109 protein-coding genes (2 of these 109 cut by a window edge) are annotated in these 111,239 nt (G+C 68.7%); 69 read left to right on the top strand and 40 right to left on the bottom strand.

Translation table 11 applies throughout. The features are described from left to right. From QTI45_RS14320 to QTI45_RS14360, 9 genes are all read left to right on the top strand, one after another. Positions 1-1,491: the 3' portion of a DUF4387 family protein gene (locus QTI45_RS14320; protein ID WP_286654816.1), read on the top strand. The gene continues 591 nt to the left of window position 1, outside the view; only the last 1,491 of its 2,082 coding nucleotides appear in the window; the start codon falls outside the window, past its left edge; the stop codon is at positions 1,489-1,491. Between the two features lie 24 nt (positions 1,492-1,515). Continuing rightward, a complete protein-coding gene (locus QTI45_RS14325) occupies positions 1,516-3,162 on the top strand; it encodes an alpha-keto acid decarboxylase family protein (protein WP_286654817.1) in 1,647 nt (548 codons plus the stop codon). Positions 3,163-3,179: 17 nt separating this feature from the next. Further along, complete coding sequence (locus QTI45_RS14330) at positions 3,180-4,190, top strand: Bug family tripartite tricarboxylate transporter substrate binding protein (RefSeq protein ID WP_286654818.1); 1,011 nt, start codon at positions 3,180-3,182, stop codon at positions 4,188-4,190. Between the two features lie 17 nt (positions 4,191-4,207). After that, on the top strand, positions 4,208-5,569 hold the full coding sequence (locus tag QTI45_RS14335) for an acyclic terpene utilization AtuA family protein (RefSeq protein ID WP_286654819.1): 1,362 nt from the start codon (positions 4,208-4,210) through the stop codon (positions 5,567-5,569). Then, the gene (locus tag QTI45_RS14340) at positions 5,569-5,910 is read left to right on the top strand and encodes a DUF4387 domain-containing protein (protein ID WP_286654820.1); all 342 of its coding nucleotides are present in this window, start codon (positions 5,569-5,571) and stop codon (positions 5,908-5,910) included. Before QTI45_RS14335 ends, QTI45_RS14340 begins: the two co-directional genes overlap by 1 nt. A 102-nt stretch (positions 5,911-6,012) precedes the next feature. Next, entirely contained in the window at positions 6,013-6,993 is a 981-nt protein-coding gene (locus QTI45_RS14345; RefSeq protein ID WP_286370873.1) for a LysR family transcriptional regulator, read from the top strand. A 370-nt stretch (positions 6,994-7,363) separates the two neighbouring features. Continuing rightward, entirely contained in the window at positions 7,364-8,113 is a 750-nt protein-coding gene (locus tag QTI45_RS14350) for a helix-hairpin-helix domain-containing protein (protein ID WP_286654821.1), read from the top strand. Positions 8,114-8,170: 57 nt separating this feature from the next. Beyond that, positions 8,171-9,418 carry a cation:proton antiporter gene (locus QTI45_RS14355; RefSeq protein ID WP_286654822.1) on the top strand — a complete coding sequence of 416 codons (1,248 nt, stop codon included), beginning with the start codon at positions 8,171-8,173 and terminating at the stop codon, positions 9,416-9,418. A 67-nt stretch (positions 9,419-9,485) separates the two neighbouring features. Then, a complete protein-coding gene (locus tag QTI45_RS14360; protein ID WP_286654823.1) occupies positions 9,486-10,811 on the top strand; it encodes an NAD(P)/FAD-dependent oxidoreductase in 1,326 nt (441 codons plus the stop codon). Here QTI45_RS14360 and QTI45_RS14365 read toward each other — a convergent pair. Further along, positions 10,780-11,448 (bottom strand): LysE/ArgO family amino acid transporter, encoded by a 669-nt coding sequence (locus tag QTI45_RS14365; RefSeq protein ID WP_286654824.1) that lies wholly within the window; start codon positions 11,446-11,448, stop codon positions 10,780-10,782. The two genes, QTI45_RS14360 and QTI45_RS14365, sit on opposite strands and share 32 nt — an antisense overlap. A gap of 115 nt (positions 11,449-11,563) precedes the next feature. On the opposite strand from QTI45_RS14365, the gene QTI45_RS14370 reads away from it, so the two are divergent. Then, positions 11,564-12,379 carry a LysR family transcriptional regulator ArgP gene (locus tag QTI45_RS14370; protein ID WP_353621310.1) on the top strand — a complete coding sequence of 272 codons (816 nt, stop codon included), beginning with the start codon at positions 11,564-11,566 and terminating at the stop codon, positions 12,377-12,379. 22 nt (positions 12,380-12,401) lie between these two features. Here QTI45_RS14370 and QTI45_RS14375 read toward each other — a convergent pair whose 3' ends face one another. Both QTI45_RS14375 and QTI45_RS14380 read right to left on the bottom strand, forming a co-directional pair. Further along, positions 12,402-12,656, bottom strand: a complete 255-nt coding sequence (locus QTI45_RS14375) for a hypothetical protein (RefSeq protein ID WP_286370867.1) — start codon at positions 12,654-12,656, stop codon at positions 12,402-12,404. Positions 12,657-12,746: 90 nt separating this feature from the next. Then, a complete protein-coding gene (locus QTI45_RS14380; RefSeq protein WP_286654825.1) occupies positions 12,747-13,166 on the bottom strand; it encodes a hypothetical protein in 420 nt (139 codons plus the stop codon). Positions 13,167-13,240: 74 nt separating this feature from the next. Between QTI45_RS14380 and QTI45_RS14385 the strand changes: the two genes are divergently transcribed. Continuing rightward, positions 13,241-13,792: a DUF4124 domain-containing protein gene (locus tag QTI45_RS14385; protein ID WP_286654826.1), complete on the top strand. Its 552-nt coding sequence runs from the start codon at positions 13,241-13,243 to the stop codon at positions 13,790-13,792. Between the two features lie 35 nt (positions 13,793-13,827). Here the strand turns inward: QTI45_RS14385 and QTI45_RS14390 are convergent, their stop codons facing one another. After that, positions 13,828-14,145, bottom strand: a complete 318-nt coding sequence (locus QTI45_RS14390; protein WP_286654827.1) for a DUF1161 domain-containing protein — start codon at positions 14,143-14,145, stop codon at positions 13,828-13,830. A 167-nt stretch (positions 14,146-14,312) separates the two neighbouring features. Between QTI45_RS14390 and QTI45_RS14395 the strand changes: the two genes are divergently transcribed. The 7 genes from QTI45_RS14395 (at position 14,313) to QTI45_RS14425 (ending at position 21,951) form a co-directional block, all read left to right on the top strand. Further along, the gene (locus tag QTI45_RS14395) at positions 14,313-15,344 is read left to right on the top strand and encodes a LacI family DNA-binding transcriptional regulator (RefSeq protein WP_286654828.1); all 1,032 of its coding nucleotides are present in this window, start codon (positions 14,313-14,315) and stop codon (positions 15,342-15,344) included. A gap of 84 nt (positions 15,345-15,428) precedes the next feature. Next, entirely contained in the window at positions 15,429-17,180 is a 1,752-nt protein-coding gene (gene araD, locus QTI45_RS14400; RefSeq protein ID WP_286654829.1) for an L-arabinonate dehydratase, read from the top strand. 29 nt (positions 17,181-17,209) lie between these two features. Next, positions 17,210-18,226 (top strand): Bug family tripartite tricarboxylate transporter substrate binding protein, encoded by a 1,017-nt coding sequence (locus QTI45_RS14405; protein WP_286654830.1) that lies wholly within the window; start codon positions 17,210-17,212, stop codon positions 18,224-18,226. Next, positions 18,223-19,227, top strand: a complete 1,005-nt coding sequence (locus QTI45_RS14410; RefSeq protein ID WP_444813279.1) for a tripartite tricarboxylate transporter substrate binding protein — start codon at positions 18,223-18,225, stop codon at positions 19,225-19,227. The genes QTI45_RS14405 and QTI45_RS14410 overlap by 4 nt, the downstream gene beginning before the upstream one ends. Before the next feature lie 27 nt (positions 19,228-19,254). Then, a complete protein-coding gene (locus QTI45_RS14415; protein WP_286654831.1) occupies positions 19,255-19,995 on the top strand; it encodes a ribonuclease activity regulator RraA in 741 nt (246 codons plus the stop codon). Positions 19,996-20,023: 28 nt separating this feature from the next. Further along, positions 20,024-21,001 (top strand): tripartite tricarboxylate transporter substrate binding protein, encoded by a 978-nt coding sequence (locus tag QTI45_RS14420; protein WP_286654832.1) that lies wholly within the window; start codon positions 20,024-20,026, stop codon positions 20,999-21,001. Between the two features lie 8 nt (positions 21,002-21,009). Beyond that, complete coding sequence (locus QTI45_RS14425; protein WP_286654833.1) at positions 21,010-21,951, top strand: 2-hydroxyacid dehydrogenase; 942 nt, start codon at positions 21,010-21,012, stop codon at positions 21,949-21,951. A gap of 42 nt (positions 21,952-21,993) precedes the next feature. Here QTI45_RS14425 and QTI45_RS14430 read toward each other — a convergent pair whose 3' ends face one another. The 8 genes from QTI45_RS14430 to QTI45_RS14465 all read right to left on the bottom strand — a co-directional run bounded on the left by QTI45_RS14430 (position 21,994) and on the right by QTI45_RS14465 (position 29,261). Beyond that, positions 21,994-22,563: a MarR family winged helix-turn-helix transcriptional regulator gene (locus tag QTI45_RS14430; protein WP_286654834.1), complete on the bottom strand. Its 570-nt coding sequence runs from the start codon at positions 22,561-22,563 to the stop codon at positions 21,994-21,996. A 64-nt stretch (positions 22,564-22,627) separates the two neighbouring features. Then, positions 22,628-23,725: a Rieske 2Fe-2S domain-containing protein gene (locus QTI45_RS14435; RefSeq protein WP_286654835.1), complete on the bottom strand. Its 1,098-nt coding sequence runs from the start codon at positions 23,723-23,725 to the stop codon at positions 22,628-22,630. Between the two features lie 31 nt (positions 23,726-23,756). Beyond that, the gene (locus QTI45_RS14440) at positions 23,757-24,713 is read right to left on the bottom strand and encodes a PDR/VanB family oxidoreductase (RefSeq protein ID WP_286654836.1); all 957 of its coding nucleotides are present in this window, start codon (positions 24,711-24,713) and stop codon (positions 23,757-23,759) included. A 27-nt stretch (positions 24,714-24,740) separates the two neighbouring features. Next, complete coding sequence (locus QTI45_RS14445; RefSeq protein ID WP_286654837.1) at positions 24,741-25,454, bottom strand: ABC transporter ATP-binding protein; 714 nt, start codon at positions 25,452-25,454, stop codon at positions 24,741-24,743. A gap of 3 nt (positions 25,455-25,457) precedes the next feature. Further along, positions 25,458-26,198: an ABC transporter ATP-binding protein gene (locus QTI45_RS14450; RefSeq protein ID WP_286654838.1), complete on the bottom strand. Its 741-nt coding sequence runs from the start codon at positions 26,196-26,198 to the stop codon at positions 25,458-25,460. Next, entirely contained in the window at positions 26,195-27,184 is a 990-nt protein-coding gene (locus QTI45_RS14455; protein ID WP_286654839.1) for a branched-chain amino acid ABC transporter permease, read from the bottom strand. The genes QTI45_RS14450 and QTI45_RS14455 overlap by 4 nt, the downstream gene beginning before the upstream one ends. 5 nt (positions 27,185-27,189) lie before the next feature. Then, positions 27,190-28,047: a branched-chain amino acid ABC transporter permease gene (locus QTI45_RS14460; protein ID WP_286370851.1), complete on the bottom strand. Its 858-nt coding sequence runs from the start codon at positions 28,045-28,047 to the stop codon at positions 27,190-27,192. 35 nt (positions 28,048-28,082) lie between these two features. After that, positions 28,083-29,261, bottom strand: a complete 1,179-nt coding sequence (locus tag QTI45_RS14465) for an ABC transporter substrate-binding protein (RefSeq protein ID WP_286654840.1) — start codon at positions 29,259-29,261, stop codon at positions 28,083-28,085. Positions 29,262-29,444: 183 nt separating this feature from the next. Here QTI45_RS14465 and QTI45_RS14470 point away from each other — a divergent pair, with 183 nt between their 5' ends. The 3 genes from QTI45_RS14470 (at position 29,445) to QTI45_RS14480 (ending at position 32,410) form a co-directional block, all read left to right on the top strand. Beyond that, on the top strand, positions 29,445-30,251 hold the full coding sequence (locus tag QTI45_RS14470; RefSeq protein ID WP_286654841.1) for a helix-turn-helix transcriptional regulator: 807 nt from the start codon (positions 29,445-29,447) through the stop codon (positions 30,249-30,251). A gap of 105 nt (positions 30,252-30,356) precedes the next feature. Next, entirely contained in the window at positions 30,357-31,394 is a 1,038-nt protein-coding gene (locus QTI45_RS14475) for a Rieske 2Fe-2S domain-containing protein (RefSeq protein ID WP_286654842.1), read from the top strand. Between the two features lie 35 nt (positions 31,395-31,429). Next, positions 31,430-32,410 (top strand): Bug family tripartite tricarboxylate transporter substrate binding protein, encoded by a 981-nt coding sequence (locus QTI45_RS14480; protein WP_286654843.1) that lies wholly within the window; start codon positions 31,430-31,432, stop codon positions 32,408-32,410. A gap of 28 nt (positions 32,411-32,438) precedes the next feature. Here QTI45_RS14480 and QTI45_RS14485 read toward each other — a convergent pair whose 3' ends face one another. Beyond that, positions 32,439-32,837: an acyl-CoA thioesterase gene (locus QTI45_RS14485; RefSeq protein WP_286654844.1), complete on the bottom strand. Its 399-nt coding sequence runs from the start codon at positions 32,835-32,837 to the stop codon at positions 32,439-32,441. Between the two features lie 24 nt (positions 32,838-32,861). Continuing rightward, positions 32,862-33,674: an IclR family transcriptional regulator gene (locus QTI45_RS14490; protein WP_286654845.1), complete on the bottom strand. Its 813-nt coding sequence runs from the start codon at positions 33,672-33,674 to the stop codon at positions 32,862-32,864. 162 nt (positions 33,675-33,836) lie between these two features. On the opposite strand from QTI45_RS14490, the gene QTI45_RS14495 reads away from it, so the two are divergent. From QTI45_RS14495 to QTI45_RS14510, 4 genes are all read left to right on the top strand, one after another. Next, positions 33,837-35,408, top strand: a complete 1,572-nt coding sequence (locus QTI45_RS14495; protein WP_286654846.1) for an acetate--CoA ligase — start codon at positions 33,837-33,839, stop codon at positions 35,406-35,408. 21 nt (positions 35,409-35,429) lie between these two features. Continuing rightward, entirely contained in the window at positions 35,430-36,569 is a 1,140-nt protein-coding gene (locus QTI45_RS14500; RefSeq protein ID WP_286654847.1) for an FAS1-like dehydratase domain-containing protein, read from the top strand. 117 nt (positions 36,570-36,686) lie between these two features. Next, on the top strand, positions 36,687-37,919 hold the full coding sequence (locus QTI45_RS14505) for a CaiB/BaiF CoA transferase family protein (RefSeq protein WP_286654848.1): 1,233 nt from the start codon (positions 36,687-36,689) through the stop codon (positions 37,917-37,919). A 40-nt stretch (positions 37,920-37,959) separates the two neighbouring features. Beyond that, complete coding sequence (locus QTI45_RS14510; RefSeq protein ID WP_286654849.1) at positions 37,960-38,934, top strand: Bug family tripartite tricarboxylate transporter substrate binding protein; 975 nt, start codon at positions 37,960-37,962, stop codon at positions 38,932-38,934. Positions 38,935-38,945: 11 nt separating this feature from the next. Here the strand turns inward: QTI45_RS14510 and QTI45_RS14515 are convergent, their stop codons facing one another. After that, entirely contained in the window at positions 38,946-39,677 is a 732-nt protein-coding gene (locus QTI45_RS14515) for an IclR family transcriptional regulator (RefSeq protein ID WP_286654850.1), read from the bottom strand. Between the two features lie 185 nt (positions 39,678-39,862). On the opposite strand from QTI45_RS14515, the gene QTI45_RS14520 reads away from it, so the two are divergent. The 7 genes from QTI45_RS14520 (at position 39,863) to QTI45_RS14550 (ending at position 47,224) form a co-directional block, all read left to right on the top strand. Then, positions 39,863-41,074: a CaiB/BaiF CoA transferase family protein gene (locus QTI45_RS14520; RefSeq protein WP_286654851.1), complete on the top strand. Its 1,212-nt coding sequence runs from the start codon at positions 39,863-39,865 to the stop codon at positions 41,072-41,074. A 54-nt stretch (positions 41,075-41,128) separates the two neighbouring features. Beyond that, positions 41,129-41,989, top strand: coding sequence for an HpcH/HpaI aldolase/citrate lyase family protein (locus tag QTI45_RS14525; protein ID WP_286654852.1), 861 nt, complete (start codon positions 41,129-41,131; stop codon positions 41,987-41,989). 1 nt (position 41,990) lies between these two features. After that, positions 41,991-43,262, top strand: a complete 1,272-nt coding sequence (locus tag QTI45_RS14530; RefSeq protein ID WP_286654853.1) for an acetyl-CoA hydrolase/transferase family protein — start codon at positions 41,991-41,993, stop codon at positions 43,260-43,262. Continuing rightward, on the top strand, positions 43,256-44,026 hold the full coding sequence (locus QTI45_RS14535) for an enoyl-CoA hydratase/isomerase family protein (RefSeq protein ID WP_286654854.1): 771 nt from the start codon (positions 43,256-43,258) through the stop codon (positions 44,024-44,026). Before QTI45_RS14530 ends, QTI45_RS14535 begins: the two co-directional genes overlap by 7 nt. Positions 44,027-44,057: 31 nt before the next feature. Further along, complete coding sequence (locus tag QTI45_RS14540; RefSeq protein ID WP_286654855.1) at positions 44,058-45,230, top strand: acyl-CoA dehydrogenase family protein; 1,173 nt, start codon at positions 44,058-44,060, stop codon at positions 45,228-45,230. A 37-nt stretch (positions 45,231-45,267) separates the two neighbouring features. After that, the gene (locus tag QTI45_RS14545; protein WP_286654856.1) at positions 45,268-46,251 is read left to right on the top strand and encodes a Bug family tripartite tricarboxylate transporter substrate binding protein; all 984 of its coding nucleotides are present in this window, start codon (positions 45,268-45,270) and stop codon (positions 46,249-46,251) included. A gap of 61 nt (positions 46,252-46,312) precedes the next feature. After that, the gene (locus tag QTI45_RS14550) at positions 46,313-47,224 is read left to right on the top strand and encodes a LysR substrate-binding domain-containing protein (RefSeq protein ID WP_286654857.1); all 912 of its coding nucleotides are present in this window, start codon (positions 46,313-46,315) and stop codon (positions 47,222-47,224) included. 15 nt (positions 47,225-47,239) lie between these two features. Here the strand turns inward: QTI45_RS14550 and QTI45_RS14555 are convergent, their stop codons facing one another. The 4 genes from QTI45_RS14555 to QTI45_RS14570 form a co-directional block, all read right to left on the bottom strand. Further along, positions 47,240-48,133 carry an NAD(P)-dependent oxidoreductase gene (locus QTI45_RS14555; RefSeq protein ID WP_286654858.1) on the bottom strand — a complete coding sequence of 298 codons (894 nt, stop codon included), beginning with the start codon at positions 48,131-48,133 and terminating at the stop codon, positions 47,240-47,242. Positions 48,134-48,154: 21 nt separating this feature from the next. Next, entirely contained in the window at positions 48,155-49,162 is a 1,008-nt protein-coding gene (locus tag QTI45_RS14560) for a Bug family tripartite tricarboxylate transporter substrate binding protein (RefSeq protein ID WP_286654859.1), read from the bottom strand. Positions 49,163-49,186: 24 nt separating this feature from the next. Then, positions 49,187-50,662, bottom strand: coding sequence for an aldehyde dehydrogenase (locus QTI45_RS14565; RefSeq protein ID WP_286654860.1), 1,476 nt, complete (start codon positions 50,660-50,662; stop codon positions 49,187-49,189). 92 nt (positions 50,663-50,754) lie between these two features. Next, positions 50,755-51,852 (bottom strand): flavin reductase, encoded by a 1,098-nt coding sequence (locus QTI45_RS14570; protein ID WP_286654861.1) that lies wholly within the window; start codon positions 51,850-51,852, stop codon positions 50,755-50,757. 255 nt (positions 51,853-52,107) lie between these two features. Between QTI45_RS14570 and QTI45_RS14575 the strand changes: the two genes are divergently transcribed. From QTI45_RS14575 to QTI45_RS14625, 11 genes are all read left to right on the top strand, one after another. Then, on the top strand, positions 52,108-53,469 hold the full coding sequence (locus QTI45_RS14575; RefSeq protein ID WP_286654862.1) for an LLM class flavin-dependent oxidoreductase: 1,362 nt from the start codon (positions 52,108-52,110) through the stop codon (positions 53,467-53,469). A gap of 17 nt (positions 53,470-53,486) precedes the next feature. Further along, positions 53,487-54,863, top strand: coding sequence for an acyclic terpene utilization AtuA family protein (locus QTI45_RS14580; protein WP_286654863.1), 1,377 nt, complete (start codon positions 53,487-53,489; stop codon positions 54,861-54,863). Beyond that, entirely contained in the window at positions 54,860-55,171 is a 312-nt protein-coding gene (locus QTI45_RS14585; RefSeq protein WP_286370823.1) for a DUF4387 domain-containing protein, read from the top strand. Before QTI45_RS14580 ends, QTI45_RS14585 begins: the two co-directional genes overlap by 4 nt. A gap of 32 nt (positions 55,172-55,203) precedes the next feature. After that, complete coding sequence (locus QTI45_RS14590; RefSeq protein ID WP_286654864.1) at positions 55,204-56,607, top strand: MmgE/PrpD family protein; 1,404 nt, start codon at positions 55,204-55,206, stop codon at positions 56,605-56,607. Between the two features lie 70 nt (positions 56,608-56,677). Then, a complete protein-coding gene (locus QTI45_RS14595; RefSeq protein ID WP_286370819.1) occupies positions 56,678-57,589 on the top strand; it encodes a LysR family transcriptional regulator in 912 nt (303 codons plus the stop codon). Between the two features lie 207 nt (positions 57,590-57,796). Then, entirely contained in the window at positions 57,797-58,969 is a 1,173-nt protein-coding gene (locus QTI45_RS14600) for an ABC transporter substrate-binding protein (RefSeq protein WP_353621306.1), read from the top strand. 17 nt (positions 58,970-58,986) lie between these two features. Next, positions 58,987-59,856: a branched-chain amino acid ABC transporter permease gene (locus QTI45_RS14605; protein WP_286654865.1), complete on the top strand. Its 870-nt coding sequence runs from the start codon at positions 58,987-58,989 to the stop codon at positions 59,854-59,856. A 1-nt stretch (position 59,857) separates the two neighbouring features. Beyond that, on the top strand, positions 59,858-60,847 hold the full coding sequence (locus QTI45_RS14610; RefSeq protein WP_286370817.1) for a branched-chain amino acid ABC transporter permease: 990 nt from the start codon (positions 59,858-59,860) through the stop codon (positions 60,845-60,847). After that, positions 60,844-61,623, top strand: a complete 780-nt coding sequence (locus tag QTI45_RS14615; RefSeq protein ID WP_286654866.1) for an ABC transporter ATP-binding protein — start codon at positions 60,844-60,846, stop codon at positions 61,621-61,623. The genes QTI45_RS14610 and QTI45_RS14615 overlap by 4 nt, the downstream gene beginning before the upstream one ends. Next, positions 61,610-62,320 (top strand): ABC transporter ATP-binding protein, encoded by a 711-nt coding sequence (locus QTI45_RS14620; RefSeq protein ID WP_286654867.1) that lies wholly within the window; start codon positions 61,610-61,612, stop codon positions 62,318-62,320. The genes QTI45_RS14615 and QTI45_RS14620 overlap by 14 nt, the downstream gene beginning before the upstream one ends. A gap of 2 nt (positions 62,321-62,322) precedes the next feature. Further along, positions 62,323-63,372: an amidohydrolase family protein gene (locus QTI45_RS14625; protein ID WP_286654868.1), complete on the top strand. Its 1,050-nt coding sequence runs from the start codon at positions 62,323-62,325 to the stop codon at positions 63,370-63,372. Between the two features lie 94 nt (positions 63,373-63,466). On the opposite strand, the gene QTI45_RS14630 is transcribed toward QTI45_RS14625, so the two are convergent. Next, positions 63,467-64,060: a LysR substrate-binding domain-containing protein gene (locus QTI45_RS14630; RefSeq protein WP_286654869.1), complete on the bottom strand. Its 594-nt coding sequence runs from the start codon at positions 64,058-64,060 to the stop codon at positions 63,467-63,469. Here QTI45_RS14630 and QTI45_RS14635 point away from each other — a divergent pair. The 3 genes from QTI45_RS14635 to QTI45_RS14645 all read left to right on the top strand — a co-directional run bounded on the left by QTI45_RS14635 (position 64,008) and on the right by QTI45_RS14645 (position 66,642). Then, the gene (locus QTI45_RS14635; protein WP_286654870.1) at positions 64,008-64,934 is read left to right on the top strand and encodes a LysR family transcriptional regulator; all 927 of its coding nucleotides are present in this window, start codon (positions 64,008-64,010) and stop codon (positions 64,932-64,934) included. The genes QTI45_RS14630 and QTI45_RS14635 overlap by 53 nt on opposite strands. Before the next feature lie 89 nt (positions 64,935-65,023). Continuing rightward, positions 65,024-65,638 (top strand): (Fe-S)-binding protein, encoded by a 615-nt coding sequence (locus QTI45_RS14640; RefSeq protein WP_286654871.1) that lies wholly within the window; start codon positions 65,024-65,026, stop codon positions 65,636-65,638. Continuing rightward, positions 65,635-66,642, top strand: coding sequence for an MBL fold metallo-hydrolase (locus QTI45_RS14645; RefSeq protein ID WP_286654872.1), 1,008 nt, complete (start codon positions 65,635-65,637; stop codon positions 66,640-66,642). Before QTI45_RS14640 ends, QTI45_RS14645 begins: the two co-directional genes overlap by 4 nt. 21 nt (positions 66,643-66,663) lie before the next feature. Here the strand turns inward: QTI45_RS14645 and QTI45_RS14650 are convergent, their stop codons facing one another. After that, positions 66,664-67,209, bottom strand: a complete 546-nt coding sequence (locus tag QTI45_RS14650; RefSeq protein ID WP_286654873.1) for a cysteine hydrolase family protein — start codon at positions 67,207-67,209, stop codon at positions 66,664-66,666. A gap of 161 nt (positions 67,210-67,370) precedes the next feature. Between QTI45_RS14650 and QTI45_RS14655 the strand changes: the two genes are divergently transcribed. After that, positions 67,371-68,336: a GlxA family transcriptional regulator gene (locus QTI45_RS14655; protein ID WP_286655128.1), complete on the top strand. Its 966-nt coding sequence runs from the start codon at positions 67,371-67,373 to the stop codon at positions 68,334-68,336. Between the two features lie 270 nt (positions 68,337-68,606). On the opposite strand, the gene QTI45_RS14660 is transcribed toward QTI45_RS14655, so the two are convergent. Continuing rightward, the gene (locus tag QTI45_RS14660; RefSeq protein WP_286654874.1) at positions 68,607-70,277 is read right to left on the bottom strand and encodes a hypothetical protein; all 1,671 of its coding nucleotides are present in this window, start codon (positions 70,275-70,277) and stop codon (positions 68,607-68,609) included. 416 nt (positions 70,278-70,693) lie between these two features. On the opposite strand from QTI45_RS14660, the gene QTI45_RS14665 reads away from it, so the two are divergent. The 6 genes from QTI45_RS14665 (at position 70,694) to QTI45_RS14690 (ending at position 77,423) form a co-directional block, all read left to right on the top strand. Next, positions 70,694-71,053 (top strand): hypothetical protein, encoded by a 360-nt coding sequence (locus QTI45_RS14665; RefSeq protein ID WP_286654875.1) that lies wholly within the window; start codon positions 70,694-70,696, stop codon positions 71,051-71,053. Between the two features lie 140 nt (positions 71,054-71,193). After that, the gene (locus QTI45_RS14670) at positions 71,194-73,350 is read left to right on the top strand and encodes a TonB-dependent siderophore receptor (protein ID WP_444813285.1); all 2,157 of its coding nucleotides are present in this window, start codon (positions 71,194-71,196) and stop codon (positions 73,348-73,350) included. 3 nt (positions 73,351-73,353) lie between these two features. Next, positions 73,354-74,100, top strand: coding sequence for an ABC transporter ATP-binding protein (locus QTI45_RS14675; protein ID WP_286654876.1), 747 nt, complete (start codon positions 73,354-73,356; stop codon positions 74,098-74,100). Then, positions 74,097-75,527 (top strand): DUF3526 domain-containing protein, encoded by a 1,431-nt coding sequence (locus tag QTI45_RS14680; RefSeq protein WP_286654877.1) that lies wholly within the window; start codon positions 74,097-74,099, stop codon positions 75,525-75,527. Before QTI45_RS14675 ends, QTI45_RS14680 begins: the two co-directional genes overlap by 4 nt. Next, the gene (locus QTI45_RS14685; protein ID WP_286654878.1) at positions 75,524-76,876 is read left to right on the top strand and encodes an ABC transporter permease; all 1,353 of its coding nucleotides are present in this window, start codon (positions 75,524-75,526) and stop codon (positions 76,874-76,876) included. Before QTI45_RS14680 ends, QTI45_RS14685 begins: the two co-directional genes overlap by 4 nt. Before the next feature lie 49 nt (positions 76,877-76,925). Continuing rightward, positions 76,926-77,423, top strand: coding sequence for a Fur family transcriptional regulator (locus tag QTI45_RS14690; protein WP_353621307.1), 498 nt, complete (start codon positions 76,926-76,928; stop codon positions 77,421-77,423). A gap of 26 nt (positions 77,424-77,449) precedes the next feature. Here the strand turns inward: QTI45_RS14690 and QTI45_RS14695 are convergent, their stop codons facing one another. Then, on the bottom strand, positions 77,450-77,869 hold the full coding sequence (locus tag QTI45_RS14695; protein ID WP_286654879.1) for a MarR family winged helix-turn-helix transcriptional regulator: 420 nt from the start codon (positions 77,867-77,869) through the stop codon (positions 77,450-77,452). A gap of 234 nt (positions 77,870-78,103) precedes the next feature. Between QTI45_RS14695 and QTI45_RS14700 the strand changes: the two genes are divergently transcribed. Next, on the top strand, positions 78,104-78,595 hold the full coding sequence (locus tag QTI45_RS14700) for a tripartite tricarboxylate transporter TctB family protein (RefSeq protein ID WP_286654880.1): 492 nt from the start codon (positions 78,104-78,106) through the stop codon (positions 78,593-78,595). Positions 78,596-78,611: 16 nt separating this feature from the next. Further along, positions 78,612-80,132, top strand: a complete 1,521-nt coding sequence (locus QTI45_RS14705) for a tripartite tricarboxylate transporter permease (RefSeq protein WP_286654881.1) — start codon at positions 78,612-78,614, stop codon at positions 80,130-80,132. 366 nt (positions 80,133-80,498) lie between these two features. On the opposite strand, the gene QTI45_RS14710 is transcribed toward QTI45_RS14705, so the two are convergent. The 5 genes from QTI45_RS14710 to QTI45_RS14730 are packed head-to-tail and all read right to left on the bottom strand — an operon-like array spanning position 80,499 to position 85,044. Beyond that, on the bottom strand, positions 80,499-81,218 hold the full coding sequence (locus tag QTI45_RS14710) for an ABC transporter ATP-binding protein (RefSeq protein WP_286654882.1): 720 nt from the start codon (positions 81,216-81,218) through the stop codon (positions 80,499-80,501). Next, positions 81,202-82,233 (bottom strand): ABC transporter substrate-binding protein, encoded by a 1,032-nt coding sequence (locus tag QTI45_RS14715; RefSeq protein WP_286654883.1) that lies wholly within the window; start codon positions 82,231-82,233, stop codon positions 81,202-81,204. Before QTI45_RS14715 ends, QTI45_RS14710 begins: the two co-directional genes overlap by 17 nt. Beyond that, on the bottom strand, positions 82,230-83,357 hold the full coding sequence (locus QTI45_RS14720; RefSeq protein WP_286654884.1) for an LLM class flavin-dependent oxidoreductase: 1,128 nt from the start codon (positions 83,355-83,357) through the stop codon (positions 82,230-82,232). Before QTI45_RS14720 ends, QTI45_RS14715 begins: the two co-directional genes overlap by 4 nt. A gap of 22 nt (positions 83,358-83,379) precedes the next feature. Beyond that, complete coding sequence (locus QTI45_RS14725; protein WP_286654885.1) at positions 83,380-84,255, bottom strand: ABC transporter substrate-binding protein; 876 nt, start codon at positions 84,253-84,255, stop codon at positions 83,380-83,382. A 57-nt stretch (positions 84,256-84,312) separates the two neighbouring features. Continuing rightward, positions 84,313-85,044, bottom strand: a complete 732-nt coding sequence (locus QTI45_RS14730; RefSeq protein WP_286654886.1) for an ABC transporter permease subunit — start codon at positions 85,042-85,044, stop codon at positions 84,313-84,315. 267 nt (positions 85,045-85,311) lie between these two features. Here QTI45_RS14730 and QTI45_RS14735 point away from each other — a divergent pair, with 267 nt between their 5' ends. From QTI45_RS14735 to QTI45_RS14770, 8 genes are all read left to right on the top strand, one after another. Continuing rightward, positions 85,312-85,956, top strand: a complete 645-nt coding sequence (locus QTI45_RS14735; RefSeq protein WP_286654887.1) for a CGNR zinc finger domain-containing protein — start codon at positions 85,312-85,314, stop codon at positions 85,954-85,956. 305 nt (positions 85,957-86,261) lie between these two features. Then, the gene (locus QTI45_RS14740; RefSeq protein WP_286655131.1) at positions 86,262-86,795 is read left to right on the top strand and encodes a GDSL-type esterase/lipase family protein; all 534 of its coding nucleotides are present in this window, start codon (positions 86,262-86,264) and stop codon (positions 86,793-86,795) included. A 557-nt stretch (positions 86,796-87,352) separates the two neighbouring features. After that, positions 87,353-88,042, top strand: a complete 690-nt coding sequence (locus QTI45_RS14745; protein ID WP_286655132.1) for a Bug family tripartite tricarboxylate transporter substrate binding protein — start codon at positions 87,353-87,355, stop codon at positions 88,040-88,042. Between the two features lies 1 nt (position 88,043). Then, on the top strand, positions 88,044-89,018 hold the full coding sequence (locus QTI45_RS14750) for a hydroxyacid dehydrogenase (RefSeq protein ID WP_286654888.1): 975 nt from the start codon (positions 88,044-88,046) through the stop codon (positions 89,016-89,018). Positions 89,019-89,044: 26 nt separating this feature from the next. Continuing rightward, positions 89,045-89,743: an RraA family protein gene (locus QTI45_RS14755; RefSeq protein ID WP_286654889.1), complete on the top strand. Its 699-nt coding sequence runs from the start codon at positions 89,045-89,047 to the stop codon at positions 89,741-89,743. Positions 89,744-89,751: 8 nt separating this feature from the next. Beyond that, on the top strand, positions 89,752-91,008 hold the full coding sequence (locus tag QTI45_RS14760; RefSeq protein ID WP_286654890.1) for an alpha-hydroxy acid oxidase: 1,257 nt from the start codon (positions 89,752-89,754) through the stop codon (positions 91,006-91,008). A 10-nt stretch (positions 91,009-91,018) separates the two neighbouring features. After that, complete coding sequence (otnK, locus tag QTI45_RS14765; protein ID WP_286654891.1) at positions 91,019-92,299, top strand: 3-oxo-tetronate kinase; 1,281 nt, start codon at positions 91,019-91,021, stop codon at positions 92,297-92,299. After that, positions 92,299-92,970, top strand: a complete 672-nt coding sequence (locus tag QTI45_RS14770; protein ID WP_286370806.1) for a class II aldolase/adducin family protein — start codon at positions 92,299-92,301, stop codon at positions 92,968-92,970. Before otnK ends, QTI45_RS14770 begins: the two co-directional genes overlap by 1 nt. Positions 92,971-92,997: 27 nt before the next feature. Here QTI45_RS14770 and QTI45_RS14775 read toward each other — a convergent pair whose 3' ends face one another. The 9 genes from QTI45_RS14775 to modA form a co-directional block, all read right to left on the bottom strand. Next, on the bottom strand, positions 92,998-93,225 hold the full coding sequence (locus QTI45_RS14775; RefSeq protein ID WP_286654892.1) for a formate dehydrogenase subunit delta: 228 nt from the start codon (positions 93,223-93,225) through the stop codon (positions 92,998-93,000). Then, positions 93,215-94,090 carry a formate dehydrogenase accessory sulfurtransferase FdhD gene (fdhD, locus tag QTI45_RS14780; protein ID WP_286654893.1) on the bottom strand — a complete coding sequence of 292 codons (876 nt, stop codon included), beginning with the start codon at positions 94,088-94,090 and terminating at the stop codon, positions 93,215-93,217. Before fdhD ends, QTI45_RS14775 begins: the two co-directional genes overlap by 11 nt. A gap of 8 nt (positions 94,091-94,098) precedes the next feature. Continuing rightward, on the bottom strand, positions 94,099-96,966 hold the full coding sequence (gene fdhF / locus QTI45_RS14785; protein ID WP_286654894.1) for a formate dehydrogenase subunit alpha: 2,868 nt from the start codon (positions 96,964-96,966) through the stop codon (positions 94,099-94,101). Positions 96,967-96,999: 33 nt separating this feature from the next. After that, positions 97,000-98,556 (bottom strand): formate dehydrogenase beta subunit, encoded by a 1,557-nt coding sequence (locus QTI45_RS14790; protein ID WP_286654895.1) that lies wholly within the window; start codon positions 98,554-98,556, stop codon positions 97,000-97,002. Continuing rightward, complete coding sequence (locus QTI45_RS14795) at positions 98,553-99,062, bottom strand: formate dehydrogenase subunit gamma (protein ID WP_286654896.1); 510 nt, start codon at positions 99,060-99,062, stop codon at positions 98,553-98,555. Before QTI45_RS14795 ends, QTI45_RS14790 begins: the two co-directional genes overlap by 4 nt. 147 nt (positions 99,063-99,209) lie before the next feature. Continuing rightward, positions 99,210-99,722, bottom strand: coding sequence for a molybdopterin-dependent oxidoreductase (locus QTI45_RS14800; protein WP_286654897.1), 513 nt, complete (start codon positions 99,720-99,722; stop codon positions 99,210-99,212). Position 99,723: 1 nt separating this feature from the next. Further along, a complete protein-coding gene (locus QTI45_RS14805) occupies positions 99,724-100,428 on the bottom strand; it encodes a sulfate/molybdate ABC transporter ATP-binding protein (protein WP_286654898.1) in 705 nt (234 codons plus the stop codon). Further along, complete coding sequence (gene modB, locus QTI45_RS14810) at positions 100,429-101,091, bottom strand: molybdate ABC transporter permease subunit (RefSeq protein WP_286654899.1); 663 nt, start codon at positions 101,089-101,091, stop codon at positions 100,429-100,431. An 18-nt stretch (positions 101,092-101,109) separates the two neighbouring features. After that, positions 101,110-101,859 carry a molybdate ABC transporter substrate-binding protein gene (gene modA, locus QTI45_RS14815; RefSeq protein WP_286654900.1) on the bottom strand — a complete coding sequence of 250 codons (750 nt, stop codon included), beginning with the start codon at positions 101,857-101,859 and terminating at the stop codon, positions 101,110-101,112. Positions 101,860-101,933: 74 nt separating this feature from the next. On the opposite strand from modA, the gene QTI45_RS14820 reads away from it, so the two are divergent. From QTI45_RS14820 to QTI45_RS14840, 5 genes are read left to right on the top strand one after another with little or no spacing between them, the layout of a single operon-like run. Continuing rightward, entirely contained in the window at positions 101,934-102,854 is a 921-nt protein-coding gene (locus tag QTI45_RS14820) for a DMT family transporter (RefSeq protein ID WP_286654901.1), read from the top strand. A gap of 60 nt (positions 102,855-102,914) precedes the next feature. Beyond that, positions 102,915-104,360, top strand: coding sequence for a serine hydrolase domain-containing protein (locus QTI45_RS14825; protein ID WP_286654902.1), 1,446 nt, complete (start codon positions 102,915-102,917; stop codon positions 104,358-104,360). Between the two features lie 4 nt (positions 104,361-104,364). Further along, complete coding sequence (locus QTI45_RS14830) at positions 104,365-105,081, top strand: hypothetical protein (protein WP_286654903.1); 717 nt, start codon at positions 104,365-104,367, stop codon at positions 105,079-105,081. Between the two features lie 34 nt (positions 105,082-105,115). Then, a complete protein-coding gene (locus tag QTI45_RS14835; RefSeq protein WP_286654904.1) occupies positions 105,116-105,529 on the top strand; it encodes a PaaI family thioesterase in 414 nt (137 codons plus the stop codon). 27 nt (positions 105,530-105,556) lie between these two features. Then, positions 105,557-106,576: a formylglycine-generating enzyme family protein gene (locus QTI45_RS14840; RefSeq protein ID WP_444813286.1), complete on the top strand. Its 1,020-nt coding sequence runs from the start codon at positions 105,557-105,559 to the stop codon at positions 106,574-106,576. Positions 106,577-106,630: 54 nt separating this feature from the next. Here the strand turns inward: QTI45_RS14840 and QTI45_RS14845 are convergent, their stop codons facing one another. Continuing rightward, entirely contained in the window at positions 106,631-107,536 is a 906-nt protein-coding gene (locus tag QTI45_RS14845) for a sterol desaturase family protein (RefSeq protein WP_286655133.1), read from the bottom strand. Between the two features lie 153 nt (positions 107,537-107,689). Here QTI45_RS14845 and QTI45_RS14850 point away from each other — a divergent pair, with 153 nt between their 5' ends. After that, positions 107,690-108,610, top strand: coding sequence for a LysR family transcriptional regulator (locus QTI45_RS14850; protein ID WP_286654906.1), 921 nt, complete (start codon positions 107,690-107,692; stop codon positions 108,608-108,610). Here QTI45_RS14850 and QTI45_RS14855 read toward each other — a convergent pair. Next, entirely contained in the window at positions 108,607-110,094 is a 1,488-nt protein-coding gene (locus QTI45_RS14855; protein ID WP_286654907.1) for an efflux transporter outer membrane subunit, read from the bottom strand. The two genes, QTI45_RS14850 and QTI45_RS14855, sit on opposite strands and share 4 nt — an antisense overlap. 74 nt (positions 110,095-110,168) lie before the next feature. Further along, positions 110,169-111,239: the 3' portion of an ABC transporter permease gene (locus QTI45_RS14860; protein WP_286654908.1), read on the bottom strand. It continues 60 nt past the right edge of the window; the window shows 1,071 of its 1,131 coding nt (coding positions 61-1,131); its start codon lies off the right edge, out of view — the gene reads right to left on this strand; it ends in the stop codon at positions 110,169-110,171.

The following is a 111,239-nucleotide window of genomic DNA, read 5'->3' on the forward strand; positions in this document are numbered from 1 at the left end:
ATCGCGTACCACGTGGGCCACGTGCTGGAATGCGGCGCGCTGGCCTGCGACCCGGGCACGCCGTCCGATTGCCTGGTGGCCGAAGTCTTCGACGACGGCTCGGCCGTGTTCGTCGCGCCGGACCCGAACCGCCGCTGCACGCCCTATTCGATCGCCGCGCATTCGCTGTACGAGGAGAGCCATCCGCAGCTGCAGTTCTATCCCGAGGGCATCCTGGTGATGGACAAGACCGAGTTCTTCGCTCCCGATGCGCGCAGCACCGGCATCCGCAACAGCCGCTTCGTGCGCGCGGGCAAGCCCTGGCCCTGGAGCATCAAGCTGGAGGGCTCGCGCCGGCTCGGTGCCCGCAAGGTGTCGCTGATCCACATCGCCGCCGCCGACCTGCCGAAGATCCCGGCCGAGCTGCTGGTCTATGGCCGCAATGGCGTGCAGGCCCGGGCGGTGGAAGGGGACGAGCGCGAGCTCGGCATCATCGTCGAGACCCGCGCCAAGACGCCCGAGGCGGCCGAGACCCTGGCCAGCCTGCTGACGCACTACCTGATCCACTACGGCTATCCGGGCCGCAAGGCGACCGCCGGCAACATCGCCTATCCGCTGTCGCCCAACCTCGTGAGCTTCCGGCGCGAGGACGGCCTCTACGGTGCCATCGTGCCGAGCGGCACCCGCGACCCGGTGTTCTTCGCCAACTACGAGAAGATCAAGTCCGCGGTGATCGGGTTGATCGAGGCGCAGTTTCCCGAAGCGCTGGCGCAGGCCGACTACCAGCTGATCGACGCCGATGCGGAGCATCCCGCGGTGCTGCTGCGCACCATCGACAGCGACCCCGACCGGCTCGCGGCGCGCCACGCGGCCGAGGTCGACGCGATCACGCGGCTTGCGCCGCCGCAGCCCGGGTCGCATCTGAACCTCGATGCCGCCGACGCCTACGCATGGTCGCTCTATCACCTGCTGCAGAACGAGGAGGTGATCAAGAAGCTGATGTTCCCGATCAGCTACTACCGCGCCGAGGGCGACCAGTGGGTGAAGGAAGGCGAGGAGCGCCCGCGCTACTTCGACATCGGCATCACGGGCTACGACGGCAACCTCGACGACCGCACGCTGTCGCTGATCGCCGATGCGCCGCCGCGCGGCGAGCCGCATGGCAGCCGGCGGCTGCTCGACATGGCGGTGGTGATCCGCAGCAAGGACGCCGGCATCAACCGCCTGACCTTCGACATCGTCTTCAACTCGGCCGCCGACTACGAGGCCGCGCTGCGCTCGAACCTGTTCCACAAGGAGAGCGTGGCGAAGATCCTGCATGTCGATGCCGAGCGCGTGGTCGGCAGCTTCTTCGTCGACAGCTGCAACGCGATCAAGATCTCGATCGACCGGCCCAACATCTCGGCCTCGGCCGACGAGCGGGATGTGTTCGGTGCCCAGCAGCAGTCGAAGATCGAGGGCCTGGGCATTCCGGTCCATGCCCATCCGTTGTCGAGCGCTTCGGCGCTCTGACCCCCATCGACCCAGGAGACCGACGTGGCACGCACCGTCATTGAACATGTTCTCTCGCGCCTGCGCGACATCGGCGTCACCGACGTCTTCGGCGTCCCCGGCGACTATTCCTTCGCGGTCAGCGACGCGGTCTGCAACGATCCCGACCTGCAATGGGTCGGCTGCTGCAACGAGCTGAACGCCGCCTACGCGGCCGACGGCTATGCCCGCATCAGGGGCGTGGCCGCGCTGAGCACCACCTACGGCGTCGGCGAGCTGAGCGCGATCAACGGCATCGCCGGCGCCTACGCCGAGCACTTGCCGATCTTTCACCTGGTCGGCACGCCGAACATGGCGACGCAATCGGCGCGCGCGCTGATGCACCACACGCTGGGCAATGGCGAGTACGACCTGTATCGGCGCATGAGCGAGCCCGTGGTGTGCGCACAGGCCGTGATGACGCCGCAGAACGTGGCCTGGGAGACCGAGCGCCTGATCGCCGAGGCGCTCTACCATCGGCGGCCGGTCTACATGGCCTTCCCGGCCGACCTCGCGAACCAGCCGGTGGCGGGCGAGGCGCCGGCCATCGCGGCACCGCGCAGCAATGCCGCCCAACTCGCGCGCGCGGCCGATGAGATCGTCGCGGCGCTGCAGGCGGCAGGCTCGGCCTGCGTGCTGCCCGGCATCCTGGTGCAGCGCGCCGGCGCGCGCGCTGCGATGCAAGCGCTCATCGACGCCTCGGGGCTGCCTTTCGCCACCATGTTCATGGCCAAGTCGGTGCTCGACGAGCAGCAACCCGGCTATGTCGGCATGTACGACGGTGCGCTGATGAATCCCGAGGTGCGCGACTTCGTCGAGGGCGCCGACCGGGTGCTGGTGGTCGGCTCGCCGATGACCGACTTCAATACCGGCGCCTTCACCGCGCGCCTCGATGCCCGCAAGACCATCACGATCGGCCATCACCGCACGCTGATCGACGGCAGGGTCCACACCGATGTCGAGATGGGCGAACTGCTGGCCGCGCTGGCGCAGCGGCTGCCGAGGCGCGACTGGAAGCGCATCGCCGCCGGCTCACTGGGTGCGCCCGCCGGCCGCGGCGGCGACGCGATCGACGCCAGCGCCCTCTATCCGCGCTGGGCCGGGTTCATCCGGCCCGACGATGTGGTCGTCGCCGAGACCGGCACCGTCTCGATGGGGCTGGGCTTCGCGCGGCTGCCGCGCGGCGCCGGCTTCCACAATCAGACGCTCTGGGGTTCGATCGGATGGGCCACCCCGGCCGCCTTCGGCGCGGCCGTGGCGGCGCCCGGCCGGCGCGTCCTCCTGCTGACCGGCGATGGCTCGCACCAGCTCACGGCCCAGGAGATCGGGCAGTTCGGCCGCCTCGGGCTGAAGCCGGTCGTCTTCGTGCTGAACAATTCGGGCTACCTGATCGAGCGCCTGCTCAACAAGGACCCGGCCATCGCCTACAACGACATCGCGCCCTGGCGCTATGCCGAGCTGCCGCACGCGCTCGGCTGCGACGGCTGGATGACGGCGCGCGTGACCACCTGCGACGAACTCGACGATGCGATGGCGGCCGCCGCGACGGCCGAGGCGGGCGTCTACATCGAAGTCGTGACCGACGCGTATGCGGCATCGCCGCTGGCTCAGAAGCTCGGCGACGCCTTGAAGGCGATGCGCAAGGGCGAATGATGGCCATGAAGCACGCCATGACGACTTGCGCAGAGCGCCGCCTGTTGCTGCGCGCGGCGCTCGGGACGGCGGCAGCCTCCGCCATCGCGGCGGGCTGGCTGCCGGCCGCCTTCGCCCAGCCGCCCGAGCGCTTTCCGGACAAGCCGGTCAAGCTGATCGTCGCCTTTGCGCCGGGCACCGGCAGCGACGCGCTGGCGCGCATCGTGGCGGCCGCGATGGCGCCGCTGCTGGCGCAGCCGCTCGTCGTCGACAACCGATCGGGCGCCGGCGGCGTGACCGGCACCGAGCAGGGCGCCCGGGCGCCGGCCGACGGCTACACGCTGACCCTGGCGACCACCAGCACGCTGCTGACCAACCCGGCGCTCAACCCCAAGGTGCGCTACCGCGCCGAGCGCGATTTCGTCCCGGTCGCGGGTCTGGCCCGGACCGCCTTCGTGATCGTGGTCGCCGACACGCCCGAGGCGCCCCGCAGCCTCGCGGAACTGAAGCAGCGGCTGGCCGACAAGGGCGGCTCCTTCGGTTCGCCGGGCGTCGGCACCGTCGGCCATCTGGCGGCCGAGCACTTCCTGAGCCAGGCCGGGCGCAAGGCGGTCCATGTGCCCTACCGCGGCAGCGGCGCGGCGCTGACCGACCTGGCCGGCGGCCAGCTGCTGTTCGGCTGCGACACCCTGGTCGCGGCGCTGCCGCTGATCCGCGCCGGCAAGCTGCGGGCCCTGTCGGTCAGCGCGGCGCAGCGGCTGGCGGCGCTGCCCGATGTGCCCACCGTGGCCGAAGCCGGCATGCCGCAGCTGGCGCTGTCGGCCTGGTGGGGGCTGGTCGCGCCGGCCGGCACGCCGCCGGCCGTGGTCGCCACGCTGTCCGATGCCGCCGTCACGGCGCTGGGCCTGGCCGAGGTCAAGGCCCAGCTGGCGAGCCAGCAACTCGACGCCATGCCCTTGCCGTCGGCGGCCTTCGGCGCGCTGATCCATGCGGAGCTGCCCTTCTGGACCGACTTCGTGCGCCAGACCGGCATCCGGCTCGAATTCTGAAAAAAGAAAGCAACGCAATGAACGAACTGCGCCTCGTCGCGCTCAATGGCTGCCTGGGCTACGGCTTCGAACTCGAGAGCCTGCAGCGCGGTGCCGACGCCCAGCCCCACATGTTCGGCGCCGACGCCGGCTCGACCGATGCGGGGCCGTACTACCTCGGCAGCGGCAGCTCGATGATCCGGCGCGAGCAGCTCAAGCGCGACCTGTCGCTGGCTTTGGCGCAGTCGCGCGCCAGCCGGGTGCCGCTGGTGATCGGCTCGGCCGGCATCGCGGGCGGCGAGCCCAACCTGCAGGCCGCGCGCGAGGTCCTGATCGAGACCGCGCGCGAGCAGGGACTGCAGTTCAAGCTGGCCACGATCCACGCCGGGATCGACCCGTCGGCGGTGCTCGACGCCCTGCGCAGCGGCGGCATCGAGGCCATGCCGGGCGTGCCGCCGCTGACCGAGCAGGATGTGCGCGACAGCGTTCGCATCGTCGGCCAGATGGGCTGCGAGCCCTTCGCCCGGGCGCTGGCCGATGGCGCCGACGTGGTCCTGGCCGGCCGGGCCTGCGACACCGCGATCTACGCCGCGCTGCCGATCGCCCGGGGTTTCGACCCCGGGCTGGCGCTGCACCTGGCGAAGATCATGGAATGCGGCGCCCAGTGCGCCGTGCCCCAAGGCACCAACGACTGCCTGCTGGGCACCTTGCGCAGCGACCACTTCGAGGTGCGGCCGCTGTCCCACAGGCGCATCTGCACCCCCGAATCGGTGGCGGCCCACACCCTGTACGAACAGGGCGATCCGCTGATGCTGCACGAACCCGAAGGCCGGGTCGACCTGCGCGCGGCGGTGTTCGAGCAGGTCGACGCGCAGACCGTGCGCGTCAGCGGCTCGCGCTTCCTGCCGACGCCGGGCCTGCAGATCAAGCTCGAGGGCGCACGCAGCGCGGGCTTCCGCGCCTTCACGCTGGCCGGCATCCGCGACGCCGGCATCATCGCCGCGCTCGACGCCATCGAGGCCACGGTGCGCGCCGCGGTGCGGCGCAATCTGCCGGCCGAGGTGCCCGATGCCGACTATTGCATCGACTTCAAGGTCTACGGCCGCGACGCCGTGCTGGGCCCGCGCGAACCGAATCGCGACCGGCCGGGCCACGAGGTGGGCGTGCTGGTCGAGGTCGTCGCCCGGACCCAGGCGCTCGCCAGCCATGCGCTGTCGCTGGCCCGGTCGTCGCTGCTGCATTGCCCGTTTCCGGGCCGCAAGACCACGGCCGGCAATCTCGCCTTTCCGTTCTCGCCCTCCGACACCGCGGCCGGCGAGGTGTTCGAGTTCAGCGTCTATCACCTGATGCGGGTGGCCGACCAGAGCCGGCTGTTCCCGATCGACATGGAGCGCGTCTGATGCCCACCCTGCAACAACTCGCGAGCGTGCTGCGCAGCAAGAACGCCGGCCCTTTCCAGATCACGCTGGACATCATCTTCCCCGACGCCCCGACCTGCCAGCGGGTGCTCGATGCCGGCGTGCTCACGCCGCAGGCCGTGGCCTCGCTCTACGGGGTGGGCGCCGACGCGGTGTCGATCATCCCCTTCCAGCGGGTGCACGCGATCAAGGTGACCGTGCCGAGGACGACCGGCGCCCGGGGCAGCGGCTCGGCCTTCGACCGCGATGTCTATGGCGCGCAGCAGCACGGCCTGCTGGGCGAAATCGAATGCCCTGCCGATTCCCGAACCCCGGGGCATTGACCACCGTCAAGGAGGCGGCGGCCCCGGTCCTGCCCGGGTGCCAAATAGGACTTAGTATGCAGACGCCTTCTCTCGCGTCCATGCCAAAGGTCCAGTGCACCCATGCAGCAGAAAAGAAATGACAGCGGCGTACTCAACTTTTACCTCCTGAAGTGCCTGGTCGCGCTGGTCGACCACTCGCATGTCTCGCGCGCGGCGGAGGCACTGTCCATCAGCCAGCCCGCTATGAGCCGCGCGATGAGCCAGCTGCGCGAGGTCACTGCCGATCCGATCCTCGTGAAGGGCGGCCACGGGCTCATCCCGACCGCCAAGGCGATGCAGTTGCGCGAGTTCGCCGAGCGCATCCTGGGCGAGATGAGCGAACTGCTGGGCAACGCCGTGGCCTTCGATCCCCAGCACACGAGCTATCTTTTCCGGATGGTCGCGACCGACTACCTCGAATGCCTGTTCATGGATCGGCTGGTGCAGCACCTGGGGACCCGCTATCCCGGCATCTCGATGTCGGTGCGGCACCCGGTCCATCCGTCGCAGTTCAACAAGGTGCTCGAATCCGGCGAGATCGACTTCGCGGTCGGCATGCTGCCGTCCAGCCTGCGGGAGCTGCGCCACCGGCTGCTGTTTCGCGACCGCATCGTCTGCGTCGCCCGCGCCGGCCACCGGGCCGTCGGAAAGGCGCTGTCGCCGATCGAATTCGCGGCGCTCGAGCATGTGGTGATCATGCCGAACACGGTCAACAGTTTCGGCGAGGTGGTCGACCAGGCGCTGGCGGCCCAGGGCCTGCGGCGCAATCGCCGCTTCGTCACGCCGAACTATCTCACCGCCCCGCACCTGATCGAGAGGACCGACATGGTGGCCTTGCTGCCGCAGTCGCTGGCGGCACGTTTCAGCGACCGCTTCGGACTGGTCGAACTGGCGCTGCCCATGGAGATGCCCGAGTTCGAGGTCTATATCTCGTGGCACGACCGCACCCATCGCCATGCCGCCCACATCTGGTTTCGCGACCAGGTCATGCAGAGCCTCGACTTCAAGGAACGGGGGCCGGATTGGGCATACGCCCAGAAACCATATTCGATAAGTGAATAGTGTTCATCCATCCGTGGCATGGACAAGGCGAGACGGACTCCCAATACTTGGATCGTCGCCGTTGATTCGGAAATGAAGGGCGTCCGCAGGGGCGGCGCATGTACAGGTTGCTATCCCCGTTATGTCTCGTACGATCCGAACCGTTGATGACCTCGCTCAACTCCCCGACACTGAACTGCTCGCCTGTTTCGGAGCCCTTCGGACCGCGATCCAGGAGGCCAGGCGCCAGCACGCGGATGCGCTGCGCGAGTGCCTGATCCCGCCTGGCTCGCCTTTCGAGTTCCATTCGTTCGACTGGCGTCCCAGGGGTTCCCAGCGCTTCAACATGCCGGCTCAATTGAGCCCTGAAACGCCCATCGACGAGATTTCCATGCGATCGGCGGCGCGGGAGGCCCTCCGGAACCTCAGCATCTTCTGCATCGACGACCTGTCCGCGATCAGCGAGCACGAACTGCTGAACGAGGAGGCGATCGGGGCCAAGACGGTGGGCCGCCTGCGCGAGGTGCTGGCGCGCGTGGGGCTGGATTTCCTGCCCAATGCCACGGCCCTTCCGAACCCGGCCCGGCGGGCCGCGAGCGCGGCGGCCGCCGGTGCCCCCAGCCCCGCCGGCGCCCGGCCGCCCTTCGTCGAGGTGGGCCGGCTGTTGGACGAGCCGCCCCGACCGGCGCGCGACACCAGCGTCAGCGAGAGCATGGACTGGATGGGCCTGTATGCCTATCCCTCGCAGCTGAGCCGGCTGCAGCCCGGCGATGCCGGCGTCTTCGTCTGCCCGCCGGCCTGGCGCGGACGCCTCGGCACGGTGTGCGGCGTCTGGATCAAGGGCAACACCGACTGGGCCGCGCGCTTTCCTGCCGGCACGCCCTGGAAGGAAGTGTTCTGGACCGAGGCCCACGCCGACGGCCTGAAGGTGGTGCGGGCGCCGCTGCCCGGGCAACCGGCCAAGGCCGCGCCCCGCAGCTTCGTGTTTGCCGCGCGCGCCGCCGGCGCGCTGCCCGAGCCGGGTCTGCCGCGGCTCGACCAGGTGGTGTCGCTCTGGCGCAGCCCGTACCCGACCGCAGAACGGCGCCGGCTCGACTTCGCGCGCAAGCTGGCCATGGACGACCAGACCGCGTCCGGCTGACAGGCTCACGGGCGGCCCTCCGGCGATGGCCGGCGCGAGAAGTCATACTCTTGCGCCATGTCCCTCACGCTCCTCTTTCTGCAACTCACCGTGATCCTGGTGGTGGCCCGCGCCTGCGGCCTGCTGCTGCGGGCTTTCGGGCAGCCGATGGTCATCGGCGAGATGGCGGCCGGCATCCTGCTCGGCCCGGTCGTTTTCGGCGCCCTGTTCCCGCAATGGCACGCGCAGCTGTTCCCGGCGGCTTCGCTGGCCAGCCTGTCGTCCCTGGCGATGGTCGGGGTGGTGCTGTTCATGTTCATCGTCGGCGCCGAGCTGCGGGCGCCCAGCGGCATGGGCGCGCAGCTCCGGGCGGCCGGCTGGGTCGGGGTCTGCAGCATGGTGCTGCCGATGATCCTGGGCCTGGCGATCGCGCCGGTCCTGCATCCTTCGCTGGCACCGGAGGGCCTGGCGTTCTGGCCCTTCGCGCTGTTCCTCGGCGTCGCGCTGTCGATCACGGCCTTTCCCGTGCTGGCACGGATCCTCAAGGATCGCAACATGACGCGAACGCCGGTCGGCCAGCTGTCGCTGGGCGCGGCCGGCGTGGTCGATGCGCTGGCCTGGGTGCTGCTGGCGATGGTGGTCGCGCTGGCGACCGCGGACGCGGGCCTGGGAGGATTCATCAAGATCGCGCTCGGGCTGGCACTGCTGGTGGCCGCGGTGGTCCTGGTCGTGCGGCCGCTACTGGCGCGGCTGCTGCGCGCGCATGCGCCCGATGGCGTGCCGACGCCGATGGTGCTGGCCGCGCTGCTGATCGGCCTGTTCGCCTGCGCGATGATCACCGAGTGGCTGCACCTGCATGCGGTGTTCGGCGCCTTCCTGTTCGGCATCGCGCTGCCGCGCGACGATCGCCTGCTGCGCGCCCTGGTCGAACGGCTCGAACCTTTGTCGGTGGTGGTGCTGATGCCCATCTTCTTCGCGCTGGCGGGCCTGGGGACCACCTCGGGCGCCTTCGCCAACGCCGGCCTCGGCGCGCTGGCCCTGATCCTGCTCGTGGCGACGGCCGGCAAGATCATCGGCGGCGCGGCCGGCGCCAGGGTGTGCGGCTACGGCTGGCGCGACAGCCTGGCCACCGGAGCGCTCATGAATTCCCGCGGCCTGATGGAACTGATCGTCATCAAGGTCGGCCTGGATGCCGGCCTGATCGGCCCCGAGCTGTTCACCATGCTGCTGGTCATGGCCCTCGTCACCACCGCGGCGACCGGGCCGCTGCTGGCCCTGATCGGCCGCCGCGGCGCCAAGGCCGTCGACGGCGCCGCCAGCCACTGAGGGGGCGCTCCGCGGCCCCGGCACAATGCGGGCCGCATCAAGTGAATTCAAGAGGAGCTTCGAGGACATGGAAACAAGGCAGGAATGCGATGTGCTGGTGATCGGCGGCGGGCCGGCCGGCTCGACCATCGCCACGCTGCTCGCCCGCCAGGGACGGCGCGTGGTGCTGCTCGAGAAGGACCACCATCCGCGCTTCCACATCGGCGAGTCGCTGCTGCCGGGCAATGTCGAGCTGTTCCGCAAGCTCGGCGTGCTCGACCAGGTCGACAAGATCGGGATGCCCAAGTTCGGCATCGAGTTCGTGCCGCCGGACCTCGACTACCGCAGCTACGTCGATTTCTCCGAGGGCTGGGATCCTTCCAAGGGATCGGCCTGGCAGGTGCGCCGTTCGGAACTCGACGAACTGCTGTTCCGCCACGCCGGCAAGGAAGGCGCCCTGACCCTCGAAGGCGCCAAGGTCCGCCAGGTGGATTTCGACGACAGCGGCGCCACGGTGCAGGCCCTGCTCGACGACGGCGCCGAGCGCAGCTGGCGGGCCCGCTTCGTGGTCGACGCCAGCGGCCGCGACACCTTGCTGGCCAGCAAGTTCAAGTGCAAGAACAAGAACCCCGATCACAACAGCACGGCGCTGTTCGGCCACTTTCGCAATGCGCGGCGGCTGGAGGGGCGGCGCGAGGGCAACATCAGCATCTGCTGGTTCGAGCACGGCTGGTTCTGGTTCATCCCGCTGGCCGACGGCACCACCAGCGTCGGCGCGGTCTGCTGGGCCTACTACCTGAAGGCGCGCGACAAGCCGCTGAAGGACTACTTCTACGACACCATCGCGCTGTGCCCCGAGCTGCACGACAGGCTGAAGGACGCGACGCTGGTCGACGACCGGGTGCACGCGACCGGCAACTTCTCCTACTCGAGCACGCACGCCACCGGCGAGCGCTACCTGATGGTGGGCGACGCCTTCACCTTCATCGACCCGATGTTCTCCTCGGGCGTGTTCCTGGCGATGCAGAGCGCCTTCGACGGCGCCGACCTGGTGGCGACCGCGCTGGACCGGCCGGCCGAGCTGGCGCGGGCGCGCAAGGCGCTCGAGAAGCGCATGCGGGTCGGCCCGCGCGACTATTCGTGGTTCATCTACCGGGTCACCAACCCGACGATCCGCGATATGTTCATGCATCCGAACAACGTCTTTAACGTCAAGCAGGGCCTGATGTCGCTGCTGGCGGCCGACATCCACCACGGGCCGGCCTACCGCCGCTCGCTGTGGATGTTCAAGGTGCTTTACTACTTCATCTCGGTGGTGAACTGGCGCCGCAGCTTCGGCGGCTGGAAGCGGCGGCGCGACAACATCCGCGACTGGGGTCCGCTCAAGGGCGAGACCATCCTGAAGGCGGATTGAACAGCAGCGACCCGGCGATCGTTGCCATCAGCAGGGCTACCAGGGTGTCGAGCACGCGCCAGGCCAGGGGGCGGGCGAACAGCGGGCCGAGCAGCCGGGCACCGTAGCCCAGCGCGAAGAACCAGGCGATGCTGGCGCACGCTGCGCCGATGCCGAAGACCCAGCGCCCGCCCGCGGGCTGCTGCGCCGAGATGGCGCCCAACAGCACCACGGTGTCGAGCCAGCAATGCGGGTTGAGGTAGGTGAAGCCCAGGCAGGCGGCCAGGGCCGAGCGCCGGCTCATCGGCGCGGTCGAGGGCAGCGACATCCGCTCGCCGGCCCAGGCGCGGCGGGCTGCCAGCGCGCCGTAGGCCAGCAGGAAGGCGGCGCCGCCCCAGCGCGCGATCGCCAGCAGCGTGGCGTTGGCCTGCACCAGCAGCCCCAGGCCCGCGACGCCGAGGGCGATCAGCAGGGCGTCGGAGAGGGCGCAGACCAGCACCACATCGCGCACATGCTCGCGCTTCAGGCCCTGGCGCAGCACGAACGCGTTCTGCGCGCCGATGGCGACGATCAGCGCGGCCGAAGCGAGGAATCCCTTGGTGACGATGAGGAACATGGGCGCCACGTTAGCGCCCGCCGAGGGTTCAATCAAACTCATCTTTCTTTATCCGCATTAGAATTTTTCAGATGCAGATCGACTCGCGCCAACTCTCGGCCTTCGCTGCCGTGCTGCGCGCGAGGGCAGCTTCGATGGCGCGGCGCGCGCGCTCCACATCACGCCTTCCGCCGTCAGCCAGCGCATCAAGGGCCTCGAGGAGCGGATAGGCCGCGTGCTGGTGCAGCGCGGTTCGCCCTGCGTCGCCACGCCGGCCGGGCAGGCCCTGCAGCGGCACGCACAGCAGCTGCAGCTGCTGGAGGCCGACGTGCTGCGGCCCTTCGGCCTCGGCCCGCCGCAGCGGCAAGGCGCGCTGCCGCTGGCCCTGGCGGTCAACGCCGATTCGCTGGCCACCTGGTTCGTGCCCGCGCTGGCTGCGGTGCAGGTCTCGCAGCCTGTGGCCTTCGAACTGCATGTCGAGGACCAGGACCACTCCGCGCTCCTGCTGCGCGAGGGCCGCGTGATGGCGGCCGTCACTTCCGAGCCCGGTCCGGTGCAGGGCTGCGTGGCCGAGCCCCTGGGCGCGATGCGCTACGTGGCTGTCGCCAGCCCGGCATTCATGGCGCGGCACTTCGCCCAGGGCGTCGATGCCGCGTCGCTGGCCGCGGCGCCCTGCAGCGTGTTCAACGCCAGGGATTCGCTGCAGGCGCGCTTCATGCGCCGGCTCACGCGCAAGAAGCTGGCGCCGCCGCTGCATCGGGTGCCCGGCACCCACGGCTTCATCCATGCGGCGGTGCACGGCCTGGGCTGGGGGATGAATCCGCAGGTGCTCGTGGCCAGCCTGCTGGCGAGCGGCGATCTGGTCGAGCTGGTGCCCGGGCAGCCTCTGGATGTCGCCCTGTTCTGGCAGCACTGGCGCATCGAATCGGAGGCGCTGCGCGGCTTGACGGGCGCGGTGCATGCCGCGGCCGGCGCGCTGCTGGTGCCGGCCTGACCCGGCCGCGCGCCTTTGGGGGCTACTGCCCGATGACCGACCAGCCGGCCTGCTGGTTCGTCTTGTCGTTCTCGTATTCCCAGCGCGTGCCGCAGGCGTCGCAGCGGTAGCTGGTGATGTTGACGGCATGGCCGTCGTCGCGCTCTTCCTTGCGGCTGGACTGCTGCACGAGTTCGGCATGCCCCGGCGCACGACGCCAGTTGCGCTGGATGCCCGCACAGGAGGCGCAGAGCACCATCTTCTTCAATTCGGCTTGTCGGTTGGACTCGTTCGCCATGGGCTTGTGTTCTCGTTCTGGAGGGTTGGTTCGCTCGGTCGGCGATGTTAGCGCGCGCCTCGTCGCTGCGAGGCCGCGGGAGACGCCGGCTCAGCGAAAGTCCCGGAGTTCCGCGCGGATGCGAGCCCTGCGCATCGCGATGTCGGCACGTCGCTCGGCCGCGGACAGGCGCTTGCTCTCGTGCTGCCTGCGCAGCCGCCACCGATGCAGCTGGAACACCGCGCCGCACAGGACGGCAACGAGGAAGGCCACGCCGGCGAGGCCCGCGGTGGCGAGCAAGGCGAGTTCCCTGCCGCGGTCGCCGCCGGAAGGCGAGGCATCGCCGCCGACGAGCAGGAACACAGCGGTCACGGCGAAGACGAGTCCGACGATGGCGGCGCCTGTCCCGACGTGGTGCAGACCGGAGGAGGGCATGGCAATGTTGAGCGAAAGTGAAGGCTTGGCGAGCGGCTCGTCCATCATCGCCGGCCGCTCGCGCATGAAGATGCCCGTCTTGTTTCTGCCGTGCATCATCTGTTTCGGGGAGGCGCGCGCCGATGCGTCCTCTCACACATTGTTTCACCGGGCCGCGCACAATGGGCGCCATGCATCGCCGCAGCTTCGCCCTCCTGATCGCCTTGCTCGGCACCGCCGCCGGCGCCGAGGTGATCCGCTGCGCGGACGCCGCCGGCAACGTGGGCTACACCGATGGCGCATGTCCGGCCGGCGCGCGGCCGGTGGGGCGCGTGGCGCTGCCGGAGGCCACCCCGCCATCGGCGGACGGCGCCGCCGCGGCGAAGCCGGCGCCCGTGCAGCGGGAGCGGGCCGAGGGCGCCGCGCCGCCCCCGCCGCCGCCCTCGGGGCCCATCGTCATCGATGCGCGCGGGGGCAGCGTCGGCGAGCCGGCCGCCGATTCGCGCTGGAGCGACCGCGGTGGCGACCCGATGCTGGTCGACGAGGGCTATGCCTATCCGGGCGGCGCCTATCGGCGCCCGCCGCCGCCGCGCGACATGCGGCCGCGAATCCGCAACTGCGACGCCGGCGGCTGCGAGGACCGGCAGGGCAACCGGTACGACCGCTCCGGCCAGCTCGAGCGCTACCAGGGCCTGGATGGCAGGACCTGCCGGCCGGTGGGCACGACGACGGTCTGCCGCTGAGCCGTCGGCCGCCAGGCGACCCGGGGGACCCGGGGCTACCTCGGGCAATCCCCGCCGACGGAGGAGCTGCCGTCCTTGCACTCGGTCAGCATCGGCGCGCTGCGCGGGCGGGAGGGCTCCGAGCCCGGGGCGAGGTCGCGCCGGTAGACGATCTTCTTGCTGCCGAGCTCGCAGCTGCCGACCACCTGGCCTTCCGCCGGCGCGGCGGCATCGACCGTGGTGACGGCGAAGCGCAGCACGCCGGCGGCGGCGATCTTGGCCTCGATGCGGGCGCGCAGTGCCTCGCAGTCCTCGGCGCCGCTGGCAGCGGCGGCGAGAGCCCAGGCGGCGGGAAGCAGCCACAGTCTGTTCATGATGCAAGCCTTTGCTCGTGGACCCGCGGGTCGGCCGTCCATTCTGCCGCCGCCGGCGCCGGCCGCGCGGGCGGCACAGGTCATGCCGCACGTGATGGCCGGGGCGGGGCGCGCTTGGTACGATAATCCCCGATAGTCACGTTAGCGTTAACATTCGGAGCCCGTTCTTGACCCAGCAGAATGCATCGGGCCGCGCCGCACGGCGGGGCAGCGGCGGCATCACGCTCAGCGATGTCTCCAAGCTCGCGGGCGTTTCGGCGATCACCGTCTCGCGCGCACTCAACACGCCCGACCGGGTCTCGCCCGAAACCCGCGAGAGGGTGCGGCTCGCCGTCGAGCGCACCGGCTATGTGCCGAACCTGCTGGCCGGCGGGCTGGCATCGAACCGCAGCCGCCTGGTCGCGGCCGTGGTGCCGACCATCGCCGGCCCCGTGTTCCTCGAGACCGTCCAGGCGCTGACCGAAGCGCTGGCCGAGAAGGGCTACCAGCTCATGCTCGGCCAGAGCGGCTACGACAACTCGCGCGAGGATGCGCTGATCGACGCCATCGTCGGGCGCCGCCCGGACGGCATCGTGCTGACCGGCATCATGCGATCGGCCGACGGACGGCGCCGGCTGCTGGCCTCGGGCATTCCGGTGGTCGAGACCTGGGACCTGACGCCGACGCCGGTCGACATGCTGGTCGGCTTCTCGCACGAGCAGGTGGGCCTGGCCACGGCGCAGTTCCTGCATCGCAAGGGCTACCGCCGCCCGGCGATCGTCACCGGCGACGACCGCCGCGCGCACCTGCGGCGCGCCGGTTTCGAGCAGGCCTGGAAGGCGCTCGGCGGCGCAGCCGTGCCGGTGCGCGACGTGCCGGCGCCGACGACGCTCGGCAGCGGTCGCGCCGCCCTGTCCGAACTGCTCGCCTCCGACGCCGGCATCGACGTCGTCGCCTGCAGCTCGGATGCGCTGGCGCACGGCGTCATCACCGAAGCGCAGGCGCGCGGCTTGCGGGTGCCGCAGGACGTGGGCGTCATGGGATTCGGCGACCTGGCCTTCGCGCAGCACGCGCATCCGGCGATCACGACCGTGCGCATCGACGGCACCGCCATCGGCCGGCAGGCGGCGCGCTTCATCGTCGAGCGCGCCGAAGGCCGGCCGGTCGAGCACAAGGTGCTGGACCTCGGCTTTTCCCTGATCGAACGCGCCAGCGCCTGACTTACCCGGTTGACGGCCGTCGTCGATCCTGCTTATGATCGAATGACAGCGCTAACATTTCTGGCGCAATTCGCGAGACAAGCCATGACCGAACGCAAGAAGAAGCCCGAAGACCTCCGCTCCCACCGCTGGTACGGCGTGAAGGACCTGCGCAGCTTCGGCCACCGCTCGCGCACCGCGCAGATGGGCTTCAGCCGCGCCGACTACCTCGGCAAGCCGGTCATCGCGATCCTCAACACATGGAGCGACATGAACTCCTGCCACACGCACTTCAAGCAGCGCGTGGAGGAGGTCAAGCGCGGCGTCTGGCAGGCCGGCGGCTTCCCGGTCGAGATCCCGGCGATGAGCCTCGGCGAGGCCTTCCAGAAGCCGACCACCATGCTCTATCGCAACCTGCTGGCGATGGAGGCCGAGGAGCTGATCCGCTCCTATCCGGCCGACGGCGTGGTGCTCATGGGCGGCTGCGACAAGACCACGCCGGGCCTGGTCATGGGCGCGCTGGCGATGAACCTGCCGACCATCTTCGTGCCGGCCGGCCCGATGCTGCGCGGCGACTACCGGGGCCAGGTGCTGGGCTCGGGCTCCGACAGCTGGAAGTACTGGGCCGAACTGCGCGCCGGCAACATCAGCGAGGGCGACTGGCAGGAAGTCGAGGACGGCATCGCCCGGTCGGCCGGCACCTGCATGACGATGGGCACCGCCAGCACCATGACCAGCGCCGCCGAAGTGCTCGGCCTCACGCTGCCGGGCGCCTCGTCGATTCCCGCGGTCGACTCGCGCCACGCCATGATGGCCACGCACACCGGCCGCCGCATCGTCGACATGGTGTGGGAGGACCTCAAGCCGCTGGACTTCCTCACGGCGAGCTCTTTCGACAACGCGGTCACGGCCGTGCTGGGCCTGGGCGGATCGACCAATGCCATCGTCCACCTGATCGCGATGGCGCGCCGCGCCGGCGTGCCGCTCGACCTGGCGCGCTTCGACGAACTGGCGCGCGGCACGCCGGTCATCGCCAACCTGCGGCCCGGCGGCAAGTACCTGATGGAGGACTTCTATTACGCCGGCGGCCTGCGCGCCTTCCTGAAGGAGATGGGCCCGCTGATCGACGGCAGCCAGCGCACCTGCAACGGCCAGACCCTGGGCCGGAACATCGAGGATGCCCAGACCTTCAATGCCGACGTGATCCGGCCGCGCAGCGAGGCGCTGCTCGAGGGCGGAGGCCTCGCGGTGCTGCGCGGCAACCTGGCGCCGGCCGGCGCGGTGATCAAGCCCGCCGCCATGGAGCCCCACCTGCGCCGCCACACCGGCCCGGCCCTGGTCTTCAGCAACTACGACGACCTGGCCGCCCGCATCGATGCGCCCGACCTGCCGGTCACCAAGGACAGCGTCATCGTGCTGCAGAGCGCCGGCCCGCAAGGCGCGCCCGGCATGCCCGAGTGGGGCCAGTTGCCGATCCCGCAGAAGCTGCTCAAGCAAGGCGTGCGCGACATGGTGCGCATCAGCGACGCGCGCATGAGCGGCACCAGCTACGGCGCCTGCGTGCTGCATGTCACGCCCGAGTCGCACGTGGGCGGGCCGCTGGCGCTGGTGCGCGACGGCGACCTGGTCACGCTCGACGTCGACGCGCGCCGCATCGACATGGCGGTGAGCGACGAGGAACTCGAGCGCCGCCGCGCCGAATGGCGCAAGCCGATCCCGAAGTTCAGCCGCGGCTACGGCGTGATGTTCCTCAAGCATGTGCAGCAGGCCGACACCGGCTGCGACTTCGACTTCCTCGCACCCGACTACGCCGGCGAAGAGATCGGCAGCGGCAAGGGCGAGCCCGAGATCCACTGAAGACCACCAGAGACCAAGGAATGAAGCACATGGAGACAACCCACATCACGCGCCGCGCACCGGGCCGCCCGCTGGCCGGCATCGCCGCCTGCATCGCGCTGGCCGTCGTGCCGCTGCTGCCGACGGCGGCCGCCGCCCAGGCACCGGCGGCCTGGCCGACCCGGCCGGTCAGCTTCGTCGTTCCCTTCTCGCCCGGCGGCGGCACCGACATCGCGGCGCGCCTGCTGGCCGTTCGGCTGGGCCAGAAGTGGGGCCAGTCGGTGGTGGTGGACAACCGCACCGGCGCCGGCGGGCTGGTGGGTGCCGAGCTGGTGGCCAAGGCCAAGCCCGACGGCTACACCCTGCTGATCGGCAATGTGGGTACGCAGTCGATCAACCCCTCGCTCTACAAGATGCCCTACGACGCCGACCGCGCCTTCGCGCCGGTGTCGCTGTTCGCCGAGCTGCCTTTCGCCTTCGTGGTCAATCCGGCCGTGCCGGCCAAGACGCCGAAGGAACTGATCGCGCTGGCCCAGGCCACGCCGGGCAAGTACACCTATGCCAGTTCGGGCAGCGGCGGCTCGCCGCATCTCACGGCCGAGATCTTCCAGCAGGCCGCGGGCGTGAACCTCGTGCACGTCCCCTACAAGGGCGGCGGTCCGGCGATGGCCGACCTGATGGCGGGCCATGTCGACATGCTGTTCGCATCGATCCTCGAAACCTCGGGCTACGTGAAGAGCGGCAAGCTGCGCGCGCTGGCCGTGACCAGCGCGCAGCGCTCGCCCGCGATGCCCGAGGTGCCCACGCTGGCCGAGCTCGGCGTGGCCAACGCCGAGTCGGGCTCGTGGGTCGCGCTGCTGGCGCCGGCCGGCACGCCGCAGGCCCTGGTCGACCGCATCGCGGCCGACGTGAAGGAAGTCGTGGCCACCGAGGACATGCGCCGGGCCCTGATCGCGCAGGGCGCCACGCCTCGCGGCAGCACGCCGGCCGAGCTGCAGAAGACCATCGACGCCGACAAGCAGCGCTATGGCCAGGTGATCAAGGTTCGCGGAGTGAAGGTCGAATGAAGGCCGGGCAATGCTCTGCGGGCCGCCGCGCGCTGCTGCGCGCCGCTGCGGCATCGACGCTGCTGCCCGCGTCGCTGTTGTCGATGGCGCAGGGCGAGCCGTGGCCCAGCCGGCCGATCACCTACGTCGTGCCGTTCACGCCCGGCGGCTCGACCGACGTCATCGGCCGCCTGATCGCACAGAAGCTCGGCGAGCTGCTCGGCCAGCCGGTGGTGGTCGACAACAAGCCCGGCGCCGCGGGTGCGGTCGGCGCCGCCTATGCCGCCAAGGCCAAGCCCGACGGCTACACCCTGTTCGGCGGCACCATCAGCACGCATGCGATCAACGCCAGCCTGTACAAGAACCTGCCCTACGACCCGGTGAAGGATTTCGACCCGATCTCGCTCGTGGCCTTCCTGCCGAACGTGCTCATCGTCGACCCGGCGCTCGGCGTCGACTCGGTGGCCGAGCTGGTCGCGCTGCTCAGGAAGGAGCCGTCCAGGCGCAGCTTCGCGTCCTCCGGCGCCGGCACCTCGACCCACCTCGCGGGCGAGATGCTCGGCGACATGATCGGCGTCAAGCTCACGCACATCCCGTACAAGGGAACGCCGCCGGCGATGCTCGACGTCTCGTCCGGGCAGGTCACTTTCATGTTCGACCAGCTCACCGCGGCGCTGCCGCTGGTGCAGGCGGGCAAGCTCAAGCTGCTGGCGGTGACCAGCGCCAGGCGCATGGCGCTGGCACCGGCGCTGCCGACCATGCAGGAGGCCGGCGTGCCGGGCTTCGAGATGGCGTCGTGGCAGGCGGTGTATGCGCCCAGGGGCTTGCCGGCACCGGTCGGCCAGCGCCTCGCGACGGAGATCCGCAAGATCCTCCTCAGCCCCGAGGTGAAGGACAAGCTCAGCAACCAGCTCGGCATGGAGGTGGTGGCCGGATCGCCCGCCGAACTCGCCGCCCTGATGCAAAAGGAAATCCCGCGCTGGGGCGAACTGGTCCGCAAGTCGGGCGCCAGCGCGAACTGACTCCCTCCCTTCATCCCCTACCCGACCATGACCGACATCCCCACCCCCCTCTCCGAAGAAGCCCGCGAGCGCCTGCGCCACGTGAGCGTCGCCACGCTGTGCACGCAGCTCTTCAAGCGCGGCTTTCGCAATGTCTACCTGCAGCATGTGAAGCGCCTCACCAGGCCGACCGCAGGCAACCTGGTCGGCCCGGCCTTCACCATGCGCAACATCCCGGCGCGCGAGGACATCGACCAGATCAGCGCCTTCGACGATCCGAACCATCCGCAGCGCAAGGGCATCGAGAGCGTGCCGCCCGGCCATGTGCTGGTGATCGACTGCCGCGGCGAGACGCGCGTCGCCTCGGGCGGCCAGATCCTCACGACGCGGCTCAAGGTGCGCGGTGCCGCGGGCCTGGTGTCCGACGGCCCGGTGCGCGACAGCGGCCCGATCTCGCAGATGGACTTCCCGGTGTACTGCGCCGGCGGCAGCGCGCCGCTGAACCTGATCCACCACCACGCGATCGACCTCGATGTGCCGATCGGCTGCGGCGGCGTGCCGGTGTACCCGGGCGACGTGATGGTCGGCGACGACGAAGGCGTGGTCGTCATTCCGCACCACCTCGCCGAAGAAGTCTCGCGCGATGCCGTCGAGCAGGAAAAGATGGAGGCCTTCATCCTGCAGCGCATCGAGGGCGGCGCGAAGCTGGCCGGCACCTACCCGCCGAACGCCGACACGCGCGCCGCCTACGAGGCCTGGCGCAACGAGCAGGACGCCGCCGGGCGCTGAATCGCACCCTCACGCACGAAAGACCACCATGCACCGCAGAACCTTCGCCGCCACCGCGGCCCTGCTCGCGTTCGCCGGCGCGCTGCCGGCCGTGCCGGCACTGGCGCAGAATTTCCCGACCAAGTCGATCACGATCGTCGTGCCCGCCTCGCCCGGCGGCGCCATCGACCTGGCGGCGCGCCTGATCGGGCAGAAGCTCACCGAGGCCTGGGGCCAGCCGGTGGTCATCGACAACCGGGCCGGCGCGACCGGCATCATCGGCACCGACCTGGTGGCCAAGAGCCCGCCCGACGGCCACATGCTGGCGCTGGTTGCGAGCAGCCACGCGATCAACCCGAGCATGGTGAGCAAGCTGCCCTTCGACACCGTGAAGAGCTTCGAGCCGGTGGCGCTCACGCACGTGGTGCCGCTGGTGCTGATCGTCTCGCCCGAGCTGCCCGTGAAGTCGGTCAAGGAGCTGATCGCCTACGGCAAGGCCAACCCGGGCAAGCTGACCTTCGCGTCGAGCGGCAACGGCGGCGCGCCGCACTTCTCGGGCGAACTCTTCAAGTCGATGGCCGGCCTGCAGATGACGCACATCCCCTACAAGGGCAGCACGCTGGCGCATCCCGACCTGATCAGCGGACGTACCTCGCTGATGTTCGACACCGTGGCCGCGGCCAACGTGCAGATCAAGGCCGGCCGCCTGCGGGCGCTGGCGGTGACGACGACCCGGCGTTCGTCGGTGCTGCCCGACGTGCCGACGATGCAGGAGGCCGGCGTGCCCGGCTACGAGACCAGCACCTGGGGCGGCCTGCTGGCGCCGGCCGGCACGCCCAAGGCCACGGTCGCCAGGCTCAATGCCGAGGTCAACCGGATTCTCGCGCTGCCCGAGGTGCGCAAGACGCTGCAGGACAACGGCATCGAGCCGGGCAGCGGCACGCCCCAGCAGTTCGGCGACTTCATCGGCACCGAGATGCTGAAGTGGTCGAAGGTCGCCAAGGATGCAGGCATCCAGCCCGAATGAAGACACCAATGAAAACTCCACGCATTCTCCAGGTTGGCCCGCTGCTGCCCGCGCTCGAGGCGCGCCTGGCCCAGACCTACGATGTCCATAAACTGCACGAGGAGGCCGACGCCAAGGCCTTCCTGGCCGCACATGGCGCCGGCTTCGTCGGCGTTGCCACCTCGGCGCGCTTCGGTGCCGACGCGGCGCTGATCGCCGCGCTGCCGGATCTGAAAGTGATCTCCAGCTTCGGCGTCGGCCTCGATGCCATCGACCTCGATGCGGCCCGCGCCCGCGGCATCGCGGTCGGCTACACGCCGGACGTGCTCAACGACTGCGTGGCCGACACCGCCTTCGCGCTGGTGATGGACGTGGCGAGGCGCTTCACCGCGTCGGACCGTTTCGTGCGCAGCGGTGGCTGGCTGAAGGGCCAGTTCCCGCTGGCCACCAAGGTGTCGGGCAAGCGGCTGGGCATCCTCGGCATGGGGCGCATCGGGCGCGTGATCGCGCGCCGTGCCTCCGGCTTCGACATGGCGGTGCGCTATCACAACCGCAAGCCGCTGACCGACGTGGACCACGGCTACGCCGCCACGCTCGAGGAGCTCGCCGAGTGGTCGGACTTCCTGGTGATCGCCAGCGCCGGCGGTGCCGAGACGCGTGGCCTGGTGTCGCGCGAGATCCTCGATGCGCTGGGGCCGCAGGGCTACCTGATCAACATCTCGCGCGGCACGGTGGTCGACGAGCAGGCGCTGGTCGATGCGCTGACCAGCGGCCGCATCGCGGGCGCGGGCCTCGACGTGTTCGAGCACGAGCCGAAGGTGCCGCAGGCCTTGCTCGCGATGGACAACGTCGTGCTGCTGCCGCACCTGGCGAGCAACACGCACGAGACGCGCGCGGCGATGGGACAGCGGGTGGAAGACAACCTGGCGGCCTTCTTCGCCGGCCGGCCGCTGGTGAGCGCGGCGGGTTAGGGCGGCTGGGCCCTCGACGGCACCGGCGGGAGCTCGTCGAACTCAGGACTCCGCATCCCTGGAACCACGCCGCTGCAGTGCGTGCGGATGGTGACGGGTCAGGTGATCGCGGGTGGCCGCCTCGACCGCCGGCAGGTTCTCGTGCAGGCGGCGCAGCAGGTCGAGCAGCAGCTTGCGCTCGGCTGCCGACAGAACCGACATGAAGACGCGCTCGCGCTCCATCGCGATGTCCCGGATCTGGTCGTGCATGGCGCGGCCCGAGGGCGTCAGCGTCGCGATGCGGGCGCGGCCGTCCTGGGGATCGAGGGCGAGTTCGATGAAGCCGCGCGCCTGCATGCTCTTGAAGCACCGGCTCATCGAGGCCTTGTCCATGCCGATGACGCCGCAGGCCTTCTGCGCCGAGATCGAACCCTCGATCGCCAGCAGCACCAGGACGCGCCAGCTCTCGATGCCGACATCGAATGCGGCGAGGTAGGCCTGGGAGGCCCCGCTCGACAGCTTGTTGGCGATCCAGGTGAGGTAGGCGGGGGCGTAGTTGTCGAGATTGATCACGTCACCTGCGGCCGCCTTCGAGGCGGTCTTGCGCGCGGCTGTGGTTTGGGTACGGGGCATCGGAAGAGGGCCAGAGTTGCTGGCGCCACTGTAGCTCCCCCGCGAGGTCCGTTCCATTGCGGATCTAGGAATCGGCCGCTTCCGCAGCCGCTTGCTTCCTGAGAAGCTCGCCAACGATGCGCCGGGCGCGGTTGGCCCCCGCATCGACATGGATGTCGATCCAGTTCGCCTTGTCGCCGAACGCCAGCATGTTCCGGTACTGGGCCTCGATGATGGTGCGGTCCTCGTCGAAGGTGAACGCGGTCTGCTGGATCACGGCGTCGATGTTGTCCGGCATGTCGGGGTGCTTGGTGCTGGACATGCTCCAGAAGTAGTGGCACGTTTCCTCGGTCTCGGGCGTGATGCCGTGAAAGCCGCGCATGTGGAAGCCGCCGCGGTCGGGGTCGTCGATCGCGTCCGTGCCCGGCTCCACCGCGCCGGTCCAGATCCGCAGGTGGGTCAGGTCGAACTCGATCTCCTGCCAGCGTTCGCATTTCTCGCCGAAGGGCCAGGCGGCGCGGTAGGTCGGCGGCGGCGACGAATCCGGCATCAGGCGAACGACCTTGACCCGGTCGCCTTCGGAGCTCACCTTCATCGGGGCGTTCATGTGCAGCCTGGCGTCCCCGCCGATGGTCTGCAGATGCACATAGCCCAGGTGGCTCAGGTCGAGCAGGTTGTCGTGGATCAGCTGCCAGGGCGACCGGTAGTGGTAGTTGCCGCTGCCGAACTTGTAGCGGGGGTCATCGTGGAACGGGTAGTCGGGCGCCGGGCGGGTCGGCTCGGCGTCCTCGTCGCGTGCCATCCAGATCCAGATGATCTGGTTCTTCTCGACCACCGGGTAGGCCTTGACCCTGGCCTTGGACGGGATGCGCTCCTGCCCGGGAATCTCGATGCATTGGCCGTTCGGCGCGTAGAGCAGGCCGTGATAGCCGCATCGCACGCCTGCGCCCTCGACCGTCCCGCACGACAGTGGCAACGAGCGGTGGCAGCACCGGTCCTCCAGCGCCGCCACCTGTCCCGCCCCGGTGCGAAACAGCACGACCTTCCGATTGAGGAAGGTCCGTGCGATCGGCTTGTCGGCGAGTTCGGACGAGAAGCCGGCGACGTACCACTGGTCGAGCGGAAAGCGGTGGCTGTCGGCGTCGGAACCGACGTTCTTGATCGGGATGCAGGTCGTGGTCATTGGGAGATCTCCTTGGATGGGAAGGGGCGGCTCAAAGGTCGAGCACCAGCAGCGGGGACAGCGCCCGCGAGCAACAGGGCGTGAACTGGTCGTTGGCAGCGCGCTCGGCCTCGGTGAGGAAGCTGTCGCGGTGATCGGGGCTGCCTTCGAGGACGCGGGTCAGGCAGGTTCCGCAGACGCCCGCCTCGCAGGAGCTCGGCACCTCGACGCCATGCGCTGCCAGCACCTCGATCACTGTCTTGCCGGCCGGGACCTGGCAGCTGAGGCCCGTGCTCGCCACGCGAACCTCGAAGCTGCCGTCCGTCGCGAGCGCTGTCGCGGCGCCGGCGAAGTACTCGCGATGGAGTTGCGCTTCCGCCCAGCCGAGGCGCCTGGCGGAATCGAGGACGTGGTCCATGAAGCCATTCGGCCCGCACACGTACAGGTGCTTGTCGCCGGCGGGATCGGCCAGCACGCGCCCGGCGTCGAATCTCTGCTCGGGCACGTCGTCGGCATGGAGGACGACGCTGCCCGCGAAGTCCGCCGAAGCGAGTTCCTCGAGAAAGGCCATGCGGCCCGCGGAGCGGCCGCAATAGTGCATCTCGAAGGATCGGCCCTGCGCGTGCAGGACGCGCGCCATGGCCAGGATGGGCGTCACGCCGATGCCGCCCGCCAGCAGCAGGCTCCGAGGCGCATCGACCAGTGCAAAGTGATTGCGAGGCGCACTCACGCGCAGCAGGTCGTCGGCCTGCACGCTGTCGTGCATGGCGGCCGAGCCCCCGCGCGAACTCGGCTCGCGCAAGACTGCGATCCGATAGCGGTTGCGCTCGGACGGATCGTTGCTGAGCGAGTACTGGCGGATCAGGCCCGGCGCCACGTGGACATCGATGTGCGCGCCGGCCGTGAAGGCGGGCAACGCGCCGCTGTCCTCCGGCACCAGCTCGAAGCTGCACACGCCGTCCGCTTCCTCGACGCGCCGCGCGACGCGGACCCTCAGTTCATTCGTCATGGTGTTCCATCCGCTATCGGGTTCGACTCAGTGCACGGCCATGCCGACCCAGCGCTCCAGCGTCAGGGGGTCGTCCAGCAGCGCTGCGGCGCCACCGCTGTGCACCACCGCGCCGTGGTCGAGGATCAGCGCGCGCTCGGCATAGCCGAGGGCCTCGTCGACCTGCTGCTCGACGATGACCACGGCGATGCCGGTCTGCTGGCTCAGGTTCCGGAAGGCGCGCAGCAACTCCTGCCGGATCAGCGGCGCCAGGCCTTCGAGGGGCTCGTCGAGCAGCAGCAGGGAGGGTTGGCCGAGCAGCGCCCGGGCGACCGACAGCATCTGCTGTTCGCCGCCCGATAGCTGGGCACCGCCATTTCGGCGGCGCTCGGCAAGTCTCGGAAACAGCGCGTAGGCCTCGTCCAGCGCGCTGCGCGGTCGCCGCTTGAGCCCGGCCAGCAGGTTCTCCTCGACGCTGAGCGATGGGAAGATGTCCCGGGTCTGCGGCACATAGCCGAGCCCGAGCTCGGCACGCTGGTGCGGCGCGAGCGCGGAGATGTCCTGGCCGCGAAACCGCACCTGGCCGCTGCGCAGCGGCACCAGTCCCATGATGGTCCGCAGCGCCGTCGTCTTGCCGACGCCGTTGCGCCCGACCATGGCCAGGCGCTGCTGCGCCGCCATCTCGAACGAGAGTCCGTTCAGCACGGTGGTCGGGCCGTAGCCGGCCACCACCTGTTCGAGTTTCAGAATCGGTTCCTGCATGTGTCAATTCCCCAGGTAGGCGGCCCGCACCCTGGGGTCGCGGCGGATGTCGTCGGGCGAGCCGTCGGCCAGCACGGCCCCGTCGGCAAGCACCACGATCCGGTTGGCAAAGCGGAACACCAGGTCCATGTCGTGCTCGATGATCAGCACCGCCAGTTCGCTCGGCAGCGAAGCCAGAGCCGCCAGCAGGCGTTCGCCATCGCCCTTCGGCACGCCGGCCATGGGTTCGTCCAGCAGCACGACCTGGGGCCGCAGCGCCAGCGCCAGCGCCATCTCGATCAGGCGCTGCTCGCCATAGGCGAGGTCTTGCGTCGCCGCGGCCGCATGGGCGCGCAGGCCGAAGCGGGTCAGGATGGCCTGCGCTTCCGCCTGCAGGGCGGGGTAGGCATCGATGCTGCGCCACAGGCGGCCGGTCATGCCTTCGCGTTCGAAGAGCGCGAGTTCGATCTGCCGCTGGACCGCGAAATGCGGTGCCAGCGTCGTGATCTGGAAGGTGCGCGCGAGACCCATGCGCACGCGCCTGGCCTGGCTCAGCTGGGTGACGTTCTCTCCGCGCAGCCAGATCTCGCCGCTGTCCGAGGACAGCACGCCGCTGATCTGGTTGACCAGCGTCGTCTTGCCCGCTCCGTTGGGGCCGATCAGCGCCAGCCGGTCGCCGGCGTTCAACGCGAACGACACGCCGCGCGTCACGTGCAGGCCGCCGAAGCGCTTGTCGATCGACTTGAGTTCGAGCAGCGTGTTCATCGCGCAGCTCCGGCACGGCGGCGCAGCCAGGCCCAGGCCTTGGCGGGCGGCACCAGGACCACGCCCATGAGCAGGGCGCCGACCACGAACAGCCAGTGATAGGGATTGATGGAGGCCGCCGTGTGATGCAGCACGGTGAACGCGGCCGCGCCGACCAGCGCGCCGCTGAGGCGCCCGGCGCCGCCCAGGATGAGCATGACCAGCGCCTCGGCGGACAGCGCGAACGACAGGCTGTCCATGCCGACGACCGCATTGGTCTGCGCCGACAGCGCCCCGGCGGCGCCGGCGATCGCTCCGGCCACGGTGTAGAGCAGCCACAGGCGCGCGAACACCGGCGTGCCGAGGGCCGCCATGCGCGCGCGGTTCTCGTGGATGCCACGCACTGCCAGGCCGAAGGGCGAGTCGACGAGGCGCCGCGCCACATAGAACAGCAGGACCAGGACGACCAGCGCATACAGCGCGGCGACGCGGCCTTCGAGGTCGAAGTCGAAGCGGCCGAGGACCGGTCCCATGGCGAAGCCCGACAAGCCGTCGTCGCCACCGGTCCACTGGCGCGCCTTCTGCGCCAGGTTCAGCAGGATCTGCGAGACCGCGATGGTCAGCATCAGGAAGGTGAAGCCCTGATAGCGCAGCAGGAACGCGCCCGACAGCGCGGCCAGTCCCGCGCCGGCCGCGATGCCGACGAGGAGGCCGACCAGGGGGTCGGGATGAACCTGCAGTGCGAAGATGCCCGCGGCATAGGCGCCGATGCCGAACAGCGCGGCATGGCCCAGCGTCGCCAGGCCCGCGACGCCCACCACCAAGTCCAGCGAGAGCACGAAGAGCGCGGTGATGAAGATCCGCGTCATCAGGCCCAGCTGGTCCGGCAGCAAGGCGCAGGCGGCCAGTCCGGCCAGCAGAAGAATGACGGGTGCACGCCATGCGGGCGCGCATCGCGGCGCTGCGGCTTGCTGCGCATGTGCAGCGAGCACCGTGGTGGATGTCATGGTGTTCATCGTTTCAGCAGACCGTTGGGACGCCAGGCCAAGAGGAGGGCCATGGCGACGAAGAAGAACAGGCTTCCCCACTCCGAGGCGAGGTACTTGCTGGCGGTCTCGATGACGCCCAGCAGGACTGCGGCCACCAGCGAGCCGGTGATGCTCCCCATGCCGCCCACGGAGACGACCACCAGCACCAGCACGAGGTACTTGAGGGCGTAGTAGGGTTCCAGCGGCATCAGCTCGGCGCCGAGGATGCCGCCCAGGCCAGCCAGTGCCGCACCGGCGGCGAAGCTCGCGCATTGCACCGTGCGGATCGGGATGCCCAGGGCCGAGGCGGTGCCGCTGTGATCGACGGCTGCGCGCAGCCAGATGCCGAAGCGGGTGCGCGTGACCGTCCAGGCGGCCAAGGCCGCGACCGCGCAGCCGGCACCGATCACCAGCAGGCGCTGGGCGGGCAGGGTGCGAAAGCCCAGGTCCACCGAGCCCGCCAGCAACGGCGGCAGCGCAATCATCTGCACCTGCGGGCCGGCCAGCGCATTGGTGGCGGCGATCAGCACGAAGCTCAGGCCGATCGTGAACAGCACCTGCTCGAGTTCCTTGCGGCGGTACAGGTGGCGCAGCACCAGCGCCTCGAGCACCGCGCCCAGCAGGGCGGTCGCCAGGATGGCTGCGGGCACGGCCAGCCAGAAGCTCCATCCGGCCTCGCGGGTCAGGAGGGCGGCGCAGTAGCCACCCACCATGGCGAAGGCACCGTGGCTCAGGTTCACGAAGCGCATCAGGCCCAGCGTCACCGACAGGCCGACCGCGATGACGAACAGCACCATGCCGTAGGCCAGGCCGTCGATGAGGATGTTGAGGAAGGTGTTCACGGGCGGACTTCAGGCGTGGCGGCGACCTGGCGAAATCACTTTTCGAGCCCGAAGTCGGTCTGGGGCCCGAAGCTCTGCAGCTCCTTGTTGACCAGCAGGCCGCCTACCTTCTCGACCTTGCGCAGGTAGACGTCCTGCGTGATGTGCCGGGTCTTGGGATCGATGCTCACCGGCCCGCGCGGGCTCTCCCATTTGAGCGTGCGCGCCGCCGCGAGCGCCTGGGGGCCGTCCTTCTTGCCGCCCGTGGCCTCGATCATCCGGTGGATCACGACCATGCCGTCCCAGGCGCCGACCGATGCGTAGTTGGCGACCGCGTTCGGGTCCTGCTTCCTGAGCGCGGCGACGAACTTCCTGTTCTCGGGCGAGTCGTGGGCGCCCGAGTAGTGGAAGGCGGTGGTCAGGCCCAGTGCGGCATCACCGAACTTCTGCAGGTCGTACTCGTCGGTCTCGGCCGAGCCGAGGAATTGCACGCCGGCCTTGGCCAGTCCGTTCTCGTTGTAGGCCTTGACGAAGCCCAGGTTCGGCGGCCCGCCCGGAAGGAAGGCGTAGACCGCCTGCGCGCCACTGGCCTTGATGCGTTGAACGAAAGGCCCGAAGTCGGTGGTGGCGATGGGCATGCGGATGCTCTCGACCACCGTGCCGCCCTGCTTGGCGAACTCGCTCTTGAAGGCCGTCTCGGCATCGATGCCGGGCCCGTAGTCGGTGACGGCCGTCACGACCTTCTTCATGCCGTTCTTGGCGGCCCATTGCGCGGCCGGCACGGTGACTTGCCACAAGGTATAGCTGGTGCGGACGAAGTACTCCGACTTCTCGGTGATGGCCGAGGTCGCCGCGTTGAAGATGACCGTCGGTGTCCGGGTCTGCTGGATCAGCGGTGCCACGGCCATGGCGTTGGGCGTGAAGACGAAGCCGCCGAGATAGTCGACCTTGTCCTTGACGAGCAGCTCCTGCACCAGCGTCTTGGTCAGCGCGGGGTTGGGCCCGCCGGTGTCGCGATAGACGAACTCGATGTCATGCCCGGCGAGCTTGCCGCCCTGGCTCGCGACATAGCTTTCCGCCGCCGCCTTGAACAGCGAGCCGTAGTGCGCGAACGGCCCCGAGAAGGGACCGATGATGCCGACCTTGACGGCCTGCGCCATGGCCTGAGGGGAGGCGAGCGAAAGCGCTGCCGAGGCGAAGAGCGCACACGCGATGGCGCGACGTTGGAATTTCATCTGGGTCTCCTGTGGGGTTCGGGCCCGAATGCGGTTGCGACGGAGCGATCGGGTGCTTGTATTTTGATTGGCATATCAACTAGTTGCAATCCCAACCGATTGGTGTTTACCCGCAGCGCGGATCGATCGGACCCGGGCATCCACCCTGTTGAATCTCGCGTCGCTTGCCTATATTCCGGCGTGATGGCTTCAACCTGGCTGCTCGACGCTCCGCCGGCAGGGCACATGCTCGATGCCGGCGCGGTCGCGCGCCTGCTGGATGCGGGCGAGGGGCAGGCTCCCGCTCTGGACATGCTCGACTTCGTGAACCATGTCCTGCCGGTCGAGTACATCTCGCTGGTCGAATACGTGGATGGCGTTCCCTCCCAGGTCGAGGGCCATTCGACGGGCCGCCACGACAACATCACGGCGGAGTGCTTTTCGCTCTACAAGAGCCGCTTCCGGCAAGCCGACGAGCTCACGCGCCTGGCGACACGCATGGCCGGGGAGACCTCGATGCACGCCCCCGTGACCGCACTGCTGTACGACGTGGCGGACATTCCCGATCCGGGTTGGCGCGAGCAGATCTTCGTCGGCCGCCAACTCACCGGCCGCCTGAGCTTTCTCTATGCACCGCTGCCGCGGACGCTGTTCGCGATCAACCTCTATCGCGACCAGAACGACGGCAGCTTCGACGCCGCCGATGTGGAGCGGCTGCTCGGCTTGGCGCCGATTCTCAAGAGGGCTCACCGCAACGCGCTCTTCGCGCATCTGGCGTCGCCCGATGCGCAGCTGCGCGCGCCCGACATCGAACGCGCGCTGCAGCGAACCGCGCCGCTGCTCTCGGCGCGCGAGCGTGCGGTGTGCGCGCGCATCGCCTGCGGCATCGGCACCGATGGCATCGCCGTCGATCTGGGCATCGCAGCGTCGACCGTCGCGACGCTGCGCAAGCGCGCCTACGCCAAGCTGGCGATCCACGGGCGGCAGCAGCTCCTGCGCTTCATCCACTAGGGTGAACAGACCCTATTCCGCGGCCCGGCGCCCTTGTACCCTTCTGCGGGGACAGACGGCGACCTGCGCAACTCCTACATTGCCTGGACCTTGTTGGAGACAGGCATGTGGATACGGAATTGCTGGTACGTCATCGCGTGGGAACACGAGATTCCCGCCGAAGGCATGTTCACCCGAAGAGTGCTCGACGAGCCGATCCTGGTCTACCGGACCGCCGACGGCGGCCTGGTCGCGATGCTTGACCGCTGCTGCCATCGCCAAGCGCCCTTGTCGCGCGGACGCCGCGAAGGCGACTGCGTGCGCTGCGGCTACCACGGGCTCAAGTTCGATGCCGCGGGCATCTGCGTGGAGGCGCCCGGACTGGCGAGCATCCCGGTCAAGACGCGCGTGCCGACCTATCCCGTGGTCTCGCACAACCGATGGGTGTTCGTCTGGATGGGGGACCCGGCGCTGGCCGATCCCGCGCTGCTGCCGGACAACTTCTCCTGCGACCACCCCGACTGGTCATACAAGCCGGGCTATGTGCACTACGACACGCCCTACCTGCTGGTCTGCGACAACCTGCTCGACTTCTCGCACCTGAGCTATGTGCACGAGAGCACGCTGGGCGGCTCGACCGCGATCGCGCAGGCGATTCCGAGGATCGAAGCCATACCACGCGGCATCCGGGTCACGCGGCATGTGCCGGATGTGGCGCCATCGCCGTTCTGGAAATCCTTCCAGAGCTTCGATCGCAACGTCGATCGCTACTTCGTCTACGACTTCGTGCTGCCCGGCACCCTGCTGATGCAATCGGGCGGCGCGCCCGTGGGCCAGGCCGAGGGCGACCTGCGCGGCGGCGTGCAGCTCCACAGCTGCCAGACGCTGACGCCGGAGACCGAGACCACCACGCACTACTTCTTCCAGCAGTCGCACCGCAGCAGCATCGACGATCCGGCGGTCACTGAAGCGATCTACCGCGGCCTGGTCACCGCCTTCGAGGAGGACCGCGAAATGATCACCGCCCAGCACCGGAACATCGACCCCGAGGCGCCGATGCTGCTGCTCGCGATGGACCAGGCCTTGGTCCGCTATCGACGGCTGCTGCAGCAGGCGGTCGACCAGGAGCGGGACCCGCTGGCGACCGCACGCGCGGCAGCCTGAACGGCTCTGCAACGACACAACCAAGGAGACCCCCGATGCGCCGCACCTTCCTGGCACTGAGCCTGGCCACCGTTCTCGCGGCACTGCCGCTCCCGGGCCTGGCCCAGGGCACGTTCCCGACCAAGCCGATTCGCATCGTCGTCACCGCCCAGGCCGGAGGCGCCAACGACTTCGTGGCGCGGCTGATCGGCGAGCATGTCGCCAAGTCGCTGGGCCAGGCGGTCGTGGTGGACAACCGCGCCGGCGCCAACGGCGCCGTCGGCCTCGGCGAGGTGGCGCGCGCCGCTCCCGACGGCTACACCATCGCCGTCACGCTGGGCGACTCGCTGATCAACAACGTCGCCCTCTACAAGAGCCTGCCCTACGATCCGCAGCGCGACTTCGTGTTCCTGACGCAGGTGGTGCGCAGCCCGGCCATCCTCTCGGCCAACCTGGAACTGGGCGTGAAGAACATGGACGACTTCAGGAAGCTGGCGGCGAAGCCGGGCCAGCAGCTGAGCTACGGCACCTGGGGGCCGGGCGGCCTCGGCCACCTGGCGGGCGAGGCGCTCAATCGCAAGCTGGACGCGCACATGGTCCACGTGCCGCAACGCGGGGAGGCACCCGTGATGGCGGATCTGCTGAGCAACACGGTGAGCGTGGGCCTCACCTCCGCAGGCCTTGCCCGCCAGCATGTGCAGGCGGGCAAGGTGGTGCCCCTGGCGATCATGGGGCGCGAGCGATCGCCCGTGCTGCCGCAGGTGCCGACGATGCGCGAGCTCGGCTTCGACGATCCCCTGTTCGAGGCGGCGGTATGGATCGCCTTCGTCGCGCCCGCCAAGACCCCGCCCGGGGTGGTCGAGCGGCTGACCACCGCCCTGCGTGCCGCGGCCGCGATGCCGGATGTGCAGGCGAAGATGGCCGAGCGCGGCCTCGAGATGCTGAACACCACGCCGGAACAGTTCGGCGCCAGCTACAGGCGTGATTTCGAAGTGATCACCCGGCGCATGCAGGAGTTCGGGATCGAGGCGCAGTAGGGCTGCCGCCTCGGGTGCGCGGCAGCAGCTAGCGCACGCTCACGGGACGCCGCTCGTCGTCCAGCGCGACGTAGGTCATGCGGCATTCGGTGACCTTGGTCGACCCACCCCCGCCGCGGCGTTCGGTCGTCGCTTCCACCTGGACGGTGATCGAGGTCGTCCCGACGCTCGTCACCGTGGCATGGAAGGTGACGAGGTCGCCGAGCAGAATCGGGTGCGCGAAGACGAGCTCGTCGACCGCGACCAGCGCGACCCGCCGGCGGGAGATCCGCAGCGGCAGCACGCTGCCTGCCGCGTCCAGCTTGCTCATGACCCAGCCGCCGGAGATGAAGTTCTCCATCGACGTGTCCGCGGGCATCGGGATGACGCGCAGGACGATCTCCGGTGCCGCCGGCGATTCGATCGCCGCTCCGTCAGGCTGGCTCATGGGAAATCCTTCGCGAAAAGCGCTTCAGCGCTTGTAGGGCAGCATGGTCGAAAGTGAGTCGGCGACCTCCAGCATCGCCTTCGCGATGGCGGTTCCGGTCGGCCCGTTCAGCTGGTCCGAGAGTCCCGCCGCGACCAGCGAGTGGCTCATGCGCTGGCCTTCGTCGAGCACCGGAACGGCGACGATCGTGACGCCGTTGATGTAGTTGCCGCGGTCGATGCTGTAGCCGTTCTTGCGCGCCAGCTCGACCTCCTTCTTCCAGGCCGCGAATTCGATCGGCTTGTCCCAGCGCACGGTCTTGAAGCGCTTCTGCAGCTGCGGCCATGACTCCTGGCCGAAGGCCGCCACGAGCCGGCCGGTCGCGCTGACCAGGGCCGGGAAGCGGCTTCCGACGTCCACATGCAGGCCGAAGGGCGCCTGCGCCCGCGACAGCGCGACCACCGCCATGTGTTCGGCGCCGGCGGTCTCGACCCCCATCGTCGTCACGCCCCATTCGTTCGACAGGTCGTCCAGCATCGGCTGGGCGAGGCTCGAGAAGGTGCTGTTCTTCACCACGCTGCGCGCCAGGCTCAGCATGCCGATGCCCAGGGCGTAGCGCTTGCTTGCCTCGTCGACCTTCAGCAGCTGCTCGTCGACCAGCACGCGGACGATGTGCAGGCAGGTGCTCGGAACCAGCCCGAGCTGTTCGGCGATGGCCTTGACGCCCATCGGCGGCGATTCCCCCAGCAGACGAAGGATGGCGATGGATCGCGTGACTGCGGGAACGGGCCGAACGCGGCGCGCCTTGGGCGAAGCAGGCGGGGCAGGGGAACGCGACTTGGAGATCTCGGGTGGCATGGGGCTTCGGGGAACGGTTCGACGCGTTTTACCAGAAACGAGGTTTCGCCCTTGCCCTCGATTTGGTTGTATTAGGACAATCACATAATGCATTTGACAACTTCAACGCGGGCACGCATAGTTGAGCCAACCCGATCCACAACGCAGAGACAACAGAAAATCATGAGCAAGCTCACTGACTACACCTCGTACGCGGATGCTCAGCGCTTCTGTTCGACGGACAAGCTCTGGGAGCTGTTCGACGGCGACCGCGAATCGCTGAACATCGCTCACGAGTGCATCGACCGCCATGTCGACGGGGCGCGCCAGGCGGTCGTCGTCGCGCATGCGGATGGCGGCGAAGAGAGCCTGAGCTTCGCCGAGCTCTCCGAGGCCTCCTCGCAGTTCGCGAACTACCTGGTCGACAAGGGAGTCGGGCACGGCGACCGCGTGGCCGTGATGCTCGAGCCGTCGCGCGCCTTCTACGTGGCCATCTTCGGCGCGATGAAGGCCGGCGCGATCGCGGTGCCGCTGTTCACTTTGTTCGGGCCCGACGGCATTCGCCTGCGCGTCAACGACTGCAACCCGCGGCTCCTGATCACGAACGCGGAAAAGGCGCCGATGGCCGGCGGCATCGACAGCGTGGAGGTGGTGGTCGCCACGCCCGAATTCCTCGCCGGTCTCCAGGCCTATCCGGCCAGCTTCGAGGCCAGCACCAAGGCCGACGACTTCGCGATCTTCCAGTACACCTCGGGCACCACGCGCGAGCTCCCGGCGGCGGTGCGCCACACGCATCGGTCCATCGTCACCTTGATGCTCGCGGCCCTCTACGGCACCGGCATCCGTCCCGGCGACCGCTTCTTCTGCCCGTCTTCGCCGGCATGGGGGCATGGCCTCTGGCACGGCACGCTGGCGCCATTGGCCCTGGGCGTGACGATCGGCGCCTACGCAGGCAAGTTCAACGCCGAACGGCTGCTGCAGGCATTGCACAGCGGCCGCTTCAACAACATCTCGGCCGCCGCCACCCACTATCGAATGATGCGGCACTCGGGCGCGGCCTCGAAGTACGCGTACGTCGTCGACAAGCTCTCGTTCACCGGCGAGCCCATCGACAGCGAGACCTCGGCATTCGTCGAGTCGACCTTCGGCCGACCGGTCTGCAGCATGTACGGGACCACCGAGATCGGGGTGATCCTCGTGAACTATCCGGGCGCGGCGGATTTCAGGGTCAAGCAAGGCTCGCTCGGCAAGGCGATTCCGGGCACGCGAGTCGAGGTGCAGGACATCCACGGCGCAGCGTGTGCGCCCGGCGTCACCGGCGAGCTGAAAGTGTGGCGCAAGGACGGCTGGGTGGCGACGAAGGACCTCGGCCGCGTCGACGACGACGGCTACTTCCATCACGCCGGCCGTGCCGACGACGTGATCATCTCGGCCGGCTGGACCATGAGCGCGGTGGAGATCGAGGACGCGATCCTCAAGCATCCGGATGTGCTCGAAGCCGCTGCGATCGGCGTGCCCGACGAACTCCGCGGCCAGGTGGTGAAGGCCTTCGTGGTCTCCACGAGATCCGCCGACGACGCCTTCCTGGCCGAGATCCAGGAGCTGGTGCGCAGTCGCCTGAGCCAGCACGAGTACCCGCGCCAGGTGGCGTTCGTGGCGGAGCTGCCCAAGACGCCAGCCGGCAAGGTCCACCGAAAGATTCTCCGTGAGCGAGAGCTTGCGAATTCAACCGCGGCACTCGCCGCAATCCACTGAAGCAAAGAAAAGGAGACAGCGATGTCCACGCAGACCGAACGAACCTTCCCCAAGATCACGGAGAGCGGCCTCGACGAACTGAGGGAGCGCATCGGCAAGCCGATCGGCGCGACCGCGGAGCCGTGGTGCCACGAGGCGACGCGCGACAACGTCCGGCACTACGCCCACGGCATCGGCGACGACAACCCCCTGTGGTGCGACCCCGACTACGCCGCCAAGACCAAGTACGGCGGCATCGTGGCCCTGCCCAGCTTCCTCTTCTCGACCAGCCGGATCGTCTCGGGCTATGTCGGCGGCCTGCCCGGCGTGCATGCGATGTGGTCCGGTTCGGACTGGACCTGGCACAAGCCGGTGCTGCGCAACGACGAGATCACGACCGAGGCCTACCTCAAGGACCTGGTCGAGCACCAGACCAAGTTCGCGGGCCGGGCGGTGCAGCAGATCTACCACGTCGACTTCTTCAACCAGAGCGGCGACAAGGTGGCGGAAGCGGACAGCTGGTGCTTTCGCACCGAGCGCGACCATGCGCGCGAGCAGGGCACCAAGTACAAGGAGGTGCGCGCACGCGAGCCCCGCCGCTACACGCCGGAGGAGATCGGCGAGGCCTTCAAGCTCTATCGCGACGAGCCGGTGCGCGGCGCGACGGCCCGCTACTGGGAAGACGTGAAGGAAGGCGAGGCGCTGCCCGTCATGATGAAGGGCCCGATGACCGTCACCGGCTTCATCGCCTATGCCCAGGGATGGGGCGGTCTCTACATCCGCGCCAACAAGCTCGCGTGGAAGCTGATCGATGCCCACCCGGGCGTGGGCATCACCAACCGCTTCGGCATTCCCGACGTTCCCGAGCGCGTGCACTGGGAGGAGGACTTCGCGCTCGAAGTCGGCGCCCCCGGCGCCTACGACTACGGCCCCGAGCGCACATCGTGGCTGACGCACCACCTGACGAACTGGGCGGGCGACGACGGCTTCCTGTCCAAGGCCAGCTGCAAGATCCGCCGCCACAACCCCGAGGGCGACATGCTCTTCATCAAGGGTCACGTGAAGCGCAAGTTCGTGGAGGGCGGCCGTCATCTGGTCGAGATCGCCCAGGAGGCGCGCAACCAGGACGACGAACTCTCCGTCGTGGGCTCGGGCATCGTCGAACTGCCCACGCGTTCCTGATCGCCCCCGCCGGAGCGGGACCTCGGCGGGGTCCCGCTCCGCGAGCCTGGAGCCGTGCCCGGCCGTCCGGTCGGCACGCTCCGGTCATCGAGTTGCCCCATTTTTCGGCGGAGCCGTATGCGCACCCCTTCGAACCCGAACCCCGAGCGGAAGAACCCGCGCGGCTCCCTGGACGGCATCCGCGTGCTCGACCTGTCGCGGGTACTGGCAGGTCCGCTCTGCACGCAGATGCTGGCCGACCATGGCGCCGATGTCGTCAAGGTCGAGCCACCCGCCGGCGACGACACCCGCTGGCTGGGGCCGCCCTTCGAGGCTTCGGGCGACGCGGCCTACTTCTCGGCGGTCAACCGCGGCAAGCGCGCCATCGGGCTGGACCTCGCCAGGCCCGAAGGCAAGGCCGTCCTGCTCCACCTGCTCGAGCAGGCCGACGTCCTGGTGGAGAACTTCATTCCGGGCACGATGAAGCGATGGGGACTGGACTACGAGGCCGACCTGTCGGCCCGGTTCCCGCGCTTGATCTACTGCCGCATCAGCGGCTTCGGCGCCGATGGCCCGCTGGGCGCGCTGCCCGGCTACGACGCGGTGCTCCAGGCCATGTGCGGCCTGATGAGCATCAATGGCGAGCCTGCGTCGGGCGCCACGCGCATCGGCGTGCCGATCGTCGATCACCTGACCGGCTACACGGCGCTCTCGGGAATCCTGATGGCCCTGCACGAGCGCCACCGCAGCGGCCGCGGCCAGGCGGTCGAGGCCACGCTCTTCGACGCCGCGCTGAGCCTGCTGGTACCGCACGCGGCCAACTGGCTCAGTTCGGGTGCGACGCCCGAGCTGCTCGGCAGCGCGCATCCCAACATCGCGCCCTACGACAAGTTCATGTGCGGCGACGGCGAGATCTTCCTGGGCATCCTGAACGACGGGCAGTTCCGCCGCTTCTGCGACAGCGTCGGCTGCCCCGAGCTGGCTGCCGATCCCCGCTTCGTCAGCAACGCGCTTCGCATCGCGCATCGCCCCGAGCTGCGCTCGCGGATCGAGGAGGTCTTGAGCGCCTGCTCGCGCCAGGCGCTGTGCCAGCGCCTGATGCAGTGCGGGGTGCCGGCCGGTCCGGTGAACACCGTCGCGCAAGCCTTCGGCCAGGCCCACACACAGCACCGGCGCATGGTCGTCGAACGAGACGGCTACCGGGGCGTCGGCCTGCCGATGCGGCTGTCGCGGACACCGGGAACGCCCGGGTCATCGCCGCCGGGCTACGCCCGGCACACCGAAGAGGTCATGGCGGCGGCCGGAATCCCCGCGCGGGAGGTGGCCGCGCTTCGCGACAGCGGAGCGCTGCCGGATCGACCGCGGCGCTAGCCGGCGCCCGCCCCAGAGTAAAAACCAAGAAGGAGACAACATGAGACACGCAGCAAAGTTGGCACTGGTCGCCGCGGTGGTGGCGATCGCGGGCACCGGCACGGGCACGGCCAGGGCGGACGACTACCCCTCCAAGCCGGTGAAGATCGTGGTCGCGTACCAGGCGGGCCAGGGGACGGACGTGGCGACCCGCTACATCGCGGAGAAACTGACCGCGGCGACGGGACAGACCTTCTTCGTCGAGAACCGCGGCGGGGCGGGAGGCAACATCGGCACCGAGATGGTCGCCCGCGCCGCAGCCGATGGCTACACGCTGACCATGGGGACCAACGGCACGCATGTCCTCAACCAGTTCATGTATGCGTCCACCGGCTTCAATGCCGAGACGGGATTCGACCCGATCGTCCTGCTCGGCACCTTTCCGATGGTGCTGCTCGCACAGTCGGCGTCGCCATTCGTTTCGCTCCAGGAGGTGCTGGCTGCCGCCAAGGCCGGACCCAAGACGGCCGACATCGGGATTCCCAGCACGACGGCCCGGCTGGTGTTCGAGTTCCTCAAGGAAAAGACGGGCAGTCCTCTCTTCGGCGTGCCCTACAAGGGTTCCACCGCAGTCCTCACGGACGTGCTGGGCGGGCAGCTGCCGCTGATGATCGACACCGTCACGGCGGTCCGGCCGCAGGTCGACGCCGGCAAGCTCAAGGCACTGGCCGTGACCTCGGCCAAGAGGACATCGCTCCTTCCGAACATCCCGACGGTGGCCGAGCAGGGCGTGCCCGGCTTCGAGGTCATCGCCTGGAACGCGCTGTATGCCCCGAGGGGCACGCCGCCGGCCGTGATCGCGCGCCTCAACAGCGAGGTCAACAAGATCCTGGCGCAACCCGAGACCAAGGCCCGCTTCCTGGAGCTGGGCTTCGACATCGGCGGCGGCACGGCGGATGACCTGGGTCGCTTCGCGCGCGCGGAGCGTACCAAGTGGGGCCCGGTGATCCAGAAGGCCGGAATGCGCGCGGACTGACCCCGCCGCGCTCAGGCCGACAGCTGCCGCTCGATCGCCGCCCGCATGATGCGGACGAACTCGGCGATTCGATGCTCGATCCTCATCATCGGGCCCGCCACCAGGACCGCGAACTGCCGGTTGGGCAGGCTCAGCGGCAGCGCGACGCCGCCCAGGTCGGTGGTGTATTCGCCGCGGCCCTCGAACCAGCCCAGCTTGCGTGATTGCTGCACCTCGTGCTCGACGACCGCGGCCGTCATCAGCGTGGTGTCCGTGTAGCGCTTGAACTCCGCCTTGCGCAGGATGGCCGCGCGGTCTTCGGGCGTCATCTGCGAGAGCAGGGCGCGCCCGGTGGCGGTCACGTGCAGCGGCACCAGCTTGCCGGGCTGCGCGGTGTAGCGGATCGCATGCGGCGACTCCACCGCATCCAGGAACAGTGCATGCGAGCCGCTCGCCGCGGCCAGCACCGCAGTCTCTCCCGTCTCCCGGACCAGCGCTTCGAGCAGGCCGTGCAGCTCGGCCGGAATCGGCTGCGCGGATTCGATCTCGCGGATCAGGGCGGCCCACATCGGCGCCGGGTAGTAGCCGCCGCGGGCGCGCGGTTCGTAGAGGAAGCCGCGCGCGGCGAGCGTGCCGAGCAGGTTGAAGGTGCTCGAGCGCGGCCATTCGAAGTGCTTGGCGATCTCCGCCAGCGTCGCGGGGCGACGGTGCACCGCGAAGAACTCGATGAGGTCCAGGACGTTGGCGGCTTGCTTGACGATCACTGCGTGGAGGCTCGTGCGAGGTGCGGAAGGGGCGGATGGGGAACCGGGACGGGCACTGTACCCGAGCGTACCCGGGTATCCCCGCAGCCCTGGCGGCTTGTGGAGTTGTTCATCGGTGTGTATGATTTGTTCACACACATGAATGATAACGCGGGCCGCCGACCGTGCGGCCGCGAACGGAGACCATGGGACCACTTGCCGGAATCAAGGTGCTCGACATGACGTCGGTGCTGATGGGCCCCTTCGCCTCGCAGGCGCTGGGCGACATGGGCGCCGACGTGATCAAGATCGAGGCGCCGCAGGGCGATCTGGTGCGGCAGATCGGGCCGGTGCGCAACGAGGGCATGGGTCCGGTGTTCCTGAACGCCAACCGCAACAAGCGCAGCATCGTGCTGGACCTCAAGCAGCGCGATGGCCTCGCGGCGCTGCGGCGCCTGATCGCCGATGCCGACGTGCTCATGTACAACGTGCGTCCGCAGGCCATGGCCCGGCTGGGCCTCGGCTACGAAGAGGTGGCTGCGATCAACCCGCTGATCGTCTACGCCGGCCTGTTCGGCTTCGGCCAGGACGGCCCCTATGCGGCCCGGCCCGCCTACGACGACCTGATCCAGGGCGGCGCCACGCTGCCGCACCTGATCGCCCGCGCCTCCGGCGGCATCCCGCGCTATGTGCCGACGGCCCTGGCCGACCGCATCGTCGGGCAGACGGCGGTGGGCGGCATCCTCGCGAGCCTGCTGGCGAGGCAGCGCACCGGCCGGGGCGACCGCGTCGACGTGCCGATGTTCGAGACCATGGTCGCCTTCGTGCTCGGCGACCACCTGGGCGGCCTGACCTTCGAGCCGCCGCTCGACGAAGGCGGCTACGCGCGCCAGCTGTCGCCCGAGCGCCGGCCCTACCGCACGAGCGACGGCCACATCTGCGCGCTGGTCTACAACGACAAGCACTGGAAGAGCTTCCTGGGCGCGGTCGGCCGCGAGGCGCTGATGCAGGACGCGCGCTTCGCGACCTACGCCGGCCGCTCGCGCAACATCGACCACGTGTACGGCGAGCTCGCCGCGATCTTCGAGCAGAGGTCGACCGCCGAGTGGAGTGCGATCCTCGAGCGCGCCGACGTGCCCTTCATGCCGATGCACGACCTGCGCAGCGTGCTGGACGACCCGCACCTGCAGGCCACCGGCTTCTTCTCGACCATCGACCACCCCAGCGAAGGCCCGATCCGGACGATGCGCATGCCCATGACCTGGCAGCACAGCCGGCCCGACGCCGCCCGCGTGGCCCCGCGCCAGGGCGAGCACACGCGCGAGGTCCTGCAGCAGGCCGGCTATGCGGCCGAAGAGATCGATGCGCTGCTGGCCGCGGGCACTGCGGCGCAGGCGCCGCCGCATGCCGCCGCCTGACGGTGCGCGCCGCCCTCCGTCATTCCAATCATCCAGGCCAGCACACCGACCGCCATGATCCGTTCCCTTCTCTATGCGCCCGCCAACCGGCCCGAGCTGGTCGCCAAGTTCCCGCGTTTTCGCGCCGACTGCTGCGTGATCGACCTCGAGGACGGCACGCCCGAAGCCGAGAAGGCGAGCGCGCGCGGCATGCTGCAGGCGACCGTGCAGCAGGCGCGCGCCGCCGGCTTCGCGGGCCTGCTCGCCGTCCGCGTCAACCTGCCGGCCTCGCCGCACTACCTCGCGGACCTCGAGGCCGCCTTCGCCTGCGACATCGACGCCGTCGTGATCCCGAAGCTGGAATCGCCCGACCAGGCCTTCCCGGCCGCGCACTGGCTGCAGCGGCGTGAAGCCGAGGCGCCGCGCGCCCGGCCGCGCATGATCATCGGCGGCATCGAGTCGGTGCGGGGCGTGCTGAACGCGGTCAGGATCTGCGACGACACGCCGCACCTGGGCGCCGTGTACTTCGGCGCCGAGGATTTCGCGGCGGACATCGGCGGCCGCCGCACGCCGGGCGGCGACGAGGTCGCGACCGCGCGCGCGTGGGTCGTGATGGCGGCGCGCGCCGCCGACCGCATCGCGCTCGACCAGGTGGTGCTCGACATCCGCGACGACGCGCTGTTCCGGCAGGACGCCGCGCGCGGTCGCGATCTCGGCTATCAGGGCAAGATGTGCGTCGCGCCGGGGCAGGTCAGGCTGGCCAACGAGGCCTTCTCTCCGACGCCGCAGGAGCGGGCCTACGCGACGCGGCTGGTGCGAGCCTACGAGGAGGCCACGGCGCGCGGCGTCGGCACCATCGACTTCGAGGGCCGGATGGTCGATGGCCCCTTGCTCAAGCACTCGCTCGCCGTGCTCGCCGCACCAGAGGATGTCTAGGATGGCGCGCATCGAATCCTTGGCCGACCTCGACCTGGCGAAGTACATCCGGCCGGGCGACGGCATCGTGTTCGGGCAGGGCACCGGCGAACCCCTGAGCCTCACGGAGCGGCTCGTCGAGCAGCGCCGCGGCTACAGCGGCGCGGGACTCTTCTTCGGCTCGGGCTTCTCGGGCACCTTCCAGCCCGAGCATGCGGACCACCTGCGCTTCAAGGGCATCGGCGGCATCGGCAGCCTGCGCAAGCTGTCGAGCGCGGGCGTGCTCGACCCCGTGCCCTGCCACATCTCGGCTGTCGCCGACCTGATCGGCAAGGGCCACATCCGCACCGATGTGGTCATGCTGCTGGTGAGCCCGCCCAACGCGCGCGGCGAACACAGCTTCGGCCTGGTGAACGACTACCTGCGCAGCGCCATCGCGCGCGCCCGCGTGGTCATCGCCGAGGTCAGCAGCCAGGTGCCGTGGACACCGTGCGACGCGCCGCTGCAGCCCGGCGAGATCACGGTGGCGGTCCACAGCGACCGCACGCCGCTCGAGCTGCCCCCGGCGAAGTTCGGCGAACTCGAACGCCGCATCGCGGCCCATGTCGCCGGGCTGATCCCCGACCGCGCCACGCTGCAGATGGGCATCGGCGCCGTGCCCGAGGCGATCGTCTCGCTGCTGGCCGACCGGCGCGATCTCGGCGTGCACTCCGGCATGGTCGGCGACTCGCTGGTCGACCTGATGGAGAGCGGCGCCCTGACCAACGCGCACAAGGGCCTGGATGCGGGCGTGAGCGTGAGCGGCGTCCTGTTCGGCACGCGAAGGCTCTACCGCTTCGCCCACGACAACCCGCAGCTGCGCCTGTGCCCGACCCGCTACACGCACCACGCGTCGACCCTGGCGCGGGTGAAGAAGCTGGTGTCGGTCAATTCGGCACTCGAGGTCGACCTCACGGGCCAAGTGAATGCCGAGGCCATCGGCGCCGACTACATCGGCGCGGTGGGCGGCCAGGTCGACTTCGTGCGGGCGGCGGTGCAGTCCGAAGGCGGCGTGTCCATCGTGGCGCTCGCTGCGGCCGGCAAGAAGGGCGACAGCAAGATCGTGAGCCGCCTCTCCGGCCCCGTGACCACCGCGCGCAGCGACGTCGACGTGATCGCGACCGAGCACGGCATCGCGCGCCTGCGTGGGCTGGGCCTGCGCGAACGCGTCAAGGCCATGGTGGGCATCGCGGCGCCGGAGCATCGCGACGCGCTCATGCGTGAAGCGCGCGAAACCTGGGGGATCGCATGCTGAATCCGGAAGTCGACTACGAAGTGGTCGACGGCTGCATCGCCGTCGTCACGATCAACCGGCCGGCGCAGCGCAACGCGATCAACCGCGGCGTGGTCGACGGCCTGCGGCGCGCATGGCGGGCGATCGAGGACGACGACGCAGTGCGCGTCGGCATCCTGACCGGCAGCGGCGAGCAGGCCTTCTGCGCCGGCATGGACCTCAAGGAAGCCGCGGCCACGGGGCTCAAGGTGCCGCCGCGCGACATGCTGCCGGTGCTCGGCGATGTCGAGCATGTGGGCAAGCCGATGATCGCCGCGGTCAACGGCGTGGCCTACGCGGGAGGCTTCCTGTTCGCGCAGATGTGCGACCTCTGCGTCGCCGCGGAGCACGCGCGCTTCGGCATCACCGAGGCCAAGGTCGGCCGCGGCATGCCCTGGGCGGCACCGCTGGCGCACATGCTGCCGCAGCGCGTGATGATGGAGCTCCTGCTGACCGGCCAGCCGATGTCGGCCCAGCGCGCGATGGCACTGGGCTTCGTGAACGACGTCGTGCCGATGGACCGGCTGCGCGAGCGCGCGCTGGAGCTGGCCCGCACCATCGCCGCCAACGCGCCGCTGACGGTCAAGGCCGCGCGCGAACTGGTCTACCTGTCGACCGAGATGGGCCGCTCGGCCGCCTTGCGCGCGGCCCGCCATCTGTTCGAGGGCGTGTACCTGAGCGATGACGCGCAGGAAGGCCCGAAGGCCTTCGCCGAAAAGCGGACCCCGCGATGGACCGGCCGATGAATCCCGAGAACCGCCTTCAGCGAACTGCCCCATGAACTTCGAACTCACCCCCGAACAGGAATCCATCCGCGAGGCCGTCAAGGGCCTCTGCGCGCACTTTCCGGAGAGCTACTGGCGCGAGCGCGACACCGACGGCGTGTTCCCGCACGCGTTCTATGACGCGATGGCCGAGGCCGGCTGGCTGGGCCTCGCGATCCCCGAGGCTTACGGCGGTGCTGGCCTGGGCGTGCAGGAAGCCTGCATCATGATGCAGGCCGTGGCCGAGTCCGGCGCCTGCCTCAGCGGCTGCTCCAGCGTCCACATCAACATCTTCGGCCTGATGCCGATCGCCGTCTTCGGCACGCCCGCGCAGAAGCAGCGCATGCTGCCGCCGATCGCCAGGGGCGAGGTCAAGGCCTGCTTCGGCGTGACCGAGCCGAACACCGGCCTGAACACCACCCGCCTGAAGACGCGGGCGGTGCGCCAGGGCGACAAGTACGTCGTGCACGGGCAGAAGGTCTGGATCTCGACCGCGCAGGTGGCCGACAAGATCATGCTGCTCGCGCGCACCACGCCGATCGAGGACCTGCCGCCGGGCAAGAGTTCGTCGGGGCTGTCGCTGTTCTACACCGACCTCGACCGCAGCCGGATCGACGTCCGCCTGATCGAGAAGATGGGCCGCAAGTGCGTGGATTCCAACGAGCTCTTCATCGACGGCCTCGAGATCCCGGTGGAGGACCGCATCGGCGAGGAGGGCCAGGGCTTCAAGTACATCCTGCACGGCATGAATCCCGAGCGCGTGCTGCTGGCGGCGGAAGCGGTCGGCGTCGGCCGCATCGCGCTGCAGAAGGCGGCCGCCTATGCGCGCGAGCGCGTGGTGTTCGATCGCCCGATCGGCCAGAACCAGTCGATCCAGCATCCGCTGGCGGCCAACTGGGTGGAGCTGGAGGCCGCGCAGCTGCTCACGATGAAGGCGGCCTGGCTCTACGACAACGGCAAGGACTGCGGCGCCGAGGCGAACGCCGCCAAGTACTACGCCGCCGAGGCCGGCTTCCGGGCCTGCGAGCGCGCCATCCTCACTCACGGCGGCATGGGCTATTCGAAGGAGTTCCACGTCGAGCGCTACCTGCGCGAGATCATGATCCCGCGCATCGCTCCGGTGAGCGCCGAGATGATCCTGAGCCACATCGCCGAGCGCGTGCTCGGCCTGCCGAAGTCCTACTGACCGGCCCTCATCGGAATTCGAAAAAAAGGAGACAAGCATGCGTTCAATATCTGGAAAGCGGATCGTGCAGGCGGCAGCGATGGCCCTGCTGGCGGGGCTGGCCGCGCCGGCGCTGGCGCAGTCGTGGCCGACGAAGCCGGTGCGCATCGTGGTTCCGGCGGCGCCCGGCGGCAGCGCCGATCCGCTGGCCCGGCTGATCGCGGACGAACTCGGCAAGGCGGTCGGCCAGTCGGTCGTGGTCGAGAACCGCCCGGGCGCCAATGGCAACCTCGGCGGCACCCTGGTCGCCAAGTCGCCGGCCGACGGCTACACCTTGCTGATGGGCTGGACCGGCAGCGTGGTCTCGGCCGTGACCTTGTACGACGCCAAGCCTTTCCATCCGCTGAAGGACTTCGACCCGGTGGTGCTGGTGGGCTCGCTGCCGAACGTCGTCGTGGTCAATCCCTCGCTGCCGGTGAAGAGCCTGGCCGAGCTCACGGCGTATGCGAAGAAGAACCCGGGCCAGCTCAACTTCGGCTCGACCGGCAGCGGCAGCTCCTATCACCTGTCCGGCGAGCTGTACAAGAAGACCGTCGGCGTCTTCATGGTGCATGTGCCCTACACCTCGCCCGGTGCGGTCTTCACCGACTTGCTGGGCGATCGCCTGCAGCTCGCCTTTCCGGGCGTCGCGGCCGCGGCGCCCTTCGTGAAGGACGACAAGCTGCGCCCGCTGGCCGTGATGTCGGACAAGCGATCGGTCGCCATGCCCACGGTGCCGACCACCAAGGAGCTCGGCCATCCCAGCCTCGTGTCCGAGACATGGTTCGGCCTGCTGGCGCCCAAGGGCACGCCGGCCGACATCGTGCAGCGCATCAACAGCGCCATGAACGGAGCGCTGAACACGCCGGCCTTCAGGGACAAGATCGAGCAGATGGGCTACACGCCGCTGGGCGGCACGCCGGAGCGCTTCGTTACGGTCATCAAGGACGACATCGTGAAGTGGGGCGAGGTGGTGAAGTTCTCCGGGGCCAAGGTCGACTAGGGCGCGACACCCCCGAAGCGCCTGCGGCGCCCGTGGGCGTGCGAAGTAACATCAGCGCCCGATGGACCTCAAGCAACTGCGCTACTTCGTCATGGTGGCCGAAGAACTCAGCTTCAGTCGCGCCGCCGCCCGCCTGCATATCTCGCAGCCTCCCTTGTCCCAGCAGATCAAGGCGCTCGAAGAGGAGATGGGCGTGACGCTGCTGGTGCGCGACCGCCGCACCGTCCGCCTGTCGGATGCGGGCGTCGTCTTCCTGAGGGAGAGCCGGCTGCTGCTCGACCAGTTCCGCTCGGCCGTCAACTCCGCGGTGCGGGCCAGCCAGACCAACGCCGGCAGCATCCGCCTGGGCGTCGCCACCTCCGGCCTCTTCAGCGTGATGCCGAAGTTCCAGGAGCTGATGCGGACGCATTTCCCGAACGTCGAGGTCTTGGTCAGCGACATGCAGTCGGACGACCAGGTGCGGGCGGTGTCGCAGGGGGCGCTCGACATCGGCATCGCCCACGTCAAGCCCGAGCGCATGAACGTCGGCCGCAAGCAGGTCTTCAGCGAGGGCCTGTCGGTGGTGCTGCCCGTCGGCCACCCGCAGGCCGAGCGTGCCGACCTGAGCCTGGCCGATCTGGCGGACGAGCCGATGGTGGCGCTGTCGAGGGAGCACGCGCCGACCGTCTTCGATGCCGTCATCGCCTCCTGTGCGGCGGCCGGCTTCAGCCCGGTCGTCAAGCACAGCGCCAGGAATCCGATGACCATCTTCCAGATGGTGCGGGCGGGCTTCGGCATCGCACTGGTGCCGCGCTCCTACCGGCACAGCGCCTACCCCGGCGTGCGCTTCCGGGACGTGCTGCCCGCCGTCGGCCAAGTCCGGCTCGAGATGATCTGGAGCGAGCGCCATGCGTCGGAGCTGACGCTCGCGGTCATCGGGCAGCTGGTGGCGCCGCTGATCGAATCGCTCGGGACCGAGCCGCCGCCCGGTTGAGTCCCGCCCGGTGCTTCAGCCCCGGCGAGCGCCGGCGCGCCCGTCGATCAGCTGGATCACCGCGGGATGGTAGTTGGGTGCGAAGCCGGCATCGCGGGTCTTGCACAGCATGTCGTGCGTGTAGGTGGCGATGTGCGGCTCGAAGCCGCCGGCGCGCGCGAGCGAAAGCGCCAGAGCGGCATCCTTGATCGCATAGTCGACCGGGAACACCTTCTCCGGAAAGCTGTCCGGCACGAGCGACTTGAGGCCGTGGTTGCGCAGCACGAAGCTGTCGGCGGAACCCTGCGACAAGGCATTGAAGAGTTCCCGGCCATCGACACCGGCCCGGCGGCCGATCGTCAGCACCTCGGACAGCGCGTTCACCGTCATCATCACCGTGATGTTGTTGAGGATCTTCACGATCTGGCCGCAGCCGACCGCGCCGCAATGCAGCACGTCGCTGCCCATGCACGCGAGGAAGCCGCGAATGGCCTCCACCTCGCCCGCGTCGCCGCCGACGGTGATGAAGAGCGTGCCTTGCACCGCCGCTTCCCGCGTGCGGGCCACGGGCGCATCGACGAAGGCGATGCCTGCCGTCGCCAGCCTGGCGGCGAGCGCACGCGTTCGCGCCACATCGCTGGTGCTCATGTCGACGATCATCCGCGGCGCGGGCGCGGCCTGCAGGAGGCTCTCGCACACCGTCTCGACCTGGTCGATCGACGGCAGCGACAGGAACACCACATCGGCCGCCGCACCGACGGCTTCGAGCGATGGCGCGGCGATGCCGCCGGCCTCGGCGACGCGCGCGATGGCCTCGGGCGAGCGATCGAAGATGTGCACGGGCAAGCCGGACTTGCGCACGAGGTTCGCGCACATGTGTTCACCCATCACGCCGAGGCCCACGAAGCCGATTGTCTTGATTTGAGTCATTCGAGTCTTTCCTGTTGTCGATCAATCGTCCAGCTTGATCCTTGCCGTTGCCACGATCTCCTTGTCCATGGCCAGCTCCTTCGCGACGAAGGCAGCGAATTCCGAGGGTGAAGACAGCACGGGCTGGAAGAACATGCTCGACAGCTTCGACGCGACCGCGGGGGCCTGCATCGCGGTCCTGATCTCCGCGTTGAGCTTGTCGACGATCTCCTGCGGCGTTCCCGCCGGCGCCCAGACGCCATACCAGCTCGGCATGTCGAAACCGGGAAAGCCGCTTTCCGCGACGGTCGGGAGATCGGGCAGGCCCGGCAGGCGCTTCGGCGTGGTGACCGCCAGCGCGCGCAGCCTTCCGCCCTTGACCTGGGGATAGGCCGAGGCCATCGGCTCGATCATCGCGGCGACCTGCATGCCCATCAGGTCGTTGAGTGCCGGCGCGCCGCCCTTGTACGGAATCATGGGCATGTCGACCTTGGCCTTGACCTTCAGCAACTCGGCCGCCAGGTGGCCGCCGGCGCCGTAGGCCGCGGTCGCCCACTGGACTTCGCCCGGGCGCTTGCGGGCATCGGCCAGCAGGCTCTGCAGGTCGGTGTAGCGGCTGGCGCTGGACACCAGCACCAGCTGGGGCAGGGCGCCCAGGTAGGTGATGGGCTTGAAATCCTTCTCGGGATCGTAGGTGGTGGTGGTCATGATCAGCGGATTCACCACCTGCAGCGAGGCATTCAGGAGGATGGTGTAGCCGTCCGCCGGCGCGCGCTTCACGGACTGGGCGCCGAGCACGCTGTTCGCCCCCGCGCGGTTCTCGATCACGATCGGCTGGCCCAGCTGGGCCTGCAGCTGCGGCGCCAGCGCCCGGGCCACGGTGTCGACCGAGCCGCCCGGCGGAAAGGGCACGACCAGCTTGATCGGGCGCGACGGGTAGTCCTGCGCCCAGGCGCCGCTCATGGCGCAGCTCGCGCACATCAGCAGCACGGCGCGGCGTGCCAGCGAGACGCGAGCCTTGGCCCGGCCGGTGGAGTGGGTCTTCTGCATGCTTGTCTCCGGTTGTGCTTGTCGTCAGCTCTTGATGGCGAAAGGATCGCGCTCGGCGTTCGAGAAATCGATCATCACGTTCTTGGTCGTCAGGTATTCGCGCAGCCCGGCTTCGCCGCGCTCGCGCCCGATGCCCGACTCCTTGAAGCCGCCGAACGGCGCCTGCGCGGCGACGGCGCGGTAGGTGTTCACCCAGATCGAGCCGGCCTGGATCTCGCGGCTCACGCGCATCACGCGCGAGAGGTCGTTCGACCAGATGCCCGCGGCCAGGCCGAAGCGGCTGTCGTTGGCCATGGCGATGGCCTCGGCCTCGGTGTCGAAGGGAATGATCGCCAGCACCGGGCCGAAGATTTCTTCCTGCGCCAGCTCGCTGCGATTGCTCACGTCGGCGAAGACGGTCGGCTGGATGAAATAGCCGCTGTCCAGATTCGCGCCGACCGCACGGGCGCCGCCCGTCACCAGCCTGGCGCCGGAGGCCTTGGCACCTTCGATCGCGCCCAGGATGCGCCGGAACTGCGGCTCGTTCGCGACCGTGCCCATCTCGGTGGCCGGGTCGGTCGGGTCGCCCATGCGGATCAGGGCCGCCCGCTCGGCCACCCGCCGCACGACCTCGTCGTACACGCCGCGCTGCACCAGCAGCCGCGAGCCGGCCACGCAGGTCTGGCCGGTGGCGCCGAAGATGCCGGCCAATGCGCCGACCACTGCCTTGCCGACATCGGCGTCGTCGAACACGATGTTCGGCGACTTGCCGCCGAGTTCGAGTGTCACCGGCACCAGCCTGCGTCCGGCCGCCGCCGCGATCTCGCGGCCCACGCCGGGGCTGCCCGTGAAGCTCACGCGGGCGACGCCGCGCGCATCGACCAGCGCGCGGCCGGTCTCGGCGCCGCCGGTGACGACGTTGAAGACGCCGGGAGGAAAACCGGCCTCTTCGACCAGCGCGGCGAACTCCAGGGTCGAGACCGACGCATGCTCCGACGGCTTCACCACCACGCAGTTGCCCGCCGCCAGCGCGGGCGCCAGCTTGTTGGCCAGCAGGGCGAGCGGCGAGTTCCAGGCGGTGATGAGGGCCACCACGCCGTAGGGCTCGTGCACCAGGTAGTCGAGCGTGTCCTGTTGGTCGAGCGGAATGTGCTGGCCGAAGAGCTTGTCCGCGTAGCCGGCGAAGAAGCGCAGCTGGCGGCCCACCCACTTCATCTGCGGCTGGGTCTCGCGCACGATCTTGCCGTTGTCGGTGCTCTCGATGATCCCCATTCTTTGCGCATGCGATTCGATCAGGCCGGCGAGCTTCAGCATCATCGCGGCGCGCGCCACGCCGGAGGTCCGGCGCCAGGTGTCGCGGTACGCGCGCTCGGCGGCGGCCACCGCGGCCTCGACATCGGCGACGCCGGCATCGGGAATCTCGGCCCACACCTGGCCGGTGTAGGGGTTCACGCTCGGCAGCGAGCGGCCGCTGGTCGGCTCGACGTAGCGGCCGTCGATGTAGAGCTTGTGCTTCTTCATTCCTGTGTCTCCTTCAAGGGGTCTCGATGCCCGCGATGTGGGCGGTACTCTAGGGGCGCTGCCTTCGTGCAGTCCAATATGAAAAACGTCATTCAATTAGTCGGAAGACAGGTCCCTCGCCGGACCGGCGAATGACCGAGGCGGGCCGACAGCTTGCGGGCGGCCTGCAGCAGCGCGGCCGGCACCGGGCCGTCCCACTCCGGCGCGAGCAGGTCGGCGCGGCAGGTGGTGGACAGGGCCAGCACCATCTGCCCGCTGGCGTCGAACACCGGTGCGCTGAAGGCGTTCACGATGACCTGGTGGCGCTGCGAGGGCGCCGCGCCCACCGCGCGGGCGATGCCATGCTCGCGGCTCTCGGCGATGCTGCACGCCAGCCGTCCGTTGTCGGGGTCGCCCGAGACCGCCCGGCTCTCCAGTTCGCGCGCCACGGCCGCCGCGATTGAATCTGCGTCCATGAAGGCGGCGAAGGCACGCCCGGTGGCGGACTGCGTGAGGCTCACGACCACGCCGGTCTGCAAGTGGGGGCTGACCGGATGCTGCGACGCTTCCCAACGAACGATGGTGGGGCCGTGGCTGCCCCAGACGGCCAGCCCCAGCGTCCGTTGCCCGATCTCCTCGCAGATCTGGGGCAGGGCGGCGCTGGCGAGCCGGACCGCCTCCAGCGCCGGCAGGGTGGAGGCGCCTTCGACACCGGCGACGCGGCCGCCGAGGTCATGGGCGAAGGTGACCTTGTAGCGGCCATCGCCGAAGGCGAGCGAGTCGCGCGGCGCGCGGTCGATGTGCTCCACCTGGCCGATGAACACGGTGTGGTCGCCGCCCGGATAGGCGGCCACCTTGACGCACTCCAGGTAGGCGGCGCTGCCGTCGATGATCGGAACGCCGCCCAGACCCGGGCGCACCGCGATGCCGCTGAACTTGTCGTCGCCGGACTTCGCGAACTGGTTGGCCACGTGCACCTGGTCGTCCGCCATGATGTTGACCACGAAGCGCTCGGCGTCGCGGAAGGCATGGTGGCTGGTCGACTTCATCGACTGGCTCCACAGGATCAGCGGCGGGTCCAGCGACACCGAGCTGAACGAATTGGCGGTCACGCCGTAGGGCTTGCCGGCGTCGTCGATGGTGGTCACGACCGTCACGCCGGTCGGAAAGGCGCCCAGCACCTGGCGAAGTTGTCGGCTGTCGAAGTCCATCTTGAGTCTCCTGAATGACGTGGTTCGCTTGAATGAAGGGCAGTTTAGGAAGGGGGTCTGCGCCTCACAAATCGCCAGCGTCAATGGATCTATACGCTGCGGCAATGAGTGAACGGCGGGCGCCGCGGCGGCGAATTATTCGCGGCGGCTATAGGTTCATCACAGCGCAGAAATTGACCGTCCGGCAGGGCCGAACGAATACTCGATCGCACCTGCTACAGGGGACGAACTCTTCGCTCAAAGGAAAGCTGCTCGATGAACACCACCGCACGTCAGATGACGCTCATTGCATTCATGCAGGCCCAGAACTGCACCAACTACGCCGGCTCGTGGCGCCATCCGTCGAGCATGACGGACTACCTTTCGCCCGAGTACTACCAGCGCATCGCCCGCACGCTGGAAGAGGGCAAGTTCGACATGGCCTTCTTCGACGACCGGCTGGCCATGCCCGACATCTACGGCGACAGCCATCGCGAGACCGTGGCGCAGGGCGTGCGGGCGATCAAGCTCGAGCCGACCTCGGTGCTGATGGCGATGGCCATGGCGACCTCGAGGCTCGGCCTCGGCGCGACCTACTCCACGACCTACTACGAGCCCTTCCACGTCGCGCGGCTCTACGCCACGCTCGACCTCATGACGAAGGGCCGCGTGGCGTGGAACGTGGTCACCTCGATGAACGATTCCGAGGCCGCGAACTTCGGCCATTCGGAGCATCTGGAGCACGATCTGCGCTACGACCGCGCCGACGAGTTCATGGAGGTCGTCATGGGCCACTGGGACACCTGGCAGGACGGAGCGATCGTCTCGGACAAGTCGACCGGCCGCTTCGCGGACCCCGACAAGGTGAGCCGGCTCGACCATCAGGGCCGCTTCTTCAAGTCGCGCGGCCCGCTGTCGGTGCCGCGCTCGCAGCAAGGCCATCCCGTGATCCTGCAGGCCGGCCAGAGCGGCCGCGGCCTCGCATTCGCATCGCGCTGGGCCGAACTGGTGTTCGCCAAGTACCCGACGCTCGAAAACGGCAAGAAGCAGTACAAGGCGCTCAAGGACGGCATCGCGAGCGCGGGCCGCGACCCGGCCTCGGTGCGCATCGCGCCCGAACTCAAGATCATCGTGGCCGAGACGGAGAGCCTGGCGCGCGAGAAGCGCGACCTGATCGCCAGCCTCTCGCGCCCGATCGACGGGCTGACGATGATCGGCGAGACGCTGAACATCGATTTCTCGGGACGGCCCTACGACGAGCCCTTCACCGACGCCGAGCTGGCGGCTGTGTCCTGGCAGAGCCTGCGCGACAAGGTGGTGCACGTCAGCGGCAAGAAGAATCCTTCGGTGCGCGACTTCGTCGAGGCCTCGGGCCGCGGCACGCTCAACGACGGGCCCTGCTTCGTGGGCACCGGCGCGCAGGTGGCCGACCAGATGCAGGAGTGGTTCGAGAGCGCCTGCGACGGCTTCGTGCTCTCGGCCACCGAGGTGCCGGGAACCTACGAGGACATCGTCCGCCTGGTCGTCCCGGAGCTGCAGAAGCGCGGCCTGTTCCGCAAGGACTACGCGGGTGCGACGCTGCGCGAGAACCTCGGCATCGCACGCCCCCGCGCCGGCGACTGGCGGCGGGTCGGCTGATGGCGGCGAGAAATCCCATGACAGAAAAGACGGTACGGATGATGTCGGCCAGCGGCATCCTGGGCTATGGCTTCCCCGAGAGCTCACTCGAGGCCGCGCTGGCGCGCAAGCCGCACATGATCGGTGTCGACGGCGGCAGCTCCGACCCCGGCCCGCACTACCTGGGCTCGGGCAAGACGCTCAACTCCCGCCTGGCGATGAAGCGCGACCTGTCGCTGCTGCTGCGCGGGGCCCTCCGCAATGGCATCCCGATGATGGTCGGCACCTGTGGCGGCGCGGGCGGCGAGCCCCACCTGCAAGCCTGTGCCGACATCATTCGCGAGGTGGCGCGCGAACACCGCCTGGACTTCAAGATGGCGCTGATCCACGCGGAGCAGGACAAGGGCTTCCTGCTGGAGCAGCTGGAGGCCGGCAAGGTGCGGGCGCTCGGCAATGCGCCCGCGCTGCGGCCGCAGGACATCGCGGGCGCCGAACGCATCGTCGGCATGATGGGGCCCGAGCCCTATCGCGAAGCGCTGGCGGCCGGCGCGCAGGTCATCCTCGGCGGCCGCGGCACGGACCCGGCGCCCTGGGTGGCGCTGGCGATGCACCACGGCCTGCCGCCGGCACCGGCCTGGTACGCCGGCAAGATGCTCGAATGCGCGTGCAATGCGGCGATCCCGAAGAAGCACGACTGCCTCCTGGTCACGGTGGGCGAGGACTTCGTCGAGGCCGAACCGCTCAATCCGGAGCTGCGATGCACGCCGATGTCGGTCGCCGTGCAGGCCCTGCACGAGAACGCCAGCCCGGTGATCCGCTACGAGCCGGGCGGCGTCGTCGATTCGACGAACTGCCGGATCGAGGCGGTGAACGATCGCGTGGTGCGGGTCAGCGGCATGGAATGGAAGCCGGCCGCCTACTCCGTCAAGCTCGAGGGCGCGCGGCGCGTGGGCTTCAGCGCGATGGCCATCGCGGCGACCCGCGACCCGGGGCTGATCGGCCAGATCGACAGTTTCCTGGAGTTCGTCCGCGGCTCGACGGCGACCAAGGTCGGCGCGCTGGACATCGCGCCGGAAGACTACCGGCTGGTGCTGCGGGTCTACGGCCGCGACGGGGTCATGGGCGCATGGGAGCCGACCCGGGATGCGAAGCCGGTGGAGCTCGCGATCATCGCGGAGGTCGTGGCCGCCACCCAGGAGATCGCCAATGCCGCGCTGTCGCTCGCGCGTGTGACGCTGCTGCACTCGGACTTCCCGGGGCGCATGTGCAGGGAAGGGAACATGGCGTTTCCGTTCTCGCCGTCCGACATCGAGCGCGGCGCCATCTACGAGTTCATGCTGCAGCACGTGATCGAGATCGAAGATCCGCTGTGCATGTTTCCGATCGAGTACGAGCAAGTCCGAGGATCCGCATGACCCGTCTCAAAGACATCGCCAAGGCCTGCAAGAGCAAGAACGCGGGCCCGTTCCACATCACGCTCGACATCATGTTCGATGATGCGCAGCTCTTCGATCGCGTGCGCGCAACGGGCGTGATCACCCCGGCGCTCATCGCGCACCTCTACCGCGTGCCGGTCGAGTCGGTGCTGTTCACGGAGTACCCTCCCGCCCTGGCATGGAAGGCCACCATCGCACGCCGGATCGCGTCCGGGGCGGTGGGCGATACCGACGTCTACGGGGCGCAGCAGCATGCGCCGCTGCTCGACATCGAGGTGCCGCTGTGAAGCGCGAACAAGCTCAGAATCTTCAACCGCCCATGAACACATCCAACACTTCTTCCCAGGTCGGAAACATCGCCTCGGCCCTGGCTGACTTTGCCGCCGGCCTCACCGCCTCCGAGGTGCCCGAAGCGGTCTGGACCAAGTCGGTCCATCACATCGTCGACGGCATCGGCCTGGCCTTCGCCTCCCACCAGTTCCCGTTCGCTGCGCCCGGACTGGCGGGCATCGCGGCCGCGGCCGGCGTCGGCGAGGGCACGGTCATCGGCAGCAATCGCCGCCTGGCGCCGCGCGATGCGGCCATGGCCAACGGCTTCCTGATGCACGGCCTGGATTTCGATGACACCCATCCGGCGAGCATCGTGCATCCGACCGTGGCCTGCCTTCCCACGGCGCTGGCCGTCGGCGAGGCCACCGGCACGAACTGGGGCGAGCTGGTGGCCGCCTACGTTGCCGGCATGGAAACCTGCATCCGCCTGGGGCAATCGGTGAACGGCGGCTTCCATCACGCGGGTTTCCACGCCACGGGGCTGCTGTCGCACTTCAGCGCCGCCGTCGTCGCCGGCAAGCTGCTGGGCCTGCGCGCCGAACAGCTGGTCGATGCGCAGGGCATCGCCGCGAGCACGGCCTCGGGCGTTCAGGTCTTCCTGGAGAACGGCGCCTGGACCAAGCGCATGCATCCGGGCTGGGGCGCCCTGGCCGGCATCACGGCGGCGCACATGGTGCAGCATGGGTTCGCGGCGCCCCAGCGGCCCTACGAGGGCCGCTTCGGCTTCTTCGAGACCCACATGCAGGCGCATGCGAACGAGGTCGACATGGCTTCGATCGCCGAAGGCCTGGGCAGCCGCTGGACCATCCTCGACACGGCCATCAAGCCATACCCGGTCTGCCACTTCATTCACGGCTGCGCCGAAGCGGCCCTGCAGCTGCATGCGCTGATCCGCGACCCGTCGCAGGTCCAGGCGATCCGCTGCGAGCTGCCGGCCGCCACGATTCCGATCGTCGCCGAGCCGGCCGCGGCGAAGAAGCTTCCGCGCAGCGACTACGAGGCGAAGTTCAGCACCCCTTTCGTGGTCGCGGCCTGCCTGCTTCGGGGCCGCTTCGGCCTGGCCGAGCTCAACGACGAGAGCCTGCGCGATCCCTCGATCCTCGCCATGGCCCAGCGGGTCGAGTGTGTCGAGGAACAGGGCTCGCAGTTCCCGAAGTTTTTCTCGGGCGCGGTGACGGTGCGCCTCGCCTCGGGCGAGGTGCTTACGCGCCGCGTGCCGGTCAACCTGGGCAGCGGCGAGCGCGCCTTGTCGCGCGAGGACATCGTCGCCAAGTTCCGCGGCACGGCGGGCATCGGCCTCGAGGATGCCCGCGTCGCCCGCGTGCTGGACCTGCTGCTGTCGGCCACGCCGGGCACGCCGGTGCGCACGATCGCCGCGGCGCTGCGCGGTTGATGCGGGCCGGCGTGCGTGGGCCCCAGGCCTTTGCGATAAGCTCGCGATCCCGTTTCGCAGCGAGTTCCCATTGAGTCGCCATCCGCACCTGCGCTTTCACCTGCCTGAACTGGAGACCTTCCTCGTGGTCCTCGAGGAAGGCAGCTTCAGCCGCGCGGCGGAGCGGCTGTGCGTTTCGCAGCCGTCGGTGTCCAGCCGCGTGAAGAGGCTCGAGAACGTGCTGCGCGTCAAGCTGATCGAACGCACCACGCGCAGCGTCGAAGCGACTGCCGACGGCAAGCTGCTCAAGGCGGCAGCCGAGGAGGCGCTGTCGGGCCTGTATGCGGTGCTGCACCAGTTCCGCGACCGCTCGGAGGCGGCGAGGAACCGCGTGGTGATCGCGGCCACGCCGATGATCTCGGCGACGTTCATGCCGCGCATCATCCACTCCTACAGCGAGCGCTTCCCCGACGTGCAGGTGGTGCTGCGCGACATGCCCTTCGAGATGCTGCTCAAGTGCATCGGGGACGGCACCGCCGACATCGGGGTCACGGCGGTCGACGGCGACTACGACCACCTCTTGTTCCAGCCGCTGGCCGAAGAAGACGTGGTGCTGGTCGTGCCGGCCAAGCACCCGCTGGCCAAGCAGGAGCACGTGGTGGTCGAGATGATCCTGCCCTATCGCATGATCTTCCTCGACCGCTACACCAGCCTGCGCGAGCGCCTCTCGGGCGAGTTCGCGCGCCATGGCGCCGTGCTCGAGGCCAGCACCGCCTCGACCCTGCCGACCCTCATGGGCATGATCGATACCGGCAGCTGCGTCACCTTCCTGCCGCGATCCATGGCGCAGATCAACGCCAGGGAGTCGAGGGCGATCGTCGAGATCGCCGACTTCCGCGCGGTGCGCAGCTACGGCAGCATCACGGCGCGCAAGACGGCGCTGACGAGCGCCGTGCAGAGTTTCCGCGACCACCTCCACCGCGAGTTCGAGCCGCTGGTCTGAGCCGCAGGCTGCGTGCTCGGCGCGTTGCCTCGCGCCGGCGCGGGCCTGCGTGCGTGTGTGCCTCTCGTGCGATGCGCGCAGTCTTATTCACTCGGGCAATAAATGCATACGCATTGTTGATTGTCCTTCTCCGAGGCACGCCAAGAGAATTGTGCGTGGCCCATCGAAAGTCATCGATGGCGCGAATCAACTTCCACTGGAGACAACATGAATCTGATGACTCGCAGCGCCCTCGGCGCCATGGTGCTGGGTGCTTTCACGCTGCAAGCGGCGGCACAGGAAACAGTCAAGATCGGCGCGCTGGTCACGCTGTCCGGCCCCGGCGCCGCCTGGGGCCAGGCGATGAAGAACGCCGCCGAACTTGCGGCCGACAAGGTGAATGCCGCCGGCGGCCTGGAGGTCGGCGGCAAGAAGTACCGCGTGGAAGTCGTCGCCTACGACGACAAGTACCAGGCCGGAGAAGCGGTCACGGTCGCCAACCGGCTGGTGTTCGAGGACAAGGTCAAGTACATCATCGGCCCCACCGGCTCGGCGCCGACGCTGGCCGTGCAGCCCATCACCGAGAAGAACCAGGTCATCACGTCGACGCTGGGCTTCACCAACAAGGCGATGGGCGCCGAGAAGCCCTTCAGCTTCCGCCCGGTGGTCACGACCTACGAGTTCTCGGAGCCGCAGATCTCGTGGATGGTGCGCACGCTCGGCGTCCGCAAGGCCGGCGGCCTGTTCCCCAATGACGAGTCCGGCCAGGTCATCGCCCGCGACCTGGAGGCAGCCTACAAGAAGAACGGCGCCGAGCTGGCGGTCAAGGAGTCCTTCGAGCGCGACCGCGTCGACTTCGTGCCGCTGATCACGCGCATGCTGTCGCGCGGCATCGACACCATCGAGCTCGACGGCAATTCGCCGGGCACCGCCGGACTCATCACCAAGCAGGCGCGCGAGCTGGGCTTCAAGGGCCGGATCGTGCGCACCGGCGGCCCGGCAACGGCCGAGCTTGTGACCGTCGCCGGCAAGGAGGCGGCGGAAGGAATGATCGTGCATGCCGTGATCGATCCGGGCCTGAAGACCACCGTGGCCTATGTCGATGCCTACACCGCGAAGTACAAGACCGCGCCCAACGGCTTCAGCCCGTCGTACTACGACTTCACGAACATGCTGTTCGAGGCGATGCGCCGGGCCGGCACGGTGAGCGACTCCGGCAAGGTCCGGGTCGAGCTGGAGAAGATCGCCGACTTCCCCGGCGTGCTGGGCAAGCTGAACTGGACCGGCAAGTCGAACTATGGCGTCGATCACCAGCTCGCGGTGCCCTTCTATGTCGCCGAGATCAAGAACGGCGTCGAGGTGATCCGTGCCCGCTGCACGGTCGCCGAAGGCTGCAACTGATCCGGCCCGGGTTCCACATGGACTGGCATCTATTGATAGGGCAGGCGACGGTCAACGGGCTGATCGTCGGGCTTCTCTACCTGCTCATGGCAGTGGGCTTCACGCTGGTGTTCGGCGTGATGCGGATGGTGAACTTCGCGCATGGCGAGTTCTACATGCTGGGCGCGTTCGCCGCCTATTTCTTCACGACCCGGCTGGGCATTGCGTTCCTGCCCTCGGTGGCGCTGAGCTTCGTGGCGGCGATCGTGGTCGGCAGCTTGCTCGAGTGGTTCATCCTGAAGCCGTTCCGCAAGGACGAGCTCAACGGCATGATCGTCACCATCGGGCTGGCGATGATCCTGCAGAACGTCGCCTTGATGAGCTTCGGCCCCGATCCGGTGTCGATGCCATCGATCGCGTCGGGCGCGACGACCATCCTCGGCATCACGGTGGCGAACTCGCGCGTGTACGTGGTCGGCTTCGCGGTCGTCGTGCTGCTGCTGCTCTATGCGTTCCTGCGCCACTCGCGCGGCGGCCGCGGCCTGCGCGCGGTGGTGGAGGACTCGGAGACCGCCGCCATCCAGGGCGTGCGCGCCCGCATCTACTACCCGCTCGGCTTCGGCATCGGCGTGGGACTGGCGGCGATCGGCGGCGCGCTGATGGCGCCGCTGTTCTCGGTGTCTCCGTTCATGGGCCAGACGCCGCTGCTGAAGGCCTTCATGGTGGTCATCCTGGGTGGCCTGGGCAGCATTCCCGGCGCCGCCATCGCCGGGCTCAGCCTCGGACTGCTGGAGAGCTACTCGACGCTGTTCCTGAGCACCAGCACCGCGGACATGCTGATCTTCCTGCTCGTGATGGTGGGGATGCTGGCCTTCCCGCGCGGCCTGATCGGCAGGGGGGAGGCCTGACATGACGACTCAAACCATCGAACGCGCGGCCGCGCCGCGCGGCTTGGGCATGCCTCGCGGCCGCCAGCTGGCCATCGCCGGCGCCATCGCGGCGGCCGTGGCCGCCGCCTGGCCGTGGACGGCGGGACAGTTCGTGCTGCACCTGGCCATCCTCGCCTGCATCAACATCGTGATCGTCAACGGGCTCTCGCTGATCGACCGCTGCGGGCAGCTGTCGTTCGGGCATTCGGCACCGGTGGCGCTCGGCGCCTATGGCTCGGTCCTGTTCTCGACGCTGTTCGGCCTGGGGACGATCGCCGCGGCCGCGCTGTCGCTGGTCGCCGGCGCGCTGCTGGCGGGGGCGCTCGGATGGGTGATCCTGCGCCTTCGCGGCGTCTACTTCGTGCTGGTCACCTTCGCTTTCGCCGAACTGGTGCGGCTGGTGCTGCTCGACGCGGCGTCGGTCACCGGCGGCGCCAACGGCATCGCGGGGATACCGCCGTTGAGCATCGGCGGCTTCGCCTTCGACAGCCGCGAGCGCTTCTATGCGCTGGCGCTGGCGCTGGCGGTCGCCTCGGTGGGGTTCATGGTCTGGTTCTTCGCCCGCCCGCTGGGCCGCGCCATGACGGCGGTCGCGGCCAATCCGGCACTGGCGGAGTCGACCGGCCTGAACGTGCAGCGCCTGCAGGTCGTCGCCTACATCGGCGGCAGCATGCTGGCTGCGCTGGGCGGCGTGCTGACCGCGCGCTATGTCGGCTTCATCTCGCCCGAGTCCTTCGGCACCAGCGCGTCGGTGGCGTTCATCACGATGCTCGTGATCGGCGGGCGCAAGTCGCTGTTCGGCCCGATGCTCGGCGCGCTGGTGCTGACGCCGCTGCCCGAGCTCTTTCGCGGCGCGGTGCAGACGCAGCACATCTTCTATGGCGCCGCGCTGATCCTGATCCTGCGCTTCCTGCCCGGCGGGATCGCCGGGCTGCTGAGCCTCAGGGCCGCACGAGGAGCCGGCCGATGAGCGCGATGCTGGAGATCCACGGCCTGTCGAAGCAGTTCGGCGGACTGGCGGCGGTCAAGGACCTGTCCTTCCAGGTCGGGCGCGGCGAGATCGTCGGGCTGATCGGGCCCAACGGCGCCGGCAAGACCACTGCCTTCAACACCATCAGCGGCGTGCTGCCGCCGACCCGCGGGCGCGTGCTGCTCGACGGCAAGGACGTGACCGGCCGCCGGCCCAGCGCCATCGTCGCCTCAGGCCTGGCCCGTACCTTCCAGTCGACCACGACTTTCTCCGAAGAGACGGTCGAGAAGAACATCGAGTTCGCCTTGCTGTCGCGCATCGAGGGCTCCGCGCCGCAGCGGCTGATGCGGCGCACCCACGGGCTGCTGGCGCCGCAGGCCCTGGCCGGCGAGGTCGACAAGATCCTCGACATCGTGAACATGCAGGCGTGGCGCGAAGTGCCGGCGGGCACGCTGGCCTATGGCCTGCAGAAGAAGCTCGGCATCGCGATCGGGCTCGCGGCCAAGCCCTCGGTGCTGCTGATGGACGAGCCCGCGGCGGGCCTCAACCACGAGGAATGCAACGAGCTGACGCGGCTGCTGCGCAAGCTGCAGAAAGAGCAGGGGCTGACGCTGCTGCTGGTCGAACACCACATGGCCATCGTGATGGAAGTCTGCGAGCGCATCGTGGTGCTGGTCCATGGCGAGAAGATCGCCGAGGGCAGCCCCGAGCAGATCCGCGCCAATCCGGCGGTCGTCGAAGCCTACCTTGGAGCGCCTGACTATGCCCATGCTTGAAGTCGAGAAAGTGCATGTGCACTACAAGCTGATGGAGGCTGTCCGATCGGTGAGCTTCCGCGTGAACAGGGGCGAGCTGGTCGCGCTGATCGGATCCAACGGCGCGGGCAAGAGCAGCACGCTCAAGGCCATCGCGGGCAGCGTGCCGATGAGCAGCGGCGCGATCCGCCTCGACGGCGAGCCGATCCACGGACTCGGGCCCGAGCAGCGGGTGCAGCGCGGCATCGCGCTGTCGCCCGAAGGCAGACGGCTGTTCGGGCGCATGACCGTGCTGGAGAACCTGCTGGTCGGTGCGCACACCATCAAGTCGGCGGGCGAGCGTTCGGAATCGCTGCGGCAGGTCTATGCGCTCTTTCCGCGCGTGCACGAGCGCCGCAGCCAGCTGGCGGGCTCGCTCTCGGGCGGCGAGCAGCAGATGGTCGCGATCGGCCGCGCGCTGATGGCGCGGCCGAGGCTGCTCATGCTCGACGAGCCCTCGCTCGGCATCGCGCCCAAGGTGGTGGCGGAAATCGCCGATGCGATCCGCAAGCTCAATGCGGGCGGCATGTCGATCGTGCTGGTCGAGCAGAACGCGAGGCTGGCGCTGAAGCTCGCCCACAACGCCTATGCGCTCGAACATGGCGAGGTCGTGAAGTCGGGCAAGGGCGCGGAGCTGCTCGATGATCCCTCCATCCGCAAGGCCTACCTCGGAGTCTGAGCATGACGGAATCGGCCTTGACCCCGACACTGCAGCAGGTCGCGCACCGCCAGGCCGATCCGGCCTGGCTGGCGGCGAGCCGCGAAGAGGCGCTGGAGCCGGACCTGCCGATGGTGGATGCCCACCATCACTTTTCCGAGCATTGGGGCGGCTACCTGCCCGACGACCTGCTGGCCGACGTGGCCGGCCACGACATCCGCGCCACGGTCTACGTGCAATGCGGCTGGCGCTACCGCAGCGACGGCCCGGAGCCGCTGCGGCCGGTGGGGGAGACGGAGTCGGTGCTGGCCGTCGCGCGCCAGGCGAACCTCGCCCAGCGCCGGACCCGGGTCGCCGCGGCCATCGTCGGCTATGCGGACCTGCGGCTGGGCGAGGCGGTCGACGAAGTGCTGGCCGCGCAGGTGGCCGCCGGCGCGGGGCGTTTCAGGGGCGTGCGCAACAGCGCTGCCTACCACGCGGAGTTCAGGCATGGCGTGCTGCCGCGCCCGATGCCGAAGCTGTATGCCGACGCCGCGTTCCGCGAGGGCTATGCCTGCCTGGAAAGGCGGGGCCTGAGCTTCGATGCATGGATCTATCACACGCAACTGCAGGAGGTGTTCGATCTGGCGTGCGCGTTCCCGCGCGTTCCGCTGGTCCTCGATCACATCGGCGGATTGCTCGGCGTGGCCAGCTACCAGGGGCGGCAGGGTGCGGCGCTGCAGGAGTGGCTGCCATGGATGAAGCGGCTGGCCGGATGCCCGAACGTCGTCGTCAAGCTCGGCGGCCTGGGGACGGCCGTGTTCGGCTTCGATTTCGTCGGCCGGGCGATGCCGCCGTCGTCACGCGAACTGGCCGAGGCCTGGAGACCGGTCTTCGAGCCGGTGCTGGAACTGTTCGGGCCCGAGCGCTGCCTGTTCGAGAGCAACTTCCCGGTCGATCGCAGTTCCGCCAGCTATGGCGTGGTCTGGAACGCGCTCAAGCGCATCGCGTCCGGCGCGAGCAGGGAGCACAAGGCGATGCTCTTTCACGACAACGCGGTCCGGGTCTACGGCATCGACCTCGCCGCAGCATGATGCGCTGGCTGCGGGAGCTCGGCGCCTCGCTCCATCGGCTGGTGGTCGGCTCGGGGGCCCTGGCCGAGGCGGCGTACCGCGTGCCGCCCGCGGCTCAGGATCGCGGCGCGCCGCCGCCCAGCGCCGACGTGAACAGCCGCTTGCCGCGTGCGCGCAGCAGCGTCACCAGCCGCTGCGCCGCCGGCGACAGATAGCCCTCCTTGCGATAGGTGACGCCGAGATGGCGTCGCAGGGTCGTCTCCTTCAGCGGCACCTCGCGCAGCGCGCTGGCCGTGCCGCTGGCGTTCAGCGTGTGGCGCGACAGGAAGCTCAGCAGATGGGTGCGTGCGATCAGGCGCGGCAGCAGCGGAATCGAGTTGGCGTCGATCTGCGCCCTCGGGGTCGGCAGGCCGCGTGACTGGAAGGCAGCGTCGAGCCACTGCCGGCTCACGATGGTGTTGACCGGCAGCACCCAGCGCCAGGCGAGCAGCGACTCCATGGTGATCCGCGGCAGATCGAAAACCGGGTGGTCCGGGCTGGTCGCCACCACCACCACGTCCTCGACGATCGAGTGCGTGACGAAGTCATCGTCATGCTCGGGCATCAGGCCGATCAGCAGGTCGATGCCGCCTTCGCGCAGCCTTTCGCGCAGGGCGATGCTCGGCGCGATCGTGATGTCGATGGTGGTCTCGCTGGCTATCCGGCTCACGCCGGTGGGCGGGCAGGCCGCCGACAAGCTGGGCCGGACCCAGCCGGCGTTGACCAAGGCGGTGCAGCGGCTGGAGGAAGCCTTCGGCGCCACGCTGTTCGAGCGCAAGGGCCGCGGCATCCGGCTCACGCCGGTGGGCGAGGTGCTGCTGGCGCGCGCCCGGCTGCTGCGCGGCGCCACCGAGGAGGCGCTGCGCGAGGTCGGCGACTTCGCCAAGGGCAACGCCGGCCACGTGCGCATCGGCAGCGGGCCGATCCCAGCCGATCACGTGCTGCCGGAGATCTGCAGCCTGCTGCTGGCAGAGGCCAGCGAGACCACCATCGACATCACCATCGCGCCGAGCATCGCGCTGCGCGAACGGCTGCGCGAAGGCGGCATCGACCTGCTCATCGGCCTGATGCCCGAGCACGACGACGACTTCGTGACCCACTCGATCGTGGAGGACGTGGTGGTGGTCGCGACCAGCCCGGACCACCCGGTGTTCGACCTGCCGCGGATCACGATGGAGTCACTGCTGGCCTGGCGCTGGGTGCTGCCGGTGGACACCATCGTGAGCCGGCAGTGGCTCGACGCGGCCTTCCGCTCGCGCGGCCTGCCGACCCCGAAGGCGCAGATCGATGCCAACTCGATTCCGCTGCTGCCGCGGCTGATCGCGCGCACCCACCTGCTGAGCTTCCTGTCGCGCCACACGCTGAACGCCAGCGGGGCGGCCCACGCATTGAGGGAAGTGCCCTTGAAGGAGACGACGCTGCGGCGTCAGCTCGGGGTCACCTATCGCAAGGAAGGCTACCTGTCGCCCGCGGCCCAGCGGCTTGTGGCGCTGTTGCGCTCGCGCGGCGAGAAACTGTTCTTTGCTTCGGCGCTGGAGAATTAGCGACAGGTGTTCGGGGCTATGGTGTGCAAACGCGAGCTGCGTAGGTATGGCTCGGCAGATTGGGATTCAGGCCCTGGATGGCCCCCTTCATGCCCAACGGCAAGCCCCAGCATGTGCTCGGCCTTCTGGGCAGCTTCGAAAAGGCAGCGGCTCGGAATGCGGCCATGCTCACCGCGTTGTCCGAGACGGGTGTGGCGCTTGTGGGGGTGGATCCCTCGATGACTCTTGCCTACCGCGCCGAGTACGCGAAGGCACTGGGTGCCGATCGAGCACCCAAGGTCAGTCTGCCGCAGGAATGGCTCATGCAGCAAAGCGCAAGGCTGCCGAATCTGGCACTTGATCGACGCGACACGTGGAGCCTTCTGCCCCACTGTACGGAGAAAACCAACGCCGCCGTGGCCACAGCCGACTGGATCAAGCTCGGCCGCCGTCTCGGCATCGAGTTGGAGGTCGTGCCCAGTGGGTGCTGCGGCATGGCGGGCCTTTACGGTCATGAGCGCGACAACCGTGCGACCTCCGAGCAGATTTACCGGCTCAGCTGGGAAAAGATCCTCGACGACCCACGGCGAGCTGGCCGCGTTCTCGCAACGGGATACTCCTGCCGTTGCCAGGCGAGCATCATGGGGGGCGTCGAGTTGCGGCATCCGCTGCAGCTGCTGCTGGAGACCTTCAGAAAAATCACCATCAAGGATGAACTGAGATGAAAAAATTCAAGCCATCGATTTCATTGCTTTCAGCCACTCTGGCGTTGGCCGGCTGCGCGACTGCGCCAGGTCCATCCTCGCCATACACGCCCAGCGAGAGGTCGATTCAGTCGCACGTCGACAAGGCCAACGCGGCAGCGGGCAGTGATCTGACGTTCCTGCTTCCGCTTTGCAAGGCCCCGGCGGCAACGGAGCCAGGCCCTGAAGAGATCAACAAGGTCATCGCGACCCAGATTGCGCGCACGGCGCCTGCGCCGATGAAGGTTTTCGACAACCTCTACTTCGTGGGTGCGGCATGGTCGAGCGCCTGGGCGATCGATACCCCCGACGGCATCATCCTCCTGGACGCGTTGAACAATCAGTTCGAAGCCGCGGCGGTGATCGAAGCCGGCCTGCGACGGGTCGGGCTGGATCCCACGCGCATCAAAACGATCGTGGTCTCGCACGGCCATGGCGATCACTACGGCGGCGCGCCCTACCTGGTGGAGAAGTACAAGGCGCGGGTCGTCATGAGCGACCTCGACTGGACGATGACCGAGACCAAGCTCGATTTCGCATCGCCGCTGTGGGGCGCGGCGCCCAAACGGGATGTTTCGGCCCGCGATGGCGAGAAGATCACGCTGGGCGGCACGACGGTCACCTTGTACTTGACGCCTGGCCACACGGTCGGCACGGTGTCGCCGGTCTTCGATGTCACGGCGGCCGGACAACGCCATCGCGTGATGCTGTGGGGTGGCACCGCCTTCAATTTCGGCGACAAGCCCGACCGCCTCAAGAGCTACATCGAGTCCGCCGAACGAATGAAGACGATCGCACGCCAACAAGGCATCGACGTCCTGATCTCGAATCATCCCGGCTGGGACAACGCAGTTCAGAAGATGAGCCAGCTCGCCAAGGCCAGTCAGCCGCATCCCTTCGTGGTGGGCACGCCTGCGGTGGAGCGTGCACTGACCGTGATGAGCGAATGTGCGCAGGCCACCCGCGATCGCTATGCGATTCGGTGATTCGGTGATTCGGCGGCTCCCTCAGGCCAGGAGCTTGTCCGTGCTCATAACTGACGCGTATCCGAAACCCAGCGCAGCCATCGATGCGGCATGCACCTGTGCAGCGGGCACTGCGGTGCCATCGAACTCCAGGTTCATGGTGGCGCACGCGTCGTGCGCGACGGTGACGGGATAGCCGAAGTCGGCAGCCGCGCGGCTGGTCGCTTCGATGCACATGTGGCTCATGGCACCGATCACGACCAGTTCCTTCACGCCTTGTGCATCGAGCAACTCCTTCAGTTGGGTGCCGCGGAACGAGTTCGGGTAGTTTTTGACGATGACCGGCTCGCCGTCCGCTGCCGCCACGGCGGGGATGATCTGCACGCCGGCGGTGCCGGGTGTGAAGACCGGTGCGTCCGGCCGGGCGCCCTCATGGCGGACATGGATGAGCAATTCGCCTTTGGCCCGCGCCGCCGCGATCACGCGGGCGGCATTGGCCAAGGCGGCTTCGAGGCCGACCAGCGGCAGCTTGCCAGTCTGGAGGTATTCGTTCTGGAGATCGACGACGAGGGTGGCGCGTTTGGTCATGTGGTGGCGTCCTTCTTTCAATGGGCCTTGGGTTCATCGGCTGGATGCGTGCGAATCGGGATCCGGTTTTCGCGCCGCGCAGGCTGAATTCTCGGGAAGCCCCGGCCATCGCACCATTGGCCTGAATGACTGCGTTCGAAAGAATCGGGCCAAAATGCGGTATGCAGCCCCTCCGTGTCGCCGTGCTCGCCTTCGATGGCGTCAGCCTGTTCCATCTCTCCGTGCCCGGCATCGTTTTCGGCGTGCAGCCACCACCCGATGACCTGCCGAAGTACGCAGTGGGGTACTGCGCACTCACGCCCGGCCGCGTGCGATGCGATCAGGGAATGGAATTGGAGGTGCCTGGCGGTCTGGATGCGATGGTCGCAGCCGACATCGTGGTGGTGCCCGCCTGGAACCACCCCGAGATCGCGGCGCCTCTCGCGCTGACGGATGCACTGCGCCAAGCCCACGCGCGCGGTGCCCAGGTCATCGGTCTGTGCCTGGGTGCGTTCGTGCTGGGGGATGCGGGCCTGCTCGATGGTCGGCGTGCGACCACCCATTGGGCCTGCCGCGAACTTTTCGCCCAGCGCTTTCCCAAGACGCACTTCCATCCCGATGTGCTGTATGTCGATGATGGCAACGTCATCACGTCGGCCGGGACCGTCGCGGCCATCGACTGCTGTCTGCACATCCTGCGCTTGCGCCACGGGACCGATGTCGCCAACCGCGTGGCGCGCTTGCTGGTGACGCCGCCGCATCGCCAAGGCGGCCAGGCGCAGTACATTGAACAACCCGTTCCTGCCCTGTCGAGCGAGGCGCGCTTGCCCGGGGTGCTGGAGTGGGCGCGCTCGCATCTGTCGGACCCGCTGTCGCTCGATGCGATGGCGGACGTGGCGCGGATGAGCCGGCGAACCTTCACCCGACGCTTTCGCGAAGCCACGGGCGTGACGGTGAGCAAGTGGCTGTCGGCAGAACGCATCGGCAGGGCCCAGCAACTGCTGGAAACCACTGACATGACCATCGAACAGGTTGCGGCGGAAGCAGGTTTCGGCACATCGTTGTCGTTGCGCCAGCACTTTGCCGACCAGGTGCGCACATCACCCTCTTCTTACAGACGGGCCTTTCGCGACGGCAACGTTTGCTGAAGCGAAGTCGCCTCATCCCATCGAGCGCATGAATTGCTGGACGCCTTTCGCCAGCATGTTTGCCAAGCGCGCGTACTGCAAGGTTTCTCAGAATCCGATTTTGCGGGCGCCGGATCTCCCAAGCGCACTTCGGCTTTTGGGTCGCAAAGCAGACATCTAACTTGCTGCCACGAATGTCTGCAACCGCTGCACAACAGCCACACGACGGGCGCTGGTGCGGACAAGCCAGCAGCCTTTCCACGATCACCGGCAGTCCTTTGCTGCCCGCGATCAGAACACCCAATGGATCTTGCCGCGGAGAGCAGGCGTGGCGGTTCCACAGTGCTGCTCGAATCGAAGGTCAATCGACTTCAATTCAGCGCCGACGTAAGTTGCGTCGTCCACAGCGAACCACCCGCGGACCGAACTGCATGCGCGTCCATCGCCGGACGAAAACAGGCCGCCCTTCGCTGGATTGTGGAATGGATAGCCAACCAGATCGCCGTAGTACCCCGGGCGCAACTGGGCCACCCATTCCATGGCCGCGAAGGAGCCGTGCCAAGCGCCATCGATCAAGCCCACCGAAAGCGTTCCTTTATTCGCGAAAACCCTCATGGGTGAACTATCCGGCGAGTAGAGATAGGTCCTTCCAAGGCCAATGTAGTCCCCTGGATCGCTTGTCAGGTAGACATAGTTGCCGCTGGTTGGAACTGCACCGGCCACAGGCTGCCAAAGGCCAGCCGGTGGTGGATTGATTGGCCCAGGCGCTACAGAATTGTCGTAGGCCGTCCAATAGATTTGACCCCGCAGCGCGGCACTGGACCCTTCGCAGTGTTGCTCAAAAGTCAGGTCGATAGCCGTAAGGACGTCATCGACATACTCCACACTCCTGATGGTAAACAAACCCGGGCTGCGGCTGCATCCACGTCCTTCGCCGCCCCAGTCCAGCCCTTCGCTGAACGTGCCCGTCCGCAGCTTTTCCGGCGACGTGCGTATGAAGAAGTCGCCGCTCCAACTCTGATCACCGCGGACGAACACTTGCAGCAGGCCTCCAAGGCTTCTGATGCCAATCACCGAGTTGGCGTGCGTGTAGCCATAGTTCATACCACGACCGATCCTGTCATCCGGATCACTCTGCAACTGGATGGAGGACAGTCTCGTGGGTACCGACTGAACGCAATTCACTTCCACCGTTGTCACGGCAGCTGAGGCAACTCCTCCATAGCTCTGTCTGACCGTGCAGAACATATTGGGAAACTGGGGCTGGGTCTTGACGGTCACCCAATAGTTCGCCCCGCTGGCCACCGGCGTAGTGAACTGAAAGGCACCATTGGCGGTGATGGTCAGGTCATCGCCCGCGTTGTTCATCAAGACCAGCCCATTGCCGCGCAAGCCGCTGACAATGCCGCCGATTGTGTGGCTATTCGTTGCGCACAAGACCGTCACATCGCTCACTTCGGTCTGGACAACCGTGCCGCTGGCGTTGATGACGCTGCACGTCTGTGACGGCCCAGTAGGCTGGGTCCTGACGGTCACTGCGTAGCCTGCCGTGCTGGCCACCGAAGCAGGGAAGCGAAATGCGCCGTCGGTTGCGATAGCGAGATCGTCGCCTCCATTGTTTTGCAGCACCAGGCCACTGCCGGACAAGCCGACGACCGCCCCGCGGACTGAGAAGCTGCGGCTTGAGCACACCACGGACACATTGCTGATCGCAACATCGTTCACCAGGCCGCTGCCAAAACTGACGCTACAAGTTTGCAAGGGCCCATTTGGCTGGCTCTTGACGGTCACCGCGTAGGGCCTCCCGCTGGCGACAGGTTTCAGAAAGCGAAACGACCCGTCAGCCGCGATGGCGAGGTCGTCACCCGCATTGTTTTGCAGGACCAAGCCGCTGCCGCTCAGGCCGGTGACCGTGCCGCTGATGGCATGACCCGCCCCAGCGTTGCTGGGTGTTGTAGGCACGGCGTCGGGCGAAGCAGACGCGACAGGCGTAAGTGGTGGACTAGCGCCGCCCCCTGCGACTGCGGCTCCCCCTCCACCGCCACCACCTCCGCAAGCGACCAATCCCGACACCAAAGCGGCCGCAGCAACTCCCCACGCTAGAGATCCCATCCTTGCCCTCTATCCTGCAAGCGCAGGTGCCAATTAGAACCAGCAGCAAAGATACAAGATGTTGCATTAAATGGCAACAAAAGTATTCATGTTGGATCTCGGTCAGCTCCGCACTTGAATTCCAATCAAACGCCATTTGGCGGAGGGCGGAGGCGCTGCCATCGAGCCAGCATTGCCTGCCTTCCCCCTCGCAAGGACTGGGTCGATCCGCTGGAGTGCGCACATGAAAATGCGAATGCATTATCAATAGTATGATTGTGCCCCTCATGCTTGCCCGCCGCCTGCTTCACTACCTCCTGTCCGCGGCGATCCTGTTCTCGTCTCTCGTGGTTCAGCCTGCGCACCAGGCGCACCACCTGCGCGATGCCGGCACGGCGTTCGGGCAGATGGCGGGAGAGGCCGATTCGCTTCGAGAAGGGGTCGGTGCGACCGACGAAGGCGAAGCGCAAGCCTGCGCAGGGTGTCTCGCCCTGGCATCCCAGACAGCCGTTCTGGCGCAGGTGCTGGCAACGGCCGGCAGCGTGCGGCTCCCTGCGTGTCTGTGCGCCGCGCCGGAGCGGTCGTGGGTGTGTACAGCCGACTGGTGGCGCTTCGCGTCACGCGACCCTCCAGAGAACCGAGCCTGACGGCCCCGGCGCGGGCCGCCCTGGCCCATCGCCATTCCGCCCCCTTGTTCGCCGAGCCTCTTCGCGCGCGGCGCAATTCTCATCGCGTCTTCGATCTGCGCCAGTTGGCGCGGTCGATGACGCCTTCTCGTCTGCTGCACATGTCCTTCCTTTCATGCGTCTGGCGCCAGCCACGGCGCTTGCCCTTGCCTTCCATCCTCTGCGCGCTGGTCTCTGCGCCCTCGATGGCCCAATCTACAGGCCCGTCCGCCGAAACCGAGTTGTCCACCGTCGAAGTCGTCGGCCGAAGCGAGACAGGCACCTACCACGCCGACGAGGTGGCCGGCGCGAAGACCGACATGCCACTGCGCGAGCTGCCGCAGTCCGTGCGCGTCGTCACCCGGCAGGCGATGGACGACCTGGGCGCCACGAAGCTCAACGATGTGCTCGACTACGTGAGCGGCGTGACGCGCATGAACAACTTCGGAGGCCTCTGGGACAACATCGCCATCCGGGGCCTGCCGGGGCACGAGAACACCGGCATGTCGACACTCGTGAACGGCTTCTCCGCCAACCGCGGCTACAACGCGCCGAGGGATCTCGCGGGTGTCGAGCGCATCGAGTTCCTCAAGGGCACCGCGGCCGCGCTCTACGGCAGCAGCGAACCGGGGGGCACGCTCAATGTGGTCTCGAAGCGCCCGCTGTGGCAAGCGGCGAACACCGTCGAGGCCTATGCGGGGAGCTTCGGTCGCATGCGGAGCAGTCTCGACAGCACAGGCCCCATCGGCGAGAACTTCGCCTATCGGCTCAACGTCGCGGTGGAAAATGCGGATGGCTTTCGCGACTACGTGAGTTCCGAGCGCAGGGTCCTTGCGCCGGCGTTCACCTGGAGGCTCGGGCGCGATGCCGCGCTTGAGTACGCGGGCGAGTTCGTGCGCCAGGCGACTCCGCTGGACCGGGGTGTGGTGGCGGTCGGCAATCGCCTCGGTGCCATTCCCCGCACCCGCTTTCTTGGCGAGCCTGCCGATGGCGATGTCACGATAGAGAATCAGCGGCATCAGTTCATCCTGTCGAACGAATGGAGTTCCGGCTGGCGCAGCCGGCTCGGCCTGTCCTATCTCGACACATCGCTCAGCGGATTGAACTCGCAGGCCTCGGGTGCCGTGCGCGCCGACGGCAGCCTGAGTCGCCAGTTGTACTTGCGCGACTACAACTCGCACGACACCGCGCTGCAGGCGGAATTGCAAGGCAACGTTCGCATCGGTACTGTCGAGAACGAGCTGCTTTTCGGCCTGGAGAGTTTTCGCTTCACGATGGACTCGCTGGCGCTGAGTGCCAATCCGACGGCGGCCCAGCCGTACGCGATCAACATCTACCACCCGGTCTACGGCCAGCCCCGTCCGAGGCTCGGCCCCAACACGGACAACGTCGAGCGGCAACGCAACACGGCCTTCTATGTGCAGGACGCGATCAAGCTCGCCGCCGATTGGCGCCTGATCGTCGGTGTGCGCGCCGACAACTACAGGCAGAGCCTGATGAACTACCGCACCGGCAAGCTGGCGCAGCAGGAGCCCACCTCCACGTCGCCGCGTGCGGGCCTGAGCTGGCTGCCGTCGCCCGAGTGGACGGTGTACGCGAACGCCGGTCGCTCGTTCCGCCCCAATGTCGGCTCGGACATCGCCGGCATCGCCTTTTCCCCCGAGACGAGCCGCGCGCTGGAGCTGGGCACCAAATGGGAGAGCATCGACCGGCGCCTCGGCGCGACGGCCGCGCTGTTCGACATCACGAAGCGCAACGTGCTGACCGCCGATCCGCTCAACACGGGCTATTCGGTCGCTGCCGGAGAGGTCCGCAGCCGTGGGATCGAGATGGACTTCAGCGGCCAGCTGACGCGCCATTGGCGCCTGAGCGCGAACCTGATGCTCGACGACGTGGAGATCACCCGGGACAACACGCTGCAGGTCGGCGGCCGCTTGCTGAATGCGCCGAAGGTCATCGGCAGCGTGCTCGCGCTCTATGAAGACGGCCTGGCGAACGGGCAGCGCTACGGCATCGGCGGTGGCGTGACGCATGTGGGCGAGCGCCTCGGCCAGGCGCGCACGCGGGCCGAAGCAAATGCTGGAACCCCGGCCTTCGAGCTGCCGAGCTACACCACCGCCAAGCTGGTCGGCTACTGGCGCTACAGCCCGACCCTGCGTTTCACGCTGGACATCGACAACCTTTTCGACACCACCTACTACCCGAGCTCCTACAGCCGGGTGTGGGTGACGCCCGGAACGCCGCGCAGCCTCACGCTCGGCCTGCAGGCGAAGTTCTGACGGATGAACACCATGCACGCGAACCTTTCCACGCCCCCGGTCCTTCTTGCCGCCGCGGTCACGGCCGGCTATGCCGGCCGGACCATCCTGCAATCGCTCGATCTCGCCGTGCGACGCGGCGAGATCTATGCCCTGCTCGGCGCCAACGGTGCCGGCAAGACCACCACGCTGAGCCTGTTCCTGGGCTTCGTGCGCCCGCGAGCCGGCCGGCTCGAGGTCGATGGCATCGACCCGGCGTCCGACCCCGAAGGCGCACGCCGGCGCATCGCCTACATCCCGGAGAACGTGGCGCTCTACGAGCATCTGAGTGCACGCGAGAACCTGGCTTACTTGCTCGACCTGGCCGGCCAGAGGCCCGGCCAGGCTGCGCTCGATGGCGCCCTGCAGAGGGCCGGGCTCGATGCGGCTGCCATGGGCCGAAGGGTTGCGGGCTTTTCCAAGGGCATGCGCCAGAAGGTGGCGATCGCGCTGGCACTGGCACGCGAGGTACCGGCGTTGCTGCTCGACGAGCCCACCTCCGGCCTGGACCCGCAAGCCACCGGCGAGTTCCACCGATTGCTGGAGCTGCTGCGTGGCAATGGCGTCGCCACACTCATGGTGACGCACGACCTGCTGAGTGCGACAGACATGGCGGACCGGATCGGATTCATCGCCGATGGCCGCCTGATCGAGGAGGTGGCCGCCACGGGCGGCGAGCGTTTCGATGTACGAGGCCTCTACCGGCGCTACATGGGCGAGGTGCCCCGATGAGCGCGGTGCCTTGCATCGCGCGCGAAGAATGGCGGCTCATGCTGCGCGACCGGATCGCAGTGCTGGGCTTTGCCCTGCTGGTGTTGCTCGGCCTGATCGCCGCCTTGAGCGCCTTCGAGCACCGGCGTGCCACGAGCGAGGCACGCGCGCACTACCAGTCTCAGGTGAACCGGGAGTTCGATGCCCAGCCCGATCGTCATCCACATCGGATGGTTCACTACGGGCAGTTCGTGTTCCGGCCGCTCAACCCGTGGGCTGCGTTCGACGCCGGCATCGATGCCTACACCGGGCACACGCTGTTTCTTGAAGGGCATCGGCAGAACAGTGCCAATTTCGGCGATGTCCGGCAGTCTTCGCTGTTGCTGCGCTTCGGGCAGTTGACGCCGGCGTTCGTGCTGCAACTGCTCGCACCGCTGCTGCTCGTCTTCGTCGGGCATGGGGTGGTGGCGCGCGAGCGCGAGGGCGGCACGCTGCGCATTCTGCTGGCGCAGGGGGTGAAGGCGCGGGACCTCGTGCTCGGCAAGCTGCTGGCCATGGCGGAGGTCGCCGGGCTGGTGCTGCTGCCGGCCGCCGCTGCCCTGGCGTGGATCGGTACCCGGCCGGGCGTGCCGATGGCGCCCGGCCTTCTGCTGTTGGTCGGCCATGGCGCCTGGCTGATGCTCTGGGCCGCTGGGGTGGTGCTGGTGTCGAGCATCGTGCGGCGTCCTCGCGACGCGCTGCTGGCGCTGCTCGCGCTCTGGACCGTGGCCCTGGTGCTGATGCCCCGCATCGTCCCGGATGCGGTGAATGCCGCGCTGCCGCTGGCGACCCGCTTCGAGACCGACATCGCGGTGGCGCGCGAGTTGGCTGCGCTCGGCGACAGCCACGACCCCGACGACCCGTACTTCTCCGAATTCCGCCGCAAGCTGCTGCAGCAGCACGGGGTGAACCGGGTGGAAGACCTGCCCCTGAACTACAAGGGCCTGGTCGCGTTGGAAGGCGAACGGCTGACCAGCGAGCTCTTCGAGCGCCATGCGGAGGCATCGTTCGGCCTGCAGGAGCGCCAGAGCCGCCTCGTCGATCGGCTGGGCATCGTCGATCCGGCAATCGCCTTGCGGCGCCTGTCGATGACCGCGGCCGGCACCGACCTGGACAGCTATCGGCGCTTCAGCGAGCAGGGCGAGCGCTATCGATTCGCGCTGGTGCAGTCGCTCAACCGCTTGCAGGCCGAGAAGCTGAGCTATGCCGACGATCGCAATCCGGCACGCCAGAACCGCGTGGATCGATCGTCCTGGCACGACTTGCCGGACTTCCGCCATGAACCCGAACCCACGGCCGCGATGCTGCGGCGCGCGCTGCCGGCCATGGCTGTGCTGCTGCTCTGGCTGGCGGGCGCAGCCTTGTTGCTGCCGGTGGCCGCATCCCGCCTCGGGAGGGTCGACCGATGAGTTGGCTCGCCCATGAATGGCGCCTGCTGGCGCGCTCCAGGATCTGCGGGTTCGCGCTGCTGCTGCTCCTTGCCATCACCTCGGCCTCGGTCGCGTGCGGCCTGCATGAAATCCGCCGGCAGCAGGAAAGCATCGAACGGCTCGGCGCGCTCAACGACACCGAGCTGGCCAGGCTCGCCAACCGTCATGCAAGGGGCGAGAGCGCCGGCTATGCCGCCTACTACAGCTTCCACCACACCTGGGATGCACCTTCGGTGTCGGCCTTCGCGGCCCTGGGCCTGCGCGACGTGGCCCCCTACGCGCTGCGGGTGCGGGCGCTGGGGCTTCAGGCCCAGTTGCACGAGGGCGAAACCTTCAACCCCGAAATGGCGCTGCCCGGAAAGTTCGACTTCGCCTTCGTCCTGATCTACATCGCGCCCTTGATCCTCATCGCCCTGCTGCACGATCTGGTGTCTTCCGAGAGGCAGTCGGGCCGGCTGCGCATGCTGCTCGCCATGTCAGGCGCGCGCGGCTCGCCGTGGCTGCGGCGCGTCGGCTTGCGCTTCGCCCTGGTGCTCGCCTGCATGGCGCTGCCGCTGCTGGCCGGCGCGCTGTGGTCGGGCGTGTCCGCGGGCGTGCTGGCCGCGATGCTGTCGATCGTGGCAGGGTATCTGGCTTTCTGGACCGGGCTGGCGTTCTTCGTGGCGACCGTGGGCATGCGATCGACCACGAATGCGACCTTGTTGATGGGGCTGTGGGCTTTGCTGACGCTGGCACTGCCCGCGCTGGCGAATGTGGGCGTGACACGGATGGCACCGGTGCAGCAGGGTGTCGACCTGATGCTGGCGCAGCGCCAGGACATCCATGCCGCCTGGGATCGGCCGAGGGACGCGACCATGGCGGCCTTCTTCCAGACGCACCCCGAGTGGAAAGACACGTCGCCGCTGCCGTGGGGCTTTCACTGGAAGTGGTACTACGCCTTCCAGCAACTCGGCGACGAGCGTGTGGCCGACCAGGCCAAGGCGTATCGCGACGGCCTGTTGCGCCGGCAGCGTTGGACGCGGCGCCTAGGCGACTTCCTGCCCGGTGTCGGCGCCCAGGCCGCCCTGCATCGATTGGCGGACACCGACCTCGAGGCACAGCTGGCATTCCAGGACCGGATCACGGCCTTTCATGGTGAAGTGCGCCGCTTCTACTACCCCTACGTATTCGACGAGGTGGCTTTCACGCGCGAGGACTTCCTGAAGGCACCGCGCTTCAGGCTCACCGAACGCGCCGCCGATGCGGCGCCGGATGCCACGTGGTCGATCTGGCTTCTGGCCCTGGTGCTGTTCGTGGCGAGCATTCGAGCGGCAAGGCGGATCGGGTAGCCAGCTGTCCGCCCGGGGGCGTGGCGGGGTCCCGGCCTATCCATGACAATTGCGCCTCCATACCAACGCCCCGAAAGCCACCGTGGCCGAACGTTCACCCAAGACAAGCAAGATCCCCGACCTGCCGCCACCGGTCCAGCGTGGGACTCGCCAGCGGGCGGCCATCCGGGCCGTGGTCGCCGAGTCGCCCAGGCCGTTGCTTCCCACGGAGATCCAGGAGCGTGCGCAGCTGGCGGTTGCGGGGCTAGCGCTCGCGACGATCTACCGCAACCTCAAGCTGCTGGTCGAGGAAAACGAAGTCCGCATCGTTGAACTCCCTGGAGAGGCGCCGCGCTTCGAGTCGGCACATCGGGGCCACCATCATCATTTCCAGTGCCGCACTTGCGAGCGCGTGTTCGACGTGCACGAGTGTCCCGGTGACTTTGCCGGCCTGGCGCCCAAGGGCTTCAAGGTCGAGGCGCACGAGCTGACGCTCTACGGTCTGTGTGCCGACTGCGGCAAACTGGCGCGCCAGCCCGTTCCGAAGGCCGGCTCGAAACAGCATTGAATCGAGTGCGCCGACCGCGGCCTGGATCAGGAGAGCTTGGTGCGTCTCGCGAAGGCGACGACATCTGCCAGTTCCGCCACATGGTCCGCGAGTTGGCCGGCCAATGCCTCAAGCTTCTTGCGGCCCGCCGGCGTCAGGTGAACCTCCACCAGACGCCGGTCGCTGGTGCTCTGCTTGCGCTTCACGAGGCCAGCTTCTTCGCAGCGCGAGACCAGCGCCACGACACCGTGCGCCTGGGCCTGCAATCTCTCGGCGATCTCGCTGATCGAGGCCCATTCGCGCCCTGGGAAGCCCTGCGTGTGGAGCAGCACCTGGTACTGGAGAACGGTGATGCCTTCCTCGCGCGCCGCGTCTTCGCTGAAGCGCAGAAAGCTGCGCAGCCTGAACCTGAAGTCGGACAGGGCCTCGAAGCGTTGCTTGTCGATGGGGCCTCGTTGGGTTGGCATTTTTGAGTCTGGGGTGAAGGGCCGGCTGCATCGAATGTAGCAGTGACCTTCAATGACGAGGGTATTTACTCATGATGTGAGGTATTTAACCTCATACTATGAGTAATCTGACTGGAGCCTGACGGACGCACGTCGGACCGTCGGCAGGACCACGTTCTGCTCCGCCGGAGCCCGCGCATCGCGCGGGTGCCTTGGCAATGCCGAGCCCATTGTTCAACCCGCAAGCCATCTCCCATGCAAATCAAGAGCAAGAAGAACTTCGTCTCCGGCCTCATGTTCGCCTGCGTCGGCGCAGCGTTCTCGCTGGGCGCCACCACCTACAACGTCGGCAGTGCCGCCCGCATGGGCCCGGGCTACTTCCCGCTGATCGTCGGCGCCCTGCTGGCGCTGCTGGGCACGGTGGTGGTGCTCGGCTCTCTCACGCCGAAGCGCACGGGCGACGGCGAACCGATCGGCAAGATCGCCTGGAAGCCGCTCGGTTTCATCATCGGCGCCAACGTGCTGTTCGGCATCCTGCTTGCGGGCCTGCGCAGCGTGGGCCTGCCGGCCATGGGGCTGATCTTCGCGATCTATGCGCTCGTGGTCGTTGCCTGCATGGCGGGCGCCAACTTCAGCATGAAGCTGGCCTTGATCCTGGCGACCGTGCTGGCGATCGGCAGTTACCTCACCTTCATCGTCGGCCTGAAGCTGCAGTTTCAGGTGTGGCCGACCTTCATCGTCGGCTGAAGACCGGACATCACCCATGAACGACCTGATCAACAACCTCTCGATCGGCTTCGCCACGGCGGTGACGCTGCAGAACCTTGCCTATGCCTTCATCGGCTGCCTGCTGGGCACGCTGATCGGCGTGCTGCCGGGCATCGGCCCGACGGCCACCATCGCGATGCTGCTGCCGGCCACCTATGCGCTGCCGCCGGTGGCGGCGCTCATCATGCTCGCCGGCATCTACTACGGCTCCCAGTACGGCGGGTCGACCACCGCGATCCTTGTCAATCTTCCGGGCGAATCGTCCTCCGTCGTGACCGTGATCGACGGCCACCAGATGGCCAAGCAGGGGCGAGGAGGGCCGGCGCTGGCCGCTGCGGGACTCGGCTCGTTCTTCGCCGGTTGCGTGGGCACGCTGATCCTCGCCGCCTTCGCGCCGCCGCTGACCGAGATCGCCTTCAAGTTCGGCCCCGCCGAGTACTTCTCGCTGATGATCCTCGGCCTCATCGGCGCCGTGGTGCTGGCATCAGGCTCGCTGATCAAGGCCATCTGCATGATCCTGCTCGGCCTGCTCCTCGGGCTCGTGGGCACCGATGTCAACTCCGGCGTGGCCCGCTTCACCTTCGACATTCCCGAGCTCACCGACGGCCTCGGCTTCATCGCCATCGCGATGGGCGTGTTCGGCTACGGCGAGATCATCGCGAACCTGGCGCGGCCCGAGGAAGAGCGCGAAGTGTTCACCGCCAAGGTGTCGGGCCTGTTCCCGACCAAGGAAGACTTCAAGCGCATGCTGCCCGCCGTGCTGCGAGGCACCGCGCTAGGCTCCTCGCTGGGCATCCTGCCCGGTGGCGGCGCCTTGCTGTCCGCCTTCGCGGCCTACACGCTGGAGAAGAAGATCAAGCTGCAGCCCGGCGAGGTGCCGTTCGGCAAGGGCAACATCCGCGGCGTGGCCGGTCCCGAGGCGGCCAACAACGCCGGTGCGCAGACCTCCTTCATTCCGATGCTGACGCTCGGCATTCCGCCCAATCCGGTGATGGCGCTGATGGTCGGCGCCATGACCATCCACAACATCCAGCCCGGCCCGCAGGTGATGACCAGCAACCCGGAACTGTTCTGGGGCCTGATCGCCTCGATGTGGATCGGCAACCTGATGCTGGTGATCCTGAACCTGCCCCTGATCGGGCTGTGGATCAAGCTGCTGACCATTCCGTACCGCTGGCTGTTCCCGGCGATCGTGCTGTTCTGCGCCATCGGCGTCTACTCGACCAACAACAACGTCTTCGACATCTGGCTGGTGGCGATCTTCGGGGTGGTGGGCTATGCCTTCATCAAGCTGGGATGCGAGCCGGCGGCGCTGCTGCTCGGCTTGATCCTCGGCCCGATGATGGAGGAGAACCTGCGGCGGGCGCTGTTGCTGTCGCGCGGCGACTGGAGCGTGTTCGTCACGCGTCCGATCTCGATGGGATTGCTCATTGCCGCCGTGCTGTTGATGGTGATCGTCCTCTCGCCCTCGATCCGGTCGAAGCGCGAGGAGGCCTTTGTCGAAGAGGTGGGATAGCAGATTGTTCCGATGTCGAGGCGGACGCCCAATCGCTGGAAACTTGCGAGAGCAGTGCCGCGTCGATGAGCGCCAATTCACCTTCAGGCAGCCTTGCAACCCGCTCAGCCTCAGCAGGTGAAAGGTCGGGGTCATTCGTCTCGTCGTCGTTCATCTTGCCAAATCACTGGATTGGGGAAGGGGTTGGATGTCCGCTTATGGCCCGCAGGCGGTCGTTGCCCATCATCGGGTGGCTCAATCAGCGACCGGTCATTGCCACCTTCCATGACACAAGCTGCGGTCCCTGGTTGTTGCACATCCACCGCTCAACCCCTGGCTCCGGGCCGTCTCCAGCAGCGCGATCGTCTGGTCATTCAGCAGCCTCGGTCACGCCTCGACCTCGACGCCCAGCAGGTGCAGCAGGTCGGTCTTGTTGGCTTCGAGCACCGGGTCCGACATCTTGCGCGGCCGCGACGCATGCAGCACCAGGTCGGACACGATATGGCCCTTGTCGAGCACCAGGACGCGATCCGCGAGCAGCAGCGCCTCGTCGACGTCGTGCGTCACCAGCAGCACGGTGGGTCGATGACGCTGCCATAGATCGAGGACCAGCCGGTGCATGGTGAGCCGGGTGAGCGCATCGAGCGCGCCGAAGGGCTCGTCGAGCAAGAGCAGGGCGGGCTCGCGCGCGAGCGCCCGTGCCAGCGACACGCGCTGTGCCTGCCCGCCGGAGAGCGTCTGCGGCCAGGCCTGCGCCTTGTCGGCCAGCCCGACTTCCTGCAGTGCCGCGATGCCGCGCTCGCGCGGGTCCCCGCCATCGACGTTGAGCACCACGTTGCGCCAGACGCGAAGCCAGGGAAAAAGCCGGGGCTCCTGGAAGGCCACGGCCACCGAGGCCGGCACCTGCAGGCGCTGCGCTTCCTGTCCGCCATCCAGGCCCGCGAGGATGCGCAGCAGCGTCGACTTGCCCGAGCCGCTGCGCCCCAGCAGGGCGACGAACTGTCCTGGCTCGATGTCCAGTGAAAGGTCGCGCAGCACCGGCTGGGCGTCGCCGAAGCGGCGCGTCAACCCGCGCAACTGGACGCGGCGATCACTGGGCGGCGACATTCAGCGTTCTTCCGTTGACCTCGATCGGCTGAGGCGACAACCCGTGCTTCGCATAGAAGTCGGCCACTTCCTGAAACTCGCGCAGCAAGGTGTCGTCCGCCGGTACCAGGGTCGATGGCGGAACCTGGCGGATGATGTCCGCGACCGCCTTCGGCACGCCTTGCTTCTCGTTGAGATCGGCCACGCGGCCCGGCGCCGCCTGTACCGCCTCCGCCTCCTTGCGGAGGGCCTCGTACACCGCCTTCACGAGTTCCGGGTGGGCCTCGGCGAAGGCGCGGGTGGTCACGTGCACATTGCGGTTGAGCGATCCGATGTCCGCGCCGTACGCGATCACGCGCGCCCCGGGCTCGGCCTGGCCGGCCGCGAAGAACTGCTCCCACACGGCCCAGGCATCCACGTGGCCCTGCGCGAAAGCCGTCGAGGCATCGGTCGGACCCAGGTAGACCACCGTGACCTTCTCGACCGGGATGTCGTGGCGTGCCAGGGCCAGGCGCAGCAGGTATTCGCCGGTGCCGCCCTTGTTGACCGCCACCTTCTTGCCGACCAGGCCCGGAATGGTCCGGATGCCGCTGGCGCCGGTCGCGACGATGCCTTGGTCCTTGCCCGAGCTCCTTTCTGCCGCGAAGACCACGAGGTCCTTGTCGGCCGTCGACGCCGCCAGGAACGACGTGGCGCTGCCGCTGCCGATGTCGATGGCGCCGCCGCGCAAGGCTTCGGCCGTGGGCACGTAGGCGGGGAAGGGCGGCTTCCATTGCACCGAACCGCCAGCAGCCTTGACCGCGGCCTCGATGCCTCCGCTTTGCTGGGCCAGCGTGAGGAAATTGAAGGCCTGCAGCGGCGCGATGCGCACAGTGCCTGCATGGCCGGCGACCGGCGCGGCTGCGGATTGCGCCGGCGCGCTGGCGGACCCTGGCGCAGGGTCGCGCGAGCAAGCGGCCAGCACGGCTGCAAGCATGCCCCCACCGATCAGCCCGAGGGCACGGCGGCGGCCGTGCGGAGGTGTTGCGTTCGTCATGCTTGCTTCTTCCATGCGGTATCCCTTTCCTTGGTCCATGCGGACGTGACGCCCTGTTCGACCGCGCGGTCGACGGGCAGATGCGGCAGCACCAGTTCGGCGAAGCGGTAAGCCTCTTCGAGCAGTGGCATGCCGGAGACGATCAGCACCTCGATGCCGGCGTCGCGGTAGTCCTGGATGCGTGCCAGCACTTGCTGCGGGCTGCCGACCAGTGCGGTGCCGGGTCCATGCCGTACCAGGCCGATGCCCGACCAGAGGTTCGGCGCGATCTCGAGTTCGCGCAGGTCGCGCGGCTTGCGGCCGCCATGCAGCGCGGACATCCGCTGTTGCCCGATCGAATCGATGCCGGCCACATAGGCCTGTGCACCGGCGATGGCCTGGTCGTCCATGTGGTCGTAAAGGTCCGCCGCCGCCTCCCAGGCCTTGGCCTCGGTCTCGCGCACGATCACGTACAGGCGGATGCCGAAGCGGATCTTGTCTGCGCGGCCATGCCTGGCCGCGAGCGCGCGGACCTCGCGGATCTTGTCCTGCGCCTGCTGCGGTGTCTCGCCCCAGGACAGGTAGGTGTCGATGTGCTTGGCCGCGACCTCGTGCGCCGCCGGGGACGAGCCGCCGAACCACAGCGGCGGCGCCGGCTTCTGGTAGGGCGGCAGCGGAATGCCGGCGTCGACGACGTGGATGTACTTGCCCTTGAAGGTCACGGTCTCGCCGCGCAGCAGCGCCTTCAGCACCGTGAGGTATTCGTCGGTGTACGCGTAGCGCTCGTCGTGGCTCAGGTGCACGCCGTACTGCGCCATCAGCTTGGCATCGCCGTTCACGATGTTCACGCGCAGGCGACCCTTCGAGAACTGGTCGAAGGTGGTGATCATCTTGCCCAGCAAGGTGGGAGACAGCAGCGGCGGATGTGCGGCGATCAGGTGCTGGAAGGTGTCGGTGAAGGGAATGAGCGAGGCGCCCTGCACCCAGGCGTCGTGCGATCCTGTGGCCAGCAGCGCACCGGTGTAGCCGAGGTGGTCCACGGCGCGCGCCAGCTGCTGGAAATAGGGGTAGGTGAGTTGCCTGGCGCCGTCGGCGCGCCAGGGATAGCGGCCATCGGGGCCGGTGAGATACCAGAGAACTTCCATGAGCGATCGATCCTTTGTTCGTTCAGTGCGTGCCACCGGCCGGGAACGCGGTGGTCACGGTGTCGCCGACGTCCAGCGGCGATGGGATGAGTCCGAAGCGCGCGAAGATGTCTGCATGCGTTTGCTGCTCGGCGGCAAATCCCACGCTCGGCACCTCGATGCCCCAGGGCCGAGCCAGCAGCGCGGGCAACCACTGCGCGGCGCTGTTGCCGTTGACGCCATCGAGCAGGTGTGCAGCCGCCTGCGGGTCGGCGGCGGTCAGGCGGTCGGTTTCGGCGATCGCATCCACCAGCGCCTGGACGGCCTCGGGATGCGAGCACACGACCTGCTGCGGCGCCCAGTACACCGAGCGGTTGGTGAAGGTCTGGCCGGGCTGCGCCAGCAGGCGCACGGGCACGATCGCCTCGATCTTCGAGAGCAAGGGGTCGGTGGCCACGATGGCATCGATCAGGCCGGCTTCGAAAGCATCGCGGGCCGTCGCCGGCAACAACTCCACGGCGTTGACCTGGTCCCATGCGAGGCCGGCGGCGTCGAGCTCCGCCGCCAGGAACTGGGTGTGCCACGAGACCGGCATCAACGCGATGCCGCGTCCTTCGAGGTCGGCCAGGCTGTGCAGCGACGAGTCGGCCCGCACCACCACGCCGCCTCGTTCGGGACGCGGCCCCGACATGCCGAACACCACGCCATGCAAGCCCTGTGCCTTGGCAAGGATCGGCGGCGTGGCACCGGTGCCTGCCAGCTGGAGGGCACCCAGCGCGATCAGCGGAATGGTCTGCGCGCCGGCACCATGGATGAAGAACTCGATGCCCCGCGACTGCAGCGAAGCGCGCAGCGCCGGCCGGCGGGCGAGCAGCGAGAGCGATGGGTTTTGCGGATGAGCGCCGACGATGAGAGGCATGGGATGGAGCTGTGGCAGCGATCGAGAAAAAAGGGGGCAGGGGATGGGCGGCGCGTTTCAGCCGACGTAGACGCGGCGCCACGAGAGCAGCAGCCGCTCCAGGATCCGCACCAGGTAGTCGGTCGCGAGGCCGAGCAGCGCGTACACCGCCACGCACACCAGCATGACGTCGGTGCGCACGAACTGGCGTGCATTGGTCAGCAGGAAGCCGATGCCGGAGTCGGCACCGACCGTCTCGGCAATGATCACCGCCACCCAGGCGAGCCCGAGCGCGAAGCGCAGGCCGACCAGCAGCGTGGGCAGTGCGGCGGGCAGCAGCACGCGCAGGGCGATGGCCAGGCGGCCCATGCGCGCAACCCTGGCGACCTCGACCAGCTTCACGTCGACGTTGCGGATGCCGCCGAAGGTGTTGATGTACAGGGGCACGGCGACGCCGAACGCGACCAGCAGAACCTTCGGTGTCTCGTCGATGCCGAACCAGAGGATGAAAAGGGGCACCAGTGCCGTGAACGGAATGGTGCGCAGCATCTGCATCGGCTTGTCGACGATGTCCTCGCCGAGCCGCGAGAAGCCGGCGAAGATGCCCGCCGCCACTCCGGCCATGCCGCCCAGGATGGCGCCTTGGACCACGCGCGACAGGCTGATCGCGAGCGCGTGCGGGAGCGAGCCGTCCTGCAGCATCGACCACGCCGTGGCGAGGAGCCGATCGGGCCCGGGCAGCGTGCGCGGGCTGAGCCAGCCAGCGGCCGAAGCGGCTTGCCAGGCGAGCAGCAAGGCGGCGGTCGACAACCAGCCTCGCAGAGCCCCCAGTCCAGGAGGCGGGCGCCGGCGACCGGCCCGGCGGCGCGTCGGGGCCGCGCCCGAAAAGAGGGTCGCGCTGTCTTCAATCATTCGCTGCCCGGGCTTCGAAGGTGGATCTGTGATGTCGATGTGTCATGGGTCAAACCAATGACGAGACTCTAGGGTTCAACCCTCTTGCCACCAAAGAAGGAAAACAGATATTCATATGACACGACTGCCCGGAGGTGACGGCGCCAAGCTCCTAGACTTCGGCGCGTGAAAGCCGAAAGCAGACAAGACCGCAAGAAGCCGATGCCTCGCTCCGACGCTGCACTGCGCCCGCTCAAGCCCAGCGACCTGGCATTCAAGTTCCGCGCGGGTGTCCCATGCCTGCTGCTCGTCGAAACCTTGGGCGAGTGGACTGGCCGCCGCTACGAACGCGTACGTAGCGGCGCGATGTGGATGGCCTGGCTGCGCAGGATGAAGCTCCCCGTGCCCGGGCTTCCGATCGGCGATGACGACCTGTCCGACATGCGCTCGCTGCGTGATGCCGTCTACCACACGGCCGAGTCGGTGCGTGCGTCGCGGTTGCCGCCGGTCGATGCCATCGCACAGATCAACGCCTGGGCCTGCCGCGCACCACCACCACGCCTGCTTGACGGCAGCGGCATGGCACTCGAGCCGCCCGCACACGTGGCGAACGCGCATGTTCTGGCCTTGCTGGCGCAGGACGCCATCGCGTTGTTCTCGAGCGAGGCTCGCGATCGAATCAAGATCTGCGCCAGTCCGACCTGTCCGGTGCTGTTCCTCGACCGCAGCCGGCGTGGGGATCGGTTGTGGTGCTCGTCCACCTGCGGCGCTCGCCTGGCCTCCGCGCGCTATCGACAGCGGTTTCTTCCGGCCTTGTCGGACAGCGTCTGACTGATCGCCGGCACGAGGGCGACGCCACCCAGTGGTTCCGGCGGGTGCTGCTCGTGCATGGACGAGGATCTGGAAAGTCAGGCAGGCTAATCGGGGGGAAGCCCGACGCAAGTGGGAAAGCCCGAAGATTCTCTGTGTTCACTTGAAGGCATGTGACCACCGCGCGATGTATGGCCCGCCGACGGCGGGGGCCTTGACTGCCGCAACCCGGAAGGCTCCGATGCGGCGAATTCCCAAGCGTGCTGAAATGAATCGACGATACCTTTTGATTCTGGCTGGCTGGCTTGCAGTCGGTCTTGGCGATCGTGGGCTGTGGCAAGCGCGGCCCGTCCGTCGTGGCGCTGGAATCCGATGCGCGTGTGCTGGCGCTGGGAGACAGCTTGACCGTCGGCTATGGCGCCACACCCGAGGAAGCGTGGCCCGCGCTGTTGGCCCAATCGACCGGCTGGCGGGTCGACAACGAAGGCGTCATTGGCGACACCTCCGTCGGTGCGTTGGAGCGACTTGAGGCATTGCTGGCGGCGAATCGGTACGACGCGGTGCTGGTCGGCATCGGCGGGAACGACATGCTTCGCGGCGCGCCGCAGCAGACGACCCCGGACAATCTTGCAGCCATTGTTCGCACGGCGCTGGCGCACACGCCTCACGTGGCTTTGATTGCGACGCCTGCACCCGAGCCGCTGCGCGCGACCCTCGGATCACTCGGCGATGCCGAGTTCTACCGCGTTGTTGCGCAGGCCGAAAAGGCGCTTCTGATTCCGGACGTGTACGCCACAGTTCTCTCGGATCCGGTTCTGCGATCGAACCGCATTCACGCGAATGCCAAAGGCTACGGGTGACGGTCGTGCCGAAGTCGCGTACCGGGGTCTGCACGGCGTCCGGATCTTCGTCGACGTCCGCCTCAATCGTTGTGTCGCCTTGCAGCGTGCCATCACCCGCTTCAAGAACATCGTCCAGATCATCTGCATCATGCGAATCGCTCTCAAGCCGGGGCGGGGCGCAGACCTCGTGCTTCGCCTACGCCGAGTGCTCCACCGCTGACAACCAGAGCACTCGTGCTGGAGCGTTGGCTCTCCGAGCGATCAGGAAGAAGGCGCCTCCGCTTCTGCGATGCTCACCCGAGGTGCCGCCCGTCGCCGACAAGGGCGGCTGGGACGTGAACGGGTTCCTGGTCGAGAGCTTGGTGCCCGCAGGGCCGCGAGCTTCCATGGGACTTTCTGCGAAGCTAGACAGCGGCTGAGGGGCGTCGGCGTCCGGGTCGCTATTGTCGAGAGCCATCATGCGCGCCGACCTTGCGGTTCGCGCCCGAACTGCGACCCATCACTAACGGCCTCGGGCGTGGTGAAGATCTGTCGATCCACTTCGGCACTGCCTCGGGCAGACCGCGAACCTGGCGATCAACCCGGCCCTGTACGCGAAGATGCCCTTCGACCCGCTGAAGGATTTCGCGCCGATCGCCTCGGTCGCCTCGCAGCCGGTGGTGCTGCTGGTGAATGCGTCGTCGCCGTACAAGACCCTGGCCGACGTGGTCGCCGCGTCGAAGGCCAAGCCCGAGTCGCTGCGCATCGGCCTGGCGGGCAACGGCACCGTCGGCCATCTGGCCGGCGAGATGCTCGAGCGCCGCGCCGCCATCCAGGTGCTGAACGTGCCGTACAAGGGCGCCGGGCCGGCGATGACCGACCTGCTGGGCAACCAGGTCGACCTGAACTTCGCCAACACGCCGGTCGCGATCCCGCAGCTGGTGGGCGGCAAGGTGCGCGCACTGGCCATCAGCTCGCCGCAGCGTCTGAAGAGCGTGCCGCAACTCGCCGCGGTGCCGACCGTCGCGGAGCTGGGCTACCCGGGCTTCGACGCCATCACCTGGACCGGCCTGGTGGCGCCCGCGGGCACGCCGCCGGCCGTGGTCGAGCGCATCAACAGCGAGGTGCAGAAGATCCTCAAGCGGCCGGATGTCATCGAGAAACTGGCACTTGAAGGCAGCACGGCCGCGGCCGAAGGCACGCCGAAGCAGTTCGCCGACTACATCCGCAGCGAGCACCAGAAGTGGGGCGCGCTGATCCGCGAAGCCAACATCAAGCTGGATTGAGATGAACCCCACCATCCTGGTCACGGCGCCCAAGCTGGCCAAGGCCGGCGCCGATCTGCTGGCGCAAGCCGGCGCGCGGGTCATCTACCTCCACGATCCCGACAGCGTGGAGGAAGTCGAACGCATCATGGCGACGGAACCCGTCGATGCGGTGATCTCGCGCACGGTGCAGCTCTCGGCCCGGGCCATCGCCGCCTGCCCGACCCTGAAGGTCATCTCCAAGCACGGCGTCGGCGTCAGCAACATCGATGTCGACGCCGCCACGGCACGCGGCATCCCGGTGTACGTGACGCCGGGTGCCAACGCGCAGTCGGTGGCCGAGATGACGCTGGGCCTGATGTTCGCCGCCGCGCGCCGCATCGGCTGGATGGACGCCGAACTGCACGCCGGCCGCTGGTCGCGCGCGCAGGATGGGGTCGAGCTACATGGCAAGACGCTGGGGCTGGTCGGCTTCGGCCAGATCGGCCAGCGCGTCGCCAGGGTGTGTCTCGCGCTCGGCATGGAGGTCGTGGCCTTCGACCCGGCGCTGGAAGGCGGCAGGAGCCCGGTCGAGCGCGTGCGGCTGATGCCGTCGCTGGAGGCCATGCTGCCCCTCGTAGACGTGCTGAGCCTGCACGTGCCGCTCAACCGACACACCCGCGGCCTGCTCGATGCGACCCGGTTCGCGGCGATGCGCCGCGGCGCCATCCTGGTCAACACCGCGCGCGGCGAAGTCGTCGACGAGTCGGCGCTGATCGCCGCGCTGCGCAGCGGCCAGCTGCATGCGGCCGGCCTCGACACCATGGCGATCGAGCCGCTGCCGGCCGACAGCCCGCTGGCCACGCTGGCCAACGTCGTGCTGACGCCGCATGTCGGCGGTTCCACGCCGGCCGCGCTCGCGGGCATGGCGAGCAGCGCCGCACGCAACGTGCTCGGCTGGCTTCGAGGCGCGCAGGTCGATCCGCTGGCCTGCGTCAATCCCCAGGTCTTTTCCTGATCCCCATCGTCTTCCGGAGATTCCCCATGAGCACCGAAACCGCCGTCCAATGGCCCGCCGGCTACCGCATCCATCCACGCGCCGAAGGCCCTGCGGCCGAGCTCGTGGCGGCCTTCCGCGACATCCCGGTCGCCGCGATCGGCGATGCGATGAGCCGCAACATCGGCACCATCGGCCTGCGCCAGTACCACGCCCGCCTCGACACCGTGCTGTGCGGGCCGGCGGTGACGGTGCGCGTGCGACCGGGCGACAACCTGATGATCCACAAGGCGCTGATGATGGTGCAGCCCGGCGACGTGCTGGTGATCGACGGCGGCGGCGACGTGTCGCAGGCCCTGGTCGGCGGCCTGATCCGCACCACCTGCATCTTCAGGCGCATTGCCGGCCTGGTGATCGACGGCGCGGTGCGCGACATCTGCGAATGGGCCGAGGAGGGCATGCCGATCTTCGCGCGCGGCCACACGCACCGGGGTCCCAGCAAGGACGGCCCCGGCGAGATCAACGTGCCGGTCTCCTGCGCCGGCCTCGCGGTGCTGCCGGGCGACCTGATCGTCGGCGATGCCGATGGCGTCATCGCGATTCCGGCGGCGGAGTGCGCCGACATCCTGGCGCGAAGCCGCGCGCATCTGGTGAAGGAAGCGAAGATCCGCGCCGACAACCAGGCCGGCAGGTCCGACCCGGAGCGCTTCGACGCGACGCTGCGCGCCAAGGGCCTGCCGGTGTGAGCGCCGCCATGGGTTCGCCACCACGCGGTCTCGAGGACTTCGCGGCGCCGAGTTCGTCGACGCCGGCCGGCGCCGGCGCGCAAGCGCTGCCGCGCCGGCTGCGCCGGCTGCGCCGGCTGCTGTCGCTGGACGATTTCGAGGCGGCGGCACGGCGCTTCCTGCCCGCGCCGATCTTCGCCTACGTCAGCGGCGGCTGCGAGACGAACCGTTCGCTGCGCGCCGATCGCAGCGCCTTCGAGGGCTTCGCCTGGGTGCCCCGGGTCCTGGCCGACACCTCGGGCCGTACGCTCGCCACATCGCTGTTTGGCCGGCAGTACGCGGCGCCCTTCGGCATCGCGCCGATGGGCATCAGCGCGCTGTCGGCCTACCGCGGCGACCTGGTGCAGGCGCAGGCCGCCGCGGCCACCAACGTGCCGATGATCCTGAGCGGCACCTCGCTGATCCCGATGGAGGAGGTGGTGCGCGCCAACCCTGCCGCCTGGTTCCAGGCCTACGTGCCCGGCGAGCCGGAGCGCATCCTCAAGCTGCTCGACCGGGTCGAGCGCGCCGGCTTCGGCACGCTCGTGGTCACGGTGGACACGCCGGTCTCGGGCAACCGCGAGAACAACATCCGCGCCGGCTTCTCGACCCCGCTGCGTCCGAGCCTGCGGCTGGCGCTCGAAGGCCTCAGGCACCCGGGATGGCTCTGCAAGACCGCGCTTCGCACGCTGCTGCTGCACGGCATGCCGCATTTCGAGAACTCGCAGGCCACGCGTGGCGCGCCGATCCTGTCGGCCAGCGTGCTGCGCGACTTCGGCGCTCGCGACCACCTCGACTGGCAGCATTTCGCGCTGATTCGCCGGCGCTGGAAGGGCCGGCTGGTGGTCAAGGGCATCCTCGATGCGCGCGACGCGCTGCAGGCGCGCGAGCACGGTGCCGACGGCGTCATCCTGTCGAACCATGGCGGCCGGCAGCTCGACGGCGCGGTGTCGCCGATGCAGGTGCTGCCGGGGGTGGTCGCCGCGCTCGGCGACGACTATCCCGTGATGATCGACAGCGGCTTTCGCCGCGGCAACGACGTGCTGCTGGCGCTGGCGCTGGGCGCGAAGTTCGTCTTCGTCGGCCGGCCGTTCAACTACGCGGGCGCGGTGGCGGGGCAGGCCGGGGTGGAACATGCCATCGGCATCCTGGCCTCGGAGATCCTGCGCAACATGGCGCTGATCGGCGTGCAGAGCCCGGCGGGCGTCTCGCGCGAGAACCTTTTCGCGCCATCGGCCTGTCAGTAAACTCGGCCGCATGACGCATGCGGCCCATCCCCTCCTGCTCGGCTGCATCGCCGACGACTTCACCGGCGCCACCGACCTGGCCAACAACCTGGTGCGCGCCGGCATGCGGGTGGTCCAGACCATCGGCGTGCCCGACGGCCCCCTGGACGCCGAGGTCGACGCGGTGGTGGTGGCGCTGAAGTCGCGCACCGTGCCGGCGGCGGACGCGGTGGCGCAATCGCTGGCCGCGCTGCATTGGCTGCAGGCGCAGGGCGCGCGCCAGATCTACTTCAAGTACTGCTCCACCTTCGACAGCACGCCGGCCGGCAACATCGGCCCGGTGACCGAGGCCCTGATGGATGCGCTGCAGTGCGACTTCACGATCGCCACGCCGGCCTTCCCCGACAACAAGCGCACCGTGTTCAAGGGCTACCTGTTCGCGGGCGATGTGCTGCTCAGCGAGAGCGGCATGCAGAATCATCCGCTGACGCCGATGACCGATGCCAACCTGGTGCGGGTGCTGCAGGCGCAGAGCCGGCGCAAGGTCGGGCTGATCGACCACGTCGCGGTGGCGCAAGGCGCGGCGGCGATTCGCGCCCGCATCGCGCAGTTGCGCGGCGAGGGCGTCGGCATCGCGATCGTCGATGCGGTCTCCAACGACGACCTGCTGCGCCTGGGTCCGGCACTGGCCGGCATGCCGCTGGTGACCGCGGGCTCCGGCGTCGCGATCGGCCTGCCGGCCAACTTCGGCATTGCGCCGTCGCAGGCCGCCAGCGCGCTGCCCGCGGCCGGCGGCCTGCGGGCGGTGGTCTCGGGCAGCTGCTCGCTGGCGACCAACCGCCAGGTGGCGAACTTCATTGCTGCGGGCCGGCCCGCGCTGGCGCTCGATCCGCTGCAGCTCGCGGCCGGCGCCGATGTCGTCGGCCAGGCCCTGGCCTGGGCCGAGCCGCTGTTGGGCGACGGGCCGGTGCTGGTCTATTCCACGGCCGACCCGTCGACCGTGAAGTCGGTGCAGGGCCGGCTCGGCGTCGAGGAGGCCGGCGCGATGGTCGAGCGCGCGATCGCCGCCATCGCGCGCGGCCTGGTGGAGCGCGGCGTGCGCCAGCTGGTGGTCGCCGGCGGCGAGACCTCCGGCGCCTGCGTGCAGGCGCTCGGCATCGCGCAGCTGCAGATCGGCGGCCAGATCGACCCCGGCGTGCCGTGGTGCCATGCGGCGAGCGCGGCGGCCGGCGGCTCGGGCCTGCACATCGCGCTCAAGTCCGGCAATTTCGGCAGCGACGATTTCTTCACCAAGGCCTTCGGCCAGCTGTGATGAACGAGCACCGCGCCCGCGAAGAGATCTGCCGTGTCGGCCGCAGCTTGTTCGAACGCGGCTATGTGCATGCCACCGCCGGCAACATCAGCATGCGCCTGGACGACGGCTTCCTGATCACGCCCACCGACGCCTGCCTGGGCTTCCTCGATCCGGGCAAGCTGGCGCGGCTCGACGCCGGCCTGCGCCAGACCCACGGCGACCGGGCCAGCAAGACCATCGCCCTGCATGCGCGCATCTATGCCGCGGCAAGCGGCTTCGATCCCGACACGCGCTGCGTGATCCACACCCACAGCAGCCACTGCGTGGCGCTCACGCTGCACGAGACCGGCGCCGAATTGCTGCCGGCCCTGACGCCCTATTTCGTGATGAAGGTCGGCCGTGTGCCGGTCATCCGCTATCACCGTCCGGGCGCGCCCGAAGCCGCTGCGCGGGTGGCCGAGGTCATCGGGCGCTACGGCGCGGCCGGCACGCCGATCCGCGCCGTGATGCTCGAGCGGCTCGGTCCCAACGTCTGGCACGACACGCCGGCCGCGGCGATGGCGGTGCTGGAGGAACTCGAGGAAACCGCCAGGCTCTGGCTGCTGGCGAACGGTCGCGCCGATCCGCCGACGCCACTCGGCGAAGCCGAGATCAACGAACTGCGGCGCAATTTCGGCGCCCGCTGGTAGCCGCCGCGCGGCGGCGGCGCTGCGCCGCTACGTCCCCAGCATGCCCCGGTGCAGGCGGATCGCCTCCGACACCATGCTGTTGAGGCCGGCGCCGCCCTCGCCGTCGATGTGCGCCAGCAAGGCGCGCCGCATCCGGGGCTCCCAGAACTTGCCCAGATGCTGGGCGACGCCTTCGAGCGCCTCCGGCCGGTCGGGCATGGCTTCGAAGAACTGGCCGATCTGGTTGGCCATGCGCACCAGGGCGTCAGTGTGCATGCTCGGCTCCGGCGGCGGATCCGAGCGACAGGCGATCGGAATGGCAATAGACGACCAGATCCTGCTGGCGCGCGAAGCCGACCAGCGTCATGCGCGCCCGCTGCGCGGTTGCGACCGCGAACGAGGTCGGCGCCGAGACCGCGGCCAGCAGCGAGACGCCGGCCATCGCGGTCTTCTGCACCATCTCGAAGCTGGCGCGGCTGGTCACGGCGATGAAGCCGGTCGATGCCTCGATGCCGTTCGCGGCCAGGGCGCCGATCAGCTTGTCGAGCGCGTTGTGGCGCCCGACGTCCTCGCGCAGCCACATGACCTCGCCCTCGGCCGAACACCAGGCCGCGGCGTGCACCGCGCCGGTCGCCTGCTGCAGCGTCTGCAGTTGGCAGAACTGCGACATCGCGCGGCCGATCGCCTCGCGGCGCCAGGTCGGTCCGCCAGGGAGCACCGGCAGGTTGCGGGCGACGTGCTCCAGGCTCTCGGTGCCGCAGAGGCCGCAGCCGGTGCGGCCGGTCAGGGTGCGCCGGCGCTCCTTCAGGCGCGCGAAAGGGCCGCCCGCGACTTCCAGGTGCAGCGTGATGCCGATCTCCGAGCGCTCCTCCTCGACCGCGAAAAGCTCGTGCGGCGCATCGAGGATGCCTTCGCTGAGCGAGAAGCCCAGCGCGAAGTCTTCCAGGTCCAGCGGGGTGGCGAGCATGACGGCATGCGAGACGCCGTTGTATTCGAGCGCCACCGGCACTTCGTCGGCAACCCAGTCCTGGACGGCGAACTGGCGCCCGGCCCGAACGCCCCGCACCGGCAGAGAGCGCGCGCCCTCGCAGAAGGCGAGGGCGTCGTTGCCGGCCTCGGCGGTGATGGTTTCCTCGGTCATGAGCATCTTCATTTGGCGGCCACCGATTCGCTGGAATCCGTGCGTGCGTCCAGCAGCTCCTGCTGCACGCGGTTGAAGCGGCTGTACTCGCGCTGCCACGCGGACGGCTGCATCACCGGCATCACCTGCACCGCGGTCACCTTGTACTCGGGGCAGTTGGTGGCCCAGTCGGAGTTGTCGGTCGTGATCACGTTGGCGCCGGATTCCGGGAAGTGGAAGGTGGTGTAGACCACGCCGGGCTGCATGCGCTCCGAGACGCTGGCGCGCAGCACGGTCTCGCCGGCGCGGCTCTGGATGCCGACCCAGTCGTCGTCCTTGATGCCGCGTTCCTCGGCGTCGTGCGGATGGATCTCCAGCCGGTCCTCGCTGTGCCACTGGTTGTTGGGCGTCCGGCGCGTTTGCGCCCCGACGTTGTACTGAGACAGGATCCGGCCGGTGGTCAGCAGCAGCGGGAACTTGCGCGTCACCTTCTCGTCGGTGGCGACGTACTGGGTGATGATGAACCTGCCCTTGCCGCGCACGAACTTGTCGATGTGCATGGTCGGCGTGCCTTCGGGGGCCGCCGCGTTGCACGGCCACTGGATGCTGCCGAGTTCGTCGAGCCGCTGGTAGCTGACCCCGCTGAAGCTCGGCGTCAGCGCCGCGATCTCGTCCATGATCGCCTCCGGCGTCGCGTAGTCCATCGGGTAGCCGAGCGCCTGCGCGAGCTTCACCGTGACCTCCCAGTCGGCGTAGCCGGCCTTCGGAGGCATCACCTTTCGCACGCGCGAGATGCGCCGCTCGGCATTGGTGAAGGTGCCTTCCTTCTCGAGAAAGGAGGAACCCGGCAGGAACACGTGGGCGTACTTGGCGGTTTCGTTGAGGAACAGGTCCTGCACCACCACGCACTCCATCGCCATCATCGCCTCGGCCACGTGCTGCGTGTTCGGGTCCGACTGCACGATGTCCTCGCCCTCGCAGTACAGGCCCTTGAAGCTGCCGGTCAGCGCGGCGTCGAACATGTTCGGGATGCGCAGGCCCGGCTCCGGGCTGATCTCCACGCCCCAGGCGGCCTCGAAAGTGGCGCGGGTGGTGCTGTCGGACACGTGGCGGTAGCCCGGCAGCTCGTGCGGGAAGGAGCCCATGTCGCAGGAACCCTGCACGTTGTTCTGGCCTCGCAGCGGGTTGATGCCGACGCCTTCGCGCCCGACGTTGCCGGTTGCCATCGCGAGGTTGGCGATGCCCATCACCATCGTCGAGCCCTGGCTGTGCTCGGTCACGCCGAGGCCGTAGTAGATGGCGCCGTTGCCGGCGTTCGCATAGAGGCGGGCGGCGGCGCGCAGCGCCTCCGGCGGCACGCCGGTGGCGACGGCCATCGCCTCGGGCGAATTCTCGGGGCGGGCGACGAACTCGCGCCATTCGCCGAAGGACTTCGGATCGCAGCGCTCGGCCACGTAGTCTTCGGCGACCAGCCCCTCGGTGACGATCACGTGCGCCATGGCCGTGACGACCGCCACGTTGGTGCCCGGCTTGAGTTGCAGGTGATGCTCGGCGCGCACATGAGGCGATTTCACGATGTCGATGCGGCGCGGATCGATGACGATCAGCTTGGCGCCCTGGCGCAGCCGCTTCTTCATGCGCGACGCGAAGACCGGATGGCCGTCGGTCGGATTGGCGCCGATCACCATGATGACGTCGGCCTTCTCCACCGACTTGAAGGTCTGGGTGCCGGCCGAGGTGCCCAGCGTCTGGCCCAGCCCGTAGCCTGTCGGCGAGTGGCACACCCGCGCGCAGGTGTCGACGTTGTTGTTGCCGAAGGCCGCACGCACCAGCTTCTGGACCAGGTAGGTCTCCTCGTTGGTGCAGCGCGACGAGGTGATGCCGCCGATCGAATCCTTGCCGTACTTGCCCTGCAGCCGCTTGAATTCGCCGGCGGCATGGTTGAGCGCCACTTCCCAGCTGACTTCACGCCAGGGGTCGGTGATCTTCTCGCGGATCATGGGCTTCAGCATGCGGTCCTGGTGGGTCGCATAGCCCCAGGCGAAGCGGCCCTTGACGCAGGAGTGGCCCTCGTTCGCCTTGCCGTCCTTCCACGGCACCATGCGAACCACTTCGTTGCCTTTCATCTCGGCCTTGAAGCCGCAGCCGACGCCGCAGTACGCGCAGGTCGTGATCACGCTGTGCTCGGGCTGGCCGAGCCAGATGACGGATTTCTCCTGCAGGGTGGCGGTCGGGCAGGCTTCGACGCAGGCGCCGCAGCTGACGCACTCCGAGTCCATGAAGGCTTCGTCCTGGCCTGGCGACACGCGGGACTCGAAGCCCCGGCCGCTGATCGTCAGGGCGAAGGTGCCTTGCGTTTCCTCGCAGGCGCGCACGCAGCGGTTGCAGACGATGCACTTCGACGGGTCGTAGCTGAAGTACGGATTCGATTCGTCCTTCTGGCAGTCGAGGTGGTTGGCGCCGTCGAAGCCGTAGCGCACGTTGCGCAGCCCGGTGACGCCCGCCATGTCCTGCAGTTCGCAGTTGCCGTTGGCCGAGCAGGTGAGGCAGTCGAGCGGGTGGTCGGAGATGTAGAGCTCCATCACGCCCTTGCGCAGCTCCTGCAGCTTCGGCGTCTGCGTCGACACCTTCATGCCGGCCTCGGCCGGCGTGGTGCACGAGGCCGGGAAGCCCTTGCGGCCTTCGATCTCGACCAGGCACAGCCGGCACGAACCGAAGGGCTCGAGGCTGTCGGTGGCGCACAGCTTGGGCACCTTGATGCCGGCATCGACCGCGGCGCGCATCAGCGAGGTGCCGGCGGGCACCGTGACCTCGTTGCCGTCGATCTCGAGCGTGACCTCGCGCGTGGATTCGCGCTTCGGCGTGCCCCAGTCGGTTTCCTTCAGGTGATCGAGCATTTCTGCCTCCTTGTGGCGATGGGGGACTGCGGATCAGGCGGCTTCGCGGTCGGGGACGACCAGGCCGAAATCCTGCGGGAAATGATCGAGCGCCGAGAGCACCGGGAACGGCGTCATGCCGCCCATCGCGCACAGCGAGCCGTTCACCATGGTGTTGCAGAGGTCCCGCAGCAGGATGACCTGCTGCGCCCGGTTCTGGTCGCCCCGGATCTTGTCGATCACCTCGACCCCTCGCGTGGAGCCGATGCGGCAGGGCGTGCACTTGCCGCAGGATTCGATGGCGCAGAACTCCATCGCGTAGCGCGCCAGCTTCGACAGGTCGGCCGTGTCGTCGTGGACCACGATGCCGCCGTGGCCGACCGTGCCGCCGAACGCCGCATAGGCTTCGTAGTCGAGCGGCACGTCCCATTGCGATTCGGGCAGGTAGGCGCCCAGCGGGCCGCCCACCTGCACCGCCTTGATCGGCCGGCCCGAGGCCGAGCCGCCGCCATAGCCGTAGATCAGTTCGCGCATCGTCACGCCGAAGGCCTTCTCGACCAGGCCGCCGTGCTTGATGTTGCCGGCCAGCTGCATCGGCAGCGTGCCGCGCGAACGGCCGACGCCGAAGTCGCGGTAGAACTGCGCGCCGCGCGCCAGGACCAGCGGCACGCTGGCCAGCGTGATCACGTTGTTGATCAGCGTCGGCTGGCCGAACAGGCCCGTGATGGCGGGCAGCGGTGGTTTCGCGCGCACGATGCCGCGCTTGCCCTCGATGCTCTCGAGCAGCGCGGTTTCCTCGCCGCAGACATAGGAGCCCGCGCCCTTGCGCACCTCGAGCGCGAAGCGCCGGCCCGAGCCCAGGATGTCGGCGCCGAGGAAGCCCGCGGCCTCGGCCAGGCGGATCGCCTCGTTCAGCGTCGCGATCGCGTGCGGGTATTCGGAGCGCACGTAGACATAGCCCTGCGTGGCGCCGGTGGCTATGCCGGCGATGGCCATGCCTTCGATCAGCATGAACGGGTCGCCCTCCATCGTCATGCGGTCCGAGAAGGTCCCCGAGTCGCCTTCGTCGGCGTTGCAGACCACGTACTTCTGCGCCGCCTCGGTCGCCAGCACGGTCTTCCACTTGATGCCGGCCGGGAAGGCGGCACCGCCGCGGCCGCGCAGCCCGGAATCCAGCACCTGCTGGACGACGTCCGCGGGTGCCATGGCCAGGGCCCGGCGCAGCCCCGCGAAACCCTGGTGCGCCTGGTAGTCCGACAGCGACAGCGGGTCGGTGATGCCCATGCGGGCGAAGGTGAGGCGCTCCTGCTGCTTGAGGTAGGGAATGTCGTCGGTCAGCCCATGGCCCAGGGCGTGCGCGGCACCTTCGAGGAAGCCCGCATCGAACAGGCCGGCGACATCGGCGACGCTCACGGGACCGTACGCGGCGCGGCCGGCGGGCGTCGCCACTTCCACCAGCACTTCGAGCCAGAGCAGGCCGCGCGAACCGTTGCGCACGATCCGGATGTCCAGTCCGCGCGCGGCGGCCTCGTCGGCGATGCGGCCTGCCACGCGGTCGGCGCCGACCGCCAGCGCGGCGGAGTCGCGCGGGACGTAGACGGTGACGGTCATGCTGCGCTCCCGGCATCGGCGAGCAAGGCATCGAAGGCCTGCGGCGTCATGCGCGCATGCGGCTGGTCGTCCAGCATCATGGCGGGCGAGGAGGCGCACAGCCCGAGGCAGAACACCGGTTCGAGGGTGAACGCGCCATCCTTCGATGTGCCGTGCATCGCGCAGCCCAGATGCTGCTGGGCGTGCGCGACCAGCGCATCCGCACCCATGGCCTGGCAGGCTTCGGCGCGGCAGATCTGGACCACGTGGCGTGCCGCGGGCTCGGCGCGAAAGTGATGGTAGTAGGTGACGACGCCGTGGACCTCGGCGCGCGAGAGGTTCAGCGCGTCGGCGATGGCCGCCAGCGACTGCGCGGGCACATGGCCCAGCGCGTCCTGCAGGTCATGCAGGATCGGCAGCAGCGCGCCCGGCTCGCCGGCGCGCTGCGCCAGCACCTGCCGCACGAAGGCCGATGCATCGGCCGGAGCGCAAGCCGGTGCCGTGCTGGCATTCCGAACAGCTGTCATGCATGTCTCCTCGTCGTTGACGCACTCGAGCAGTGCGCGAGGAGTGTCGAACAAGCATGCGGGGCGGTCTAATTTATTCGGGGAATGGGGCGATGCGATTCGGAAATAGAGGGTTTCCCCTGCGAACGCGATGGCCCCCGCGCGGACTCAATCCAGTGCGCGCAGCTCGATCCGCTTGAGATTGCGCACGTGCCGCGGCCCGAGCTTCAGGTCGGCGGCCGAGATCAGGGCGATCCGGCCCTCGCGCTCGTCCAGCGGCTTGCCGTCGCGCTCGAAGATCACGAGCACGCCTTCTCCGACCGCGGTGTTCGTGATCTCGGGCCAGGAGAAGACGGCGCGGTAGCCATCGGTCGCGGTGGCGATCACCGCGAGCGTCTTCCACGCGTTGCGGTCGGCCGGTGCCAGGCCGGCGCGTTCGATCAGTGCCCCCAGCCTGACGCCGCGCACGGTGCTCTGCGATGAGGCTCCCGCACCGCTGCGGGCCTGCGTGAAGCGGCCGATGGCCTCCGCCGGAAAAGCCGCGAGTGCAGCGGCGTCCAGGTCCAGCGACTGGCGCACGGCGCCCGTCACCTCGACCCGCGCGCTCACCTGGGCGGATGCGGGCGCCGATGCGACGAGCAGGAAGGCCAGCAGAAGGCAGGCGATACGCAGCAGCGGCATGTCAAGGTTCCCCCGGGCCAGGATTGCAATCGACGATGCGCCCATTGTCGATACAGATCACCTCCTGCGCCAGGGCTTCCACGTCCTGGGGATCGTGCGTCACGAGCAGGGCCGGAACCTGCACGCGGTCCAGCATCTCGGCCAGCTCGCGCCGCAGGCGCTTGCGCAGCGGCGCGTCCAGCGCGGAGAGCGGCTCGTCCAGCAGCAGCAGCCGGGGCTCGATCGCCAGCGCCCGCGCGAGCGCCACCCGCTGGCGCTGGCCACCCGACAGGTTGCGCGGCAGGCCGCCACGCAGCGCCTGGAGGTCGAACTGACGGATCAGCGCATCGACCCGCTGCGCCTGATCCGCATCGATGCGCCGGCCCAGGCGCTGCAGGCCGAACTGCAGGTTCTGCTCCACCGTCATGTGCGGGAACAGCGCATAGTCCTGGAACACCACGCCGACCCGGCGCTCCCGCGCCCGGAGGTCGATGCCTTGCGCGGAATCCAGCAGCGTCTGCGGGCCGATCCGCACCCGCCCGCGCGCGGATGGCATGAGTCCGGCGATGGCCTGGAGCACCGTCGACTTGCCGGAGCCCGATGGGCCCATGAGTGCGGTCCGCTGGGACGCGGCGGCGAATGCGACGTCGAGCACGAAGCTGCGGTCCGGCGAATGCAGCGTGAGCTGCAGCTGGACGTCGAGCAAGGCGCTTCGGGGGGAGCTCATCTAGTGCCTCGCCTGCAGCAGGCGGCCCGAGACCACCAGCACCGCCATGCACATCACCGAGATCACCAGCGTGAGCCAGAGCGCATGGCCGTCGTTGCCCGCCTGCACGGCTTCATAGACGGCGATCGACAAGGTCTGGGTCTTGCCCGGGAGGTTGCCCGCGATCATCAAGGTGGCGCCGAACTCGCCCGTGGCGCGCGCGAAGGCCAGCATCAGGCCGGCCGCGATGCCGCGCATGGCCAGCGGCAGCGAGACCCGCAGGAAGACCTCGAGCTCGCCGGCGCCCAGGGTTCTCGCCGCATTGGCGAAGCGTCCGTCGACTTCCTCGAACGCCGCCCTGGCTCCCTTGTAGACCAGGGGCAGCGAGACGACCGAAGCCGCGATGACCGCGCCCTGCCAGGTGAAGATCAGGTTGATGCCGAACCAGCGGTCCAGGTACTGGCCGAAGACGCCATTGCGGCCGATCAGCACGATCAGGTAGTAGCCGATGACCGTGGGCGGAAGCACCATCGGCAGCATCAGCAGGGAGTCGACGATGCTGCGGCCGGCGAACTGCCGCCGTGCCAGCCACCAGCCCAGCGCGATGCCGACCACGCCGGCGATCAGCGTCGCCAGCAGCGCGACCTTGAGCGTGAGCCAGAGCGGAACGAACAGGGCGGACACGTGCTGCCAGCGATCGCGTCAGGGCTTCGAGAAGCCGTGGCGCTGCAGGATCTCCTGGCCGGGCGCGCTGCGCACGTAGGCGATGAACTCGTTGGCCAGGGCGGCGTTCTTGCTGGCGGCGACCAGCGCGATCGGGTAGGTCACCGGCGTGGTGGTCGGGACGGTCAGCGCGATGCGTGTCTTCTCGGGCTCGATCAGGGCGTCGGTGCGGTACACGAAGCCTGCGTCCACCTCGCCGCGGGCGACATAGTTGAGCACCTGGCGCACGCTCTCGCCGTAGATCCAGCGCGACTGCAGGGCAGCGGTGAGTCCGGCCTTCTCGATGGCTTCCATCGTGTAGCGCCCCACCGGCACCGTGGCCGGCGAGCCGGTCGAGATGCGCTGGAACCCGCCGCCGGTCAGATCGCTCAGCTGATTGGGCTTCTGGGCGGAAGCCAAAGGCAGGATCAGCACCAGCGTGTTGGCCGCGAAATCGGCCCGCGACGACGGCACGATGAGATTCGCGCTGGCCGCACGGTTCATGGTCTCCTGGTCGGCCGATGCGAAGACATCGACCGGCGCGCCCTGCTGGATCTGCGCCAGCAAGGGTCCTGAGGCAGCGAAGTTGAAGCTCAGCTTGGCGCCCGGCCTGGCCTGCTCGAACGACTTGCCCACCGCCCGGAAGGCGTTCGTCAGGCTGGCGGCGGCCGAGACCACCAGTTCCTGCGCACCGCTGGCCGCGCTGCCGAGCAGCAAGGCCGCGGCCACCGCGGCGCTGCGAAGACGCATGGATACTCTCATTCTCTGTTCCTCGTTCGCTATTCAAATCAGGAATAGCGATGATAGCAATCCTCAAGCTCCACATGACTTCGCAACCCTTGTCTTCCGGATCCTCGTCCCGCGCCAACGGGCGCGCCATCGCCACGATGATCGGTGCCATGGGCTGCTTCGTGGTCAACGACGCGCTGGTCAAGCACGTCAGCCAGTCGGTGCCCTCGGCGCAGCTCATCTTCCTGCGCGGGCTGATGGCTTCGGCGCTCGTGCTGCTGGTCGCGCACCGGCTGGGCGCGCTGCGCCAGGCGAGTGCGGTGCTGCATCCGCGGGTGGCGCTTCGCGGCGCGGTCGATGCCTGCGCGACCGTGATGTACCTGCTGGCGCTGTTCCGGCTGCCGATCGCCAACGCCACGGCCATCAATCTCGCCGCGCCCCTGTTCATGACCGTGTTCGCGGTGCTCTTCATGGGCGAGCGCGCCGGCATGGCGCGCTGGTCCGCGGTGGTGCTGGGCTTCGCGGGTGTCCTGTGCATCGTGCAGCCCAGCGGGGAGGGCTTCAACGCCTGGGCGCTGCTGTGCCTGCTCGGCACGCTGTTCCATGCCGCCCGCGACCTGATGACGCGACGCATCGATCCGGCCATCCCGTCGATCATCATCACGCTCGCCACGGCGCTGGCCGTCACCTTGCTGGCGGCTTGCCTGACCCTGGCCAGTGGCTGGCAGGCGATCGCGCCGGGCGACCTCGGCCTGCTGGGCGTCGCCGCGGCCTTCCTGGCATCCGGCTACCTGCTGCTGGTGCAGTGCATGCGCGCCGGCGAGGTGTCGCTCACGGCGCCCTTCCGCTACACGGCGGTTCTCTTCGCGATGCTGCTGGGCTATGCGATCTGGAACGAAGTCCCCAGCGGGTGGGCCTGGCTGGGCATCGCGCTGCTGGTCGGCTCCGGCCTCTACATGCTGCACAGCGAGCGGGGCCGGATCCGCGCTGCCGCGCTGGACGCCCAGCCCGAGTGAGGCCGTTCCGGTAGTCCGCACTACACTCGCAACCCCGTTTTCCGAGTGGCGACCACACCGATGAAGAACAAAGCAAAGCCCGCCTGGCTCCAGCCTGCTCTGGCCTACATCCCCGATTGGCTGGCCTTCCAGCTCGAACGGCACCAGCAGGTCGGCTGCGCCGTCGCGATCGCAAGGGGCCAGGAGCTGGTGGCCGAGTTCGCCCTGGGGAGCGCCGACCTGAGCACCGGAAAGCGGCTCACCCCCAGGCATCGCTTCCGGATCGCATCGCATTCCAAGTCGTTCACTGCCGCCGGCGTGATGCTGCTGCGCGAGCAGGGCAAGGTCGGCCTCGACGACCCGATCGGCCGCCACGTGTCCGGCCTGCACAAGGAGCTCGCCAAGGCCCGGGTCGGTGAACTGCTGTCGCACGGCGCCGGCGTCATCCGCGATGGCGAGGACAGCGGGCAGTTCCTCGATCGTCGGCCCTTCCTGTCCCGGGCCGAGTTGCGGGCCGACCTGGCCAGGAAGCAGCCGCTCGCGCCCGGCCTGCAGCTCAAGTACTCCAACCACGGCTATGGCCTGCTGGGCCTCCTGATCGAGGAGCTCGGCGGCACCGAATACCCCGCCTGGATCACGCGCCATGTCATCGAGGCGGCGGGCCTGCGCGAGACGGTGCCGGACATGCCGCAGTTGCCCAGGACCGCGCCGATGGCGAAAGGCCACAGCACCGAGTTTCCCTTCGGCCAGCGCCTGATCGTGCCCGGCGACAACGTGTGCCATGCCATCGCCCCGGCGGGCGGCTTCGTCTCGACCGCATCGGACGTGGCGCGCTTCTTCGCCCAGCTCGCGCCCGACAGCAAGGAGAGCGTGCTCTCGGCGGCCAGCCGCCGCGAGATGATGCAGCGCCGCTGGCGCGACCCCTGCAGCACCCTCGAGTCCTACTACGGCTACGGCACCATGATGAACGGCCCCGGACCGAAGGAGTGGCACGGCCACACCGGCGGCCTGCAGGGCTTCGTTTCCCGCACTTCGCGCTTCGCGGAGTCGGGCTTCACGATCACCGTGCTGTGCAATTCGCAGGATGGCTGGTCCTACCAGTGGGTGGACGGGATCCACAGCGTCCTATCGGCCTTCCAGCGCCATGGCGCGCCGGCGCGAAAGAACGCCGCCTGGAGCGGCCGCTGGTGGAGCATGTGGGGCGCCAGCGACCTGGTTCCGATGGGCAAGGTCGTGCTCCAGGTCGCGCCGGCCATGAGCATGCCTTTCGACGGCACCAACACCGAGCTGTCGATCGCGAGCAAGGATCGCGGCCTGATCGCGAAGACCTCCGGCTACAACAGTCCCGGCCAGCCGGTCCGGCTGGTGCGCGATCGCAAGGGGCAGCCGGCCGAGCTCTGGATGGGCGGCACCAAGCTGCTGCCGAAGGCGGCCATGCTGGCCGAAGCCCGTCAGCGCTACCGCGGGACCCGCGGCGCCGGCAAGGCCGCCAGAGCGCTCGACGCCGGCCGGCCGGCGCCGCCCTGACCCCATGGCACGAGACCTCCTCACATCGTTCTTCCGCAGCGGCGACGCCATCCGCAGCCGCAGCGTGAGCGATGTGGTGCTGTCCGCCACGCTGGACGTGCCGATGCCGCCCGCACGCCTGCTGGCCGACTGGGACCGGGAGATTTCCTCGCGCATGGTCCTCGAACCCGGCGATGTCGAGGCACTGCCCCTGGCCCGCGCGCGGGTCCGCTGGCCGGACTACCGGCAGTGCGTGCAGGCGGTGGCCGACTGGACGCGCGGGCTCGGCCTGCAGGAGGTCATCGCCGGCGCCGATGTCGCGCTGATGGCCTGCCGCGGCGCGAGGTACCACCACGACGGCGCGCAATACGGCGGGGCGGCGTTCTGCAATCTCTTCCTGAGCGAGGACCGCGAGCTGGACGTGCACTTTCCGTCCACCGGCCATCGGATCCCGCTGGCCCGGGGCACGGCCCTGATCTTCGACACCGGCCAGCCGCACGCCGTCGTTCGACGCCGCAGCAGCGGCTTCGACGCCGCCGACTTCGCCGCCGGCCCGGACTGCACCCAGCTGTTCCTGACCTGGGAGCTACCGATCGAGGATCCCCACCTGGCGCGCGCGCTCGGGATCGCCTTCGATGTCGATCCGTCGACCTCGTCGCAACTCGATGAAGAGCAGGTCCGGTGCAATGGCGAACCGGCGGTGCTCTGTCCGGCATCGGGCCGCTGGCGGCGGGCCGGGTGACAATCTCCGCAGTTCAACCAGATACGAGATTCCCATGAACGAAGACTTGGACGAACGCATCCGCTCGGGCAAGGCGCTGAGCGAATCGATGGGCAATTTCCACGTGACCGGATGGGAGCCCGAGCGCAAGCTGCTGTCGGCCGCGTTCACGGTGCGGCGCGAGTACTGCCACAGCAACGGCACGATCGCCCAGGGCGGCTTCATCACGGCCTGGCTCGACGCCGCGATGGCGCATGCGGTGATGCACGACAGCGGACATGCGCAGACCGTCTTCAGCCTGGAGATCAAGGTCAGCTTCTACGAGAAGGTCGGCCCCGGCGAGGGCCGGGTCGAGGGACGGGTGATCCGGCGCGGCAAGCGGGTGGCGTTCATGGAGGCGTCGCTCTACAACCCCGCGGGCAAGCTGGCGGCGGAAGCCACCTCGACCGGGATCATCGCGGAACTCTAGGGGCCGGGGGCCGTGAACTTCCGGCTGATGCTCGCTTGCCTGGCGACAGCCGCGCTTCCTGCCTGCGGCCATTTTTCTGCCGGGACAGTCACCGAAGCCGGCCATGGCCGTCCCCACGTCATCGAGAACAGCCTGGGAATGAAGTTCGTCCGGGTGCCGGCGGGCGAGTTCATGATGGGGAGCGGCGAGCCGGCCGAAAGCTTGTCCCGCGACTATCCGGCGTATGCGCCGGAGGACCTGCAGGCGCTCGGCGACGAGGGGCCGCGGCATCGGGTGCGCATCACCCGGGCGTTCTGGCTGGGGCAGCACGAAGTGACGGTCGACCAGTTTCGGCGCTTCCTGGAAGCCTCCGGCTACACGCCCGAATCGATCGCCGACGGAACCGGCGGCTATGGCTACAACCCGGTCTACGACCCCGCCAGTTCGGCGCGCGGCGAACGCTTCGAAGGGCGCAACCCCCGGTATGCGTGGCACGACCCGGGCTTCCCGCAGACCGGCGGCGATCCGGTGGTCAACGTGAGCTGGAACGACGCTGTCGCCATGGCGCGCTGGCTCAGCGAGCGCGAGGGCGTGCGTTATCGCCTGCCGACGGAGGCCGAGTGGGAGTACGCATGCCGCGCAGGAACGACCACGCGCTACAGCACGGGCGATGACGCGGCAAGCCTGCTCGGTGCTGCCGCCCTGCTGGACCTGGACACCGCCCAGCGCTGGCCGAACCGCTTGCCCTTCGCGCTGCCGGGCCACGATGGCTACGTCTTCACGGCGCCGGTCGGCAGCTTCGCGCCCAATGCATTCGGCTTGTTCGACATGCATGGCAACGTCTGGGAATGGGTCGCCGATCGGTACGGGGAGCACTACTACGCGGAGTCCCCCACGGACGACCCGCCGGGCCCCGCGGCGGGCGACCTGCATGTTCGCCGCGGCGGATCATGGGCCACCTCCGCCTTGTACCTGCGCTCGTCCTATCGCAACTGGAACACGGCACAGACCCGCTACACGCTGGTCGGCATGCGTCTCTTGCGGGAGGCCATGCCACGGGACGACTGAGGGTCCGTCTCCGTCCATCATCGCCACCACGGAGGGACAGGCGTCTGCCGGCACTCAGGTCTTGCTCACGGCCGCGGGCGCTTCCTGCCGGCCATCGCCGTCGGTCTCGGTTTCCGCATAGGCCCGGCCGCCGGGCACGAGGGCCGAGTGCGCGCGCCGCGAATGGATCAGCGGGTAGAACATCTCCACGAACCAGCGCTCCTTGCCGAAGACCAGGTCGTCCTGCAGGCCGACCCTGGACGGATAGCGGCGGGTGATCTTGGCGGTGCCGAAGAGCAGGTCCCAGACGAACAGCAGGTTCCCGAAGTTGCCCTTGTAGTGCCCGATGCCGTCGTCGTTGGTGAGCGCGTGATGCGCCCAGTGGGTGGCGGGCGTGACCACGGTCCGCTCCAGCACCCAGGCGAGCGGGTGCAGCCACTTCACGCGGTACAGCGGCGCGTCCCACGGCACCGCGCTGTGCGCGCCCAGGATCACCGCCAGCTTGATCACGATGTAGACCAGATAGGCGTTGCCGAAGCCGAGGTAGATCAGCACGCCGGAGGCCCACAGGCCGGGCATCATCAGGTAGTAGAAGAAGTTGTTGCGGTAGGTGATGCGGATGCTCATGTAGTGCGCCGTGTGATGCGCACGATGCAGCGGCCACAGCCGCGGCGAGTGCGAAACGCGGTGCCACCAGTACTGCGTCATGTCGTCGGCGATCAGCAGGATCGCGCCCATGGCCCACCACGGCAGGTGGGCCCAGGCGTTGCGCTGCTCCGGCATGGCGAGCGCGCTCAGCTTGGCCGTCACCGCGAAGATGAAGGGCTGCGATACCGCCAGCAGCGCGAGGAACATGAACAGTTCCAGCTTGGTGTCGTCTGCGGTGGCGTGGAAGTGTTCGTGCTTGCGGGAGCGGATCTCCAGCAAGGCAAAAACGAGAATGATCGTGACCAGCACGATGTTCTGGACGAGGTTCACCAGGTTGTCTCCTTGGCTATGAATGCGGGCCGGGTCCTGTGCCTGAACGCCGGGCTCTGTGAGGCGCGATTGTTCTGGTGAACACCGATTGAGTCCAATGCATATTGAAGCCAGAATCAATGCATCGGCTGCAATTACAAGACAAGGAGACGCCGCATGGACCTCAAGCGCTGGGCGCATATCGTCGCCGTCGCGGACCGGCGCAGCTTCGTGCGCGCCGCCGAGCAGGTGCATCTCAGCCAGCCGGCGCTGACTCGCAGCATCCAGGCGGCGGAAGCCGAGCTGGGACTCCAGCTGTTCGACCGCGGCACGAACGAGGTGGTCGCGACGCCGGCCGGTGAATTCGTCGTCGCCCGCGCCCGGCAGCTCGTATTCAACAGCCGCTGCCTGGAACGCGACGTCGAGCTCTATCGCAGCCGCGCCCTGGGCGACACCGCGTTCGGGGTCGGCCCGTTTCCCGCGGCGACCTTCCTGTCGCCGCTGCTGACCGCGATGCGGCGCGAGTTCCCGGGCATCAACCTGCGCGTCGAAATCAGCAACTGGCAGCTGCTGCTGGAGCGGCTGCGCGACGAAGACATCGAGTTCTTCGTCGCCGATACCCGGGACTTGCCTTCGGACCCCAACCTGCACGGCCGTGCGCTGCGCCCCGAGCCGGGGGGCTTCTACGTGCGCGCCGGCCACCCGTTGACGACGACGCGCAAGACCGCGACGCTGCCGCGGATCTGGTCGCACGGCGTCCTGTCGGTGCGCCTGCCCACCGGCGTGCGGTCGGTGATCTCCCGCCTGCTTGGCATCGAGGCCACATTGGCGCTCGAGTGCGACGACATCGAGGTGCTGAAGGATGTCGCCCTCGCCTGCGACGCGGTTCTGGCCGCGCCGCATGCCGCGGTTGCGCGGGAGGTGGCGGCCGGCCGGCTTCAGGCAGTGGAGGTCGCGGGCCTGCCGCCGCTTGCATCGGAAATGGGCATCGTGACATTGCGCGGCCGCACCCCGTCGCCGATGGCGGCGTTGATCATCGAGCGGCTATCGGCGATGGCCACGGGCGAAGCCTCGTCGGCTTCGGCAGGCAGGCCCTAGGACTTCGCCAGATCGCCGGCGCCGCCCAGCGCCTTCGAGACCGCCACCAGGCCGAGCGCCAGGCGGCTCGTGCTCTCGGTGTATTCGCGCTGCGCCTGCAGCCAGGTGCGCTGGGCGTCGAGCTGCACCAGGAAGTCGGTCAGGCCGTGGTCGTAGCGCACGCGGGCCAGTTGCAGCGCGTCGCGGCTGCTGCGCTCGCGCTGGGCCAGCTGAGCGTTGCGCAGGCGCTCGGCCGAGTAGGCGCTCAATGCGTCGTCGATCTCGTGCCAGGCCTTCAGCACGGTCTGCTGGTAGGCGACGGCCGCCTCCTGCTGCTGCAGTTCGCGCAGGGTGACGGTGGCGCGCCGGCGGCCGCCGTCGAAGATCGGCAGCTGCAGGCTGGGGCCGACGAACCATTGGCGGCTGCCCCATTCGCCGAAGGTGCTGGCGTTGACCGATTCGTAGCCGAAGCTGGCGCCGATCGTGATGCGCGGATAGAGGTCCGCCACGGCGACGCCGATGTCGGCGGTCGCCGCGTGCAGCTGCGCCTGGGCGCGCTGGATGTCGGGCCGGCGCAGCGCCAGTTCGGAAGGCAGGCCGAGCGACAGGTCTGGCAGCGGGCGTTCGCTGGCGTTGTCGGGGCGCGCGGCGAGTTGCGCCTGCAGCGCGCCGGGACGCTCGCCGAGCAGCAGCGTGATCTGGTTCACGGCCGCCGCTTCCTGTGCCAGCAGCTGGGGCAGGCGGGCGCGCAGGTCGGCGGCCTGGGCCTGTTGCCGGGTGACGTCGAGATCGGTCGTGAGGCCGCCGTCGGCGCGTGCCTTGACCAGCTGCAGCGTCTCCTCGGCGGCCGCGATGTCCTCGCGCGCGATGCGGATCTGTCGCTGCACCGCACGCAGCTCGAAATAGTGGCGCGCCAGCTCGGCTTGCACGCTGAGCTGCACCTGGGCCAGCAGCGCCTGCGAGGCCGCGACGTTGGCGTCGGCCGCCTCGACCGAGCGTCGCACGCGGCCCCACAGGTCGATTTCCCATGAGGCGTCGAAGCCGGCGTCGTAGAGGTAGTGCGGCTCGCTCAGCGTCTGGATCAGCTGCTCGCGGTTGGCGGGGTTCAGGGCGCCGATCAGGCGCGTGGGATCGCCGTCCTCGCTCTGCCGCTCGCGCCGGGCGCCGGCCCGGGCGTTGACCTGCGGAACCCGCTGCGCCTGCACGACGAGCAGCTGCGTGCGGCTTTGCGCAAAGCGCAGCGCCGCGGTCTGCAGGTCCGGGCTGGCGGCCAGCGCACGCGCCTGCAGCGCGTCGAGCACCGGATCGCCGAACATGCTCCAGCCGGCCGGCGCCGCGGCGCCCGCGCGCTCGCGTTCCTGCGGCGCGATCAGCTCGGGCGAGCCGCCGTGCCAGTCCGAGAAGCTGGCCGGCGACGCCGGGGGGGCGGGCTTGAAGTCGGGGCCGACTGCGCAGGCGGACAGGGTCAGGGCTGCTAGCAATGTCGCTAGATGCGGGATGTTCATGGTGATGTCCTTTCTAGTCAGTTGAGGACTGAGCAAAAACTGCTGCGCAGTTTGTTGGTCTGTCCCGCAAGGTCTCAGACGAGCCTATGCCGGAACAACCAGGCCGCCAGAGGCAGCGTGACTGCGGCGATGAGGAAGAGCGGGATCAGGTTGTGCCAGACGGTGAGCAGGCCCACGCCCTCGAGATAGACACGCTGCACCAGGTCGATGGCGAAGCGCAGCGGGTTGACCAGGGTGGCGATCTGCAGGGCGCGCGGCATGTTGCTCACCGGCGTGGTCAGGCCCGACAGCAGCATCATCGGCATGATGAGCACGAAGGTGTAGAGCATGGCCTGCTGCATGTTGGCCGACACGGCCGAGATCGACAGCCCGATGCCCACGCTTGCGATGGTGAAGAAAGACAGCCCGATGTAGAGCGTGACCAGCGAGCCCGCCATCGGCACCCGGAACCACAGCAGGGTGATCAGCAGCACCAGGGTCGACTGAACCAGCCCGATCATCACCGGAGGGATGGCCTTGCCGATCATGATCTCGGTCGGCGACAGCGGCGTCACCAGCAGCTGGTCGAAGGTGCCCTGCTCGCGTTCGCGCGCCACCGAGAGGGCGGTGAGCAGCAGGGTCTGGATCATGCTGAGTGCGGCGATCATGCCCGGCATGAAGTTCCAGCGGGTCTCGAGATTGGGGTTGAACCAGGCGCGCGATTCGATCGAGACCGGCGCCATGCGGCCGCCGTGGCGCTGGCGCCATTCGTCGTTGAAGGCGGCCACGACCGAGCCGACGAAGCCCGCCGCCGAGCCCGCGGTGTTGGAGTTCCGGGCATCGATGATGACCTGGATCGGCGTCTCCTGGCCGGCGTTGAGCTGCTGCTCGAACTGCGGCCCGATCTGGATCACGACCAGCGCATCCTGCGAGTTGATGACCGGCGCGATCTGGTCGGGCGACGCGAGCGTCGCCGCGCGGCGGAAGACGCCGGTGCCGTCGAGCCGGGCGATCAGCGCGGTCGATGCGCCGCTGTGGCTCTGGTCGAGCAGCGCGTAGTCGACGCGGCTCAGGTCGTAGGTGGCGGCATAGCCGAACAGCAGGCTCTGCATCAGCGCCGGCACGATCAGGATGACGCGGCTGGACGGGTCCTTGAGGATCGCCAG

The organism is Variovorax saccharolyticus (assembly GCF_030316765.1).
Lineage (GTDB): Bacteria > Pseudomonadota > Gammaproteobacteria > Burkholderiales > Burkholderiaceae_C > Variovorax > Variovorax saccharolyticus.

What these genes read in the sequence shown, in the direction of transcription:
- QTI45_RS14455 (WP_286654839.1), bottom strand. Translation starts at nt 27,184, where the DNA reads ATGACATCCACCACGGTGCTCGCTGCACATGCGCAGCAAGCCGCAGCG.
- QTI45_RS14420 (WP_286654832.1), top strand. Translation starts at nt 20,024, where the DNA reads ATGCACCGCAGAACCTTCGCCGCCACCGCGGCCCTGCTCGCGTTCGCC.
- QTI45_RS14375 (WP_286370867.1), bottom strand. Translation starts at nt 12,656, where the DNA reads ATGGCGAACGAGTCCAACCGACAAGCCGAATTGAAGAAGATGGTGCTC.
- QTI45_RS14675 (WP_286654876.1), top strand. Translation starts at nt 73,354, where the DNA reads ATGAACACCATGCACGCGAACCTTTCCACGCCCCCGGTCCTTCTTGCC.
- QTI45_RS14825 (WP_286654902.1), top strand. Translation starts at nt 102,915, where the DNA reads ATGAAGAACAAAGCAAAGCCCGCCTGGCTCCAGCCTGCTCTGGCCTAC.
- QTI45_RS14725 (WP_286654885.1), bottom strand. Translation starts at nt 84,255, where the DNA reads ATGCCTCTCATCGTCGGCGCTCATCCGCAAAACCCATCGCTCTCGCTG.
- QTI45_RS14760 (WP_286654890.1), top strand. Translation starts at nt 89,752, where the DNA reads ATGGGTTCGCCACCACGCGGTCTCGAGGACTTCGCGGCGCCGAGTTCG.
- QTI45_RS14775 (WP_286654892.1), bottom strand. Translation starts at nt 93,225, where the DNA reads ATGCACACTGACGCCCTGGTGCGCATGGCCAACCAGATCGGCCAGTTC.
- QTI45_RS14480 (WP_286654843.1), top strand. Translation starts at nt 31,430, where the DNA reads ATGCGCCGCACCTTCCTGGCACTGAGCCTGGCCACCGTTCTCGCGGCA.
- QTI45_RS14335 (WP_286654819.1), top strand. Translation starts at nt 4,208, where the DNA reads ATGAACGAACTGCGCCTCGTCGCGCTCAATGGCTGCCTGGGCTACGGC.
- QTI45_RS14415 (WP_286654831.1), top strand. Translation starts at nt 19,255, where the DNA reads ATGACCGACATCCCCACCCCCCTCTCCGAAGAAGCCCGCGAGCGCCTG.
- QTI45_RS14665 (WP_286654875.1), top strand. Translation starts at nt 70,694, where the DNA reads ATGCTTGCCCGCCGCCTGCTTCACTACCTCCTGTCCGCGGCGATCCTG.
- QTI45_RS14835 (WP_286654904.1), top strand. Translation starts at nt 105,116, where the DNA reads ATGAACGAAGACTTGGACGAACGCATCCGCTCGGGCAAGGCGCTGAGC.
- QTI45_RS14605 (WP_286654865.1), top strand. Translation starts at nt 58,987, where the DNA reads ATGGACTGGCATCTATTGATAGGGCAGGCGACGGTCAACGGGCTGATC.
- QTI45_RS14525 (WP_286654852.1), top strand. Translation starts at nt 41,129, where the DNA reads ATGATCCGTTCCCTTCTCTATGCGCCCGCCAACCGGCCCGAGCTGGTC.
- QTI45_RS14715 (WP_286654883.1), bottom strand. Translation starts at nt 82,233, where the DNA reads ATGACGAACGCAACACCTCCGCACGGCCGCCGCCGTGCCCTCGGGCTG.
- QTI45_RS14430 (WP_286654834.1), bottom strand. Translation starts at nt 22,563, where the DNA reads ATGCCCCGTACCCAAACCACAGCCGCGCGCAAGACCGCCTCGAAGGCG.
- QTI45_RS14670 (WP_444813285.1), top strand. Translation starts at nt 71,194, where the DNA reads ATGTCCTTCCTTTCATGCGTCTGGCGCCAGCCACGGCGCTTGCCCTTG.
- QTI45_RS14345 (WP_286370873.1), top strand. Translation starts at nt 6,013, where the DNA reads ATGCAGCAGAAAAGAAATGACAGCGGCGTACTCAACTTTTACCTCCTG.
- QTI45_RS14485 (WP_286654844.1), bottom strand. Translation starts at nt 32,837, where the DNA reads ATGAGCCAGCCTGACGGAGCGGCGATCGAATCGCCGGCGGCACCGGAG.
- QTI45_RS14495 (WP_286654846.1), top strand. Translation starts at nt 33,837, where the DNA reads ATGAGCAAGCTCACTGACTACACCTCGTACGCGGATGCTCAGCGCTTC.
- QTI45_RS14585 (WP_286370823.1), top strand. Translation starts at nt 54,860, where the DNA reads ATGACCCGTCTCAAAGACATCGCCAAGGCCTGCAAGAGCAAGAACGCG.
- QTI45_RS14805 (WP_286654898.1), bottom strand. Translation starts at nt 100,428, where the DNA reads ATGAGCTCCCCCCGAAGCGCCTTGCTCGACGTCCAGCTGCAGCTCACG.
- QTI45_RS14820 (WP_286654901.1), top strand. Translation starts at nt 101,934, where the DNA reads ATGACTTCGCAACCCTTGTCTTCCGGATCCTCGTCCCGCGCCAACGGG.
- QTI45_RS14490 (WP_286654845.1), bottom strand. Translation starts at nt 33,674, where the DNA reads ATGCCACCCGAGATCTCCAAGTCGCGTTCCCCTGCCCCGCCTGCTTCG.
- QTI45_RS14530 (WP_286654853.1), top strand. Translation starts at nt 41,991, where the DNA reads ATGGCGCGCATCGAATCCTTGGCCGACCTCGACCTGGCGAAGTACATC.
- QTI45_RS14550 (WP_286654857.1), top strand. Translation starts at nt 46,313, where the DNA reads ATGGACCTCAAGCAACTGCGCTACTTCGTCATGGTGGCCGAAGAACTC.
- QTI45_RS14685 (WP_286654878.1), top strand. Translation starts at nt 75,524, where the DNA reads ATGAGTTGGCTCGCCCATGAATGGCGCCTGCTGGCGCGCTCCAGGATC.
- QTI45_RS14720 (WP_286654884.1), bottom strand. Translation starts at nt 83,357, where the DNA reads ATGGAAGTTCTCTGGTATCTCACCGGCCCCGATGGCCGCTATCCCTGG.
- QTI45_RS14575 (WP_286654862.1), top strand. Translation starts at nt 52,108, where the DNA reads ATGAACACCACCGCACGTCAGATGACGCTCATTGCATTCATGCAGGCC.
- QTI45_RS14790 (WP_286654895.1), bottom strand. Translation starts at nt 98,556, where the DNA reads ATGACCGTCACCGTCTACGTCCCGCGCGACTCCGCCGCGCTGGCGGTC.
- QTI45_RS14580 (WP_286654863.1), top strand. Translation starts at nt 53,487, where the DNA reads ATGACAGAAAAGACGGTACGGATGATGTCGGCCAGCGGCATCCTGGGC.
- QTI45_RS14615 (WP_286654866.1), top strand. Translation starts at nt 60,844, where the DNA reads ATGAGCGCGATGCTGGAGATCCACGGCCTGTCGAAGCAGTTCGGCGGA.
- QTI45_RS14350 (WP_286654821.1), top strand. Translation starts at nt 7,364, where the DNA reads ATGCGATCGGCGGCGCGGGAGGCCCTCCGGAACCTCAGCATCTTCTGC.
- QTI45_RS14440 (WP_286654836.1), bottom strand. Translation starts at nt 24,713, where the DNA reads ATGACGAATGAACTGAGGGTCCGCGTCGCGCGGCGCGTCGAGGAAGCG.
- QTI45_RS14520 (WP_286654851.1), top strand. Translation starts at nt 39,863, where the DNA reads ATGGGACCACTTGCCGGAATCAAGGTGCTCGACATGACGTCGGTGCTG.
- QTI45_RS14465 (WP_286654840.1), bottom strand. Translation starts at nt 29,261, where the DNA reads ATGAAATTCCAACGTCGCGCCATCGCGTGTGCGCTCTTCGCCTCGGCA.
- QTI45_RS14475 (WP_286654842.1), top strand. Translation starts at nt 30,357, where the DNA reads ATGTGGATACGGAATTGCTGGTACGTCATCGCGTGGGAACACGAGATT.
- QTI45_RS14450 (WP_286654838.1), bottom strand. Translation starts at nt 26,198, where the DNA reads ATGAACACGCTGCTCGAACTCAAGTCGATCGACAAGCGCTTCGGCGGC.
- QTI45_RS14535 (WP_286654854.1), top strand. Translation starts at nt 43,256, where the DNA reads ATGCTGAATCCGGAAGTCGACTACGAAGTGGTCGACGGCTGCATCGCC.
- araD (WP_286654829.1), top strand. Translation starts at nt 15,429, where the DNA reads ATGACCGAACGCAAGAAGAAGCCCGAAGACCTCCGCTCCCACCGCTGG.
- QTI45_RS14590 (WP_286654864.1), top strand. Translation starts at nt 55,204, where the DNA reads ATGAACACATCCAACACTTCTTCCCAGGTCGGAAACATCGCCTCGGCC.
- QTI45_RS14700 (WP_286654880.1), top strand. Translation starts at nt 78,104, where the DNA reads ATGCAAATCAAGAGCAAGAAGAACTTCGTCTCCGGCCTCATGTTCGCC.
- modA (WP_286654900.1), bottom strand. Translation starts at nt 101,859, where the DNA reads ATGCGTCTTCGCAGCGCCGCGGTGGCCGCGGCCTTGCTGCTCGGCAGC.
- QTI45_RS14500 (WP_286654847.1), top strand. Translation starts at nt 35,430, where the DNA reads ATGTCCACGCAGACCGAACGAACCTTCCCCAAGATCACGGAGAGCGGC.
- otnK (WP_286654891.1), top strand. Translation starts at nt 91,019, where the DNA reads ATGACGCATGCGGCCCATCCCCTCCTGCTCGGCTGCATCGCCGACGAC.
- QTI45_RS14750 (WP_286654888.1), top strand. Translation starts at nt 88,044, where the DNA reads ATGAACCCCACCATCCTGGTCACGGCGCCCAAGCTGGCCAAGGCCGGC.
- QTI45_RS14695 (WP_286654879.1), bottom strand. Translation starts at nt 77,869, where the DNA reads ATGCCAACCCAACGAGGCCCCATCGACAAGCAACGCTTCGAGGCCCTG.
- QTI45_RS14705 (WP_286654881.1), top strand. Translation starts at nt 78,612, where the DNA reads ATGAACGACCTGATCAACAACCTCTCGATCGGCTTCGCCACGGCGGTG.
- QTI45_RS14340 (WP_286654820.1), top strand. Translation starts at nt 5,569, where the DNA reads ATGCCCACCCTGCAACAACTCGCGAGCGTGCTGCGCAGCAAGAACGCC.
- QTI45_RS14385 (WP_286654826.1), top strand. Translation starts at nt 13,241, where the DNA reads ATGCATCGCCGCAGCTTCGCCCTCCTGATCGCCTTGCTCGGCACCGCC.
- QTI45_RS14680 (WP_286654877.1), top strand. Translation starts at nt 74,097, where the DNA reads ATGAGCGCGGTGCCTTGCATCGCGCGCGAAGAATGGCGGCTCATGCTG.
- QTI45_RS14445 (WP_286654837.1), bottom strand. Translation starts at nt 25,454, where the DNA reads ATGCAGGAACCGATTCTGAAACTCGAACAGGTGGTGGCCGGCTACGGC.
- QTI45_RS14380 (WP_286654825.1), bottom strand. Translation starts at nt 13,166, where the DNA reads ATGCACGGCAGAAACAAGACGGGCATCTTCATGCGCGAGCGGCCGGCG.
- QTI45_RS14505 (WP_286654848.1), top strand. Translation starts at nt 36,687, where the DNA reads ATGCGCACCCCTTCGAACCCGAACCCCGAGCGGAAGAACCCGCGCGGC.
- QTI45_RS14510 (WP_286654849.1), top strand. Translation starts at nt 37,960, where the DNA reads ATGAGACACGCAGCAAAGTTGGCACTGGTCGCCGCGGTGGTGGCGATC.
- QTI45_RS14330 (WP_286654818.1), top strand. Translation starts at nt 3,180, where the DNA reads ATGACGACTTGCGCAGAGCGCCGCCTGTTGCTGCGCGCGGCGCTCGGG.
- QTI45_RS14640 (WP_286654871.1), top strand. Translation starts at nt 65,024, where the DNA reads ATGCCCAACGGCAAGCCCCAGCATGTGCTCGGCCTTCTGGGCAGCTTC.
- QTI45_RS14625 (WP_286654868.1), top strand. Translation starts at nt 62,323, where the DNA reads ATGACGGAATCGGCCTTGACCCCGACACTGCAGCAGGTCGCGCACCGC.
- QTI45_RS14710 (WP_286654882.1), bottom strand. Translation starts at nt 81,218, where the DNA reads ATGTCGCCGCCCAGTGATCGCCGCGTCCAGTTGCGCGGGTTGACGCGC.
- QTI45_RS14570 (WP_286654861.1), bottom strand. Translation starts at nt 51,852, where the DNA reads ATGGACTTCGACAGCCGACAACTTCGCCAGGTGCTGGGCGCCTTTCCG.
- QTI45_RS14830 (WP_286654903.1), top strand. Translation starts at nt 104,365, where the DNA reads ATGGCACGAGACCTCCTCACATCGTTCTTCCGCAGCGGCGACGCCATC.
- QTI45_RS14645 (WP_286654872.1), top strand. Translation starts at nt 65,635, where the DNA reads ATGAAAAAATTCAAGCCATCGATTTCATTGCTTTCAGCCACTCTGGCG.
- QTI45_RS14540 (WP_286654855.1), top strand. Translation starts at nt 44,058, where the DNA reads ATGAACTTCGAACTCACCCCCGAACAGGAATCCATCCGCGAGGCCGTC.
- QTI45_RS14850 (WP_286654906.1), top strand. Translation starts at nt 107,690, where the DNA reads ATGGACCTCAAGCGCTGGGCGCATATCGTCGCCGTCGCGGACCGGCGC.
- QTI45_RS14840 (WP_444813286.1), top strand. Translation starts at nt 105,557, where the DNA reads ATGCTCGCTTGCCTGGCGACAGCCGCGCTTCCTGCCTGCGGCCATTTT.
- QTI45_RS14365 (WP_286654824.1), bottom strand. Translation starts at nt 11,448, where the DNA reads ATGAGTTTGATTGAACCCTCGGCGGGCGCTAACGTGGCGCCCATGTTC.
- QTI45_RS14770 (WP_286370806.1), top strand. Translation starts at nt 92,299, where the DNA reads ATGAACGAGCACCGCGCCCGCGAAGAGATCTGCCGTGTCGGCCGCAGC.
- QTI45_RS14610 (WP_286370817.1), top strand. Translation starts at nt 59,858, where the DNA reads ATGACGACTCAAACCATCGAACGCGCGGCCGCGCCGCGCGGCTTGGGC.
- QTI45_RS14355 (WP_286654822.1), top strand. Translation starts at nt 8,171, where the DNA reads ATGTCCCTCACGCTCCTCTTTCTGCAACTCACCGTGATCCTGGTGGTG.
- fdhD (WP_286654893.1), bottom strand. Translation starts at nt 94,090, where the DNA reads ATGACCGAGGAAACCATCACCGCCGAGGCCGGCAACGACGCCCTCGCC.
- QTI45_RS14650 (WP_286654873.1), bottom strand. Translation starts at nt 67,209, where the DNA reads ATGACCAAACGCGCCACCCTCGTCGTCGATCTCCAGAACGAATACCTC.
- QTI45_RS14360 (WP_286654823.1), top strand. Translation starts at nt 9,486, where the DNA reads ATGGAAACAAGGCAGGAATGCGATGTGCTGGTGATCGGCGGCGGGCCG.
- QTI45_RS14435 (WP_286654835.1), bottom strand. Translation starts at nt 23,725, where the DNA reads ATGACCACGACCTGCATCCCGATCAAGAACGTCGGTTCCGACGCCGAC.
- QTI45_RS14655 (WP_286655128.1), top strand. Translation starts at nt 67,371, where the DNA reads ATGCAGCCCCTCCGTGTCGCCGTGCTCGCCTTCGATGGCGTCAGCCTG.
- QTI45_RS14405 (WP_286654830.1), top strand. Translation starts at nt 17,210, where the DNA reads ATGGAGACAACCCACATCACGCGCCGCGCACCGGGCCGCCCGCTGGCC.
- QTI45_RS14855 (WP_286654907.1), bottom strand. Translation starts at nt 110,094, where the DNA reads ATGAACATCCCGCATCTAGCGACATTGCTAGCAGCCCTGACCCTGTCC.
- QTI45_RS14600 (WP_353621306.1), top strand. Translation starts at nt 57,797, where the DNA reads ATGAATCTGATGACTCGCAGCGCCCTCGGCGCCATGGTGCTGGGTGCT.
- QTI45_RS14560 (WP_286654859.1), bottom strand. Translation starts at nt 49,162, where the DNA reads ATGCAGAAGACCCACTCCACCGGCCGGGCCAAGGCTCGCGTCTCGCTG.
- QTI45_RS14755 (WP_286654889.1), top strand. Translation starts at nt 89,045, where the DNA reads ATGAGCACCGAAACCGCCGTCCAATGGCCCGCCGGCTACCGCATCCAT.
- QTI45_RS14800 (WP_286654897.1), bottom strand. Translation starts at nt 99,722, where the DNA reads ATGCCGCTGCTGCGTATCGCCTGCCTTCTGCTGGCCTTCCTGCTCGTC.
- QTI45_RS14425 (WP_286654833.1), top strand. Translation starts at nt 21,010, where the DNA reads ATGAAAACTCCACGCATTCTCCAGGTTGGCCCGCTGCTGCCCGCGCTC.
- QTI45_RS14795 (WP_286654896.1), bottom strand. Translation starts at nt 99,062, where the DNA reads ATGACAGCTGTTCGGAATGCCAGCACGGCACCGGCTTGCGCTCCGGCC.
- QTI45_RS14555 (WP_286654858.1), bottom strand. Translation starts at nt 48,133, where the DNA reads ATGACTCAAATCAAGACAATCGGCTTCGTGGGCCTCGGCGTGATGGGT.
- QTI45_RS14635 (WP_286654870.1), top strand. Translation starts at nt 64,008, where the DNA reads ATGCTCGGCGCGATCGTGATGTCGATGGTGGTCTCGCTGGCTATCCGG.
- QTI45_RS14410 (WP_444813279.1), top strand. Translation starts at nt 18,223, where the DNA reads ATGAAGGCCGGGCAATGCTCTGCGGGCCGCCGCGCGCTGCTGCGCGCC.
- QTI45_RS14390 (WP_286654827.1), bottom strand. Translation starts at nt 14,145, where the DNA reads ATGAACAGACTGTGGCTGCTTCCCGCCGCCTGGGCTCTCGCCGCCGCT.
- QTI45_RS14545 (WP_286654856.1), top strand. Translation starts at nt 45,268, where the DNA reads ATGCGTTCAATATCTGGAAAGCGGATCGTGCAGGCGGCAGCGATGGCC.
- QTI45_RS14620 (WP_286654867.1), top strand. Translation starts at nt 61,610, where the DNA reads ATGCCCATGCTTGAAGTCGAGAAAGTGCATGTGCACTACAAGCTGATG.
- QTI45_RS14565 (WP_286654860.1), bottom strand. Translation starts at nt 50,662, where the DNA reads ATGAAGAAGCACAAGCTCTACATCGACGGCCGCTACGTCGAGCCGACC.
- QTI45_RS14470 (WP_286654841.1), top strand. Translation starts at nt 29,445, where the DNA reads ATGGCTTCAACCTGGCTGCTCGACGCTCCGCCGGCAGGGCACATGCTC.
- fdhF (WP_286654894.1), bottom strand. Translation starts at nt 96,966, where the DNA reads ATGCTCGATCACCTGAAGGAAACCGACTGGGGCACGCCGAAGCGCGAA.